Annotated in this window: 108 protein-coding genes and 2 pseudogenes (1 of these 110 running past the window's edge); 49 read left to right on the top strand and 61 right to left on the bottom strand. The window is 61.0% G+C overall.

Annotated elements, in window-relative coordinates:
* Positions 1-351 precede the first annotated feature (351 nt).
* The 4 genes from CKO25_RS05210 to CKO25_RS05220 form a co-directional block, all read right to left on the bottom strand.
* The gene (locus CKO25_RS05210) at positions 352-570 is read right to left on the bottom strand and encodes a DUF4926 domain-containing protein (RefSeq protein WP_207162015.1); all 219 of its coding nucleotides are present in this window, start codon (positions 568-570) and stop codon (positions 352-354) included.
* 173 nt (positions 571-743) lie between these two features.
* Entirely contained in the window at positions 744-914 is a 171-nt protein-coding gene (locus CKO25_RS22210) for a DUF6883 domain-containing protein (protein WP_503663878.1), read from the bottom strand.
* Between the two features lie 89 nt (positions 915-1,003).
* Positions 1,004-1,834, bottom strand: a complete 831-nt coding sequence (locus CKO25_RS05215) for a hypothetical protein (RefSeq protein WP_200386877.1) — start codon at positions 1,832-1,834, stop codon at positions 1,004-1,006.
* A gap of 87 nt (positions 1,835-1,921) precedes the next feature.
* A complete protein-coding gene (locus tag CKO25_RS05220) occupies positions 1,922-3,646 on the bottom strand; it encodes a hypothetical protein (protein WP_200386878.1) in 1,725 nt (574 codons plus the stop codon).
* A 136-nt stretch (positions 3,647-3,782) separates the two neighbouring features.
* Here CKO25_RS05220 and CKO25_RS05225 point away from each other — a divergent pair, with 136 nt between their 5' ends.
* A complete protein-coding gene (locus CKO25_RS05225; protein ID WP_200386879.1) occupies positions 3,783-4,286 on the top strand; it encodes a hypothetical protein in 504 nt (167 codons plus the stop codon).
* A 17-nt stretch (positions 4,287-4,303) separates the two neighbouring features.
* On the opposite strand, the gene CKO25_RS21050 is transcribed toward CKO25_RS05225, so the two are convergent.
* The 3 genes from CKO25_RS21050 to CKO25_RS05240 all read right to left on the bottom strand — a co-directional run bounded on the left by CKO25_RS21050 (position 4,304) and on the right by CKO25_RS05240 (position 6,919).
* The gene (locus tag CKO25_RS21050; RefSeq protein WP_242467435.1) at positions 4,304-4,648 is read right to left on the bottom strand and encodes a hypothetical protein; all 345 of its coding nucleotides are present in this window, start codon (positions 4,646-4,648) and stop codon (positions 4,304-4,306) included.
* Positions 4,649-5,256: 608 nt separating this feature from the next.
* Positions 5,257-6,096: a restriction endonuclease gene (locus CKO25_RS05235; protein WP_200386880.1), complete on the bottom strand. Its 840-nt coding sequence runs from the start codon at positions 6,094-6,096 to the stop codon at positions 5,257-5,259.
* A gap of 106 nt (positions 6,097-6,202) precedes the next feature.
* Positions 6,203-6,919: an LEM-3-like GIY-YIG domain-containing protein gene (locus CKO25_RS05240; protein WP_200387107.1), complete on the bottom strand. Its 717-nt coding sequence runs from the start codon at positions 6,917-6,919 to the stop codon at positions 6,203-6,205.
* Positions 6,920-7,145: 226 nt separating this feature from the next.
* On the opposite strand from CKO25_RS05240, the pseudogene CKO25_RS05245 reads away from it, so the two are divergent.
* Positions 7,146-7,966, top strand: a pseudogene (locus tag CKO25_RS05245) (tyrosine-type recombinase/integrase).
* A complete protein-coding gene (locus CKO25_RS05255) occupies positions 7,963-9,081 on the top strand; it encodes an IS91 family transposase (protein WP_242467436.1) in 1,119 nt (372 codons plus the stop codon). Before CKO25_RS05245 ends, CKO25_RS05255 begins: the two are co-directional and overlap by 4 nt.
* Positions 9,082-9,374: 293 nt before the next feature.
* Here the strand turns inward: CKO25_RS05255 and CKO25_RS05260 are convergent, their stop codons facing one another.
* Complete coding sequence (locus CKO25_RS05260; RefSeq protein ID WP_200386881.1) at positions 9,375-9,575, bottom strand: hypothetical protein; 201 nt, start codon at positions 9,573-9,575, stop codon at positions 9,375-9,377.
* On the bottom strand, positions 9,572-9,856 hold the full coding sequence (locus CKO25_RS05265; protein ID WP_200386882.1) for a DUF4258 domain-containing protein: 285 nt from the start codon (positions 9,854-9,856) through the stop codon (positions 9,572-9,574). Before CKO25_RS05265 ends, CKO25_RS05260 begins: the two co-directional genes overlap by 4 nt.
* Before the next feature lie 96 nt (positions 9,857-9,952).
* Here CKO25_RS05265 and CKO25_RS05270 point away from each other — a divergent pair, with 96 nt between their 5' ends.
* From CKO25_RS05270 to CKO25_RS05325, 12 genes are all read left to right on the top strand, one after another.
* Positions 9,953-10,747, top strand: a complete 795-nt coding sequence (locus CKO25_RS05270; protein ID WP_200386883.1) for a hypothetical protein — start codon at positions 9,953-9,955, stop codon at positions 10,745-10,747.
* 366 nt (positions 10,748-11,113) lie between these two features.
* The gene (locus CKO25_RS05275) at positions 11,114-11,995 is read left to right on the top strand and encodes an Lcl C-terminal domain-containing protein (protein ID WP_200386884.1); all 882 of its coding nucleotides are present in this window, start codon (positions 11,114-11,116) and stop codon (positions 11,993-11,995) included.
* A gap of 92 nt (positions 11,996-12,087) precedes the next feature.
* Entirely contained in the window at positions 12,088-12,426 is a 339-nt protein-coding gene (locus tag CKO25_RS05280; RefSeq protein ID WP_200386885.1) for a hypothetical protein, read from the top strand.
* A gap of 43 nt (positions 12,427-12,469) precedes the next feature.
* Positions 12,470-14,488 carry a hypothetical protein gene (locus CKO25_RS05285; RefSeq protein WP_200386886.1) on the top strand — a complete coding sequence of 673 codons (2,019 nt, stop codon included), beginning with the start codon at positions 12,470-12,472 and terminating at the stop codon, positions 14,486-14,488.
* 81 nt (positions 14,489-14,569) lie between these two features.
* On the top strand, positions 14,570-14,785 hold the full coding sequence (locus CKO25_RS05290; RefSeq protein WP_200386887.1) for a hypothetical protein: 216 nt from the start codon (positions 14,570-14,572) through the stop codon (positions 14,783-14,785).
* A 314-nt stretch (positions 14,786-15,099) separates the two neighbouring features.
* The gene (gene metG / locus CKO25_RS05295; protein ID WP_200386888.1) at positions 15,100-17,157 is read left to right on the top strand and encodes a methionine--tRNA ligase; all 2,058 of its coding nucleotides are present in this window, start codon (positions 15,100-15,102) and stop codon (positions 17,155-17,157) included.
* A gap of 259 nt (positions 17,158-17,416) precedes the next feature.
* Positions 17,417-17,998 (top strand): electron transport complex subunit RsxA, encoded by a 582-nt coding sequence (gene rsxA / locus CKO25_RS05300; protein WP_200386889.1) that lies wholly within the window; start codon positions 17,417-17,419, stop codon positions 17,996-17,998.
* 13 nt (positions 17,999-18,011) lie between these two features.
* On the top strand, positions 18,012-18,584 hold the full coding sequence (gene rsxB / locus CKO25_RS05305) for an electron transport complex subunit RsxB (protein WP_200386890.1): 573 nt from the start codon (positions 18,012-18,014) through the stop codon (positions 18,582-18,584).
* 24 nt (positions 18,585-18,608) lie between these two features.
* Positions 18,609-20,201, top strand: a complete 1,593-nt coding sequence (gene rsxC, locus CKO25_RS05310) for an electron transport complex subunit RsxC (protein ID WP_200387086.1) — start codon at positions 18,609-18,611, stop codon at positions 20,199-20,201.
* 36 nt (positions 20,202-20,237) lie between these two features.
* On the top strand, positions 20,238-21,284 hold the full coding sequence (rsxD, locus tag CKO25_RS05315) for an electron transport complex subunit RsxD (protein ID WP_200386891.1): 1,047 nt from the start codon (positions 20,238-20,240) through the stop codon (positions 21,282-21,284).
* The gene (gene rsxG, locus CKO25_RS05320; protein ID WP_200386892.1) at positions 21,281-21,928 is read left to right on the top strand and encodes an electron transport complex subunit RsxG; all 648 of its coding nucleotides are present in this window, start codon (positions 21,281-21,283) and stop codon (positions 21,926-21,928) included. Before rsxD ends, rsxG begins: the two co-directional genes overlap by 4 nt.
* On the top strand, positions 21,928-22,647 hold the full coding sequence (locus tag CKO25_RS05325; RefSeq protein ID WP_200386893.1) for an electron transport complex subunit E: 720 nt from the start codon (positions 21,928-21,930) through the stop codon (positions 22,645-22,647). Before rsxG ends, CKO25_RS05325 begins: the two co-directional genes overlap by 1 nt.
* Positions 22,648-22,683: 36 nt before the next feature.
* Here the strand turns inward: CKO25_RS05325 and CKO25_RS05330 are convergent, their stop codons facing one another.
* Positions 22,684-24,756 carry an ATP-binding protein gene (locus CKO25_RS05330; RefSeq protein ID WP_200386894.1) on the bottom strand — a complete coding sequence of 691 codons (2,073 nt, stop codon included), beginning with the start codon at positions 24,754-24,756 and terminating at the stop codon, positions 22,684-22,686.
* Positions 24,757-24,992: 236 nt separating this feature from the next.
* Here CKO25_RS05330 and CKO25_RS05335 point away from each other — a divergent pair, with 236 nt between their 5' ends.
* Both CKO25_RS05335 and CKO25_RS05340 read left to right on the top strand, forming a co-directional pair.
* Complete coding sequence (locus CKO25_RS05335) at positions 24,993-25,883, top strand: phosphoribulokinase (protein ID WP_200386895.1); 891 nt, start codon at positions 24,993-24,995, stop codon at positions 25,881-25,883.
* A 62-nt stretch (positions 25,884-25,945) separates the two neighbouring features.
* The gene (locus tag CKO25_RS05340) at positions 25,946-26,704 is read left to right on the top strand and encodes a 23S rRNA (adenine(2030)-N(6))-methyltransferase RlmJ (protein WP_338115070.1); all 759 of its coding nucleotides are present in this window, start codon (positions 25,946-25,948) and stop codon (positions 26,702-26,704) included.
* A 69-nt stretch (positions 26,705-26,773) separates the two neighbouring features.
* Here CKO25_RS05340 and CKO25_RS05345 read toward each other — a convergent pair whose 3' ends face one another.
* Genes CKO25_RS05345 through miaB form a run of 4 tightly spaced genes read right to left on the bottom strand, consistent with a single transcriptional unit; the run spans position 26,774 to position 30,537 of the window.
* Entirely contained in the window at positions 26,774-27,646 is an 873-nt protein-coding gene (locus CKO25_RS05345) for a CorC family transporter (protein ID WP_200386896.1), read from the bottom strand.
* Between the two features lie 6 nt (positions 27,647-27,652).
* The gene (ybeY, locus tag CKO25_RS05350; protein ID WP_200386897.1) at positions 27,653-28,123 is read right to left on the bottom strand and encodes an rRNA maturation RNase YbeY; all 471 of its coding nucleotides are present in this window, start codon (positions 28,121-28,123) and stop codon (positions 27,653-27,655) included.
* A gap of 27 nt (positions 28,124-28,150) precedes the next feature.
* Positions 28,151-29,167 carry a PhoH family protein gene (locus tag CKO25_RS05355; RefSeq protein ID WP_200386898.1) on the bottom strand — a complete coding sequence of 339 codons (1,017 nt, stop codon included), beginning with the start codon at positions 29,165-29,167 and terminating at the stop codon, positions 28,151-28,153.
* On the bottom strand, positions 29,164-30,537 hold the full coding sequence (miaB, locus tag CKO25_RS05360; protein WP_200386899.1) for a tRNA (N6-isopentenyl adenosine(37)-C2)-methylthiotransferase MiaB: 1,374 nt from the start codon (positions 30,535-30,537) through the stop codon (positions 29,164-29,166). Before miaB ends, CKO25_RS05355 begins: the two co-directional genes overlap by 4 nt.
* A gap of 514 nt (positions 30,538-31,051) precedes the next feature.
* Between miaB and CKO25_RS05365 the strand changes: the two are divergent.
* The 4 genes and pseudogenes from CKO25_RS05365 to CKO25_RS05385 form a co-directional block, all read left to right on the top strand.
* Positions 31,052-33,343 (top strand): annotated as a pseudogene (locus CKO25_RS05365) (ribonucleoside triphosphate reductase); the annotation flags it as partial.
* A gap of 44 nt (positions 33,344-33,387) precedes the next feature.
* Positions 33,388-34,143 (top strand): anaerobic ribonucleoside-triphosphate reductase activating protein, encoded by a 756-nt coding sequence (locus CKO25_RS05375; protein WP_200386902.1) that lies wholly within the window; start codon positions 33,388-33,390, stop codon positions 34,141-34,143.
* A gap of 100 nt (positions 34,144-34,243) precedes the next feature.
* On the top strand, positions 34,244-35,080 hold the full coding sequence (locus CKO25_RS05380) for a sirohydrochlorin chelatase (RefSeq protein WP_200386903.1): 837 nt from the start codon (positions 34,244-34,246) through the stop codon (positions 35,078-35,080).
* Between the two features lie 96 nt (positions 35,081-35,176).
* Positions 35,177-37,660, top strand: a complete 2,484-nt coding sequence (locus tag CKO25_RS05385) for a hypothetical protein (protein ID WP_200386904.1) — start codon at positions 35,177-35,179, stop codon at positions 37,658-37,660.
* Positions 37,661-37,717: 57 nt separating this feature from the next.
* On the opposite strand, the gene CKO25_RS05390 is transcribed toward CKO25_RS05385, so the two are convergent.
* The gene (locus CKO25_RS05390) at positions 37,718-38,002 is read right to left on the bottom strand and encodes a hypothetical protein (RefSeq protein WP_200386905.1); all 285 of its coding nucleotides are present in this window, start codon (positions 38,000-38,002) and stop codon (positions 37,718-37,720) included.
* 286 nt (positions 38,003-38,288) lie between these two features.
* Here CKO25_RS05390 and CKO25_RS05395 point away from each other — a divergent pair, with 286 nt between their 5' ends.
* Positions 38,289-40,499 carry a patatin-like phospholipase family protein gene (locus CKO25_RS05395; protein ID WP_242467437.1) on the top strand — a complete coding sequence of 737 codons (2,211 nt, stop codon included), beginning with the start codon at positions 38,289-38,291 and terminating at the stop codon, positions 40,497-40,499.
* Between the two features lie 92 nt (positions 40,500-40,591).
* On the opposite strand, the gene CKO25_RS05400 is transcribed toward CKO25_RS05395, so the two are convergent.
* The gene (locus tag CKO25_RS05400) at positions 40,592-40,945 is read right to left on the bottom strand and encodes a metalloregulator ArsR/SmtB family transcription factor (protein ID WP_200386906.1); all 354 of its coding nucleotides are present in this window, start codon (positions 40,943-40,945) and stop codon (positions 40,592-40,594) included.
* A gap of 178 nt (positions 40,946-41,123) precedes the next feature.
* On the opposite strand from CKO25_RS05400, the gene mutS reads away from it, so the two are divergent.
* Positions 41,124-43,700: a DNA mismatch repair protein MutS gene (mutS, locus tag CKO25_RS05405; RefSeq protein ID WP_200386907.1), complete on the top strand. Its 2,577-nt coding sequence runs from the start codon at positions 41,124-41,126 to the stop codon at positions 43,698-43,700.
* A gap of 60 nt (positions 43,701-43,760) precedes the next feature.
* On the opposite strand, the gene CKO25_RS05410 is transcribed toward mutS, so the two are convergent.
* The 5 genes from CKO25_RS05410 to CKO25_RS05430 form a co-directional block, all read right to left on the bottom strand.
* A complete protein-coding gene (locus CKO25_RS05410; RefSeq protein ID WP_242467438.1) occupies positions 43,761-44,606 on the bottom strand; it encodes a PP2C family protein-serine/threonine phosphatase in 846 nt (281 codons plus the stop codon).
* Between the two features lie 18 nt (positions 44,607-44,624).
* Positions 44,625-45,359 carry a DsbC family protein gene (locus CKO25_RS05415; RefSeq protein ID WP_200386908.1) on the bottom strand — a complete coding sequence of 245 codons (735 nt, stop codon included), beginning with the start codon at positions 45,357-45,359 and terminating at the stop codon, positions 44,625-44,627.
* A gap of 7 nt (positions 45,360-45,366) precedes the next feature.
* Positions 45,367-45,849 (bottom strand): YajQ family cyclic di-GMP-binding protein, encoded by a 483-nt coding sequence (locus tag CKO25_RS05420; protein ID WP_200386909.1) that lies wholly within the window; start codon positions 45,847-45,849, stop codon positions 45,367-45,369.
* A 93-nt stretch (positions 45,850-45,942) separates the two neighbouring features.
* Positions 45,943-46,839 (bottom strand): site-specific tyrosine recombinase XerD, encoded by an 897-nt coding sequence (gene xerD / locus CKO25_RS05425; protein ID WP_200386910.1) that lies wholly within the window; start codon positions 46,837-46,839, stop codon positions 45,943-45,945.
* Complete coding sequence (locus CKO25_RS05430) at positions 46,836-47,360, bottom strand: methylated-DNA--[protein]-cysteine S-methyltransferase (RefSeq protein WP_200386911.1); 525 nt, start codon at positions 47,358-47,360, stop codon at positions 46,836-46,838. Before CKO25_RS05430 ends, xerD begins: the two co-directional genes overlap by 4 nt.
* A gap of 464 nt (positions 47,361-47,824) precedes the next feature.
* Between CKO25_RS05430 and CKO25_RS05435 the strand changes: the two genes are divergently transcribed.
* Positions 47,825-48,283 carry a YcgN family cysteine cluster protein gene (locus CKO25_RS05435; RefSeq protein ID WP_371829698.1) on the top strand — a complete coding sequence of 153 codons (459 nt, stop codon included), beginning with the start codon at positions 47,825-47,827 and terminating at the stop codon, positions 48,281-48,283.
* Here the strand turns inward: CKO25_RS05435 and trhP are convergent.
* Both trhP and CKO25_RS05445 read right to left on the bottom strand, forming a co-directional pair.
* The gene (trhP, locus tag CKO25_RS05440; protein ID WP_200387091.1) at positions 48,255-49,577 is read right to left on the bottom strand and encodes a prephenate-dependent tRNA uridine(34) hydroxylase TrhP; all 1,323 of its coding nucleotides are present in this window, start codon (positions 49,575-49,577) and stop codon (positions 48,255-48,257) included. The two genes, CKO25_RS05435 and trhP, sit on opposite strands and share 29 nt — an antisense overlap.
* 47 nt (positions 49,578-49,624) lie before the next feature.
* Positions 49,625-50,833, bottom strand: coding sequence for a ChaN family lipoprotein (locus CKO25_RS05445; protein ID WP_338115071.1), 1,209 nt, complete (start codon positions 50,831-50,833; stop codon positions 49,625-49,627).
* A gap of 215 nt (positions 50,834-51,048) precedes the next feature.
* Between CKO25_RS05445 and CKO25_RS05450 the strand changes: the two genes are divergently transcribed.
* The gene (locus CKO25_RS05450) at positions 51,049-53,160 is read left to right on the top strand and encodes a M1 family metallopeptidase (protein WP_200386912.1); all 2,112 of its coding nucleotides are present in this window, start codon (positions 51,049-51,051) and stop codon (positions 53,158-53,160) included.
* A gap of 147 nt (positions 53,161-53,307) precedes the next feature.
* Here CKO25_RS05450 and sohB read toward each other — a convergent pair whose 3' ends face one another.
* The 3 genes from sohB to gpmI all read right to left on the bottom strand — a co-directional run bounded on the left by sohB (position 53,308) and on the right by gpmI (position 56,829).
* The gene (gene sohB / locus CKO25_RS05455) at positions 53,308-54,321 is read right to left on the bottom strand and encodes a protease SohB (protein WP_200386913.1); all 1,014 of its coding nucleotides are present in this window, start codon (positions 54,319-54,321) and stop codon (positions 53,308-53,310) included.
* 114 nt (positions 54,322-54,435) lie between these two features.
* On the bottom strand, positions 54,436-55,275 hold the full coding sequence (locus CKO25_RS05460; protein WP_200386914.1) for a thymidylate synthase: 840 nt from the start codon (positions 55,273-55,275) through the stop codon (positions 54,436-54,438).
* 3 nt (positions 55,276-55,278) lie between these two features.
* Entirely contained in the window at positions 55,279-56,829 is a 1,551-nt protein-coding gene (gene gpmI, locus CKO25_RS05465; protein ID WP_200386915.1) for a 2,3-bisphosphoglycerate-independent phosphoglycerate mutase, read from the bottom strand.
* Positions 56,830-57,547: 718 nt separating this feature from the next.
* Between gpmI and CKO25_RS05470 the strand changes: the two genes are divergently transcribed.
* Together CKO25_RS05470 and CKO25_RS05475 are read left to right on the top strand one after the other, a co-directional pair.
* The gene (locus CKO25_RS05470) at positions 57,548-58,807 is read left to right on the top strand and encodes a glucose-1-phosphate adenylyltransferase (protein ID WP_200386916.1); all 1,260 of its coding nucleotides are present in this window, start codon (positions 57,548-57,550) and stop codon (positions 58,805-58,807) included.
* Between the two features lie 36 nt (positions 58,808-58,843).
* Entirely contained in the window at positions 58,844-59,707 is an 864-nt protein-coding gene (locus tag CKO25_RS05475) for an SDR family NAD(P)-dependent oxidoreductase (protein ID WP_200386917.1), read from the top strand.
* 55 nt (positions 59,708-59,762) lie between these two features.
* On the opposite strand, the gene CKO25_RS05480 is transcribed toward CKO25_RS05475, so the two are convergent.
* From CKO25_RS05480 to dsrA, 15 genes are all read right to left on the bottom strand, one after another.
* Positions 59,763-60,872: a sulfur reduction protein DsrS gene (locus CKO25_RS05480; RefSeq protein ID WP_200386918.1), complete on the bottom strand. Its 1,110-nt coding sequence runs from the start codon at positions 60,870-60,872 to the stop codon at positions 59,763-59,765.
* 15 nt (positions 60,873-60,887) lie between these two features.
* Positions 60,888-61,202 (bottom strand): HesB/IscA family protein, encoded by a 315-nt coding sequence (locus CKO25_RS05485; RefSeq protein ID WP_200386919.1) that lies wholly within the window; start codon positions 61,200-61,202, stop codon positions 60,888-60,890.
* 69 nt (positions 61,203-61,271) lie between these two features.
* Positions 61,272-62,663 (bottom strand): cobyrinic acid a,c-diamide synthase CobB, encoded by a 1,392-nt coding sequence (locus CKO25_RS05490; RefSeq protein WP_200386920.1) that lies wholly within the window; start codon positions 62,661-62,663, stop codon positions 61,272-61,274.
* A gap of 104 nt (positions 62,664-62,767) precedes the next feature.
* The gene (nrfD, locus tag CKO25_RS05495; protein WP_200386921.1) at positions 62,768-64,018 is read right to left on the bottom strand and encodes an NrfD/PsrC family molybdoenzyme membrane anchor subunit; all 1,251 of its coding nucleotides are present in this window, start codon (positions 64,016-64,018) and stop codon (positions 62,768-62,770) included.
* Between the two features lie 21 nt (positions 64,019-64,039).
* The gene (gene dsrO / locus CKO25_RS05500) at positions 64,040-64,837 is read right to left on the bottom strand and encodes a sulfate reduction electron transfer complex DsrMKJOP subunit DsrO (protein ID WP_200386922.1); all 798 of its coding nucleotides are present in this window, start codon (positions 64,835-64,837) and stop codon (positions 64,040-64,042) included.
* A gap of 2 nt (positions 64,838-64,839) precedes the next feature.
* Positions 64,840-65,313: a sulfur reduction protein DsrJ gene (locus CKO25_RS05505; protein WP_200386923.1), complete on the bottom strand. Its 474-nt coding sequence runs from the start codon at positions 65,311-65,313 to the stop codon at positions 64,840-64,842.
* A 17-nt stretch (positions 65,314-65,330) separates the two neighbouring features.
* Positions 65,331-67,295, bottom strand: a complete 1,965-nt coding sequence (locus tag CKO25_RS05510; protein WP_200386924.1) for an NAD(P)-binding protein — start codon at positions 67,293-67,295, stop codon at positions 65,331-65,333.
* 148 nt (positions 67,296-67,443) lie between these two features.
* Positions 67,444-68,976: a sulfate reduction electron transfer complex DsrMKJOP subunit DsrK gene (gene dsrK, locus CKO25_RS05515; RefSeq protein WP_200386925.1), complete on the bottom strand. Its 1,533-nt coding sequence runs from the start codon at positions 68,974-68,976 to the stop codon at positions 67,444-67,446.
* A 32-nt stretch (positions 68,977-69,008) separates the two neighbouring features.
* On the bottom strand, positions 69,009-69,740 hold the full coding sequence (locus CKO25_RS05520) for a respiratory nitrate reductase subunit gamma (protein WP_200386926.1): 732 nt from the start codon (positions 69,738-69,740) through the stop codon (positions 69,009-69,011).
* 75 nt (positions 69,741-69,815) lie between these two features.
* Entirely contained in the window at positions 69,816-70,154 is a 339-nt protein-coding gene (locus CKO25_RS05525; RefSeq protein WP_093191068.1) for a TusE/DsrC/DsvC family sulfur relay protein, read from the bottom strand.
* A 28-nt stretch (positions 70,155-70,182) separates the two neighbouring features.
* Positions 70,183-70,491 (bottom strand): sulfurtransferase complex subunit TusB, encoded by a 309-nt coding sequence (tusB, locus tag CKO25_RS05530; RefSeq protein WP_200386927.1) that lies wholly within the window; start codon positions 70,489-70,491, stop codon positions 70,183-70,185.
* Between the two features lie 8 nt (positions 70,492-70,499).
* The gene (gene tusC, locus CKO25_RS05535) at positions 70,500-70,910 is read right to left on the bottom strand and encodes a sulfurtransferase complex subunit TusC (RefSeq protein WP_200386928.1); all 411 of its coding nucleotides are present in this window, start codon (positions 70,908-70,910) and stop codon (positions 70,500-70,502) included.
* A 12-nt stretch (positions 70,911-70,922) separates the two neighbouring features.
* The gene (tusD, locus tag CKO25_RS05540) at positions 70,923-71,315 is read right to left on the bottom strand and encodes a sulfurtransferase complex subunit TusD (RefSeq protein WP_200386929.1); all 393 of its coding nucleotides are present in this window, start codon (positions 71,313-71,315) and stop codon (positions 70,923-70,925) included.
* Positions 71,316-71,370: 55 nt separating this feature from the next.
* A complete protein-coding gene (gene dsrB, locus CKO25_RS05545; RefSeq protein ID WP_200386930.1) occupies positions 71,371-72,441 on the bottom strand; it encodes a dissimilatory-type sulfite reductase subunit beta in 1,071 nt (356 codons plus the stop codon).
* Positions 72,442-72,575: 134 nt separating this feature from the next.
* Positions 72,576-73,829, bottom strand: a complete 1,254-nt coding sequence (gene dsrA / locus CKO25_RS05550) for a dissimilatory-type sulfite reductase subunit alpha (protein WP_200386931.1) — start codon at positions 73,827-73,829, stop codon at positions 72,576-72,578.
* 483 nt (positions 73,830-74,312) lie between these two features.
* Between dsrA and CKO25_RS05555 the strand changes: the two genes are divergently transcribed.
* From CKO25_RS05555 to CKO25_RS05575, 5 genes are all read left to right on the top strand, one after another.
* Positions 74,313-75,278, top strand: a complete 966-nt coding sequence (locus CKO25_RS05555) for a TauD/TfdA family dioxygenase (protein WP_200386932.1) — start codon at positions 74,313-74,315, stop codon at positions 75,276-75,278.
* Positions 75,279-75,424: 146 nt separating this feature from the next.
* Positions 75,425-75,616, top strand: a complete 192-nt coding sequence (locus CKO25_RS05560; RefSeq protein WP_200386933.1) for a sulfur relay protein DsrC — start codon at positions 75,425-75,427, stop codon at positions 75,614-75,616.
* A 22-nt stretch (positions 75,617-75,638) separates the two neighbouring features.
* The gene (locus CKO25_RS05565) at positions 75,639-76,367 is read left to right on the top strand and encodes a hypothetical protein (RefSeq protein ID WP_200386934.1); all 729 of its coding nucleotides are present in this window, start codon (positions 75,639-75,641) and stop codon (positions 76,365-76,367) included.
* 19 nt (positions 76,368-76,386) lie between these two features.
* Entirely contained in the window at positions 76,387-77,088 is a 702-nt protein-coding gene (gene cas6, locus CKO25_RS05570; protein WP_200386935.1) for a type I-MYXAN CRISPR-associated protein Cas6/Cmx6, read from the top strand.
* Positions 77,089-77,336: 248 nt separating this feature from the next.
* The gene (locus tag CKO25_RS05575; RefSeq protein WP_200386936.1) at positions 77,337-77,675 is read left to right on the top strand and encodes a TusE/DsrC/DsvC family sulfur relay protein; all 339 of its coding nucleotides are present in this window, start codon (positions 77,337-77,339) and stop codon (positions 77,673-77,675) included.
* A gap of 111 nt (positions 77,676-77,786) precedes the next feature.
* Here CKO25_RS05575 and CKO25_RS05580 read toward each other — a convergent pair whose 3' ends face one another.
* Both CKO25_RS05580 and CKO25_RS05585 read right to left on the bottom strand, forming a co-directional pair.
* Complete coding sequence (locus tag CKO25_RS05580) at positions 77,787-78,593, bottom strand: DUF4198 domain-containing protein (RefSeq protein ID WP_242467439.1); 807 nt, start codon at positions 78,591-78,593, stop codon at positions 77,787-77,789.
* Between the two features lie 29 nt (positions 78,594-78,622).
* Positions 78,623-79,051, bottom strand: coding sequence for a hypothetical protein (locus CKO25_RS05585; protein ID WP_242467440.1), 429 nt, complete (start codon positions 79,049-79,051; stop codon positions 78,623-78,625).
* A 208-nt stretch (positions 79,052-79,259) separates the two neighbouring features.
* Between CKO25_RS05585 and CKO25_RS05590 the strand changes: the two genes are divergently transcribed.
* The 4 genes from CKO25_RS05590 to CKO25_RS05605 all read left to right on the top strand — a co-directional run bounded on the left by CKO25_RS05590 (position 79,260) and on the right by CKO25_RS05605 (position 83,668).
* Positions 79,260-79,523: a FeoA family protein gene (locus tag CKO25_RS05590; protein WP_200386937.1), complete on the top strand. Its 264-nt coding sequence runs from the start codon at positions 79,260-79,262 to the stop codon at positions 79,521-79,523.
* Entirely contained in the window at positions 79,510-82,044 is a 2,535-nt protein-coding gene (gene feoB / locus CKO25_RS05595) for a ferrous iron transport protein B (RefSeq protein WP_200386938.1), read from the top strand. The genes CKO25_RS05590 and feoB overlap by 14 nt, the downstream gene beginning before the upstream one ends.
* 10 nt (positions 82,045-82,054) lie before the next feature.
* The gene (locus CKO25_RS05600; RefSeq protein WP_200386939.1) at positions 82,055-82,360 is read left to right on the top strand and encodes a hypothetical protein; all 306 of its coding nucleotides are present in this window, start codon (positions 82,055-82,057) and stop codon (positions 82,358-82,360) included.
* 96 nt (positions 82,361-82,456) lie between these two features.
* Entirely contained in the window at positions 82,457-83,668 is a 1,212-nt protein-coding gene (locus CKO25_RS05605) for a carbohydrate porin (protein WP_200386940.1), read from the top strand.
* Between the two features lie 392 nt (positions 83,669-84,060).
* On the opposite strand, the gene tnpA is transcribed toward CKO25_RS05605, so the two are convergent.
* Positions 84,061-84,474: an IS200/IS605 family transposase gene (tnpA, locus tag CKO25_RS05610; protein WP_200386941.1), complete on the bottom strand. Its 414-nt coding sequence runs from the start codon at positions 84,472-84,474 to the stop codon at positions 84,061-84,063.
* Between the two features lie 22 nt (positions 84,475-84,496).
* On the opposite strand from tnpA, the gene CKO25_RS05615 reads away from it, so the two are divergent.
* From CKO25_RS05615 to CKO25_RS05635, 5 genes are all read left to right on the top strand, one after another.
* Entirely contained in the window at positions 84,497-85,696 is a 1,200-nt protein-coding gene (locus tag CKO25_RS05615) for an RNA-guided endonuclease InsQ/TnpB family protein (protein ID WP_200386942.1), read from the top strand.
* A 326-nt stretch (positions 85,697-86,022) separates the two neighbouring features.
* Positions 86,023-86,214: a hypothetical protein gene (locus tag CKO25_RS05620; protein ID WP_200386943.1), complete on the top strand. Its 192-nt coding sequence runs from the start codon at positions 86,023-86,025 to the stop codon at positions 86,212-86,214.
* A 365-nt stretch (positions 86,215-86,579) separates the two neighbouring features.
* Entirely contained in the window at positions 86,580-87,419 is an 840-nt protein-coding gene (locus tag CKO25_RS05625; protein WP_200386944.1) for a response regulator transcription factor, read from the top strand.
* Between the two features lie 221 nt (positions 87,420-87,640).
* Entirely contained in the window at positions 87,641-88,810 is a 1,170-nt protein-coding gene (locus tag CKO25_RS05630) for an EAL domain-containing response regulator (protein WP_200386945.1), read from the top strand.
* 10 nt (positions 88,811-88,820) lie between these two features.
* On the top strand, positions 88,821-94,736 hold the full coding sequence (locus tag CKO25_RS05635; protein WP_200386946.1) for a PAS domain S-box protein: 5,916 nt from the start codon (positions 88,821-88,823) through the stop codon (positions 94,734-94,736).
* Positions 94,737-95,109: 373 nt separating this feature from the next.
* On the opposite strand, the gene CKO25_RS05640 is transcribed toward CKO25_RS05635, so the two are convergent.
* A complete protein-coding gene (locus CKO25_RS05640; RefSeq protein WP_443080722.1) occupies positions 95,110-95,793 on the bottom strand; it encodes a PD-(D/E)XK nuclease family protein in 684 nt (227 codons plus the stop codon).
* A 792-nt stretch (positions 95,794-96,585) separates the two neighbouring features.
* On the opposite strand from CKO25_RS05640, the gene CKO25_RS05645 reads away from it, so the two are divergent.
* Together CKO25_RS05645 and CKO25_RS05650 are read left to right on the top strand one after the other, a co-directional pair.
* A complete protein-coding gene (locus tag CKO25_RS05645; protein WP_200386947.1) occupies positions 96,586-98,070 on the top strand; it encodes a protein adenylyltransferase SelO in 1,485 nt (494 codons plus the stop codon).
* Positions 98,071-98,235: 165 nt separating this feature from the next.
* Positions 98,236-98,424: a hemin uptake protein HemP gene (locus tag CKO25_RS05650; protein WP_200386948.1), complete on the top strand. Its 189-nt coding sequence runs from the start codon at positions 98,236-98,238 to the stop codon at positions 98,422-98,424.
* Between the two features lie 64 nt (positions 98,425-98,488).
* Here CKO25_RS05650 and CKO25_RS05655 read toward each other — a convergent pair whose 3' ends face one another.
* On the bottom strand, positions 98,489-99,148 hold the full coding sequence (locus CKO25_RS05655) for a NikL family nickel/cobalt ECF transporter subunit (protein ID WP_338115072.1): 660 nt from the start codon (positions 99,146-99,148) through the stop codon (positions 98,489-98,491).
* Positions 99,149-99,198: 50 nt separating this feature from the next.
* The gene (locus tag CKO25_RS05660; protein WP_200386949.1) at positions 99,199-99,984 is read right to left on the bottom strand and encodes a DUF4198 domain-containing protein; all 786 of its coding nucleotides are present in this window, start codon (positions 99,982-99,984) and stop codon (positions 99,199-99,201) included.
* A 359-nt stretch (positions 99,985-100,343) separates the two neighbouring features.
* On the opposite strand from CKO25_RS05660, the gene CKO25_RS05665 reads away from it, so the two are divergent.
* From CKO25_RS05665 to CKO25_RS05680, 4 genes are all read left to right on the top strand, one after another.
* Positions 100,344-100,613 carry an ATP dependent RNA helicase gene (locus tag CKO25_RS05665; protein WP_242467441.1) on the top strand — a complete coding sequence of 90 codons (270 nt, stop codon included), beginning with the start codon at positions 100,344-100,346 and terminating at the stop codon, positions 100,611-100,613.
* Between the two features lie 80 nt (positions 100,614-100,693).
* Positions 100,694-102,334: a DUF2325 domain-containing protein gene (locus CKO25_RS05670; RefSeq protein WP_200386951.1), complete on the top strand. Its 1,641-nt coding sequence runs from the start codon at positions 100,694-100,696 to the stop codon at positions 102,332-102,334.
* 95 nt (positions 102,335-102,429) lie between these two features.
* Positions 102,430-102,777, top strand: a complete 348-nt coding sequence (locus tag CKO25_RS05675; protein ID WP_200386952.1) for a P-II family nitrogen regulator — start codon at positions 102,430-102,432, stop codon at positions 102,775-102,777.
* Positions 102,778-102,892: 115 nt separating this feature from the next.
* Positions 102,893-103,297 (top strand): CBS domain-containing protein, encoded by a 405-nt coding sequence (locus CKO25_RS05680; protein WP_200386953.1) that lies wholly within the window; start codon positions 102,893-102,895, stop codon positions 103,295-103,297.
* Positions 103,298-103,636: 339 nt separating this feature from the next.
* Here the strand turns inward: CKO25_RS05680 and CKO25_RS05685 are convergent, their stop codons facing one another.
* The 13 genes from CKO25_RS05685 to bfr (CKO25_RS05745) all read right to left on the bottom strand — a co-directional run bounded on the left by CKO25_RS05685 (position 103,637) and on the right by bfr (CKO25_RS05745) (position 110,532).
* A complete protein-coding gene (locus tag CKO25_RS05685) occupies positions 103,637-105,064 on the bottom strand; it encodes a BCD family MFS transporter (protein WP_200386954.1) in 1,428 nt (475 codons plus the stop codon).
* 556 nt (positions 105,065-105,620) lie between these two features.
* The gene (gene pufA, locus CKO25_RS05690; RefSeq protein ID WP_200386955.1) at positions 105,621-105,779 is read right to left on the bottom strand and encodes a light-harvesting antenna LH1, alpha subunit; all 159 of its coding nucleotides are present in this window, start codon (positions 105,777-105,779) and stop codon (positions 105,621-105,623) included.
* Between the two features lie 27 nt (positions 105,780-105,806).
* Entirely contained in the window at positions 105,807-105,947 is a 141-nt protein-coding gene (gene pufB, locus CKO25_RS05695) for a light-harvesting antenna LH1, beta subunit (protein ID WP_200386956.1), read from the bottom strand.
* Positions 105,948-106,023: 76 nt separating this feature from the next.
* A complete protein-coding gene (gene pufA / locus CKO25_RS05700; protein ID WP_200386957.1) occupies positions 106,024-106,218 on the bottom strand; it encodes a light-harvesting antenna LH1, alpha subunit in 195 nt (64 codons plus the stop codon).
* Positions 106,219-106,230: 12 nt separating this feature from the next.
* Complete coding sequence (gene pufB / locus CKO25_RS05705; protein ID WP_200386958.1) at positions 106,231-106,374, bottom strand: light-harvesting antenna LH1, beta subunit; 144 nt, start codon at positions 106,372-106,374, stop codon at positions 106,231-106,233.
* A 438-nt stretch (positions 106,375-106,812) separates the two neighbouring features.
* Positions 106,813-106,971, bottom strand: a complete 159-nt coding sequence (locus CKO25_RS05710; RefSeq protein ID WP_200386959.1) for a hypothetical protein — start codon at positions 106,969-106,971, stop codon at positions 106,813-106,815.
* A 384-nt stretch (positions 106,972-107,355) separates the two neighbouring features.
* Complete coding sequence (pufA, locus tag CKO25_RS05715; protein ID WP_200386955.1) at positions 107,356-107,514, bottom strand: light-harvesting antenna LH1, alpha subunit; 159 nt, start codon at positions 107,512-107,514, stop codon at positions 107,356-107,358.
* Positions 107,515-107,541: 27 nt separating this feature from the next.
* Positions 107,542-107,682, bottom strand: coding sequence for a light-harvesting antenna LH1, beta subunit (gene pufB, locus CKO25_RS05720; protein WP_200386956.1), 141 nt, complete (start codon positions 107,680-107,682; stop codon positions 107,542-107,544).
* A 76-nt stretch (positions 107,683-107,758) separates the two neighbouring features.
* Complete coding sequence (gene pufA / locus CKO25_RS05725; protein WP_200386957.1) at positions 107,759-107,953, bottom strand: light-harvesting antenna LH1, alpha subunit; 195 nt, start codon at positions 107,951-107,953, stop codon at positions 107,759-107,761.
* Between the two features lie 12 nt (positions 107,954-107,965).
* Positions 107,966-108,109: a light-harvesting antenna LH1, beta subunit gene (pufB, locus tag CKO25_RS05730; protein WP_200386958.1), complete on the bottom strand. Its 144-nt coding sequence runs from the start codon at positions 108,107-108,109 to the stop codon at positions 107,966-107,968.
* Positions 108,110-108,859: 750 nt separating this feature from the next.
* Positions 108,860-109,285 (bottom strand): hypothetical protein, encoded by a 426-nt coding sequence (locus CKO25_RS05735; protein WP_200386960.1) that lies wholly within the window; start codon positions 109,283-109,285, stop codon positions 108,860-108,862.
* A 256-nt stretch (positions 109,286-109,541) separates the two neighbouring features.
* A complete protein-coding gene (bfr, locus tag CKO25_RS05740; RefSeq protein ID WP_200386961.1) occupies positions 109,542-110,009 on the bottom strand; it encodes a bacterioferritin in 468 nt (155 codons plus the stop codon).
* A 58-nt stretch (positions 110,010-110,067) separates the two neighbouring features.
* Positions 110,068-110,532 (bottom strand): bacterioferritin, encoded by a 465-nt coding sequence (gene bfr, locus CKO25_RS05745; protein WP_200386962.1) that lies wholly within the window; start codon positions 110,530-110,532, stop codon positions 110,068-110,070.
* Between the two features lie 113 nt (positions 110,533-110,645).
* Here bfr (CKO25_RS05745) and CKO25_RS05750 point away from each other — a divergent pair, with 113 nt between their 5' ends.
* On the top strand, positions 110,646-110,855 hold the full coding sequence (locus CKO25_RS05750; protein WP_200386963.1) for a (2Fe-2S)-binding protein: 210 nt from the start codon (positions 110,646-110,648) through the stop codon (positions 110,853-110,855).
* Positions 110,856-111,411: 556 nt separating this feature from the next.
* Here the strand turns inward: CKO25_RS05750 and CKO25_RS05755 are convergent.
* Positions 111,412-112,485 carry a cytochrome-c peroxidase gene (locus tag CKO25_RS05755; protein WP_200386964.1) on the bottom strand — a complete coding sequence of 358 codons (1,074 nt, stop codon included), beginning with the start codon at positions 112,483-112,485 and terminating at the stop codon, positions 111,412-111,414.
* A 424-nt stretch (positions 112,486-112,909) separates the two neighbouring features.
* Here CKO25_RS05755 and CKO25_RS05760 point away from each other — a divergent pair, with 424 nt between their 5' ends.
* Positions 112,910-115,343, top strand: partial view of a glycosyltransferase gene (locus tag CKO25_RS05760; protein WP_200386965.1) — the 5' portion only. The gene runs 221 nt beyond the window's last position; 2,434 of the gene's 2,655 nt are visible here — the first part of the coding sequence; it begins with the start codon at positions 112,910-112,912; its stop codon lies beyond the right edge, outside the window.

A 115,343-nucleotide genomic window follows, 5' to 3' on the forward strand; every position in this document is an offset into this window, starting at 1 on the left:
ATGGGGGGTCCTCCGCAGGTTTGGTCGCCCGTTGTGGACCATCAAACCCCATGCATGTTCATTTTCTCTATAGATTGCTTCTCTAGTACATTGTATCTAATGGCGTTTTATTGGGGATACCTCAGGGTCTGTCCCCGTTTTCGTTTCTTCAACTTTTTCAGATCGAATCCACGAAGTTTCACTCTGTACTCGAAATAATCTGTCCAAACAACTTCCTTCATGATCGCTCAATCGCAAGTACGTCTGGTTGCGTTTTTTGTGGCATAACGTTTCACGTAACCCGCCCATTTGTAGCGAGCATCGCGAGCGAAAAATTCGTCGGCGTTTACGCGATTGTTATGTTTTTCTTGTTTACGCAGCCTCGACCTTCGAATAGTGAAGGAGCATCAAATCTTCTTCTTTGATTCCAAGCATCGCGTATGCTCTTCCATCATCCCCACAAAACTCGACCTCGTAGGCGGAATCTCCAAGCATTTCTACGATAGTTCCCACTTGTCCCTTGACTAATCTTGCTTCTGGCAGATCTCGTAGTGAGGCAACCACATCCAGCTCTTTAATCTTGTTTGACATGATCTATCGGCCTCATAACACGTATCAGGATGTAAGGCGAAGTCTTTTCTCGCCCAACTTAATGATCCATGTACTCCTTACCATTGCTTCCTTGGTGCCCCTGGCGTAAGTGAAGTCAACAATGTATCGAGTACCGTACTCATCCACTATGCCAATAGCACAATCCACCGTGATTACTTTTGTAGCAATGTGTCCGCAAGTTCTTGTGCGTTGCTGCCAGTCATTCCCAGAGCAGAGAGAAACACCCGTGCCTTATGTTTGCCTCTTGGGTGTTCGTAGTTCAGGCAGTAGTCGGTGAGTTTCCGGATGTCGACAACTGCGTATTCTGCGTTCGGGACTTTCACTTCAGCTCTTCAAGACATAACGCTTTGCTCACCGGTAAATTAGGAGCGCAGCGAGTAATTTATCCGCGTGGAGCAACTTGTTATACAGATCAGTCGACATGCATCGCATTTCTTGCATACTCCTTTAGAACAGACTTTAGCTCCTCCAGTCTGTTCTTGGCTTTAAGATCATCGCTGTTAGTGATCAAGTACTCCTCAAGATACTTCACTTCGAGATGCACTAGATCAATGCGTATTCGCTGCAGCCAATTTGCCGATCCTAGGTTGTGATATTCCCAGTTCCGGTTGAAAAAAGGATTTTCGTAGTAAGGAATCGCGTCAATTGGAGTGGCATCCAAACCGCACTTTTCGAGTATAGCCCGCAAATCTTCAAGCAAACTTTCGTCGCTTTTATGGAATGACTCAAGCAAATGCTCGATGCCGGCAATCGCATCATGCGCGCTTTGCATCACTTCAAAAAAGCTAGCCTTGCCGTTGACCTCCATAGCCAAACCAGAATCCTGGAACACATGTTCTAGCTTGTTGGCACGCTCGATTTTTTCCCAATACTCGTCCATTTGATCTTTGAGCTTATAAAGGACGGCTTCATCGATTTTAAAGCTGGACTTCTCAAATAGTAGCTCATGATCCAGCTTCATTTCTTTGAGTTTTTTCACCGGATATCGGTCAACGTCATCTGTTTCGATATGATGGGGGTAACACAGCAGAATCAGGTTTTCATAGCTTCGACGGTATTCATCATCGCTGTTAGGGTTGAATCGCTCTCCGCCGCTGCTCGCCGCTTCGATATGACACACCTGTGCGATAAAAAGGTTGTCACCATTTACCAGAGGGTGAGTGCAGCCTGGAAACGCGCACTGGTTGCCTGAGCGGGCGAAAAGCGCTCTTAAAGTTTCCAATTTGGTTGATAATCGAGGCATTACACCCCTCTTGTATAACGCCAGCCGTAACTGGCGTATTTGTAGTGAGCGCAGCGAACGAAAAATGCGTCCACGCTTACGGCATTGTTAGGGTTTTTCGTGGCCGCATAAAAACGCAATGTTCTTTTCATTTATTTCAGTTATTGACGAGAGCGTTCTTTCAAACTGAATTTCTTTGATCTTTGCAAGCTCAAATACTTGCTCCAAAGTTTGCGTTTTGTAATCACCACATGAATAACGCATGATTCCTTCCATCATCTGATCTAAATAATCATGCCCGTTCTCGATCAGTGTTTCTGTGTACTTCGGGGTTCTTCCCGAGTGAACAATTAGGTTTCTTGTTCGATACATTCTTCGTATCTGCCATGAGACTTTTTTCTTGTGAAGCGCAATAATATCCTTAACATTCTCTGCACTTGATAGCATCTCGGAAAGAGCGAACCCGCGGTATCGCAGCAGATGAAAATCTTTCAATGATGCATAAAGGCCACTTCTTAGATCTTGGTTACCTTCAAGAGCAAGCAGATACAATGTGCGTTCGTATATGTCTCGGCCGTGAGAGTTCGGCACTCTATTAAGAGTTTTTCGTGTGATATTCTTATCCCATAGGAAGAGATCCGCAACAAATCTTTCGATTACTCTTTGAATGTACCCAACGACGACAAATGGAAGTATGAAATTAATTATCGATCCAATCTTGTTCCCTCCTACATGTGAAGGAACAAGTGTTTCGATAGCTGTCCATAAATTCACCAATTGATTTTCAACGACATCATTTGAAATACAGATTCCGTGAAGATCAGCGACGCGATTGAATTTTTGAAAGCTGCCCCCGTCGTGCATGGCGAAGGAAGAAATAAGGCGATTTAGCTCCCTTGCGGCTTTTTTTGGTTTGTAGTCAAAGCCCTTCTCCATTGCCCCCTTGTGAGGCCCTTCAAGACTTGCGGATTTATCGCAGCATTTTCGGAAAATTAGAGATTCCCGCCTCCAGGATATTTGGCTCTTATGGTAAAAGAGCGAATACAGGTCACTAAGATTATCGATCTTTCTTTCCGCTCCAGATCGAGCTGTTTGGTGATCAAATGCTCTGATTTTCTTAATCAGAACGTATTCATGATTTTCAAACTCACCATCCTTCTCAAAATGGTGCTCTTCTGCCGCCTCAGAATATTCTTCGGGAATTTCATCGAACACCTCGACATTGAAGGCGCGAACGGACTCTGAAACTGTTTTGATCAACGGATCAACAAGAAACAGAGCCTCATAGAAATGGATCTTACCGTTGAAAAACTCCAAGTAGTTTTTTAGCGCGCTGGTTGATTCGATCTTGGGCTCATCGCCGAGAAAGAAGAAATCTAAGGTCGTTTTGTAGAGGAAAGATTTACTGTAGCCAATATTAATCAACGTGGTTGCAAAAGTGCGAGCCAACTGATCGATATGTTTCTTACTCTTTAAGTCGATTTGTAGCGCCAATGCTTCCTTGCATTTCGCCAAGTACCTTGAAGGCCCGATGGTTCGAGAAAGCGCTTCAAGACGCTTTCGTTTTTCCGATAGCGGAGTGTCTTCATCGTGGACGATGTAATAACTTAGGTCGATATCCAACAGAGATTTGGCGAGCTTGTCGCTCTGGATGCTCCACTCCAACTCCCGTAGAACGTGGCTTAAATTTGCTCCCTCAATGACTTTGTTATCAATGTCTTCAATAAGACGAAGTGCTTCTGAGCACAGATAAGGAGCATTGAGAGCTGATGGCTTATAGCTATCTAATGTGTAGTCAAATAAAAGTTCGTCCATCCGCTGGGCAAAAAACACCAAGCCATCTAAAGACGGATCGGACTTCCATTTGTGAAGGCTACGAAATCGCATTTTTAACCCTAACGTGTTCTAGGTTGCATGCGTCGTTCCGTGTACTAGACTGCATGCAGTCTAGCGCAAGAGTAGCCTAACGATGCCTGACGTCAACACCACGCGGACGCGCCGTGGGGGCGGCGCACCGTCGAACTGGGACCGTTACCTGGATCTCCTGATCCAGCGTCAGGTTCCGGCGAAGTCCCGTCAATGGTACGTCCGACGGGTCGAGGATTTCCTGAAGGACCTCAAGCCGGCGGCCTTGTCGGCGCTGACGGCGGACCAGGTCACGGACGACCTGCGACGCAGGTCGGCACGTTCCGATCTCACCGAATGGCAGATGCGTCAGATCGTCGATGCCTTGCGCTTGCTGTTGGTTGACCTGGCGCAAGTTCCTGCCGGGAGGGGGTTCGATTGGGGCTATTGGTGGGAGGGGCAGCGGCCCCTGAGCAAGGAGCATGCGACGATCGCGCGCAGGACGGCCATGAGCGCCGAGGACGGTGCCGATCCAACGTCCATCGGCGTCCCGCGGTTCGGCCGCTCGGCACCGGCGTTTCCGATCCTGGAAGACAGGGCGCGAACCATTCGAACAAAATTACGGTGACACCGTCCCATTTACACTCATGTTGGTTGTCTCAGGTCATTGTTCTGCGAAGGCGGCCGGCCACGTTTGCCTGGACGGAGCGTGCGGCCAAGTCGCTTTTCGAGCACGCCAAGCGCTTGGTCACCCATCAATGGTCGCCCGATCGTTTGACCCTTCGTGAGCGCGGCAACCGGTTCAGGATCCGCTAGTTCCTCCAAGACGTCCGCGACACGATCGACGCGATCCAGCAGGGGAGAAACCGTCACCAAGCCATCGTCCTGGCGCCGGAGATGTGCTGGCGTGCTGGACCAAGGCCAGTCGGCAGCCGTCGCAGCCAGCCTCGCCTTGACGGGATTCAAAGCCACGTCGCGGAACGCTGCCATCAAATGTGGTTCATCCATGGCCACGCAACCGAATCGCCCTTGAAACAAATGGCCAGTGACGCGCAATCGTGCGTTGATGTACCCGCTCTATCGACGATGCGTTTCGCCGACGGCGCGGGACAGTCCGGTGTCGTCAGAAGGCGCGAGAATCAAGTGAACATGGTTTGGCATCAGGCAATAGAACCAGACGTCCACGCCGTTTGATCGACACGCCTAGGCGAGCCAATCTCTGTAGAGCGCATCGTCGTCGTCTTCCATGTCTATCTGCTGGCGCCTGTTCCCACGTTGCGTCACATGGTGGGGAATGCCGGGGACGATGATGCGTGGGAGCCGAGACATGCGCTAGGCATAAGCCGAGAGGGAGATGGTGTAAATAGTAAAGTGTCACCGTAACTCCACCAAACTTAAATTTGATTAAACGGCTTTGGCGACACGTCAAGGAACAAGTTTTATATTCTCGATACTACGAAACCTTTCCCAAATTCAAAGCTGCGATCATGGGGTGTATTAATAGCACTACCACCAGCAATCTTAAATCTCTCGAAACTCTTTTGACATCGAAGTTTCAGGTGATAGAAAAACGCAAATAGTAAATACATAGAGTATAGCTATCTGTACTCGTCGAAGAATTTGCTGTCAATCTCAAAAACTGTTTTCGGGCGTACGCCTAGCTGCAGGTGTTCAAACATTGACACAAGCTTCTCTCCGTTAACCATTTCTATGGGGGGAACGCCGTCGCGCCTAGCTTCCTTCTGGGCATCGGATGTGAATTGTCCGGTCGTCAGAATGATGCCTTTGTCCGCTCTCCCCATCATTGCGCCGCGGAAATCGCGGACGTGCGATGCGGAGACCGGACGATCTGTATATCGCTTGCATTGAAAAAGAACTTTAAAGCTAACGAAGGGGTTGAGTTCCAATAGACCATGTCCGTCGATTCCACCATCACCCGAGCGACCTGTAACCTCCACCTTTTCAAACCCAGACTTTCGAAGAAGAAGTTGGCATATTCGTTCAAAGCCCTCCGGTGACAGTGAACGAAGCACATTTAGCAGGTCTGTTTCGTGCTCCAAGTCATCGATGATAGCATCGGCGTCTTCGTGTCCGGCAACCTTTATATGCATTTCGCCTTGCACGGACTTGAACATTTCATAAACGTCGTCAACGCTCAGTTTCGCGGTTTCTCCCTGTTTCGTAAGCCGCCAGATGCCGCGCTCGGATGGATCGATGAGTCCACCTTTCGCCAGATAAAATCTGGCCCAGGCGATCTGATTCTTTACCCGAGAATTACCGTTCTTGGTTGTTTCTTGCTGTTCTTCTTCTGGTATAGCGAGTGACTCGATGACAGCGTCAGTGACCTCAGCTGGTTTGCCCGAGCCACCAAGGGCTCTGAGGCTATCCAGAACCGGCAGGGCGAAACGCAGAAACTTGGGTCCTTTGGTGCGCTTCATGTGTATGAGATTCGGTTTCGGTAGCTAACGCTCTGCATCAGCGGCGGCGCGTAGCGCCGTCCGCTGCATGCTGTTGTTCGGCGGATTCGGTCTCTCGGTCATCGGCCTACTTCTTCCAAGTGTACTTGATCGGGTTGGCTGCACCGGGTTTCCGGTACTCATCTGGGACCCGCTTGCCAACGTAGATCTTCTTTAGGTCCGCGGGCGCCTCCTCGCCGACGAAGCCGAACCTGCCTGGAACACCAACCCCTTCCGCACGACCGGGGAAGTTAGCTGCCGTCGCCTCCAGCCAATCGCGCGCGATGAACGCACCGACGATGACTCCTTGCATGGTTGAGAGGATGACATCTGCCTGCTTTGCCTTTCTCTTGTCGATCTTCCACGCGTACCGCGTAGCATCGTAAAGGGATCGTTCCGCCGCACTCCTATTGACGCTGATGAGTAGCGCCTTGTGCCGGAACACAGCCGGTTCGGCGGAATAGCGACGAACGATCTCCCGGGCGTGCATGGCCCCGTAGTCGTTGCCGCCTGCTCCCCCCGCGATGTTCGTCAGACCCGGGTACGCGTCGATGAGGGCCGCTTCGACTTCCAAGGCGGTAGCCTCATCCATGCCGTGCCGGTGAATGACGTGGCCGACCTCGAAGCCAGCGAGACGGATTTCCCGGATACGCTTCAGCTTGTTGTCGATCTCGTCGCCATCCAGGCGCCCTTCGGCGCCGATGTGCGCGAACACCCGATTGCCCTTCCCTTTGCCCACGTAGAACGTCTCGCCATTCCGCGGATCGATGAGCCTGTAGACATACGTCTTGAGCTTCTGCGCCACATCCGACGAAAACGATTCAACTGAAGGCCATCGTTGGACGAAGCCGCTACGCGGAGGAAGCCCGGCGTCGGCCTTAGAATGTCACCTCATGCCTCACTCGCGAGGGGTGTTCTTATCAACATCATGAGGTTACCCCAGCATATCAGTCTCCTGCAAAGAGCAATTCGAGCGCCACTACGAGGCGCATCTCAAGCACCTTCGGCTCAAGGGTCTGCAACCGAAGACCATCGAAGCCTACGCGTGCGCCGTGCGGACGGTCGGTGCCTATTTTGACGGCTGTATCGACGATCTGTCCGAACAGCAGTTGCTGGATTATTTAACCGATCGGCTCGAAACCCACTCCTGGAGTGCCGTCAAACTCGACCTCTACGGATTGAAGTTCGACTACGCCCACGTGCTGCGCAAGGCCTGGGTGAGCGTGGATCTGGTCAAGCCGCCCAAGGGACAGCGCCTGCCGGATATCGTCACGGTCGAGGAGGCCCGGCGACAGATCGAGGCCACACGGATGCTCAGCTACCGCGTGTTCTTCTTCACCCTCTACAGCCTCGGGCTGCGCCTCGGCGAGGGGCTGGCGCTGACGGTCGCCGATATCGATGCGGCGCGCCGGCGCGTGCACATCCGCGCGGGCAAGGGCAACAAGGACCGCTTCGTGCCCCTGCCGACGATGACGCTGGAGGTGCTGCGTCGCTTCTGGCGGTTGCATCGCAATCCGGTGCTGCTGTTTCCCAATCGCACGGGCGGACGCGCGGCCGCAGCCTCGGCATCCACCCCGTTGGATCGCGGCGGTGTGCAGCTGGCCCTGCGCCAGGTCGTCGCGGCGTGCGGGCTTAAAAAAAGATCACGCCCCACAGTCTGCGTCACAGCGATGCCACTCATCTGATCGAGGCCGGTGTCGATCTGCTGGAAGTCCAGAAGATCCTCGGTCATCACGCCATCCTCACCACCGCCCGCTACACCCACCTGAGTTCTCGCACCGGCGGCAACGCCGAGCAGGCCATTAATGACCTGATGAGCGGCTTCTCCATCCACTGGAGGGGCGTGAAATGATCCTGCTCTCCGCCATCATCGCCACCTTCGAGGCGGACTATCGGGCCGCGTATGGCGAGACGATCCTGCCCGGTCAGCTCAACGCCCTGCACGCCCTGCACGCCCTGAAGAGTTGCCGCACCTCGGCCAGCCCCCTGATGCGGGCGCAGTGCAGGGACTGCGGCCACACGCAGCTCGTCCCGCACTCCTGCGGCCATCGTGCCTGCCCGCACTGCCAGCATCACGAGAGCCAGCAATGGCTCGAGCGACAGCTCGCCAAGCAGGTGCCGGCAACCTATTTCCTGCTGACCTTGACCGTCCCCGCGGCGCTGCGCGCGCTGGTCTGGGCCAACCAGCAGACGCTCTACGATCACCTGATCCGCGCGAGTTGGGAGACGTTGCGCACGTTCGTGCGCAACGACACACAGCTGCAGGGCGAGGCCGGGGCGATTGCGGTGCTCCATACCCATTCGCGACGACTCGACTTTCATCCCCATGTCCACCTGGTGGTGCCCGCCGCGGCGATTGATCCGGACAAGAAGCGCTGGCGCACCAAGCGCGCCAAACGCGGCTATCTTTTCAACCACAAGGCCCTGGCCAAGGTCTTCCGCGCCAAGCTGCTCGCGGCGATCGCCGCCGAGGGGCTGGTGCTGCCCGCGGGCGTGCCCGGGACCTGGGTCGTGGACTGCAAGAACGTCGGCCGCGGCGAGAAGGCGCTGGTCTATCTGGGGCGCTACCTCTATCGCGGTGTCATCCAGGAGAAGGACATCGTTGCCTGCGAGAACGGCCAGGTGACCTTCCGCTACCGTCATGCCAAGCACAAGCGCTTCGAATACCGCACCCTGCCGGGGGCGCACTTCCTCGCCCTGCTGCTCCGGCATGTCTTGCCCAAAGGCTTTCGCCGGGTCCGCAACTTCGGCTTTCTGCATCCCAACAGCAAGCGCGCCATCGCGGTCCTGCAGTGGCTCTTCGGACTCGATCCGAAACGCCTGATCGCGCACCTGAAACCGCGGCCTCGACTGGCATTCCCATGCTGCGGGGCCGCCATGGTCATCGTGCAAACCGGTCTGACTCCACAACCGCCCCGAGTACCGGTCATCCCGAACCTCGCGGCGAGCGAGACCCCGGTGATGTAACCGCCGCGACGAGCGCCATCCCCCGGATGTCGGTTTCCATGGGTCGAGGACCGCGCTCGGCCTGAATTCGGCCATCAGCGCCCGTTCAGGCCGTCTCTGCAGCTGAACTCGCCGCAATGGCGAGCCACAAACGGCGCGCGGCGAGGTCTTCGTCGGCATCCGAGCCCAGGGCTCCATCGACCTCGCAAAAACTATTTTCGATCTCCCCACAGCGCCACGATACCGGGCTCGTCCAACAAACGGTTCAGATCGTCGCTCACTGCGCTCGGACGATCTAACCTTATTCGTTAGCCTTACGCTGCTTTGTGCTTTGCTAGAAGTGCCCTTACCTCTGGCACAAGCACTGTGGGAATTTCCATCATTGTTTGACCATCCATCTCAAATACGGCCTCGTCTTCGGCGAGCGCATCATCTTCCGTCTGAGTTTCATAGTGCGCTAGGATCTTGGCGACTCGGTTGCTGTCCCACCCTGGAGGAAAAGCACTCTGTTTCATCTAGGTTTTCTCCGGTGTCTGCGTTTGAATGCTGTCAACGGCTTGCCCGTGATTTCATAGGCTGTGATAACGAAGACGCTTTTTGGTTCTGGATCGGGAACATAGATGACCCGCAAGAACCTTCCAGCAAGCGTGCGCCCAAGGACAACCCTCGAATCGTCTTTACCTGGCCGATCTTCTGCGGGATTCACTAAAATTTCTTCGACTTCCTCTTCAGAGACACGGTGCTTATAGATGTGCGGTGCATCTGTTTGAGGATCGATGAAAAAACGTATGTTCATGACTCCCTGGCCTTGTTCACGGCTAACATGTTCTAGGTTGCATGCGTCGTTCCGTGTACTAGACTGCATGCAGTCTAGCGCAAGAGTAGCCTAACGATGCCTGACGTCAACACCACGCGGACGCGCCGTGAGGGCGGCGCACCGTCGAACTGGGACCGTTACCTGGATCTCCTGATCCGGTGTCAGGTTCCGGCGAAGTTCCGTCAATGGTACGTCCGACGGGTCGAGGATTTCCTGGAGAACCTCAAGCCGGCGGCCTTGTGGGCGCTGACGGCGGACCAGGTCACGGACGACCTGCGACGCATGTCGGCACGTTCCGATCTCACCGAATGGCAGATGGGTCAGATCGTCGATGCCTTGCGCTTGCTGTTGGTTGACCTGGCGCAAGTTCCTGCCGGGAAAGGGGTCGATTGGGGGCTATTGGTGGGAGGGGCAGCGGACCCTGAGCAAGGAGCATGCGACGATCGCGCGCAGGACGGCCATGAGCGCCGAGGACGGTGCCGATCCAACGTCCATCGGCGTCCCGCGGTTCGGCCGCTCGGCACCGGCGTTTCCGATCCTGGAAGACAGGGCGCGAACCATTCGAACAAAATTACGGTGACACCGTCCCATTTACACTCATGTTGGTTGTCTCGGGTCATTGTTCTGCGAAGGCGGCCGGCCACGTTTGCCTGGACGGAGCGTGCGGCCAAGTCGCTTTTCGAGCACGCCAAGCGCTTGGTCACCCATCAATGGTCGCCCTATCGTTTGACCCTTCGTGAGCGCGGCAACCCGAAAACAAATCCGTCCTCACCGTTCAGATTTTTCTCTGTTTGGAGGCACTCACATGAATTGACGCAAGTCCCTGGATTGGCTAGCTTCCAGCGCAGCACGGTCTCGAAAGATCCGTAGGCTGGATCACGGATGCGAATGCCCTCGACGACCCAGATCGACCGCGACACAAGCCGCCGCATGATCATGCAGCGCGGCCGAGCCCGGGATGTTTCACTGAGACCCCGGGGGCCGCGAGCCTGCTCGGACCGCTGAGCCTGGCTGGGGGCGCTGCCGAGGTCTCTGCCGTTACCTTATCCTGCTACCACGCGCGGTCGCTTCACCCAGGCGGCGCGCCCGCACCCTTCGGGCACCGCGCTCCCGCCCGTCGATCGCCCACTTCGGGCCTCGTCCGGACGCACACCCGGATGCAGAGGATCCGTCCGAACCGGCCATCGACGTTGTCGCGGATCCTGCTTAGCACACCACGCTTCGAGGAGATGACGCATGTCCCAGACTCCCCACACCCCCCTTCACCGCTGGCTGCTCCTGGCCGCTGTCGGCCTGGTCCTCGGCGCGACGGGCGCGCAGGCCGGTTCGCTGGATGCCCCAGCCGCGCCGTCCTCAACGGGCAGTGCCCTCTATACCCTCGACGACCTCTACCAGCGGCTCGAGAACGGGACTGCCGGAGCCAAGCGCAGCGGCGGCTTCAGCGAGCCGGCCAGCGGCCCGAGCGCGGGGACCATGCACACGCTCGATGACATCATGAACAAGATGCCCGCGGTGGACGCCGCCGGTGCGAGCGCGGCGGATGTCGCCAGCGGCAAGACCTTCTGGGGGTTGACAGAGACCGGCTGGGGGCCTCAAACGGGGACCGCCACCTCCGGGGCGGCTCCGTGCAACTGCAACAGTGGCACGATTTGGAATGCCGCCAATGGAGGGACCCGCTGGTGCGACAACGGCAACGGCACGGTGACGGACCTGTTGGGCGCGACGGTGGATGGCAAGACCAAGGGGCGCTGTCTGGTGTGGCTGAAGGACGCGGGCTGGGGCGGGCAAAAGCCATGGCGCGCTTCGTCGGGAAACGACGATGCCCACACGCGCGCTGGCCTCCTTAAAAGCGGCGAGGCTGGATTGAGCGATGGTTCGGTGGAAGGCGACTGGCGTTTGCCGACCTTGAGTGAGCTCAGGGCGCTGACGACGAATCCTGAACAGATCTTGAGAGGCTCGCCTGGGCCGTTCTCCGGCGTGCGGTCGGACCGCTATTGGTCGTCCACGTCCGTGGCGGCCGATCCCAGTCTCGCCTGGACCGTCCAAACCAACATTGTCGTCGCCATGGGTAAGTCGTTCTCCGGCGACTATGTCTGGCCGGTGCGAGGCGGACAATAGACCCTTGGACACTTTGCGCGCTTCGACCCTTATGGGGGGGTGCTGGGGGTCCCCCGTGCCGCGCGGAGTGCGGCTAAAACTGGATGTTTAACATGGTCATGTCCGAGAAACTGATCGCACGTGATCGGGCGCTGAAGGTCAAGTTGCCGGGGTGCCTGCTGCTGTTACAGGCCAAGCCCGACGAAACGGCTGCCTTCATGCCGGTGATGGACGAGGACGCCCGCGCCGTCTCTGCGGTGACCGGACTGACGATCCAGACATCCCGGCGGGAGGCGCTGGCACCTTGGCTGCGCAGCCGCACGCACCCGATCGACTGGATCGCCGAGACCGGGCGCCCTTTCGCTCGCATCGCCGAGCGGGTCGTAACCGTCACGTGGTCGGCGCGACCTGTCCGGCTCGGCGCTGCCTCTGCCACCACTCACCAGCCATGATCCCGCCCATCCGCCCATTGTCCTTGCCCCGGAGCATCCTGCCATGACGCGAATGACCTCCCCGCGCGGCGCCGTCCCGGCATGCGCACCCCGTCGGCCCGGGACCGCGATCACGGCCCTGACCGCCGCCCTGCTGGCAACACTCAGCGTCCCCCTGGTGGCGGCCGAGATCGCCACCAGCGCCCAGTTCGCCTGGTCGGAGAACGCCGGCTGGCTCAACCTCAAGGCCACCGGTGGCGATGCCCAGATCTACAGCGACCACCTGGAGGGCTATGCCTGGCATGAGAACCTCGGGTGGATCCGCCTCGGGACCCATACCGGGGGTGGGCCGCACACCTATGGGAATAGCACCGCCACCAACTACGGCGTCAACCGCGACAGCCTCACCGGTGCCCTCTCCGGCTATGCCTGGAGCGAGAACGCCGGCTGGATCAACTTCGGACCCACCGACGGTGGCGTCACGGCCAAGGTCGAGACCGGCGATCTGGACGGCTACGCCTGGAGCGAGAACGTTGGCTGGGTGCGCTTCGCCCCCTATGCCACGATCGGGCAGGTCTGTGGCTCTGGCATCGACTACACCCCGGAGTCCTGGCACATGCTGGCGCTGCCCTGCCTGCCGAGCGGCGAGACCGTTGCCGGCACCTTCGGCGACGGCTCACTGACCGATCTCCCGACGAGCGGTTACAGCGTCGCCAACACCGGTTGGGCGTTGTTCAAACGCACGGTCACGAGCACGCCGTCCCGGTATGACATGCTGCCGGGCACCGAGGCACTGGTCCCCGGAGCCGGCTACTGGTTCAAGAGTTACATCCAACCATGGAATGACAGGCTCGAGGTCACAGGGACCCCAACTCCGGTGGCGGAAGGACAAGGCTGCACCTCGCCGAACGGCTGCGTGGCCGTGCCGGTCCAGACCGTCCCCGGGCAGAACCGCTACAACCTGGTCGGCAACCCCTTCCCCTATCCGATCGATTGGGCGAAGGTGCGCGTACGCGTCGGCGGCAGTAGCGGCGCGATCTACACCCCCAGCCAAGCCGCGGGACTCGGCGACGACGCGGCCAATCCACCCGTCCTCTCCAACCAGATCTGGCTCTGGAACGGCAACAGCTACGACACCTACGCCGATGCGACACCAGGCATGGAGGGCCAACTGCGCTACTTCACCTCGTTCTGGGTCAACGTCCTACCTGGTGCCCACAATCAAACGGTCGAGCTGCTGATCCCGGCACGGCTGGATCTCGATCTGAGCCAGACGCAGACCTTCGATAGCACGCATCTGGCCGGCTCTGACAGCGGTCGCGGTTCGTCCTGGTTCCACGCCCTGCTCGACTGGCTGCTGCCCACGGCGGCGGCCGATCCGGGCGGCCGCTGGGCCGTGGGCGAGGTGCTGCCCGGACGCGGCCCGGAGGAGCGCCCGCTGCGCGGCTGGGCGCGCCAACCGGCACTGGGACCCGCTCCAAGCGCGCGCAACCCCGACTTCGACCTGCTGGTCACCGAAGGGATCTGGACCCAGAGCCTCGAGCCCAAGGACGCGCGGCACGCCGCGCATCGGCAGGCACGGTTCGAGGGCCGCGAATGGTTCGTGCGCCTGAAGGTCGACGAACCGGCCACCGGCTTCAAGGACCACAACAATGTGCTCGGCCAACTCCTGACCGCGCTCGACGGCCCCGATCAGCACGACCTGATCGAACTGCCCCCCTATGCTGCACCCTGGCTGACCCTGGTCTTCCCCCGTCCCGCTTGGGGCGCGCGTGCCGGCGACTATGCCAGCGACTTTCGCGCCGCGCAGCGGCTCGGTCCGCGGGGCCGGGTACTCCCCGGACTCCCAGCGGGCGACTGGCCGTTCGAGATCCGCGCCGACCGCCCAGGCGGCCAGGTGGTGCTGCGCTGGGAGGGCGATGCCGCGGTCCTCGGCCGCAGCCGCTTGATCGATCACCGTACCCGACAGATCATCAACCCAACCGCCAAGCAGTTTGCCACCAACGGCTATCCGGTCACGCTCACCACCGGGTCGCACGCCTTCACCTGGCGCTTCCTCGGCGGCGTGCTGCCGGCGCGCTGAGGTCCAACCCGAACCAACCCAGCCGCCCGTGACCAGGCAGCTGGGCGCACAGCCCACGCCCACCCCAAGAGGATCGCAACGATGACAGCGCCCCATGATGCCCACCGCAGCGACGCCGTGCCCACCGAGGCGACTGACGCCCCCGCCGACCGCCCCAGCGATGCCGACCGCCGTGCCGCGCTGGCCAAGCTCGGCACGCTCGCCGCCTGGACCGCTCCGGTCATGCTGACGATGACCCTGCCAAAGCGGGCATCGGCCTTCTCGCAACCGCCAGGCGGCCCAGGCCCAGAGGGCTAAACAGTCGTGCGGCCCCGCACGTCATGCTCTAATCCACGTCGGATCAGCCGGCGGTTCGCCGGCTACCGCTCTGATCATCCCACATCGCTGGATTCCAACAGCCGATTCAGGACCTTGCGACAGTGATGGCCGCGATGCTGGTGTTGCGACAAACCGAGCGCTGAAGATTCCGCGCGAGATTCCTCGCGGCCCGGTCGACCGCCTCTGCATCCATAGCCTCGTGAATCAGGCCTGAATCGCGTTGCGGGAGCATTGGGGCTCACCGAGCGCGCATGCGATACTGAGCGCTTCGCTTCGAGCCCCCGAGCCGCGTCATGAGCCACAGCCGCAAGATCCTTGTCACCAGCGCCCTGCCCTACGCCAATGGCCCGATCCACATCGGTCATCTAGTCGAGTACATCCAGACCGACATCTGGGTCCGCTTCCAAAAGATGCGCGGTCAGAGTTGTTGGTACGTGTGCGCGGACGATGCGCACGGCACCCCCATCATGCTCCGCGCCCGTCAGGAGGGCATCACGCCGGAGGCCCTGATCGCTCGCGTCGCCGCCGAGCATCAGGCGGATTTCGCCGCCTTCCGCGTGGCGTTCGACAACTACCACTCGACCCACTCGGAGGAGAATCGCCACTTCGCGACCCTCATTTACGAGCGTAATCGCGACCAGAGCCACATCAGCAAACGAACCATCACCCAAGCCTACGATCCGCTTGAGCAGATGTTTCTGCCCGACCGCTTCATCAAGGGCGACTGCCCCAAGTGCGGCGCCCCGGATCAGTACGGCGATAACTGCGAGGCCTGTGGCGCGAGTTACTCACCAAACGAATTACGCAACCCGCGCTCGGCGATCTCAGGCGCGGTGCCCGAACAGCGCGAATCCGATCACTACTTTTTCCGCCTGGCTGATTTCGAGCCGATGCTGCGACAGTGGACGCGGGGCGGCGGACTCCAGCCCCAAGTGGCGAACAAACTCGACGAGTGGTTTGACGCCGGGCTCCAGGAATGGGACATCTCGCGCGACGCACCCTACTTCGGCTTCGAGATCCCCGACCATCCCGGCAAATTCTTCTATGTCTGGCTCGACGCGCCGATCGGCTACATGGCGAGCTTTCGCAACCTCTGTGACAGCCCGCGCGGTCGTGACGCGGGGCTGGACTTCGATCAGTTCTGGGCGCGCGACTCAGCCGCTGAGCTCTACCACTTCATCGGCAAGGACATCATTTATTTCCATGCCCTCTTCTGGCCAGCGATGCTCGCAGGGGCTGGTTTTCGCACCCCCACCGCCGTCTATGCGCATGGCTTCCTGACGGTCGATGGACAGAAGATGTCGAAGTCGCGGGGCACCTTCATCAAGGCACGCACCTACCTCGATCATCTCAACCCCGAGTATCTTCGCTATTATTTCGCGGCCAAGCTCGGTTCTGGCGTCGATGACATCGACCTCAGCCTGAGCGATTTCACGGCTCGCGTGAACGCCGATCTCGTCGGAAAGGTCGTGAACCTCGCCAGTCGCAGCGCGGGCTTCATCACCAAGCGCTTCGACGGACGGCTTGCCTCCCAGGTGGCCGATCCGGCCCTCTATGATCACTTCATCAATGCGGGGGTCTCAATCGCCGCCGCCTACGAGGCGCGCGAGTTCAGCCGGGCGGTGCGGGAGATCATGGCCCTGGCCGACCGCGCCAATCAGTACATCGACGAGCACGCGCCCTGGGTTCTGGCCAAGACGGCCGGGCGTGAGTCCGATCTTCAGGCCGCATGCTCGATGGGTATCAACCTCTTTCGCATCCTGATCGGCTATCTGCGACCGGTCCTGCCCGGAACCGCGACGGATGCGGAACAGTTCCTGCGCATCGCCCCGCTGACCTGGACGGCGCTCGCCGAACCCTTGCTCGATCATGAGATCGCCCCCTTCACACCCTTGATGACGCGGGTGGACCCAGCCGCGATCACCGCCATGCTCGACGCATCGAAAGAGGATCTCAGCAGCGCGCCCAAGCACTCCGAACCCGCGTCCCCGCCCTCTGGCGCGCAGGCACGCGAGCCGATCGCGGCGACCATCGATCTCGACACCTTCACCCAGATCGATCTGCGGGTCGCCCGGATCCGCTCCGCCAGTGTCGTCGAGGGTGCCGAGAAGCTGCTGCGGCTGGACTTGGACCTAGGCGGTGAGACGCGCATCGTCTTCGCTGGGATCCGCTCGGCCTATGACCCGGCCGCGCTCACCGATCGACTCACGGTGGTGGTTGCCAACCTGGCCCCGCGCAAGATGCGTTTTGGTGTCTCGCAAGGCATGGTACTGGCCGCTGGCCCCGGAGGGGCGGACATCTTCCTGCTGAGCCCCGACACAGGCGCCGAACCCGGCATGCGCATTCGCTAAGTCCGACCCGCGGTCAGGCTGCCCGAGCGGCTGCTCATGAGGCATGCGGGCGGGGCGAGACGGGCCGCGGGGGATCGTACCGCTCACCGGTTCGGCTCCCGTGCGTTCCCGCGCATGGGATAACCCTGCTTTCTCGATGCTGTCTCGCGGTTGTCGCAAACCAACGCAACGGCGTATGCTCTGCTTCTTTCGCGCCTGCAGCATTCACCCAACGCGCCTTGATGTCGTCTTGTCGGTCGCCGCACATCCTTAATCGAGCATGACTGAATACGCGCTCATTCTGATCAGCACGGTGTTGGTGAACAACTTCGTGCTCGTCAAGTTTCTCGGTCTCTGCCCCTTTATGGGCGTGTCCAAGAAGCTCGAGACCGCCGCTGGCATGGGACTCGCGACAACCTTCGTCCTGACCCTGTCCTCGGTGACCTCCTGGCTCGTCAATCAGTATCTGCTGGTGCCCCTTGGGATTGAGTATCTGCGCATCATCGCCTTCATCCTGGTGATTGCCGCGGTGGTGCAGTTCACCGAGACCATCATGCGCAAGACCAGCCCCTTGCTGTATCAGGTCTTGGGGATCTTCCTGCCGCTGATCACCACCAATTGCGCCGTGCTGGGGGTGGCGTTGCTGAACCTGCAGGCCGAACACACCCTGATCGAGGCGACGCTGTATGGCTTTGGCGCGGCCATTGGATTCTCACTGGTCCTCACCCTGTTCGCGGCAATGCGCGAACGGGTCGCGGTCGGTGACGTCCCCGAACCCTTCCAGGGCAGTGCCATCGCCCTCGTGACCGCCGGCCTCATGTCGCTCGCCTTCATGGGTTTCGCGGGTCTGGTGGCGAATTGAGGTCGGGCACACGATGTTGATCGCCATCCTCGCCATGACCGGTCTCGCGGGTGTCCTCGGACTCTTGCTCGGCTACTCGGCGATCCGCTTCCGGGTCGAAGGGAATCCAATCGCTGATCAGATCGACGCCTTGCTCCCGCAGACCCAATGTGGGCAATGTGGACATCCGGGATGCCGCCCCTATGCCGAAGCACTGGCCCGGGGCGAAGACGACATCAACAAATGTACCCCCGGCGGTGAAGCCACCGTGCTCGCCTTGGCGGATCTGCTCGGGCGCGACCCCACGCCGCTCGAAGTCGAGGAGAAACCCCCGTCGGTCGCGGTCATCGACGAGCAGACCTGTATCGGCTGTACCCTGTGCCTGCAGGCCTGCCCAGTCGATGCCATCGTGGGCGCCGCCAAGCAGTTGCATGGCGTCATCAGCAACGAGTGCACCGGGTGCGAACTCTGTCTGCCGCCATGCCCGGTCGAGTGTATTCGGATGGTTCCCATCGCGACCGACATTCCGCGCTGGCGTTGGCCTTATCCAGAGGGCCGGCCAGAGCAACACCCGGACGCGCGGGCGCACGTCGCCGCGGCGGCCTGATTCGAGAGAACCTCCTTGGCAGCCATGCTTTCATTACTGAACCGGCGTCGTCTGTGGCGATTCCACGGCGGCCTGCACCTTCCGGACGAGAAGGCGCTCTCCAATGGGCATCCGGTGGTGTCGATGCCCTTGCCACGGCAACTCGTCATCCCCTTGCAGCAGCACATTGGGCGGCGCGCGCGCCCGATCGTCGAGGTTGGCGAACGTCTGCTCACGGGCCAGTTGCTTGCCCGCGCCGAGGGCGACATCAGCGCATGCGTCCATGCCTCGACGTCCGGGACCCTGATCGCGATCGAGGAGCATCCGGTTCCTCACCCCTCGGGCCTGTCCGCGCTCTGCGCGATCATTGCACCGGACGGCGAGGATGCCTGGGCCACGCCTCCCGAGCCCCTGACGCACTATGCCCAGTGCGATCCCGCCACGGTGCGCGAGCGCATCCGTTGGGCTGGCATCGTGGGCCTCGGTGGGGCGTCCTTCCCCACCAGCGTCAAGCTGAATCCGGGTCCGGATCAGCCCATTCAGACCCTGATCCTCAACGGTGTGGAATGCGAGCCCTACATCACTTGCGATGACCGCTTGATGCGGGAACGCGCCGGGGACATCCTCGCTGGCGCCCGGATCATGCACTACTTACTCGGCGATCCGCGGGTGCTGATTGGGATCGAGGACAACAAACCCGAGGCCATCGCGGCGATGCGTGCGGCATTGGCCGAGACGGACATGGCGGGTTACACCGAGATCCGCGTGGTCCCGACCCAATATCCCAGTGGTGGGGAGAAGCAGCTCATTCGCATCCTGACGGGGCGAGAGGTTCCGAGCCACGCCATCCCGGCGCGCATCGGGATCGTCTGTCAGAACGTTGGGTCCGCGGCGGCCGTGGCCGATGCCGTCCTGCGCAGTCGCCCACTGGTCTCGCGCATCGTGACGGTCACCGGTCGCGCGATCGCCGATCCGCGCAATGTCGAAGTCAGAATGGGCACACCGATCGCTGACGTCATCGACTTCTGTGGCGGCCTGCGCGAGACACCGCGCAAACTCCTCTGTGGTGGCCCCATGATGGGTTTCGCCTTGCAGGACACCCAAGCCCCCATCATCAAACCGTCCAATTGCATCCTGGCCTTGACCGAGGAAGAGAGTCCGGACCCGGGATCGGCCTTGGCCTGTATCCGCTGTGGGCGCTGCGCCGAGGTCTGTCCCGCCAAACTGCTGCCCCAGCAGATCTATTGGCATGCCCGCGCAAAGGATTTAGACCGCGTTCAGGATTACAACCTCTTCGATTGCATCGAGTGTGGCTGCTGCGCCCAGGTCTGCCCCAGCCACATTCCTCTGGTGCAGTACTATCGCTACGCGAAGAATGAAATCTGGGCGCGGGAGGAGGAGAAGCGCAAGGCCGAACTCGCGCGGGCCCGCCATGAAGCCAAGCAGGCGCGGATCGAACGCCAAGAACGCGAACGCCAGGCCCGGCTGCGTCAAAAGAAGGACACCTTGGCGGCCGCGACCAGCGATGCCTCCGGGCCAGCCGCCAAGCAAGCGGCCATCGAGGCCGCCACCCGGCGCGCGAGCGCGAAACGGGCCGCGGCCCTTGATCAAACGGAGACATCAAAGGGTGTCAGTTAGGATGATTGAGCGACGACTCAGCGAGCCCACCCCCCGATGAGCGTATCCCTCCAGTGTTCGCCACATGGGTTGCGCCCCAATCGCGTCGATCGGGTGATGCAAGAGGTGCTGATTGCCCTGGTGCCGGGCGTCCTCGCCATGGTCTGGTTCTTCGGCTGGGGCGTGCTCATCAATATCGCCCTCGCGGTCAGCGTCGCGTTGATGGCCGAGGCCGCGATCATGTTGCTGCGACGCCGTTCGGTGCGGACCGCGCTCGGCGACTACAGCGCGGTGGTGACCGCCGTGCTCTTCGCGATCTCCGTACCTCCGACACTCCCCTGGTGGCTAACCCTGCTCGGCATCCTCTTTGCCATCGTCCTGGTCAAACAACTCTACGGCGGAATTGGCTATAACCCCTTCAATCCGGCAATGGCCGGGTATGTGTTCCTGCTGGTGTCCTATCCGGTCGCCATGACCACCTGGCTGGCACCGAACATGCTGGCCGAACACACGCTCGGTTTCATCGAATCATGGCGCCTCATCTTCACCAACACCCTGCCGCCCGGGGTCACATGGGACGCCCTCTCGGCCGCGACGCCGCTGGATGAAATGCGCGGTCAACTCGATCGCGGCCTGACGATCGCCGAGATCGGCCAAAGCCCACTCTGGGGTCTGTTCGGCGGCCGCGGCTGGGAATGGGTCTCCGCTGGCTTCTTGATCGGCGGCCTCTGGTTGCTCTGGCGCCGGATCATCACCTGGCAGATCCCAGTCTCGATGCTCGCGGCGCTCGCGCTCATGGCCGGTCTGTTTTGGACACTCGACCCCCAGACGCACCCGCTGCCCACCTTTCATCTGTTCAGTGGCGCGGCCATGCTGGGGGCCTTCTTTATCGCGACCGATCCCGTCAGCGCCTGCACCACCAAGCGCGGTCAGATCCTGTTCGGGGCCGCGATCGGTGTGATCGTTTTCGTCATCAGGACCTGGGGCGGTTATCCCGAGGCCGTTGCCTTCGCGGTCCTCCTGATGAACATCGCCGCCCCGACGATCGATCACTACACGCAACCCAGAGCCTTCGGACACACTAGAGGTCGAGTCAACCGATGAAGACAACCCCCATCTTCCTCGCGGCCTTCGTGCTCAGCGCCTTCTCGGTCTCGGGCGTGGCACTGGTCGCGGTCACCCATCATCTGATGGATGGACGCATCGCCGAGAATCAACGACACGCCATGCTGCAAAAGCTGGAGTCGATCGTCCCACAGGGGGCGTTTGATAATGATCCACTTGAGGATCTGATTCAGGTGAGCGCACGCGAACTCCTCGGCTCACAGACAACCCGCGTACATCGGGTGCGCAAGGGCGAGGAACCCGTCGCGGTCATCCTCGACCCGGTCGTCCCCGATGGGTATGCAGGTCCCATCCAACTGCTCGTCTCCGTGCTCCAGGACGGCACGATCGGCGGGGTGCGCGTCCTCTTTCACCATGAGACCCCCGGCCTCGGCGACAAGATCGAGGAGCGCAAATCCGATTGGATCCTCAGTTTTGATGGCAAGTCGCTGGTGAATCCGACGCCGACGGGGTGGGCGGTCAAACGCGACGGTGGTGAGTTCGATCAATTCACCGGCGCCACCATCACGCCACGCGCCATCGTCGAGGCGGTCAAAAACACCCTCATCTACGTCCAACAACAGGGGAACAGTCTGTTCGAACCCATCAATACGGGGGCCGTCGTGCCTCAGGAGGCAGGTTGATGGCCGCGCCTCAGTCCTATGGCCGCATCGTCGGCGACGGGCTCTGGAGCAACAATCAAGCCCTGGTTGCCTTGTTGGGTCTCTGTCCCTTGCTCGCGGTCACAACCAGCGCCACCAACGGGCTGGGCATGGGGCTCGCCACAACCGCGGTCCTCGTCCTCTCGAATGTCACCGTCTCGCTGATCCGTCACCTGGTCCGCCCCGAGGTTCGCCTCCCGGTCTTCGTGCTTGTCATCGCCTCCTTCGTCACCACGGTCGAATTGAGCATGCAAGCCTATTTCTACGACCTCTATCTCGTGCTTGGTCTCTTCATCCCCTTGATCGTGACCAACTGTGCGATCATCGGTCGCGCCGAGGCGTTCGCCTCCAAGAACCGGGTCGACCGCGCACTGCTCGACGCCATTGCGATGGGCATCGGTTTCACACTCGTCTTGGTGGCGCTAGGCGGGATGCGCGAATTCGCGGGTCAGGGAACCCTCTTCTATCAGGCGAACCTCCTGCTCGGCGACGCGGCCAGTCAACTCAGTCTCAGTCTTGGCGATGACTTCCAAGGCGCCTTGATCGCCATCCTGCCACCCGGTGCCTTCATCGGCCTCGGGCTCTTGATTGCCCTGAAAAATCTCGTCGATCAACGGGTGCAGCGCGCCAAGCGGCGCGCCAGGGCGCGTCAGTCCGTTCCCACGCCGCGAGCAAGCGTGCCCGCTCCCGCGGCAGGATGATCCAACGCTCCGGATACAGAACCAGCTGCGCGGCCGTCACAGCATCTGCAGGAGGGTCCGGCGCAGCTCATCGGGGCGCACCGGCTTAGACAGAAAGGCATCCATCCCGGCCGCGAGACACTGCTGTTTCACATCCTCGGACGCATTGGCGGTCAGGGCCAGGATGGGCATCGGCCGGGTGCCGACCGTCTCGCGGTAGCGGCGCGTGAAACCGATCCCGTCGAGTTTTGGCATCCGCAGATCCACAATGGCCATGTCATAGACGCCCGTCAGTGCCTCGGCCAGCGCGGCCTCGCCATCCGCAACCTGGGTGATGGGAAAACCCATCTTGCTCAAAAAGCTCGTGATCACCCGCGCCGCGATGGCGTTATCCTCCGCCACCAACACCGGATGTTGCGCCGCGCCGGGCAGGGGTGCGAGCGCGTTCAACGGGGTGTTGCCCGGCCCGGCATTCGCAACGGCGACGCGCGCGCAACTCGGTGCGAAACAGGCCAGGACGGCAGCGAGCAGATCTTCCGGAAGATAGGGCTTGGTCAGACAATGGTGATGGGGCGCCAGCTCCCGTGGACGCTGACCTGGATCGATGAGGAAGAGATAGGTCAGCGCATCGCCAACCGGGGTCTTGAGTGCCACGCGCGCCGCCTTGACGTCGCTCCCACCCGGATGATCGGCGATCACCAGGAGATCGGCCGCCTGCCCGGCCAACGCAGCCGGGTCCGCCGCGCCCACGCAGATCGCTCCCTCGCGGCGCAGGGTCGTCAACGCCAACTCGCGCGCCGTGTCGTTGTGTTCCAAGAGCAGGATGCGCCGGCCATGTAGCCGGTCTAACGTGACCGGTGACGCCGGGGCGGCGTCCGCCAGCAGTGGGAGACGCACCCAAAACCGACTGCCACGCCCCAGCGTACTGTCCACGCCGATCGTCCCGCCCATCAGCACGGTCAGCTCCCGTGCAATCGTCGTTCCGAGCCCGGTTCCTCCGAAGCGCCGCGTCGTCGATTCATCGGCTTGCCGAAAACTCTCGAAGAGATTGGGGAGCTTCTCCGGGGCAATTCCAATACCGGTGTCGATCACCTCGAACAGCAGATGCGCGCAGTCCATCTCGGCCTCCGCCGGACGGACGCTCAGGCACACCCGGATCTCGCCAGTCTCGGTGAATTTCACGGCGTTGCCCACCAGATTAAAAAGAATCTGTCGCACCCGTAAGAGATCGCCCGAAACCTCTGGCGGGACCGCGGGATCGACGTCACAAATCAATTCCAACCCCGCGGCGCGGACACGATGGCCGAGTGCCCCGCACACGTCTCGCACGGGCATGCGTGGATCGAAGGCCATTCGCTCCAACTGCAGTTGGCGGGCATCGATCTTCGAGAAATCGAGGATGTCACCGATCAGTGCCCCTAGGACATCGGCCGAGTGGGCGATGGCCTCGACATAGTCCTGCTGTTCGGCATCGAGCCGTGTGCCCTTCAGGAGTTCGGTCATGCCCATGACCCCGGTCAAGGGTGTGCGCAATTCGTGCGTCATGAAGGCCAGAAAATCGCCCTTTGCCTGATTCGCCTTCTCCGCCTCGGCACGCGCATCTTGGACCTTGTGTAACAATGAATACTGATAGAGCGGCAGCAGGGCCAAGAGCACCAGGAAGAATGCGGCTTCGAATGGATGTTGCCCCCATTGATCGAGCGCGATCAAGACACTGTTATAGGCCACCACGGCAGACGCGGCCGCGACGGTGAGCGGCCGTTTACCAAAACGGGTCGCCGCTGAGATGAAGACGAGGATGTAGAGGAGGTAGAAGGGGCTGATCGCCTCGCGCGTGATGAAAATCGCCAGGCTAATGGCGCCGATGTCGAGCACGATCCCAACATAGATTCGCGCGGTCCAATGAGGGCGCTGCGCGATGCTGATCAGGAAGCCCACATTCGAGCACAGATAGAGACCGAACAAGGTCAGATAGTAGGGAACATCCACCTCGTAGTATTGGGTCACCGCCCCCAGGGCGATGTAGAGCGCGCCGATCAGACACGCCGAGATCCTCACCAACGCCGACTGGAACTCGGGATTCCCGAGCAAGGACGACGCGCCTCCGTGACGCGACAACAATCCATTCATCTCCGCTCCTCCAGGACCACTCCCGAGCTTGAAGTGATTCGGTCTCGATCGCATTGCGGCCGCGCGATCATGTATATTAGAGAATCCTGTCGCGTCTATCGCACACGACACCGATCCAGCCGATGGGCTCGACGGGCCCGATCCGAGGGATCGAACCGCTCGATCCAGATCTCGCACGACGCCTCTCAAGGGTGATCGCGACGAGGCAATCAGCTCTAGAGAACGAGGAAAAGACGATGTCTAAGAAGCATCCGATCGTCGCGGTCACCGGATCGTCCGGCGCCGGCACAACCACCGTCAAACGCGCCTTCGAGCACATCTTTTACCGTGACGGCATCAAGGCCGCGGTGATCGAGGGCGATAGCTTTCATCGCTTCGACCGGATCGCGATGCGCGATGAGATGGCACGTGCCGCGAAAGAGAATCGCAATCTCAGCCACTTCGGCCCCGAGGCGAACCGGTTCGATCTGCTCGAGGAACTGTTCCGCAATTACGGCGAGAGCGGAACCGGGAAGCAGCGGTATTACATTCACAGCGACAGCGAAGCCGATCATCACAACGCGCGTCTTGGCACCGTGCTCAAGGCAGGAGAATTCACCCCCTGGGAGGACCTTCCCGAGGGGACGGATGTCCTCTTCTATGAAGGGCTGCATGGTCTCGTTGTCACGGAAGAGGACAATGTCGCGCAGCATGTCGATCTCGGCGTGGGGGTCGTGCCCATCATCAATCTGGAATGGATCCAGAAGATCTTTCGCGACAATGCCGAGCGGGGCTACTCAGCCGAGGCGATCGTCGACACCATCATGCGGCGCATGCCGGATTACATCCGCCACATCACGCCACAGTTTTCACTCACGGACATCAACTTCCAGCGAGTGGCAACGGTCGATACGTCCAATCCCTTCATCGCGCGCGACATCCCAACCCCGGATGAGAGCTTCGTGATCATCCGCTTCAAGGATCCCGAGAAGTTGCAGATCAACTTCCCCTACCTGCTGTCGATGATACACGATTCGTTCATGTCGCGCCGCAATACCATGGTTGTTCCAGGAGGCAAGATGGGGATGGCGATGGAGGTCATCCTCCAGCCCATCATTGAACGGATGATGGACGCCCGTCGCGTCTAACCGCGAGGACTGCCGGCCTGCTCAGCTATCTTCACGGCTTTCACGCCGGCAACCACGCCGATGTGCTCAAGCATGCGGTCCTGGCGCTCTTGCTCGAGTCATTGGCCAAGACGCCGAAGCCCTGTGTCTATATGGAGTCGCATGCCGGCGCGGGTTGCTACGACCTCGATTCCGAACAGTCACGTCAGACCGGTGAGGCACGTTGCGGGATCGAACGTCTCTGGACACGGCGCGATGCCTTTCCGGAGCTAGTACCGTACCTACGGGCCATCGCGGCTCGGAATCGCACGGGCGGCTATGCCAACTATCCGGGATCACCCATGATTGCCGCGCAGCTGCTGCGTGCGAACGACCGGTTGATTCTGATGGAGCGGCATCCGGGGGAGGTTCGGCAACTGAAACGCGCCCTGGGCGGCGATCCCCGGGTCAGCATTCACCACCGTGATGGTCTCGAGGGTCTGCGAGCACTCCTGCCACCCAAGCCGGCCCGCGGACTCGTCCTCGTCGATCCCTCATACGAGCAAAGCGCGGACTATGCCGCGGTCGCCGAGGCGCTCATCGCGGCGTATCGGCGTTGGCCGACGGGTGTCTATGTGCTCTGGTTCCCACGACTCGAGCGTCAGCGCGATCGTGCTACCCTGCTCTTGAATCGCATCCATCAGGCGATCCCGAACGGGCTGCGACTCGAACTCACGCCACCGGGACCGGATCGCGCCTTGGGTCTGCGCGGGTCGGGGCTGCTCATCCTCAACCTCCCGTGGGGACTGGAAACGCCACTCACAGCACTGATTCCCCGCTTGACCGCGGCCTTAGCGGAATAGCGGATCATCGGTTACGCGGCTCGGCTGGCAACGGGCGCGCAGATTTCGTTCGCCACGCCCAGACCCGCCTCAGTCACGCGCTTCGAGGACCTCATCGTCGGGTTCCAAGGCGGCAACACTCACGAGATGAACCCGCCGACTGTCGGCGCGCAGCACCGTGAAACGGAAACGACCGAGTTCCACCATCTCGCCGCGCTGGGGGAGATGTCCGAGTGCGTTGACGATGAGCCCACCGATGGTATCGAACTCCTCATCCGAGAAGTCACTGCCGAAATAGTCGTTGAAATCCTCGATCGTGGTCCGGGCCTTGGCACTGAATTCGTTTTTGCCACGACGAAAGATTCCCGGCCCCTCATCGTAGTCGTGCTCGTCATCGATCTCCCCGACGATCTGCTCAAGGACATCCTCGATGGTCACCAGCCCCGCCGCACTCCCGTATTCATCGATCACGATCGCCATGTGATTCCGGCTCGCGCGAAACTCTTTCAGCAAAACATTCAGCCGCTTGCTCTCAGGCACGAAAACCGCCGAGCGGAGCAGATCACGGATGTTGAAGGCGCGGCCACCATGGTCGCGACAGAACGGCAGGAGGTCTTTGGCGAGAAGGATGCCTACCACCTCGCCTTTGTCATCACCCGTGACCGGAAAGCGGGAGTGGGCGGACTTGATCGCGATCTCGAGGATCTTTTCGAGCGAATCATCGCGCCGCAGACAGACCATCTCGGCACGCGGGATCATGATGTCGCGGACCCGCAGATCGGAGACCTGCAACACCCCTTCGATCATGCTCAAGGCATCCATGTCGAGCAGTTCGCGTTCCTTCGCGTCCTTCAGTAATTCCAGGAGTTGTTCCTTGTCTCGTGGCTCGCCTCCGAGCATCTGGCCGATTCGCTCCAACCAGGTGAATGAACGCGAGCCGTCGCTAGATCGATCGCTTGTCATCGTTTCTCATGGTTCTTCATAGGGTGACGGAAATCCCAAGGCGTCAAGAATACGGGTCTCCAGATCCTCCATCACGACCGCGTCAGCTTCATCCTGGTGATCATGACCCAAGAGATGCAGCACGCCATGGACGACCAGATGAGCCCAATGGGCCTCGGCTGATTTTTCTTGCTCCTGGGCCTCGCGCGCGACCACGTCGGCACAGATCACGAGATCGCCCAGCAGATCGTGAATCGAATCGCCCATCGGCACGCCCGCCGGGGCATCGAACGGAAAAGACAGCACATTGGTCGGACCTGGACGCCCACGATAGGTCTGATTCAGGGACGCACTCTCCGCGGCGTTGACCATCCGGATGGTCAACTCGGCATGCTCCCGGCGCCCCTCCAACGCGGCTTGCACCCAACGCTCAAAGGCGCCGTCGTCCGGGAGGCCAGTCAACACACTGGCTCGCTGCAGATCCAGCTTCAGATGCATCTGAGGTGGTGCTCGCGGGACGGACCCTTAGGCGGTAGGTCGCGGACGCCCCGATGCGGGCAGGGTTCGCTCGAAGGCGTCATAGGCATGGACGATGCGTTGCACAAGGGCATGCCGCACGACATCGCGTGCATTGAAGAAGGTGAAACTGATTCCCCCGACGTCCTTCAGCACCTCCACGGCCTGTCGCAGTCCGGACGGCTGACCGCGCGGAAGGTCGATCTGCGTGACATCGCCCGTGATCACCGCGGTGGAACCGAAACCAATGCGGGTCAGAAACATTTTCATCTGCTCCGGGGTGGTGTTCTGTGCCTCGTCGAGGATGATGAAGGAATCATTCAGGGTGCGGCCGCGCATATAGGCCAGAGGGGCAACCTCGATGACATTCCGTTCCATGAGTTTCGTCACCTTTTCGAAGCCCAGCATCTCGAAGAGGGCATCATAGAGCGGGCGCAGGTACGGATCGATCTTTTGCGCCAGATCCCCGGGCAGGAACCCCAATCGCTCACCGGCTTCCACGGCGGGACGAACCAACAGGACACGGCGCACTCGGTCCGATTCAAGTGCCTCGACCGCGCAGGCAACCGCAAGGTAGGTCTTCCCCGTCCCCGCCGGACCCACGCCAAAGTTGATGTCATGTTTCAGAATCGCGTGCAGGTAGGCCTGTTGATTGGGTCCGCGCGCCTTGATCAAACCACGTTTGGTCTTGATGATGACGTCAGGCAGACGATCCTCGGCGGCTTTCAGCAGGTCATCGGCACCGGCGCTCTGCAGCGACAGATGAATGGACTCGGGGGTCAAAACCTCCATCGCCGTGTCGGCGTAGAGATCCTGCAGGAGTTGCTCACCGAGTCGCACACCACGAGGGTCACCAATCAAGCGAAAGCTCACGCCCCGGTTGCTGATTTCGATCCCAAGGCGCCGCTCGAGTTGGCGTAGGTGCTGATCGAGTTGACCACAGAGATTCGCCAGCCGCACGTTGTCGGCGGGCGCGAGTTCGAGGTCGAGGGTCTGCGGTTGGACTGACGGGCTTGCGGCGTTCACGCGCGCGGACCCGGGATGTCAGCTTGGACGCTGGGAGTGCACAGGATGCCGCGCAGCGAGTTGGGTAGGGCCTCGGTGATTTCGAGATCAACGAACTCCCCGATCAACACGCAGTCCCCTGCGAAATTGACGGCCCGGTTGTTCTCGGTCCGGCCGGTCAGTTGTCGGGGATCCTTGCGCGACGGCCCCTCGACCAACACCCGCTGCCGAGTTCCAATCATCGCCTCGCTGTAGGCGCGGGCATTGGCGTTGATCCGTTCCTGCAGCTGCTCAAGGCGGGCCTTCTTGACCTGCAACGGCACCTCGTCGGGATAATCGGCGGCCGGTGTGCCCGGACGTCGGCTGTAGATGAAGCTGTAGCTGTGGTCGAAGCCGATGTCCGCGACCAGATCGAGGGTCGCGGCGAAGTCGGCATCCGTTTCGCCCGGGAAGCCGACGATGAAGTCGCTCGAAAGGCCGATATCCGGACGCACTTGGCGCAGACGACGAATCTTAGCTCGGTATTCCAATGCCGTGTGCCCACGTTTCATCAAGGCCAGGATCCGATCCGAGCCGGACTGCACTGGCAGGTGCACGAAGCTCACCAACTCCGGAACCTCCGCAAAGACCTCGATCAAGCTGTCCGAGAAGGCCACCGGATGGCTGGTGGTAAAGCGAATCCGATCGATACCGTCGATCGCGGCCACGTAGCGGATCAGGAGCGCAAGATCCGCGCTCGCCTCGCCCTCGGCATCCTCGGCAAGGGCTCCGCGGTAGGCATTGACGTTTTGGCCCAGCAGATTGATCTCACGCACGCCTTGTTGCGCGAGTCCGTAAACCTCGGCAATCACATCATCGAACGGACGACTGATCTCCTCACCGCGCGTGTAGGGCACGACGCAGTAGGTGCAGTATTTCGAACAGCCCTCCATCACCGAGACATAAGCAGTCGGCCCTTCAGCGCGCGGTGCGGGCAGCGCATCGAACTTTTCGATCTCGGGAAAGGAGACATCAACCTGCGGCACTCCGCGCTCGGCGAGATCCTTGAGCATGCGTGGAAGACGATGGAGCGTCTGGGGCCCGAACACCAGATCGACATAGGGCGCCCGTGTGCGAATCGCATCGCCCTCCTGGCTGGCCACACACCCCCCGACCCCGATCACCACCTCAGGTCTTGCCGCCTTCAGGGGGCGCCAGCGGCCGAGCTGTGAAAAGACCTTCTCCTGTGCCTTCTCACGGATCGAGCAGGTATTGAGCAGCAGCACATCGGCATCTTCAGCACGGGCGGCCAATTCCATCCCCATGGACTCTCGCAGCGCATCAGCGATGCGGTCCGAGTCGTATTCGTTCATCTGGCAACCATGGGTCTGGATATAGAGCTTGCGCGGCATGGGCTTTGGGAGGTTCGGGAGTTGGGGGCTGGTGAGTGTGATCGTCAGGCGGGCGATCCCGCGACAGGCGCGCCGGGAGACGACGACGGGATGTTCGGCTCGCGTGCCTTGATGCGGATGTGCTCGGGCAATGATCCGTCGTGAACGGCATGACCGCGTATGACACACGTGCCTAACGTTAAGTCATTGGGGGCCGCCGTGACTCGATCAAGACCCAAGGATGCATCGCAACATGGTCAAGACCTAGGCATTGATCGCATCCTGCATGGAGTGTGGTCCGTGCGTCAATCCCGGACGCCGTAAGGATGTGTTCGCGCTGGGCGCAACGCGCGGAGTCGGCACGCGAAGCATCCTGCGTTTTGCGCATCCGCGTGTCAAGCCGTCAGCATGATCTGAGATCAGAATGGCCCCCAGTTGATCAGGATCAACTTCACTGTAAACTTTGAGACACAGCATCTAGTCGGCGCTATAGTCCGCAACACAAGATATAGTGTTTACGGATCAGAGACGCCTCATGGGACACCAACAACCCAACCTCTCCACCCTGCCCGTGCGGGTTCGCAAGCGCGATGGTGAAGAGGTTCGCTTCGACGCCTCCAAGATCGAGTCGGCGATCCTGCGCGCGGGTCAAGCGAGCGGGGAGTTTGGCGCGTCTGAGGCGAGCCTCTTGACCGCCCAGGTGGTCAAGGTGCTGGCACACCGCTATGGCATTGAGCGCTTTCCGGACATCGAGGGCATCCAGGATGTCGTCGAGCAGACCTTGATCAGCGCGAACCACTTCGAGACCGCACGAAGCTACATCGTCTACCGCGAGCAGCATAAGAAACTGCGCGACGAGCACCGCACGCTGGTGGATGTCGCGGGCTCGATCGACGAATATCTCGACCGCTCGGACTGGCGGGTTGCGGCCAATGCCAACCAGGGCTACTCGCTCGGCGGCCTGATCCTGAACACCTCGGGCAAAATGATCGCCAATTATTGGCTCAGTCATGTCTATCCGCCGGAGATCGGACAAGCCCATCGCGAGGGTGACTTGCATATCCATGACCTGGATATGCTCTCTGGCTACTGTGCCGGCTGGTCGCTGCGGACCCTCTTGAACGAGGGTCTGAACGGTGTCCCCGGCAAGGTCGAGGCAGGTCCCCCGAAGCATATGTCCTCGGCAGTCGGGCAAATCGTCAATTTCCTCGGCACCCTCCAGAACGAATGGGCCGGCGCGCAGGCATTCTCCAGTTTCGATACTTACATGGCCGCCTTTGTCCGTGTCGACAATCTGCCTTACAAGCAGGTCAAGCAATATATTCAGGAACTGATCTACAACCTCAATGTTCCTTCGCGGTGGGGCACCCAGACACCCTTCACGAATCTCACGTTTGATTGGGTCTGTCCTGAAGATCTGCGTGACCAGGTCCCGGTCATCGGGGGGGTGGAGCAATCCTTCACCTATGGTGACCTCCAAGCCGAGATGGATCTGATCAATCGCGCCTATATCGAGGTCATGACCGAGGGAGATGCGAAAGGCCGAATCTTCACCTTTCCCATCCCCACCTACAACATCACGACCGATTTTATTTGGGATAGCCCGAATGCCGATCTGCTGTTCGAGATGACCGCCAAGTATGGCTTGCCTTATTTTCAGAACTTCCTCAACTCAGAGCTTTCGCCCAACATGGTGCGCTCCATGTGCTGCCGCCTGCAGCTGGATCTGCGCGAACTCCTCAAGCGCGGCAACGGACTCTTCGGCTCGGCGGAACAGACCGGATCGCTGGGCGTGGTCACCATCAATTGCGCACGGCTTGGATTCACTCACCAGGGCGACGAAGCCGGGCTGATCAAGCGGCTCGATCAGCTCTTGGAACTCGCGCGCAACAGCCTGGAGATCAAACGCAAGGTCATTCAGCGTCATCTGGATGCGGGACTCTTCCCCTATACCAAACGGTATCTCGGAACCTTGCGCAATCATTTCTCAACCATCGGGGTGAATGGCATCAACGAGATGATCCGCAATTTCACCAAGGATGCCGAGGACATCACCACTGACCGGGGCCATGCCATGGCCTGTCGATTGCTCGACCAGGTTCGCGCGCGCATGGTCGAATTCCAGGAAACGACGGGCAACATGTATAACCTGGAAGCCACCCCGGCGGAAGGGACGACCTACCGCTTCGCCCGGGAGGATCAGAAACGTTTTCCTGGCATCCTCCAGGCCGGCACACCCGAGACACCCTATTACACGAACAGCTCACAACTCCCGGTCGGCTATACCGACGACCCCTTCGAGGCGTTGGCCATGCAGGAAGAGTTGCAAACCAAGTACACCGGCGGCACGGTGCTGCATCTCTACATGAGCGAGCACATCTCTTCGACCGACGCCTGCAAACGTCTCGTCCGCCGTGCCTTGGAGAATTTCCGCCTGCCCTATGTCACGGTCACCCCCGTGTTTTCCATCTGTCCCAAGCACGGCTATCTCGCTGGGGAACATGAGTTCTGTCCAGTCTGCGACCAAGAACTGATGGCACGCAAGGCCGCGCAGGGCGAATGGGCCATTCACTGAGACCGGCGCCGAACTCCCGCGCCACGACCCTTTCATCATTACTACATGCACCATCAGGACGTCATCATGAGCCAAGGTCACATCGAACTGCCGAACGAAGAGCGGACCCGTTGCGAGGTCTGGACTCGCGTGATGGGTTATCACCGCCCCGTGTCTGCCTTCAATGCCGGCAAACGGAGCGAGCACGCCGAACGACGTTATTTCACTGAAGCGCCCACGGCCAGCCAAGGCAAGCGGGGCCAGCGCGCGGCCGCCTGAGCAGCGTGCCGACTCGGGCTTGACCGCGCGAATGACCCATGTCGCCAGGACAGCGTCCATTCCCGACCAACCAGACAACGCAGCACGCGGATGACCCGCGGGTCGTGCGCCCGTTGCGGGTTGGCGGACTGTTACCGCTCACAACCATCGACTATCCAGGAGAGCTCGCGGCGGTGGTCTTTTGTCAGGGCTGTGGCTGGCGATGCCGCTATTGTCACAACCCCAGTCTGCTCGACCCGCATGCAGCGACCTCCCTCACCTGGGGTGACGTCGCTGCCTTTCTCGACCGGCGCGTAGGCCTCCTCGACGCGGTTGTTTTCAGTGGCGGTGAACCGACAGTACAACAGGGTCTTGAGGCGGCCATCGCGGAGGTCAAGGCGCGTGGATTCAAGGTCGGATTGCACACCGCGGGGGCGGTGCCGGGACGGCTCGCACAGATCCTCCCGCATCTCGACTGGATCGCGCTCGATATCAAGGGCCTGCCTGAGAGCTATCCGACGATCACTGGTGTCACCCATGCCGGTCGCGCGGCTTGGGAAAGCCTCGCGCTGCTACTTGATGCCAAGATCGAGCTTGAGGTTCGCACGACCTTGATGCCCGGTTGTACCTCGGAGGACGTCGGCAAGCTGGCACGGCGGCTGTCCCGAGCCGGAGTGAAACGCTACGCCATTCAAGCCTGCGACACCGCCCACGCACTCGACCCTGGGCTCGAACCATCAGGCATCCCCTTCGCACAACTCGTCCGCGACGTCGATGCCAGTTCCTTCACCAGCCTGATCCTGCGCCATCCCTGATCCAACGTTCACGCGGCTTCGTCAGCCTTTGCCGAACCAGGTCACACACCCCACATAGGCGGGATGTGGATTCTGCCCCCCTGGGATTGAGGAGCACGCGATGCGTGACCTACTACTGATTGACAATGGCTCGAAGCGCGCTGACGCGATCCTGAGCCTGCGAGCGATTGCCGAGCGTCTCGGTGCGCGGGTCGGCCGGACCGTGCTGCCGGTCTCACTCTTACACGCCCATCATGTTCCGAGCAGTATCTTGAATGATCAGGCGGCCGACACCTTCGAGCCCTTCATGCGACGTCGGCTCACTATGGGCGTGCGCCACTTCTCGATCATCCCACTGTTTTTCGGTCCCAGTCGGGCCATCAGCGATTATGTCCCCGAACGCCTCGCGGCACTCCGCGACGAATTTGGATCATTCGAGGTGCGCCTCGCCCGCAACCTATGCCCGATGCCCGCTGGCGAACCCCTTCTCGCCGAAATTCTCTTCGATCTGATCCATGACACGGCGACGCGCGAACGGATCAAGCTGAGCCGCGTTCTGTTGGTCGATCATGGCTCGCCCATCCCAGCCGTGACCGAAGTGCGCAATTGGCTCGCGCGTCGCTTGCGGGCACTGCTCGATACCGAGATTGAATTGGGCGAAGCCGTCATGGAACGACGGGCTGGATCAGAGTATGACTTCAACGGAGCGCTCCTAGAGGACCATCTTCGCAAGCTTGCCGCGGTCGACCCGTCCAGTCCGGTGATCCTGTCCATGCTCTTTCTCTCGCCAGGACGCCACGCGGGTCCGGGCGGTGACATTGCCGAGATCTGCGCGACGGTCAGCGCGGACTGTCCTGGTTTTCGCACGGTCTACACGCCCTTGGTCGGCAGCCACCCGAAATTGATCGAGATCCTCGCGCGGCGCGCCGCCGAGCTTGAGATCACATCCACCCGATGACGCTGAGCCGCGTGATCACAACCGCCCGGCAACGGCCATCGGGTTACGGACCCGCTTCCCCATTCTAGCCCTTCATCACATGAGGTCACTGCTTCGATGATCGACAAGAACAACGACAACGGACTGTTTCGCTGGCGCTTCCACCGGCTGGGTGGTTTCGATCAGGTGCGGATCGAAACCGGCGAGGACCTGTGCCATCTACCCGAACTCGACCAAAAGCTGTGGGCCGCGTTGAGTTGCCCGACCACCGGACTCGAGCTCGACAGCCACACCCTCGAACTGCTTGATGCCGATGGAGACGGTCGCATCCGTGTTCCAGAAATTCTGGCCGCGACGACCTGGATCTGCCGTGTCATCAAAGATCCGAATGATTTGATCAACAATCAGTCGACCGTGGTCCCACTGGCCGCGATCGACGAGTCGACCGAAGACGGTCGACGTGTTCTCATCGCAGCACGCAACATCCTGACCAATCTCGGCAAGCCCGAGGCCATCGAGATCACCGCCGAGGACACCGCCGACACCAGCCGAATCTTTGCGACGGCGCGATTCAATGGTGACGGGATCGTTCCGGCGACATCCGCGGCCGACCCAGCTCTCGCGAGCGCCATCTCGGATATCCTAAGCTGTGTCGGCGCCGCAACCGACCGCAGTGGCCAGCCCGGCATCTGCGCGGAGCGGTGCGAGCACTTCTTTACCGAGGCGCGCGCCTATCTCGACTGGTGGAACGAAGCCGAGGCGGATCCGACCAATCTGCTCCCGCTCGGGGAGCTGACGGAGCAAGCGAGCCGCTCATTCGGGGCTGTGCGTGCAAAGATCGATGACTTTTTCACACGCACAAGGCTTGCACTCTACGACCCCTCTGCCAGCGCGGTTCTCAATCCGAATGCGGATGCCTTCAGCGCGCTCGGCACCCTCATGCTCTCAGCGGCCACCCCGGATCTATCGGTTTTCCCGCTCGCCCGTATCGAGGGCGGACATGCACTACCGCTCGAACGTGGTGTGAATCCGGCTTGGGCACAGCCCTTGGCGGAATTCCGCGAGCTCGTCATCACCCCCCTGTTGGGTGAGCGAGACGCACTGACTGAAGCCGAGTGGCTCGACCTGCGCACACGTTTTTCCGCGCATGCGAACTGGATGGGGCAGATGCGCGGTGCCGTGGTCGTCCCACTCGGGATCACACGGGTACGTGAACTCCTGACCACCGACTGCGAACCCGCCATTCGCCGCCTCATCGCTGAAGACCTCGCGGTGGCCGAGGCCGTCGATGCCTTCGCCCAAGTGGACCGGCTCGTTCACTACCATGCCCACCTCTTCACCCTGCTCAATAACTTCGTCTGTCTGAGTGATTTCTACTCCGGTGAGAAGAAGGGGATCTTTCAGGCTGGAACACTCTATCTCGACGGGCGGGGATGCGAACTCTGTATCCAGGTCAAGGATCTCGACGCGCACAGTGCCATGGCCTCCATGAGCCGCACCTACCTTGCCTATTGCACCTGCACGCGGCGCGGTGGTTCCGAAACCATGCTGATCGCTGCCGCCTTTACCGATGGCCACGCCGAGAATCTCATGGTGGGCCGCAACGGCGTTTTCTACGACCGCCAAGGACGCGACTGGGACGCAACCATCACCAAGATCATCGAGCAGCCGATCAGTGTGCGCGAGGCCTTTTGGCGACCCTACAAGCGCGTCGCGCGGCTGATTTCGGAACAAATCGAGAAATTTGCCGGGGAGCGTGATCAAGCGGTTGACAACGCCGCCAGCAAAAACATCGCCGAGGCCGCGCTTAAAGGCTCCAACGGGGCGAATCCAGCCTCGGGCTTCGACATCGCAAAATTCGCTGGTATCTTCGCGGCCCTAGGTCTGGCAATCGGTGCCATCGGAACGGCCTTGGCGACCGTCATGGTGAGCCTGTTCAAGTTGCAGTGGTGGCAGTTCCCGCTGCTCGTCGGCGGTGTGATCCTCGCCATCTCCGGGCCCGCGATGCTCCTTGCCTACCTGAAACTGCGCGCGCGCAATCTCGGGCCCCTGCTCGATGCGAACGGCTGGGCGATCAACACCTCGGCCAAGATCAACATCCCGTTCGGGACCAGCCTGACCACCCTTGCCGAACGTCCACGTGGATCGCAATACTCACTGATCGATCCTTTTGCCGAAAAACGCCGTCCTTGGAAGCTCTACGGCGTCATCATCTTGCTGCTCGCTGCACTTCTCGTGCTCTGGCACCAGGGCCATCTGGAGCGTTGGTGGTTGGACTTACAGGAGTCTGTGGCCACCATCGAGCAGGCTGAATCCAGCCCGGACGTCGGTGCGGGAGCAACGAGCGAAGACCCGTCCGACGCTGCCACACCCGCTCAGGACGCGGACGCTGCGGCCACGGAGGATGGCGCGGAGGCGAGCGATCCGCCTGCTGAACCGGCTGACACACCGCCCGCTCCGGAGCAGGAGCAGGAGCAGGAGCAGGAGCAGGAGCAGGAGCAGGAGCAGGAGCAGGAGCAGGATGCATCCGAAACAGAAGAGACGGCGAGCACGGAACCGGTGGTTGAGGAAGACCCAGCAGGCGATCCCGCCGCCGAGTAGCCATACACCGACCGGGTGGCGGGCGCTCGACTCGAGACTTCGACTCCCGCCTTTGGATCAATAGATGGTCTCTGGAATGTAGCCGGGGGCGTTAGGCCCCAGGTTACGCTCCCCATCCTCGGCCGCCTCGTAGGGATTGCCTTGGGCATAGGGATCGCCCGCGGCGGTTTCGGCCTCGTCCTCGACCGTATCGATGACGGGGTCGCCAATCAGCGCGCCGTCCGACAGGCTCACACCCTCGATCACCGTTTGATTGCCGCACCCACTCAGCAGCGCGATCAACAGCCCAAGGGCCAGGACGGTGTCACGACCTGGGTCACGGCGATCAGCAGGCAAGCTCATGAGTGCTCCATCGTGCGCATCACAGTCAGCATGAAATGAGTCTGCGTATCCTCGCACAAGATCAGGAATCGCATGCGTCTTTTGTTGCTGGAACACCGCTGATCGCGGCGCGTACCGCGTCTTCCGAGACCGGGAGCATGACCCTGTGAGACGCGATCACCCCCCACCTCGAGGGGACGACTCATCAGAGGTGCACTGCCGCTGCCCGGAACAAGCGTGCTATCGTTTCTTTTTTTTGAGGAATTGTGTTGTGTGTTCGAGGATCTTCCAGTCGTATCCCGGAGGTTTGCTCCTTCTGATCGCGGTGTGTGCGACCCTCCTCCCGCCCCCCACTAGCGTGGCGGCCGAGCGACCCACGATCGGACTCGCCCTCTCGGGTGGTGGCGCACGGGGTGCGGCTCATGTCGGTGTCCTGCGCGTTATCGAGCAACTTGGAATTCCGGTGGACTATGTGGCCGGCACCTCGATGGGCTCGATCATCGGTGGACTCTACGCCATGGGGATGTCGCCGGATCAAATCGAAGCCACGATCGAGGAGATCGATTGGAACGCCATCTTTCGCGATGAACCGCCACGTCAGCAGCGGCGCATCCGTCGGAATCTGGACGACAGAAGTTTTCTGATCGGAGCGAGACCAGGCGTGAACGAAGCGGAGGGCGAGGTCAATCTGGTCCCGGCGTTGATCCAGGGACAACGGCTCGACCTCGCCTTGCGACGCTATACCATGCCCGCGCGCACGATCCACAACTTCGATGATCTTAAGATCCCGTTTCGCGCGGTGGCAACAGACGCCGTCACTGGGGGCGCGGTTATCCTTGGGTCGGGTGATCTGGCAACGGCCATGCGTGCCAGCATGGCCGTGCCTGCCGCATTCTCCCCGGTCGAGATCGATGATCAGCTGCTGATCGACGGCGGCCTCGCCATGAACCTGCCGGTCAGCGCCGTGCGGGAGATGGGCGCGGACATTATCATCGCGGTCGATGTCGGCGGACCAAGGCGCGATCGTGAAGAAATCAACAATGTGCTCGAGATGCTCGATCAGGTGATGAGCCTGGTCACCTGGCGCAATACCCAGGAGTCCATCGCCGAGTTGCGCCCGGACGATGTTCTCATCGTGCCGCCGCTGGGACGCGAGGTCCTCGCCGCGGATTTCAACAGGATGCTCGAAGCCATCGCCATTGGTGTGCGGGGCGCCGAGGAACGGCGTCCAGAACTGCTCGCGCTCAAGCGCCCGGCCCGGCAGCCTGAACGTTTTGTCGCCGGCCAGCGTCTCCCAGAGACACCCATGCCGGTGATCGATCGCGTCCGCATCGAAAATCAATCCCGCCTCTCGGATGACTTAATCGCTCGCCGCCTCGACGTGCCGCTCGGGGAACCCCTGGATGTCAACGCCTTGGAGGCACAGATCGAGCGGATCTTCGATCAGGACAACTTCGAGACGGTCCATTATCAGATTGAGAAAGCCGCCGACGAGAAAACCGAACTCGTCGTGACCGCAACCGAGAAATCCTGGGGAACCAGTTACCTGCAGGCGGGACTCGAACTCTCCTCGGCATCCGGGGGAGATTCGCAGTTCAACATCGGCTTCGCCTATACCATGGCGCCAGTCAATCCACTAAACGCGGAGTGGCGAACCCAGTTCCAGCTCGGCGAAGAGCCCGGTTTAATCACCGAATTCTACCAGCCATTGGATCCGCTCGAGCGCTGGTACCTGGAAGCCATGGCCGGCTATTTCACGGAGAGTCTCACCCTGTTCGAACCCAGTGTCTCGGACAATCCCAAGGCGAAATATCTGCTCACGCGTGCCGGCGGATCGCTTGAGGTCGGCCGTAACCTCGGTCACTGGGGCCGGCTCGGCTTAAGCTATTCACGTTACGGCGGTCGGGCGTCGTTGCGCTACGGGGATCCCGGCATGAGGGGGTACGGTTTCGATGATGGAGCGCTCGGATTGACCTTCTACATCGACACCCTCGACAACGTGAATTTTCCACGTCACGGCTGGGCCGCGACGACCTTCGCAACAACCTCGCGGACGGAACTGGGCGCATCCCGGAACTATGATCAAGCCGGCATCAGCGTCCTGCACAGCCGGAGTTGGGGTCCTAACAGCCTGCTGACGAGTCTTCGGTTCGCGGGAACCTTCGGTGGGGAGGAGTCGCCGCAATCGCTTTATCGCCTCGGCGGTTTTTTGAACCTCTCGGGCTTCAACCAGAACGAACTCTCCGGAGCCAATCTCGGGCTTGCACGTGGCATCTATCTGCGCCAACTCGGGGTTGGCCTCGTGAACACCTATGCGGGAGCATCGCTTGAGTTGGGAAATGTCTGGGATCAGCGCTCCGATATCAATTTCGACACCTTGCGCGTGGGCAGCAGCCTCTTTCTCGGTGCCGACACCTTCATTGGCCCACTCTACTTCGGTTACGGTTTATCCGATGGCGGTTTCAACGCGATCTATCTGCTCTTAGGCCGCCCCTGGAGTGTGCGCTGGACCGATTGAGCCACCGCCTCCTCCGACCGCTCACCCTGCTTGATGCTCCGACTCTCCAGATCAAGCAGGTATTCGAGCTGAGGCGGCAACCCGCCGGTCTGCTAGGCACAGCGGAGTGCCGTGGGACGGTTCGGCATCTTCGCCAGATCACGTTCGTCCTCCAAAAAGGGGGAGGTTTCACGGACGGCCGCGGCGGTTTCGCGCAACACGGCGAGAGACCATGCGGGCAGCTCTTCGTTCAGGCGGTAATGGATCCACAGACCGTCACGGCGATCACGAACTAATGCCAACTCGCGCAGTTGCGCGAGATGCCGGGAGACATGCGGCTGCACCGCGCCAAGGGCATGGGTGAACTCACAGACACAGAGTTCCGGATGCCGCACGAGCAGAATCAGACAACGCAGGCGCGTCTCGTGTGAGAGTGCACTGAAGAAGTCCCTGGGAGCTATGGTCATGATCGCAACGACTCGACTGCCAACGAATGACCCCGGGGCACAGGTCCGCGCCTGTGTTCGCCCGTGATGCGATGAGCCATCTCCGTTGGCATCGGCCCACGCCGTGTCCCCTGGATGCGTCCGGGCATCCCGGCATCCTCGGGTCCCAACCCTCACCATGACTCAATGGATCAACGGAATGGATCGACCCGATCTCAGCGCGCATACGCCCATGATGCAGCAATACCTGCGCCTCAAGTCGGATTATCCCGACATGCTCTTATTCTACCGGATGGGCGACTTCTACGAACTCTTCTTCGAGGATGCCGAGCGGGCGGCCCGACTGCTCGATATCACGCTCACCAAACGCGGCCAATCCGGCGGGCAACCCATCCCGATGGCCGGCGTTCCCTATCATGCCGCGGAGACCTATCTCTCACGATTGGTGCGCAAAGGGATCGCGATCGCCATCTGCGAACAGGTCGGCGACCCCGCGAAGAGTAAGGGACCCGTGGAGCGGCGGGTGGTCCGAATCGTCACACCGGGCACTCTGACGGACGAGGCACTGCTCGAAGATCGCCGCGAGAATTTACTCTGCGCCATCGCGACCGCCGCCGACGGCTATGGACTCGCGGTGCTCGAGCTTGCCAGCGGTCGCTTCTCCGTGCTCGAGGTCTGCGATCTCGAGGCATTGACCAGCGAACTCGAACGCCTCAAGCCCGCCGAGATCCTGATCGCCGAGGACGCTTCGCTACCTGAATGGTTGCATTTGGAACGGGGGGTGACGCGCCGTCCAACCTGGCATTTCGAGCACGACAGCGCGGTGCGGTTGCTCTGTGAGCAATTCGGCACCCGTGATCTCAATGGCTTTGGCTGCGCCGACTTGACGCGCGCCATAGGCGCGGCCGGCTGCTTGCTCCAGTACGTTCGCGACACCCAATTCGCGGCCCTGCCACACCTGCGCGCACTCATCACCGAAACGCGTGACGAGGCGCTCATCCTGGATGCGGCGACCCGTCGCAATCTAGAGATCACCGAGAGTCTCAGCGGCCGATCCGAACAGACCCTCCTCGGGGTACTCGATCGCACGGCAACCGCCATGGGGAGTCGCCTCCTGCGACGCTGGCTCGGCCGCCCCCTACGGGCACGATTCGTCGCCGAGGCTCGTCATGCCGCGATCACCGCACTCATGGATTGCGATCGCTGCGGAGACCTCAAGAAGATTCTGTCTGGAATCGGCGATCTCGAACGCATTCTCACCCGCATCGCACTGCGTTCGGCGCGCCCGCGTGATCTCTCGACGCTGCGTGATGGCCTGGCCTTGCTGCCGGAGCTCCGTGCGCCGCTGCTCGATGGCGATGATCCGCTGTTACTCGATGTCCTGGCCGCGCTCGGCGATCACCCTGAGGTCCAAGACCGTCTCGCGCGCGCACTCGTCACGCAACCTCCCCTCTTGATCCGAGATGGCGGCGTCCTCGCGACCGGCTACGACACGGAACTCGACCGACTGCGCGGCCTGTCTGACAGCGCCGACCGGTTTCTCCTCGATCTCGAGGCCCGTGAACGCGACAGCACCGGTCTTCCGGGACTGAAGGTCGGGTATCACCGAACCCACGGCTACTACATCGAGTTGGGACGCAACCAGGCCGACCAGGTCCCCCCGCATTACAGCCGTCGCCAAACGCTCAAGGGAGTCGAGCGCTATGTCACGCCCGAACTCAAGCGGTTCGAGGACGAGATCCTTAGCAGCCGCGAACGCGCCTTGGCACTCGAAAAATCACTCTACGAGGAGTTGCTCGCACACCTCGCCGAGACCTTAGACCCCCTACGACGCAGCGCCGAGGCAATCGCAACGCTCGACGTGCTCGCGAACCTGGCCGAACGCGCCGGGACGCTCAACTGGTCGCGACCACGTCTGAGCGACGACCCCTGTATCAAAATCGAGGACGCGCGCCATCCGGTGGTCGAGAGCGTGCTCGACATGCCCTTCATCGCCAATGGGCTGGACCTGGACCCGGGGCGGCGCATGCTCATCATCACCGGCCCCAATATGGGCGGTAAATCGACCTATATGCGCCAGAGCGCCTTGATCGTCTTGCTGGCCTACAGCGGAAGCTTCATTCCGGCGCGCACCGCGACGATCGGCCCCATCGATCGGATCTTTTCACGGATCGGGGCATCGGATGACCTCGCCGGTGGCCGCTCGACCTTCATGGTGGAGATGGAGGAGACGGCCAACATCCTGCACAACGCGACCGCCGAGAGCTTGGTATTGATGGATGAGGTCGGCCGTGGCACCAGCACCTTCGATGGCTTGTCCCTAGCCTGGTCCTGTGCCATCGAACTGGCCACGCGGATCGGGGCCTACGGACTCTTTGCGACCCATTATTTCGAACTCACGACCCTGCCGGAGGAGTACCCGGGGATCGCGAATGTTCATCTCGACGCGATCGAGCATGACGCACGCATCCTCTTCATGCACACACTGCGCGACGGCCCTGCTAATCAGAGTCATGGCCTGGCGGTCGCCGCGCTTGCCGGTGTGCCCGCACCGGTGATCGAGCGCGCGCGTTCACGCTTGCGCGAGCTGGAATCGGGGGCGCGACGCCATGCCGAACGCGACGCGGTGCAATTGTCACTCTTTCCGCTCGAGCTCGAACCAAGTCCCCAGCCACATCCCGTCGTGCGGGAACTCGACGCACTCGACCCGGATGCCCTGACACCACGGGAGGCACTTGCCATGCTGTATCGTCTGAAGGAATTGGCCGCGACCTGAAGCAGTGCGGGTTTGCTCACGTGCGGAGGACGGCGTCGATCCCGAGTCAATGCAAGGTGCTCAGGCGAGTATCCGAGACGCGGACCGCTCTTCGTCATCCTCGGGATGATCGGCGTGGACGCGCAGCAGGGCCAGGGTAATATTGTCTGAACCACCACGTTCGTTCGCCAGATGGACCAGCGCCGCGGCGGCCGGATCGAGCGCATTGCGCGCGCTCGCGATCAGGACTTGCCGAACCCAATCCTCCGGCACCATCCCCGTGAGACCGTCCGTGCACAACATGAAGATATCGCCCGGTTCCAGATCAGTGATGCCCGAAGACACCCTGAGCTCCTCCAGGGAACCCAGGGCGCGGGTCAGAATGTTCTCCCCCACGCCACAGCGCCGGGCGTCCTCACGCGAGGCGAAGAATCCCTGATCGACGACATCTTGGATGAGCGAATGATCGTGCGAGAGTTGCTCGAAACGCTCCGCGCGCAACCGGTAAAGCCGCGAATCCCCGACATAGGCGAACGCCAGCCAGGTCGGACCCACCGCGGCGACAACGATCGTCGTGCCCATCCCGGCGAGCTCCGAACGCACTTCGCCGAGTTGACAAATGGCCAGATGGGCCTTTTCGATAGCGGCTTCAACAAAGGCCCGTGCGTCCCCGGCCTGGTCCCAGGCAGCAGACTGGTTCTGGAAGCACTCGGCAATCACCTCCGCGGCGATTGCGCTCGCAACTTCGCCCGCTCGTGACCCACCGATCCCATCGGCGACCATCAGCAAGCCGCATTCCGGCTGCACCAGAACGGCATCCTCGTTGCCGACACGCACCCGACCAGGATGCGTGCGCCAGGCATATTCGAAGCGATAGGGCATGACGCCTGACCTCTGCACAGCCGTTCCATCGTCCATCGCAGGCATGATGCCCTCCCCCTAACATCAGGATCCACTGTCACCATTGAGTTGCGCGGCCAGGCGTTTCGCGTCGACATAACCTGGAATCATGTCACCGCTCTCGGTCAGGATCGCCGGGGTTCCCCGCAGCCCCATTTCACGACCCAGGGCAATGTGCGCATCGACCGGATTCGCGCAGGATTTAACCGGGATCTGCTTCCCGGCTTTGGCATCGGTCATTGCGACGCGTTGCGCCTCGTCGTCACCAGCGCACCACACCGACACCGCCTCCTCATAGGCCGCGCTCCCCGCCCCAGCCCGAGGGTAGAAGAGATAGCGCACGCGAATGCCTTCCCGCGCATACTGATCAATTTCGCTGTGGAGCTTGCGACAGTAGCCGCACTCGATGTCCGTGAATACGGTCACCGTATGTTGTGCGTCCGCCGGTCCGAACACGACCATCTGCGCTTCGCCGAGATCATCGACCAGGGCCTTGCGCGCGTGCGCAAGCCGTGGCTCGGTCACGTCCTCGCGCGTCTCCAGGTCGACGATGCGCCCATCGACGAAATAACGACCGTCGCCCGTGACATACATGAGTTGTGTGCCAATCATCACCTCATAGAGGCCAGGAACCGGGGACGGCGAGATGCTGTCGATCTGAACCTCCGGCACAATGTCGACCAAGGCCTTGCGAATGGTCTGTTCCGGCGAGGACCAGACCGGCTGTGCGCCCAGCAGAAGGGCGAGGCCGGCAAGAGCGGAACAATGCAATCTAGTCATGGATACCTCAATCTCGGAAGTTGGTAAATTGGATGGGAAGCCCCCAGTCCTCGCCACGCAGCAGCGCGATGGCATCCTGGAGGTCGTCACGCTTCTTGCCCGAGACCCGCACCTGATCGCCTTGGATCTGCGCCTGGATCTTGAGTTTGCTTGCTTTCAGTGCCTTGATCATACGTTTCGCCGTCTCGGAGTCGACGCCTTGCTTGAGCGCGATCTCCTGGCGCGCGGAACTCAAATTCGAAACCGGATCGCTCGGATTCAGACTGGCGAGATCCACCTTGCGTTTGACGAGTTTCTGGCGAAGGATATCCATCATCTGCAGGAGGTGGAACTCCTGCTCACCCGTCATGAGAATCTGATCGTCGGTCAGTTCGAAACGTGCCGAGATGCCCTTGAAGTCGAAACGCGTTTGGATCTCACGATTGGACTGATCGACCGCATTGCGGACTTCCTGCAAGTCGATCTCTGAAACGATGTCGAACGTTGGCATATCATCCTCTAGGAACAGCACGACGAAATCAGGACGCTACATTGTGCGAGAAATCGCACCGAAAGCGAAACCGCCAGCCACCCTCCCCCCGGGTCATCCCCGCGGATGATGGCGCGCATGCAGTTGTTTCAGGCGTTCGCGCGCGACATGGGTATAGATTTGCGTCGTTGAGAGATCACTGTGGCCAAGGAGCATCTGCACGACCCGCAGATCCGCGCCATGATTGATCAGATGGGTGGCGAAGGCGTGCCGCAGGGTGTGGGGCGAGAGGGGACGCACGACGCCGGCCTCCAGCGCATAGCGCTTGATCAACAACCAGAACGCTTGACGTGTCATGCACTCACTGCGGCTGGTCGGAAAGAGATAATCGGTCACCCGTCCCGCGAGCAGTTCGGCGCGCGGCCCCTTCAGATAGGTTGCCAACCACTGACCCGCTTCTTCGCCGAGCGGCACCAGGCGCTCCTTTCCCCCTTTGCCAACAAGCCGCACCACGCCCTGCGTCAAGCCGAGCTGGCCGGCCCTGAGCGTGACCAGTTCGGTCACGCGCAAACCGCTCGCATAGAGCACCTCAAGCATGGTGCGGTCACGGTGTCCGCGTGCATCGCTCGTATCCGGGGCGGTGAGCAGGGCCTCCACCTCCGCCTCACTCAGACTCTGAGGGAGTGGCCGACCGAGCTTGGGGGCTTCGACCCGCGCGCTGGGATCCTCGCGGATCAGTCCGGTGCGAATCAGATGCTGATAGAACTGGCGCAAACAAGACAACAGGCGTGCGCTCGATCGTGGTTTGCGCCCCTGCTGCGAGCGCATGACCAGAAAATCCAGGAGATCGAGCCGTTGCGCCGAGATCAGAGAACGGGCGCGCTCGCGTGCGATCCAGTGTGCGAAGGCACGCAGATCGGACTGATACGCCGAGAGGGTGTTGGCACTTAAGCCCCGCTCCATCCAAAGTGCATCGGCAAACCCCTCGATGAGGCTCAGATCGTCCATCATGGGCCTCCGCGCGACCGATCGTCCCGGCTCCCGGGCCGGTCCGCAACCAAGGATCCGTCCAACACCACGCCCTCGTGCTTCAGCAACCAACGCTTCATGGCAAGCTTACGGCCGTGCAGATCACCTGCAAAACCACCGAGACCGCTGACGGCAACCACCCGATGGCAGGGAATCACCAGTGGGCATGGATTGGCACGACAGGCCTGCCCCACCGCCCTGGGACTCGTGCCGAGTTGGCGCGCAATCGCACCATAGGTGCGTGTCTGGCCACAGGGAATCTGTCTCAATTCAGCCCACACGCGCTGCTGGAAGGCGGTCCCCTGCACATGGACCGGCAGCTCGAGTCGTGCGCAGGGTCGCTCGAAATAGTTCAGGATCGGCTGCAGCAGCCAATCCGGTCGCGGCCCGGTTGCATCCTGCATGAATGCGGGGGTTGGATCGAGCTCGATACGTGTGACCAGGTCGCGATCCCAGACCACGCCGAGGGGGCCACATGGCGTCTCAACCAGTGCTGACGACATCAATCCGCTGATCCCATCGAGGCGAACAACCGCAGCGGACGACGGCTCACGCGCGGCTCGACTCAGCAAGCGGGGGAACAGGTTCGATCGGGCTGTGGATAAGTCTGTGGGTGAACCCGGCGGAACGGCATGTCATGGTCGCGTATGTCACTGTTTCGTCATCCATCCTAATCCGAGCGAATCTGTATGATAGCTTTTAAATCAATCGATTGGAAAACCAGGGCGCACACAGTGGCCCCTGGTATCCGGGTCGCTGAACCGAGTTCGAACAGATTTCGAGCATGTGAATAACCACTTCCGCGGCGGCGTCCAGTCGAAATCATCGAACCATCGCCCTCGACGGTATCACGGCAGGCGTCTGCTCACTGGTCGCAACCGCGGGTCATCATGCAGGTGCAACCTCTTGCTCACTCAGGCAAGATACCCTGATCTGTCAGGCGCTCCAGCTTTGGACATCCCACTCCATGACCATGAGTAACCAGCATGTCACGAAGGATCGCTTCTGGGAGGTCGAATCACTTCAGAGCATGACACCGGAACAATGGGAATCGCTCTGCGATGGCTGTGCGAAATGCTGTCTCGAAAAATTCGAGGATGAGGATTCGGGCGAGATCCACTACTCGCGCATTGCCTGCGCCCTGCTCGACCTCGAGAGCTGCCGCTGCAGTGATTACACCCATCGAGCCGAACGCATGCCGGATTGCGTGACCCTCACGCCCGCCGTCCTAGAGCACTCCCGCTGGCTGCCCGAGACCTGTGCCTATCGGCGCTTGGCGGAGGGGCGAGCACTCCCAGTCTGGCACCCCCTGCTGACCGGGACGCCACAGAGCGTCATCGATGCCGGACAGAGCCTGTCCGGTCGCGCGCTCCCCCCAGATCCCGAAACCGATCCGCTCATGCATCTGATTGATTGGGTTCGCTGAGTGCGCACTCGGGCACCGTCTCGGGCGGTGCCAGGAGACGCGATAGCAAGGCCATCGGGCTCGCTCGACAGGGTAACTCGATGCGCACCACCCAGCCGTCCCCGGGCGCGCGACGGAGTTCCGCGCCCGTCGTCGCATCGCGCATCGCGCTGAGGCGAAAACGCCGTTGCGCATCGGGCATCAGCAACTCGAGTTCGTCACCGAGCGCGAAGGCGTTCTTCACCCGGATGTCCGCCCAACCCTCCACGTAGCGTATAACCTCGCCGACGAAGATCTGGCGTTGTGGGCTGGATGAGCCATCTTCATAGTTCTGGAGCGCATTCGGTGCATGGCGGCGGTAGAAGCCATCGGTGTAGCCGCGATTGGCAAGTCCCTCGAGGTCAGTGAGCAGCGCGGGGCGGAAGGGCGCACCCGCGCGGGCCTCGTCGATCGCCGCACGATAGACCCGAGCGGTCCGGGCAACATAGTAGTGCGACTTGGTCCGACCCTCGATTTTCAGGGCATCAACCCCGATCGCGACCAGGCGCACCACGTGCTCGACCGCGCGTAGGTCGCGCGAGTTGAGAATGTAGGTGCCGGCCTCATCCTCGAACACAGGCATGTAGGCGCCGGGGCGCGCCCCTTCTTCGAGCAGGTAGACCTCATCGGCCGCGGCATGTCGCTGAACCGGTGCCGATGGATCGCAGCCCAGGCTGTCGCCATCGTGCGCGGGAACCGGGGTGATTCCCGCGACCCGATAGTCCCACCGACACGCGTTCGTACAGGCCCCCTGGTTGGCATCGCGATGATTGAAGTAACCCGACAAGAGGCAGCGACCCGAGTAAGCGATACAGAGGGCGCCATGCACGAAGACCTCGAGTTCCGTATCGGGACAAGCATCGCGGATCTCCTCGACCTCATCGAGGGAGAGTTCGCGTGACAGGATGACGCGGGTGACGCCCTGTGCGGCCCAAAACCGGACCGCGGCTGCATTGGTCGTATTGGCCTGGACGGACAGGTGAATCGGCTGCTCGGGCCATCGCTCGCGCACCAGGAGCATCAAGCCGGGGTCGGCCATGATCAAGGCATCAGGGCGACTGGCCAGGATGGGCTCGAGATCGGCGATGACATGCTTGAGTTTCCGACCGTGCGCCAGGATGTTCACAGCGAGATAGAAGCGCTTCCCCGCTGCGTGCGCCTCGGCGATGCCCGCGACCAGCCCGGCCTGATCGAAGCTGTTGTTGCGGACCCGCAAACTATAGCGGGGGACGCCCCCATAGACGGCATCGGCCCCATAGGCGAAGGCATACCGCATGGCGCGCAGGGAACCCGCCGGCGAGAGCAACTCAGGGCGGATCGAACTCAACGCAGTTCCACCTCAAAAGCTAACCGCTCGTCACCGCCCAACGTGCGCTTACGCAACACCGAGACCGGGACGCGTTCACCAGGCAGGCCGTCTACGAGAGCGATCCGCACGTCCGCGTAGGTTGCGATGGGTTGCTCGCCGATCTGGACGATCCGGTCGCCCGCCTTGAGCCCGCCCTCTTGCGCGCTACTGCCCTCGGCGAAGCCGAGGATCCGGGCACCTTCTTCACCAATCCCTGATTCAAGCATGACCCCGAGCCGCCCCGGCTCCGGCAGATCAACCCGTTGCGGATAGACGAAGAAGTCGGCCGCCGCCGGATGCATACTGCGTTGGTTGCCGTTCAGAATGGTGGCAACGGGGACATCGAGTCGACGCTGCAGCCGGCTCGGGATCCCAACCCCATACTCGACATGTCCAGAGCCGGCCAACACCACTAGCGTCCGCTCGGACTCATCGCTCAGGTACGAGGCGGCGCGATGTGCCATCCCCTCGTCCCACAGCAGTTGCACCTCGATGAAATGCTCGACGTCCTGCCCCCGCTCATTCGGATGCTGGGCGAAGATGGCTTTCAATCGCTCGCGATAGGCGGCATCACCGCCATCGAGGTCGTCGGGAACACGTGCCCGTTGTTCATCATCCAAACCGTCGATGCCGACCTCCCCGACACGCCGGGTCAGTTCGCTTTCGAGATTCAGCGCAATGATCGGGACTCCCTGCTCGCGGGCGAAGGTCAAGATCGGACGGTAAAGACGGTAGTCGTAACGCCAACGTTCGAAATACTCGGAACGCCGCAATAACTCGGCCTCGTCGATCTCGCCCGCGACATAGGCGTCGAGCACCTCCTGGAAGGGTTGCTGGAAGAATTCCATCCCAATGGCGAGTGGCCGACCACGGGCGTGCAGACCCTGAATGACGGCAAGCTGCGTGAGATGATCCTCGTAGCGATCATGGCTCTCCCCGATGAAGATGACGCGACGATCCGCGATGCGATCGATGAGTGTATCCAAATCGAGCAGGGTCGCGAGTTCAACCACCGGGATGCGCGATGCGGGCGAACGGGGTTCGAGGGTGTCGACCACCAAGGATTCTCCTGGGGCAGGCGGTTCGCCGGCCATGATGGGGTGGGGCTGGGAGTGTGGATCGGCACTCAGAGTGGAGACGCACAGCAGCGCGACGAACAAGACCTGGATCGAGTGAAATGACACGCGGGAAGCCCCTCTGGTCTCGGGCCAGTATGGCCCGCATAGTAGGTGATTGGTGGAATGGTCATCACCGCACACTGTGCCTGAGCCGGGATGCAGGCATCCTCTCGGACACGATTCCAATGAACTGGCCGGTTCGCCCGCCCCCGGAGGCTCTCTCGGAATTCCTGGGAGAGGCGAGGATGTGTGTGCGGACCGAGCGAACGAACCCTCTCATCATGCGTAACTTGATCTCAAGTCTTCTCGTTTCAAGCAGCCTCCTGCTGTGCGCGCCGCCCTTGCTCGCAACGATGCCGGTTGTGGATCACGACCTCAGGGTCCAGATCGATCCACCACAGGGTCGCCTGGTCGTCACGGCAGAGATCACGCTCCCTGACGACCGCACTGAGTGGCCCCTGCTGCTCCATACCGGACTCGACCCGAGCATCCTCTCCGGCAATGCCGAGCTCCGCCGCGTCGGTGAGCAGGGTCATCTCGCACTCTATCGCCTGCTGCGGCAGGGACCTGGCCCCATGACGCTGAGCTACGGCGGACGCATCCAGCATCCGCGTGAGCAGATCGACGAGGGCATGGGGCGAGCGCGTGAGTGGTCACGCGGCACCATCGACGCCGAAGGGGTCTTCCTCGCTGGCGGCAGCGGTTGGTATCCGCGGATCCCGGAGACGCTACAGACCTTTCATCTCGAGGTCAGCCTACCGACCGGTTGGACCGCGGTGTCTCAAGGCGCCGGCCCAGGTGATCTGAGCGCGGGACGTTCGATCTGGACTGAACGACAGCCCCAGGACGACATCTATCTCATCGCCGCGCCCTTCGAGCGCTACGCGGAGACGGCCGCGGGATTCGAGGCGCAGGTCTATCTCCGCGAACCCGACGCGGCACTTGCCCAGCGCTATCTGGACGTCACCCGATTCTACATCGATCTCTACTCGAACCTGATCGGACCCTATCCCTATGCGAAATTCGCACTGGTTGAGAATTTCTGGGAGACCGGTTACGGGATGCCATCCTTTACCCTTTTAGGACCCCGGGTGATTCGTCTGCCGTTCATCCTCCACACCTCCTACCCCCATGAGATTTTGCACAATTGGTGGGGCAACAGCGTATACGTGGACTACTCCACGGGGAATTGGAGCGAGGGGCTGACCAGCTACCTGGCCGACCATCTGGTGCGTGAGCGGGTGGGCGAAGGTTGGCGCTACCGTCGCGACCTACTCAAAAGCTACGCCGACTATGTCCGCGAGAGCAGCGATTTCCCGCTGGTTGAATTCCATGCTCGTCATGGCGCAGCGTCGCAGGCGATCGGATACGGCAAAGCGGCCATGCTCTTCCACATGTTGCGCCGCCAGCTCGGCGATGAGACCTTCCGCGCGGGACTCCAACGCTTTTATGCGGATCAGCGCTTTCGCGTCGCCGGATTCCCGGATCTGCAGGTCGCCTTCGACGCCGTGAGCAATCAGGATCTCGCCGACTTCTTCGCGACCTGGACGCAACGCACGGGGGCCGCGTCGCTGCGTCTGACTGAGGTCATGGTCTCACCTGAAGGTTCAGATTTCAGGGTGCGCGGGCGCATCGAGCAGATTCAGGATGGCCCGCCTTTCGATTTGCAGGTCCCGGTCGTGGTCCGCTTAGACGGTGCCGACCCGGTGGTCTTCTTGGTCGCTCTCACCACTGAGTCCACTGCGTTCGAGGTTTCTGTTGCACAGCCGCCATTGCAGATCCTCGTCGATCCCTGGTTCGACCTGTTCCGGACCCTCGCGCCGGGCGAAACCCCAGTCACACTGAGCAACCTCTTCGGGTCGGAGCGTGGGATCATCGTCCTCCCCGCGAACGCCCCGGATGCACTCAAGACCGGCTACCAGCAGCTCGCGGACGCCTGGCTCAGCGGCCAAACAGGTTGGACACGTCACTGGGATGACACCCTGAGCACACTGCCAACGGAGGGGGCGATCTGGTTGCTGGGTTGGGAAAACCGCTGGCTCAACGCATTGCAAGACGCCGCCCGCGGGGTCGACCTCACGCCCGCGACGCACCGGATCGCCTTCCACGACCAGGATCAGGACTTCGGGGCGGACGCCAGCCCTGTGCTCACGGCTTGGCACCAGCAGGGGCAAGCCTTGGGCTGGCTCGCCGCACCCATGCCAGAGGCGCTGCCGGGGCTCACCCGCAAGCTCCCACGCTATGGCAAGTCCAGTTATCTCGTCTTCACGGGTCAGGAACCCACACAACAGCTCGAAGGGCAGTGGCCCCCCGCGGACTCGGAGCTGATCTACTGGATCGGACCAGAACGACCACTGCCAGCCCTCCCCGAGCCGCCAGCCCTCGTTCCCTGAGCATGCTGCCGCCCGAGCGCCCGATGGGCCAGGGCGGATCGCCACTCCCAGGGTTCCGGCTCGGCCCGCCATTGAGCCGCGTGCGCGGATCAGTGTGCGGGGTGAGGCGCCAGTCGCGACACCAACCTCTGCCAGCCATCCCTTCCGTTAGCGGTGCCACCCAGCAAGCGCCTGGTCCAACTGCTGACGAAGACTCGACATCAACCGCTCAATGGGCTTCTTGCGCACGCTGTATTTCAGCTTGAGCAGGTCCATGTCCTTGCTGGCTGTGAGCAGGAAATCGTCGCTCGTTTGAATGGCGTCCACCAGGCCGAGTTCGACGGCGCGTTCGCCATGCCAATACTCACCGGTCGCGGCCCGCTCCAGATCCAGCGTCGGCCGGTAGGTGGCAACGAAGGACTTGAAGAGGTCATGCGTCTCCTCGAGCTGTTCGCGCAGCTTCCGCCGACCCTCGTCGGTGTTCTCGCCAAAAATGGTCAGGGTGCGCTTGTATTCCCCAGCGGTATGAAGTTCGAAATCCACGCCGCTGCGTTCCAGCAACCGATGGAAATTGGGCAACTCGGCCAGCACGCCGATCGAGCCGATGATCGCAAAGGGCGCCGCGATGATGCGCTCTCCGACACAGGCCATGAGATAACCACCACTGGCCGCGACCTTGTCGACCGCAATCGTCAGCGGAATCCCCTTGGCGCGAAGACGCGCCAGTTGCGACGCGGCGAGGCCATGCTCACTGACCAACCCCCCGGAGTTGTCGAGTCGCACCAGCACCTGGTCGCCCTCGCGCGCCTCGATCAGCAACGTTGAAACCAGCACGCGGAGCGCGCCGACCTCGCTGGCTCGGATATCACCGTTGAATTCGATGACGAACAAACGGCTGCGTTCGACGCTCGGGTGCTTATCTCGCTCCTTCTGCGCTTTGTGCTCTGCCTTGAGGTAGGCTTTCAAGTCCTTCTTCGAGAGCGAGGCGCGTTTCAGCGTCTCCGTCAGTTCGCGATAACGACGATTGAGATCGATGACCTCCAATTGTTCGGAGTCGCCCTGCGCGGCGCCATGGCGAAGACGCAGCACCAAGAGCAGCAACACCGCGATCCCAAGCAAGACCGTCATCGTCTTGGCCAAAAAGAGTCCGTAGTCGAGCAAGACGTCAATGAGTAGGTTCATGGGGGACAACTCCAGTCAGGATGCCAGTGAGGATGAGAGAGTCGCGCCGCGTTGCCTGGCTCGCATCACCATCGACTGGCGCGGACGTCGTGCTCAGGACACGCCAGGGGCCGACTAGACGGCGATCGGTGCGCGAATCCCGGGATGTGGGTTGTAGTCGAGGATCTCGATGTCCTCAAGACGGTAGTCGAAGAGTGTCGGCGCGCGCCGCGCCAGTCGCAACCGGGGCAAGGCCCTGGGCTCTCGACGCAGTTGCTCGAAGACGATCGCCTCCTGTAGATGATTGCGATAGAGATGCAGGTCGCCAAAGGTATGGATGAATTCTCCAACCTGCAAATCGCACTGGTGTGCGACCAGATGCGTCAGCAAGGCGTAACTTGCGATGTTGAACGGAACCCCCAGGAAGAGGTCCGCGCTGCGCTGATAGAGCTGGCAGGACAGGCGTCCCCGAGCGACATAAAACTGAAACAGACAATGGCAAGGTGCGAGCGACATGCGACCGGCCCGAACATTTTCCTGCGGACTCATCGACTCATCGGGTAGATCGGCCGGGTTCCAAGCCGAGACCAACAGGCGACGCGAATCCGGGCGCGTGCGGATGGTCTCGATCAGCTCACTGAGCTGATCGATGACACGGCCATCCGGACACGCCCAACTGCGCCACTGGGCGCCATAGATGGGACCGAGCGCACCATCCGCATTCGCCCACTCATTCCAGATCCGGACACCCTGAGCCTGCAACCAGCCGTTATCGGTCGACCCCGATAGAAACCATAGGAGTTCACACACGATGCTCTTGACGTGCAGGCGCTTGGTCGTCAACAAGGGAAACCCCTCGTTGAGATCGCAACGGATCTGACGACCAAAGACGGATCGCGTTCCGACTCCGGTGCGGTCTGCCTTGTCGATGCCCGTGTCGAGGACATCGCGCAACAGGTCTAAATAAACGCGCATCGATCAAACCGCCGCTGGTCCGAGCAATAGCGAACGCCCATCCATCTGGTCGGGGATGGGGATGCCCATCAGGTGCAGAACGGTCGGGGCGATGTCCTTGATGCCGCCGCCCACACTGAGACGCCATGGCACCTTGTCGATCACGAGGCAGGGAACCGGGTAGACCGTGTGTTGCGTATGCGGCTCGCCAGTGACGGGATCCACCATTTCATCGCAGTTGCCGTGATCGGCGCTGAGAATGACCGCATAGCCTGCTGCGACGGCGGCATCCAGCACCCGCCCGACTTCTCGATCGAGCGCCCCCACGGCAGCGATCACGGCCTCGCGGACCGCCGTGTGCCCAACCATGTCGCCATTGGCGAAATTCACCACGATGAAGGGATATTCCCCGGAGCCTAAGGCCGTGATGGTCGCATCGGCCACCTCTGATGCACTCATCTCGGGTTTCAAGTCATAGGTCGCCACCTTCGGCGATGGGACTAGGACCCGCTCCTCTCCTGGAAAGGGATCACCGCGCCCGCCGTTGAAGAAAAAGGTCACATGGGCATATTTTTCGGTCTCGGCACAATGAAATTGCGCGATTCCGTCGTCGCTGAGGATTTGCCCCAGTGTCGTCTTGGGCATGTCGGTATCAAAGGCATAGGGCAGGCCGAACCAGGAATCGTATTCCATCATGCCCGTGACCGCGACGCGGTGGATTCCCCGACGGTCGAACTTGTCGAAATCAGCCTGGTGGAAGGCCGTAATGATCTGGCGCGGTCGGTCCTTACGAAAATTGAAGTGGATCACCTGATCGCCATCGCGAATCGGCTCGCCACCCGTGATGACGGTTGGACGAATGAATTCATCATCCTCGCCCGCGGCATAAGCGGCTTCAATGGCCGCCGCGGCATGCTCGGCTTGACGACCCTCGCCATCGACCATGGCGCGCCAGGCCGCTTCGGTCCGCTCCCAACGATGGTCCCGATCCATTGCATAGTAACGGCCACTCACCGTGGCGATCTGCCCCCCCGAGGTCTCCAAGGCCTCATGGAGACACTTGAGATAACCCAGCGCGGAGCGCGGCGGCGTATCCCGGCCATCGGTGAACATGTGCACCAGCGGGCGCGCGCCCTGACGCTTGCAGAGCTTGATCAACGCGGTGAGATGACGGACGTGGCTATGCACCCCGCCATCCGAGACCAGCCCCATGAGATGAATCGGTCGCCCCTGATCGGCCGCGGCGCGCGCCGCGGCCACTAGGGCACGATTGTCGAAAAAGCTGCGGTCATCGATGGCACGATCGATGAGGACTAGGTCCTGGAGAACCACGCAACCGGAACCGATACACATATGTCCGACTTCGGAATTACCCATCTGGCCGTCGGGTAGGCCAACCGCCAGCCCCGAGGCCTGCAACAAGGTATGTGGATGCTGGGAGAAATAGCGGTCGAGATTGGGGGTGTCGGCGAGCGCGATCGCGTTGTTCGCCTTCGCCGGATTCGCGCCGAAACCATCCAGAATGATCAAGATGACGGGGCGTCCAGGAATCGTCTTTGTGGCAGTGCTGGTCATGGGCCTGTGTTCCTCAAACCATCGTTGTTCACCATTGTATCGCCCCGGGCGCTCCGCCTCAGTCTCATTTCGACCGGGATCACACCCGGCGGGCGATCGTCCTCTTGCACGCCAGCGGAACGAGGCGGAACCCGCCCCGCCCGTCCTGGTCTGCTTAGGAGCCACCGACACCGCCTGTTCGGCCGTCGAGCGGAGGGCCCCTGACGCGCCGGCTGCAATCCCGCGCGGGCCTAATCCGCGAACGTCTTAGCAAACAGCGTACCTTCCGGCCGACGCTGGTCCCACGCTGGCCCCGCAACCCCGAGTGCTCGGAGTGCGCGAGTCATTTCGGGGTGCCTGGTTCGCCCACAATGCGATAGGGTGCAACACGTACGGTGACGGTGATGCATCCAGGACTAGGATTCACGGGATTCCTGCTCGGGACCGGTTTATGATAAGCATTGATCGGCGAGCGTCTCGTTCGATGCCCATCGAGATCAGCTCGCTTGCGAGCCTGGTGTCCAGGTCATCGGCGCATTCGATACGGGATATTGCATGAGCCGCGCTTGCCGAGACGATGCGTCGACCGAGTTTGAGCATCCGCTGGTGCCGCGTGCACCGGCGGTGGGCCCAACCAAGGTCGCGACGACGGTGCTGACATGAGATGCGGTGCGAGCGGACCGAAGCTGGACTCAAGTCGTCACAAAACCGCCCTCATCGAGGGGGGCACGGAGGAACCATGCAAACCAACCGAATCATCGCTTTCGTCATGGCCGGTGGCCAAGGGTCGCGACTCCAGCCACTGACCACGAGCCGCTCCAAGCCATCGGTCCCGTTCGGTGCCCGTTACCGCATCGTCGACTTCGTCTTGAGCAATCTCGTCAATTCGCAGATTCAGACCATCTACCTGCTGGTCCAGTACAAGTCGCAGTCGCTGATCGAGCATGTGCGCAAGGCATGGACGATCTCGCCACTGCTCCAAAGTCAATTCGTGACCGTCGTCCCCCCGCAAATGATGTCGGGCGCACACTGGTTCCAGGGCACGGCGGACGCGGTGAACCAGAACATCGCCTTGATCGAGGAACATCGGCCCGATCTGGTCGCCGTCTTCGGGGCGGACCACATCTATCGGATGGATATTCGTCAAATGGTCGAGTTCCATAAGGCGAGCCATGCCGATGTCACCATCGCCGCGCTCCCGGTGCCCTTGGCCGATGCCTCAAGCTTTGGGGTGATCGCCGCCGATGAAACCGGTCGTATCAGTGCCTTTGAGGAAAAGCCGGCGAACCCGACCCCCCTGCCGGGCAATCCCAACATGGCCTTCGCCTCCATGGGGAATTACATCTTCGACGCGCAGGTTCTGATGGAAGCCCTCAAGGAGTGCGAGGCCGCGGGTGAATCGGATTTCGGCCAGCATGTGCTCCCCCGGCTGCTCAACACGCACCGGCTCTTCGCCTACGATTTCGCCACGAACATCATTCCCGGCATTCACCCCTATGAAACCAGGGTGTACTGGCGTGACGTCGGCACCATCGACGCCTATTTCGATGCCCACAAGGACGTCTTGGGCGCCGAGCCCACCTTCGACATGTTTAACCCAGAGTGGCCCATCTACTCGAGCGGCTATCAAGGGCCGGTTGCCCGCGTGCTCGGAGGCGAGCTGCGCAATACCCTGCTCGGCGCGGCCACCATGATCCATGATGGTGCGCGTCTGACCAATTCCATTATTCGCCGCGAGGCCGTCATTGAACAGGACGTGGTCCTAGAAGACTGTATCGTCATGGACTATGTCCGCGTATGTCGTGGGGCGCGTCTGCGCAACGTGATCATCGATCGCCATAACATCATCGAAGCCGGAGACGAGATCGGCTTCGACGTCGAGAAGGACCGACAACGCTTCACGGTCACGGATGGTGGCGTCACGGTGATCCCGATGGGGCGGGTCAGTTACTTCGCGCGCGACACTCGCGGTTCGGGACGTGGTGGATACTCCGAGTAAGACCCGCAGGTCGGGATGGCAACAAGGCGCGAGCTGATGACACACGCGAATCCTAGGATGACCGCCCTGGTCACGGGCGCCAACTCAGGCTTGGGGAGGGCCGTCGCCCTCGCCCTGGCGCGTGACGGCGTTCGTCTCGGCCTGCTCGTTCGCGATGCGGAACGCGGTGCACGTGCCCGCGATGCCATCTCCGAGATCACGGGCCACCGGGATCTAACGCTCTTCGTCTGTGACCTCGGTGACCAATCGGCGGTGCGCCGTGTCAGCGCCGAGATCCTCGCGCAGTTCGACCGTCTCGATTGTCTGATCAACAACGCCGGAACGGCTTACGCCACCCGTCACTTGAGTCCGGACGGGATCGAGCGCTCACTCGCCGTCAACCATCTGGGTCCCTTCCTGCTGACCCATCTGCTGCTCGATCTGATCAAGTCCAGTGCACCGGCCCGCATCATCAATGTCGGGACCCGCATCAACACCGCGATGGACTTTACGGATCTCGACTGGACCCGTCGGCGCTATCACATGATGCAGGCATACGGACAGTCGAAACTGGGCAACCTGCACTTCACCTTTGAACTCGCGCGCCGCCTTGCGGGCACGGGGGTGACTGTGAACTGCGTCTTTCCCGGGATCTTCCGCTCCAATCTCGGCGGGACCGATGGTGCGCAAGGTGCCTTCTGGAAAACCGTCGACCGCCTGGTCGGCTGGGCGATTCCGACACCGGAGCAAGCAGCGGAGCGGGTGCTCAATGCGGCGAGGTCGCCCGCGCTGGAGGGGGTAACCGGGTGCTACCTCGGGGACCGAAAGCCGATCAAGGCCCCCGCCCAAGCACTCGATCCCGACGCCAACCGTCAGCTCTGGCAGATCAGCGAGAACCTTGTGGGTCTTACCAGCGATTGAGAGGGATCTTGGTCAGCACGGGACCGAGCGGATAATCGCAACGCTGGCACTGCGCTCACGCTGGTCCGAGCCGCCTCAAACAGTTCTGGAGTGGATCGATGACCGGCGTGAGCTTGCGTCGCATCAGACTGCCGAGGACGCTGGGGTCGAGCATTTGCGTACGAATGAGACCATACCCGACGCCGGAGAGCACGCGCATGGCGGCCACCTCGGGGGCGAGACTCGGGCTCAGGCGCAGGAGTTGTGCGACATCCGGTGCGGGACTCTCGGCGGTCGCAAAAGCCTCGGCTTCCGCAAGCAGGTCAGTGATCGAGAGATTGGGGTCACCGTCGGGTCGTACCGCTGCGAAATAATCTCGCAAGAGATCGAACGTGGTGGTCACCACGTCCTGACTCGGCGGCTTGGCCAAGACGGTCCCGACGGTTGCAAGAAAGGTCTGACCGGCCGGAGCATAAAGCCGGCGCAGGAGTCGAGCGCAACGCTGACCCTCTTGAGCCAGCGTGGCAATCGGCTCCGGCAAGGCGCGTGGGCTGGCAGTCCCCGGCAGGTCGTCGGGAAGTGCCTGCAGGAAACCGACCAGATACGCCTGCTTGCGGGCCGACTTTTTCCACAGCTCGTCCCGCCGCTCCGCGTCGAGGAGTCCCGTTTGCAGCACCAGCCGGATGGACTCCATGATCTTGTCGTTCTCGGTTTCGAAGGGGAGATAGTCGATCAGATAATCGACCAGAATCGGCCCCATGGTTCCCGAGACGATCGCCGGGTTGCCCAGCATTCGGCGGGCATTCTCGGCATCCTCCATGGCCCACCAGGCACGGCGAGCCAGTTCATCCGTGAGCCCGGGAGAGCAGACCGCCGCGACCACGGCCTCCGGTTCGCCGAGCAACAGTAATTGCTCCAGACTCTCGTCACGCATCTGACCCATGCGAGTCCAGCGCCGTAAATAGATGGGATAGCCTCCCGGCGAGCCGAGCACATGCCCTGAGATCAGCTCTTTCACTGCACGGAGATACGGCTCAGGGCGGGTGCTCGGATTGAGTCGGATGGTTGCCTCGCCCTGTGGAGAGAGTCCATGGACGATCAGCTTGGCCTCATCGATCCGAATCGCTTGCGGTCGGTTTGCAAGCAGGACATTCAGCCTAAAGCTGTCCTCTTTGCTGAGTTCCATGGCACCCACAGGTCCTCAGACTTCGGTCGGTGGCTGATAATGCGGATCCTTCGGATTGAGAAAGATGAAGCGGAATTGACCGGGCTCGATCTCGACATAATCCATCGTCGTCTGATCCAACAAGGGAACCTGCTCGGGTGTCATCACGATCTCCACGCCCTCACAAGTCAAGCGAATATCGTCTTCGGTGGACTCGTCGAAGCCGATCCGATAGTCGATCGCTCCATCCGGCATCTGGTATGCCGCAAGCCTGAGCGACATCCCTTCGGTCCCACCCTGCTGAGCGGCCTTCACGACCTGTTCGGCTGCTGCGATCGTCAGTTTAAACATGTCGAACCTTTTCAGTTGTTGATCGGTCGCGCGCCCACACCGATCGGTCAGCAACGGTACACCAGGACGTCACGTCTCGAGGCCACGTCGAATCTGCTCGACGAAACGATCCGTCCACGGGGAACCCCCAACATGGCGGAGATGACTGTAACAGGCGAGCAGATTGCCTTGAATGATCCCATCATGCGCGCCGTCGATGCCGACGCCCCGTACGACATCGTAACCAAAATGCCAGGCGGGGTCAGGTGAGACGATGGCGGAATGGTGGAATTCATGGGCCTGGATCTCGCGTGAGTAGGCAACGGTTGCCGCACTCCTCGGCCATGGAAACTCATCTCGTTCACGCAGACGCACATAACCACGCCCCTGAGGTCGTGGATGCATTTGGACATCGGCATGCAACACGCCGACCATCTCACGCCGCTCGCCATGCCAGCGAATGCCCTCGCACAGATACATCAATCCACCGCATTCGGCATAGACCGGCAGCCCTTGGGCCACGACCTCACGAACATGCTCCCGCATCGATCGATTGGCCTCCAACTCGGCCATACGACACTCGGGAAACCCTCCGCCGATGAAGAGTGCATCGAGTTCGGGCAATTCGTGATCGGATAGGGGACTGAACTCGACGAGTTCGGCCCCGGCCTGCTCCAAAGCCCTCAAGTCATCTGGATAATAAAACCCGAACGCCGCATCACGCGCAATACCGAGCCGAACCAGAGGCCCACTCCAGTGGCGAGCGGGTGCGTGAATCGCGTGCGCGACCGGCGGGCGGGGGGCCTGTTCAGCGATGCTGACGAGGCGGTCGAGGTCGACCTGCTCGGCGACGCGCACGGCGATCCGTTCGATCCATTCTTCTGATGCGTCGAGTTCGGTGCTTGGCATCAAGCCAAGGTGTCGCTCGGTGATCTCGAGTTCATCGTCGCGATGCAGGACACCCAGGACAGGGATGTCGCTGTGATACTCCAACGCCGCGATGAGATTGCCGGCATGTCGCGCCCCGCCGGTTTTGTTGAGGATGACCCCAGCGAGGTTCAAGGCGGGGTCAAAGGCGCGAAATCCCAACAAGAGTGGGACGATCCCGCGTCCCATCCCATGACAATTAATCACCAGCACCACCGGCGAGTGCAGTAACTTTGCCAGTTCCGCGTTGCTGTGTCGGCCCGCGGGATCAAGACTGTCAAAGAGCCCGACATTTCCTTCGATCAGACCGATGTCGGAGGAAGCCAACTCACGACCGAAGGCCTCCGTGATTTCGGCATCGGCCATGGTGTGAAAGTCTAGGTTGAAGCAAGACCTTGACGCCGCCTGAGTGAGCCAGAGAGGATCGATGTAATCCGGACCCTTCTTAAAGGGCTGAACACGGAATCCGCGATTGCGCCAGGCACGGGCAAGGCCCAGCGAGAGGGTCGTCTTACCCGATGATTTCTGCGTCGCCGAGATATACAGATGCGACATCGTGTCTTACGCCTACCTCGCACGCTCTCGGGACAGGACCCGCACGACGGCTGGGGCCGACTTAAAAGAGACTCAGTCAGCCCAAACAGCCGCTCATTCAGGAACTAGGCCTGCGCGCCGACCGCTGCGCGACCGCTGGCCTCCTCGTCGGGTGGCATGACCTCGTCGGCCAACGATTCGGGGAGAAACTGCAACACGCGAACCCCCACCGCGGTCACCAAGAGTGCCACCGCAACCCCGCCGAAGCCAAGCAGGACTTCGGGGATCCTAGGGCTATAAGACGAGGCCGCGCCCTGAACCCCATCAAAAAATCCCGACTCTAGGATGGTTTGTCCCGGGAACATCTGAATCGGATAGGCCTGACTCCCGATGATGATGACATAGAGACTGGACAGTCCGCCCACGATGACAAGGCCACATGCCGCCGCGATCCAATTCCGATCCCGACCATGAATCGGATGATAGATGATGCCAAGTGGAATCAACCCCCCGATGAGCACCCAACCCACCCAGAACAAAAAGGTATAGATTCCGCCATCGAGCAACAGCCAACCCACCAAATCGTAATTTTTTGCGCCGTAGAGTTTGGTCAGATGGTAAACCAGGGTGAAATAGAAGACGCTCAAGACGAATATGCCGAGCAGATTGCGCAGACGGAACAAGATCCGATTACCGATCGGTCGGTCGTCTTCTTTAAAACTGAACATCAGGACCAGCATGTAGATCGCAAGGCCATAGGCGAACGACATCACCACGAACATGGGCGCCAGAATCGCGGCATCATAGGCTTGACGGGCGACTAGAAATCCGAAGATGGCTCCAGTACCGGTCGTCAGTGCGAGTCGCCAAAAGGTTGCCACGATCCCGATCGCACGATTGTAGGGGTCACCTTTACGGTCGGCCATGCTCCACAGGTAGGCAATCACGATCGCCATGAAGCCGGTGTAGAGAAAGATATTCCAGGCAAAGATCGAACGGAAATTATAGGTCGTCATGGCGACCACGAGACGCTCGGGACGACCTAGATCAAGCACCAGGACGAGCAGGCCACCGACGAGGAGTGCCGCGGCGAGCAGACCCGAAAGACGCCCGAGCGGCTTATAGAGCGGCTTGCGGAACACGGTCCCAATCGACGCCACGTTCAAGGCCCCAGACGCCGAGATGATCAGAAAGACGGCGAAAACATGCGGAACGCCCCAGACGACGGAGTTGCTCATTCCCGTGACCCAGTGGCCTTCGTGCTCCATGTAGGCGAAGGCCAGAGCCGCGACTCCGATCACCGAGGCGAGGATCCCAAGAAGACTCCAATAGCGTGCCGGTGGAACACGCCACTCGCGATAGACGATTCGCTTCATGCTCTACTCCACTGATCGCGATCAGAAGCCCGCATATCGGACCCCGGTGTTGAGGGCGAGATCCTCGCGGATTTGACGGCTGGCCAACTCGGCCAAACGCATTCGAATCGGACTCTCGGGATCCTTGAGGTCGCCAAAGATAATGGCTTCATGTCCCGCGGCCTGGCAGGCATCGACACATGCGGTCGATTCCTCGCCATAATCGCGGCGGTGGACACAAAGCGTACAACTTTCCACGCACCCCTTACCCCGTGGGACGCGGGTGAGCTGGTTTGACATCACCTCATGGACGAAACTGCGTGCCTTATAAGGACAGGCCATCATGCAATAACGACACCCGATGCAGGTATGACGGTCGACTAGAACGATGCCGTCAGCGCGCTTGAACGACGCGCCTGTCGGGCAGACATCCACACAGGGTGGATGTTCGCAATGCTGGCACATCAGTGGAAGATTGGTGACCCGACCGGTCTGATTGTCTTGCAGCTTAACCTTTCGAATCCAAACCGATTTTTGATTCTCCCAGCGGGTAGGTTGCGCACCGCTCGGCTGAGTTTGCAAATCCAGCCCATTTTCACGGTCACAGGCCTCGATGCAGGCGGAACAGCCGTCGGCGCATTTAGCCGTATCGACCAATAACCCCCAGCGCACATCGCTCGTGACTGCCTCGGTACGCGGTCCCGCCACCGAGTGCATGATGACACCAGGGGCCACCAGGGCAGCCGTCACCCCCGCGGCCGTGGCCATGAAGGTTCTGCGGTCCGGTTGGGAGGGTCCGCACTCGGCTGGACCTGTGTTCGATTCGTGGTGATCAGTCATGTTCAGTGCTCTTTGCCATCGCTCACAGCCCGTGGGGACTGCTCCAAGCCGACAGCTTGATAGGCCGCCTTCGATGCCAGGGCCGCACCGGGTCCCTTCGGAACTGCGGCATGGCAGTCGAAGCAATTCAGATTCACAGCGGTGAAGGCGTGACAGGCCCCACAGAATTCCTGCTTTTGATGAATCGGAACCGCTTCCCCGTCAGGTTCGTCCCGCACGTGGCAATCAACACAACCGGAGAGACTGTGCTTGCTACTGCGAATCCCCCCGTGGACGGTCTTGTCACGCTGATGCTGGATGAATTCCATGTGTTTCCGCCGCATGATGTCGGTTGGCTCAACACAGGAATCGAGCGTCGCGGCCTGGGACCCCGCCACGACATATGTCTTCATTTCGGCCGCCAGGGCGACTTGGGCGATAAGCGCCCAAGCCAAACCAACGGCGACGAGGCCAGCTCGCACTACGGCCTTTGCCATCGACGCCTCCTGGGTCATTATTCGCCAAGACCCATCTTGATATAGCCGGTCGGACAGACATCCGCGCAAATGTGACAGCCGATACACTTGGCATAATCGGTGTCGACATAACGGCCCGTCGTCCGACTCGCCTTGTCCACTCGGAAGACCGCGTCCTGCGGGCAGAAGATGACACAGTTGTCGCACTCGAAGCACATGCCACAGCTCATACAGCGCTTGGCTTCGTCGATGGCCTCGGCTTCCGACAAACCAATCACCCGCTCCTTGAAATGGCCGAGGACATCATCGGCACTTGGGACCTCTTCCTTGCGCAGGTTGCGGGCGTGAAAATTGAAGTGACCGAGGAAGAGTTCATCGTGCGGAATCACCTCGGCGCCCGAGCGATCCTCATAATTGTGAATCGCATAGTCGGCATCCGCGGTGCCGCGCATATCCCCAGCGGCATCGGGAACGAATGCCTTGGGCGCGAGTTTTGCCTCGGTCAATTTCTCGAGCAGATTGAAGTGATGGACGTCGACCTTGGGACGCCGCCGATGCTCGATCTGGCGCAGGTACTCATCGATCGAATCCACCGCGATCGAAGCTTGGCCAATCGCCGTGGTCAGGAGATGCGGTCGAATGATATCGCCAGCAACGAAATGCCCCGGTTTGTTGGGGACTTGATAGAACTTATCCGCGTTCATCAGGCCGCGGCCGTTATCGAACTCCTCGAGTCCATGCAGGTCACCGCCCTGCCCGATTGCCGCGACGATCAAATCGGCCGGCAGGATCCGTTCGGTGCCCTCGACCGGGGTCGGACGCCCGTCGACCATCTGGCAATCCGAGACCCGCAAACCCGTGGCGCGACCAGTGTCTCCGAGCATGACCTCGAGCGGCATCACGCCGTCAAGGATCGTGACCCCCTCGTGAGTCGCATCATGCACTTCATGCTCCGATGCCGTCATCTTATCCCGGGTGAAGAGCGAGGTGAGTGTGACATCGGCCCCTTCGGCGGCGGCGGTCATGGCGGCGTCATGCGCCACATAGCCGTCGTGAATCACGGTTTCAGGCAGATCCTTCGGTCCTGACTTGGTGATATGACCGAGCCGGCGCGCGACGGAGACGACGTCAATCGAGGTGTCGCCACCGCCAACGCACACAACCCGCTCCGCCGTGATCTTCATCCGGCCTTCATTGAAGGCCTTGAGGAAGGCCACACCGGAGACGCAGTTTGGCGTGCCTTGCCAACCGGGCACCGGCAGACCACGACCGCTCTGACAGCCGATTGCCCAGAGGACGGCGTCGAACTCCTTCTCGAGCTGGGCGACCTCGATGTCGACCCCAACCTTGGTGTTGAGGCGTACCTCGATCTGGCCCATGTCGAGTATGCGCTGAATCTCGGCATTCAGTTTGTCTCGGGGCACACGATAGCCGGGGATCCCGAAGAAAAACATGCCACCAAGTTCGCCATTCGCCTCGAAGATGGTGGCCGCATGCCCTTTGCGGCGCAGTTGATATGCGGCGGCTAGCCCCGCGGGTCCACCACCGATGATCGCCACACGCTTGCCGGTGTCGACCCCTGCGGCCTGAAAGCGATAGCCCCGCTCGATCGCGGTATCGCCGATAAATTGTTCGACGGCGTTGATTCCAACGAAGTCTTCGAGTTCGTTCCGATTACAGCCATCCTGACAGGGCGCGGGGCAGACCCGGCCCATCATGGACGGGAAGGGGTTGGCATCGGTCGAACGGCGGAATGCATACTCCTGCCAATCAACATCGGCCGGTGGCTTTTCGATGCCCCGCACGATCTGCAACCAACCCCGAATATCTTCTCCCGAGGGACAACTGCCCTGACACGGCGGCGTCTTGTGGACGTAGGTTGGGCACTTGTGCGAGGTGTCCTGCGCGAAGATCTGATTGGTCAGATCTTCCCAAGTATGGTGCCCGTCTTCGAAACGGCGCCAAGAGGGCTTCGTCTTCATCTCATCGCTTGAAGTCGCCATGTCGATCACTCTCCGTATCAGTGGACCCTGAACGCTCTTCAGGGGATTCGTATCAGTGTGCCGCGGGTTGCTGTGCCGTGAATCGCCGCGGCCCCCTTGGAATCGAGGGTGCGATCCCGCGCCTCGGCATCATCGCTGGATGATGGCGTCAGGCCGCTTCATCGGCCTCATCCTCCTCGTCGTCCTCGTTCTGGCCACTGAGAACGATCGCATTGGAAACCAATTGATGGAGGCTGACGATTTGATCCATTTCCATGCCGTAATAGGGCAGCACCTTGGTGAACTGACTCTTGCAGATGGCACAGATCGCTGCCATGTGCGTCACGCCCTTTTCCTGCATCACATTATTGAGCGCCTCGACACGAGGCTTGGCTCCCTTCACCCGTAACTCCATCAGGTCATCGGTGAGCAAGCCGCCACCACCGCCACAACAGAAGGTCCGATCACGAATGGTGTCTTCATCCATGTCGTAGAAATGGTTACAGGTTGCGCGAATGATCGCGCGCGGGATATCGAACTGACCGCCTGGAGTGTCGCCCATGCGCGAGGCTCGCGCGACGTTGCAGCTATCATGGTAGGTCAAGACCTTGTCGTCATTCTCACTCTTGTCGAAGGTCAACTGGCCCCGTTGGATCAAATCGTAGGTGAACTCACAGATGTGCTGTGGGACCGGGTAGCGTGGATCCAGAAAATCCCAGGGGCCGGCCAGCGTATTGAGGAAGCTGTAGGCAACACGCCAGGCGTGGCCACATTCACCGAAGACGATCCGCTTCACCTTCAGCTTGATCGCCGCTTCACGAATCCGCTGCGCGACCCGTCGCATGTTTTCGTAGGAACCGATAAACATGCCGAAATTCGCAGCTTCCGAGGCATGCGAACTGAGCGTCCAGGTAACACCCGCCTCGTGGAACACCTTGCCATAGCCGATCAACCCATCGACGTGTGGTTCGGCGAAAAAATCCGCCGATGGCGTCACCAGCAAGATTTCGGCGCCCTCTTCGTCTAGCGGATAGCGCACCTGCACGCCGGTGTCGTCGAAGACGTCTTCCTCGAGACCCTCCAGCGTATCGGCAAGTGCCGGGCCCGGCAGACCCAAGTTATTACCGATTTTATAGACCTTGCCGATAATCTCGTTACAGTATTTCTGACCGACCCCGATGCTGTCCATGATCTCGCGCGCCGCCATCGAGATCTCGGCCGTATCGATCCCATAGGGGCAGAACACCGAACAACGCCGACACTGCGAACACTGATGGAAATAGCTGTACCAGTCGTCTAGGACTTCCTTGGTGAAATCCTCAGCCCCCACGAGTTTTGGAAAGAACCGCCCAGCGAGCGTAAAGTACCGACGATAGACCTTGCGCATCAGATCCTGGCGACCAACAGGCATGTTTTTCGGATCTTTCGTGCCGAGGTAATAATGACACTTGTCGGTACAGGAGCCGCACTTCACGCAGGAATCGAGATAGACGCGCAGTGAGCGGTAGCGACCAAGCAGATCGCCCATTTTCTCGAGCGCGCGCTCCTGCCAATCATCCACCAGTTCGCCTGGGTACCCGAGCGGGTTCTGAATCTCGGGTTTGGCCACGAAGGGCATGCTGTGTGCCATTGTGTCAGGCATGACTGCCGGCACGTCGATGTACTGACTCAGTTCGGGGACTTCAAACGTTGCCTTAGCCATAGCTCAACCCTAGTGCGCGTAACCTGTGATAACTAGTCTTGCTCAAGACGCTTCGCCCACGGGGCGATGTGTCGCTGCTCGCGCGGATTGTCGACTTGATTGCGGCTGGGACTGAAAAAGAGCCCCGGCGCATGTAACAGCTTACTGTACGGAAAGATGATCATCAGTGTTGCAACCAGAAGCAGGTGGAGGAGCAACAGAGGATCGGTCGGAAGCGGTGGTGGGTCAAACGCGTAAAGTCCAAGGAAAAAGGATTTCACGGCCACGATATCGGTGTGAAACACGAAGGTCATCAACAGACCCGTACAACCGATGGCGATCAACAGACCCAGAATGAAGTGGTCGGAAGGCGATGAAATGTAGCGAACACGATCGACGAAGAAACGCCGCGCCCAGAGGCCGGCGAGACCGACCACCATGGCGATGCCGCCGTAGATCCCAAAGGGCTGAACCAATTCGATCGGCAACCAGACAGGATTGATGAAGTAGCGCAGATGACGAAGCGTCACCAAGAGCAAACCGAAGTGGAAGATCCATCCAAAGATCCAGGTCCACTTATTGCCTCGGAACAGGCTTTCGAAGAGGACAACCTCGCGTGTCATCCGGAATACAACACCCGAGCGCGTGGTCGGCGCGGGCGTGGTAGGGATCTTAAGGGGGGCGGGTGTCCGAGCGTACTGAACGACCTTATAGGTCACGCCGACCAGCAAAACGATGGCAGCGAAGTAGTACAGGGAAGCATAGACCATCGTCAGGAACGACATGTACCTGTTACCTCCATGGATCCTAATGTTCCGGGGACCAAGCGGATCGAGCGAGACCCCCGGACCGAGCCCGAATCAGACGCAACCGGTCGGCTTTGGCAAACCGGCGAAACGGCATGCCTGCTTGGCAGGTCCGTAAGGGAACAGGCTGTAGAGATATTTGCTGTTACCCTTGTCCTTGCCCAGCTTCTTCCCAACCGCCTTGGTCAGGACACGAACCGCCGGCGCGATCTGATACTCTTCGTAGTATTCGCGCAGAAAGTTGATGATGTCCCAATGCTCATCGGTGAGCTCGAGATTATCCTGGGCGGCCATCACATTCGCGACGCCGGGAACCCAGTCGTTCAGATTCGCGAGATAACCCTCTTCATCCACCGCAAACTGCTTGCCGTCGACTTCAATCGTGTCTGACATCTTCATTCTCCTATCAGGTTTTCAAAAACTACAGCCAGGCCTGGACTTGATCGTGTTCCGCCGCAAGATCGACGAAACCCGCATAATCCACGACGCAGACACCCTCGATCAACCGCGTCTCGGCGAAGCCTCGTGCCTGCAGATCAGGCCCCAGCGCATACACCTTCAGTCGGCCAAGGGCTTCACTCACATGGGACTCGACACGCGTCCCCTTCAAGGCCGCGTAGATGCCGTCCTCGAACAACAGGACGGCCGCCCCATCGGTGGCGAATTTTAAACAGGATTCCAGCGCATTGCGCTCGAAAGGCGATTTGTTGACGGTGTGAAGAATACTCATGGCGCCCCCTAGAAGCTGAAGATCGCATCCGATTCGTTCATCAACTCGCTCACCCGCGCGGAGTCGATGACTTCGACGATGTTCTCAATCTCCTCTTCGGTCTCAAAATCCTCCCAGGCAATCTCGACAAGATCGTCAGGGGACAGACCACGCGCCTCGAGCGACGCACGATCGACATAGATCTTCTTGACCTCGTAATCACCTAGCGTTCGGTAGGTGGCCGAGAAATTCTTCACGCCGATCGCTTTGGTGTCTTGGCCCTTGGTGAGCTGGTAAACACCATCGTCAAGGAACATGACGCTCACGTCCTGATCGAACGCGGCACCGATCAAGACCACCTCAAGCGCTTCCCAGGCATAGATGGTCCCATAGGGCGCCTTGCGGTTGAGGTACATGAATTTCTTCACGACTTCCGACATCGCAACTCTCCTTTAGTCGCCGAAGACGACGAGACGGTCGGCTTGAATGGCCGCCTCGACCAACTGCCCGAGTCCGGAGATGCGGAACTTGGGATGAATATTGGTGGCATCCTTGCCATTCCGGGTCGCTTCACCCTCGTCCACGATGCCGCGGCGTTGTGCCGCGGCGACGCAGACGACCAGATCGAGATCATGTTGTTCGGCTAACTCCGCCCAGCGGTTGACGATGTGGCGATCGTCCTGAGGGGGCGTCGTCAGACGGGTCGAGTTGTTCACACCGTCGTGATAGAAGAAGACCCGAAAGATTTCGTGCCCTTTTTCCAATGCCGCCTTGGCAAACTGATACGCCGAGTCGGATGACTGGTGCTGGTAGGGTCCCTCATTGATCTGGAGTGCGAACTTCATGTCGACCTCTCGACTGATGGCATGATCTCTGGTGAGCGTTTCGGTTGACCGCGGATCAGAAGCGGATGTAGGAGGAGCTGTTGAAACTCGCGCGCGCGCCTCTCCAGGTATCAATGTGATACTTGGTGAAAGGCAACTCGACCTCTTCGAAGAAGCGCGGCCAGCCGATCCGCTCGATCCACTCGTTGACACGCTCCCAGTCACGCGCGCCTTCCTTATAGGCCTTCAGGATGCGCTTGACGATCGCGGTCGCCTCGGGCCAACGCGGCGGATTGTTCGGGATCCCGGCAGCGACCAGCTTCTGGAAGGTCGGCTTCCCGCGGGCATTGGAGTGGTTTCCACCGACCCAGATCGCCAGCTTAGTATGCTCGGCATCGTTGATCTGCATGGGCGGACAGGGCGGATAGCAGGCACCGCAACAGATACACTTGCGCTCATCGACCTCGAGCGAGGGTTTGCCATTCACCATCGCGGGGCGGATCGCCGCGACCGGACACCGCGCGACCACGGAAGGACGCTCGCAGACGTTGGCGACCAAGTCGTGATTGATCTTCGGTGGCTTGGTGTGCTGAACGTTGATCGCGATATCACCCTGACCGCCACAGTTGATCTGGCAGCAGGAGGTGGTGATGTGCACGCGGTTCGGCATGTTGGCATTGCGGAACTCATCGATGAGTTCGTCCATCATGGCCTTGACCACCCCGGAGGCGTCAGTGCCTGGAATATCGCAGTGCAGCCAGCCCTGCGTGTGCGAGATCATCGCCACTGAGTTTTGCGTCCCGCCGACGACGAAACCGGCGCCTTCAAGCGCATCAATCAACGGCTGCACCTTGGCCTCTTCGGTCACCATGTACTCGATGTTCGAGCGCAGCGTGAAGTGGACGTAGCCCTCCGCGAACTCGTCACCAATGTCGCACAGCTTGCGTAGCGTGAACACATCGAGGATGCGTTGCGTACCGGCTTTGACCGTCCAGATCTTGTCGCCGCTGTAAGCAACGTGCAGAAGAACACCCGGACGCGGGTGCTCATGGTACTTCCACTGTCCAAAATTCTTGCGCATCAAGGGATGCATGTATTGCCACGGATCGGGGCATCCGGATTCGATCGGCTCGCGCATCTCTGCCATCGCATTGACTCCAATGATTCAGTTCTGAGGTATAGCCAGGTTCCGGGACCCGGCGACGCGAGGGTCACGGCACTGAGCAGCCGGGGCCTGTGTCGTGCGCCGGGTCGGTTCGGTCGTATGGGTTCCGGGCTCGTTCAGCGACCCGCTTCGGCTTGACGCTCGAACCAGGCCTCGGCGGCCTCGTCCCAGCCATCCATCCGGATATACGAACTCTGACGCGGATGGCTCAGCATGTTCGGGTCGGGCTCGATGCCAATACCATCAAGGAAATTGGCCAAACCAATGCGCTCGATCATCTCGCCGCAGCGCTCGTGCTCGAGACCGTTTTCGGCCCAGAAATCAATGATGGTTTCGGCCAACTCGACCATTGACTCGTAGTCTTCCTCGGTTTCGAGCTTTTTGAAGGGTACGACCACGGTGCCCATCAGGTCGCCGATCTTCAGAGTCCGCTTCCCACCGATCAGGATGGTCACGCCCTTATCGTCGCCAGGATGCAAGGCCTTGGGCATCACATTCAGACAGTGCATGCAACGCACGCAGTCACGGTTATTGACGACCAACGCATTGTCGTCGGTCAGGCTCAGCGCCTGGGTCGGACAGCGGGTGATCACGTTGTCGATATAGTATTGGCGACCTTTCTCGGCGATATAGTTCTTCACCTCGGTCTGATCGACCTTCATATCGTCACGCCATGTTCCGAGCACCGCGAAGTCCGAGCGCTCGATGGCATTCTGACAATCGTTCGCGCAACCCGAGACCTTGAACTTAAACTTGTAGGGCAAGGCCGGGCGGTGCACGTCGTCGGTGAAATTGTTGACGAGCGCGCGATGCGCCTTCAGCTCGTTGGTGCAGGACATTTCGCAACGTGCCGCGCCGACACAGGACATCGCGGTGCGCACGCAAGGGCCCGCACCACCCAAATCCCAGCCGTATTCGTTGATCTCGTCAAAAAAGTGCTGGGTATTCTTCGTGTCTGTCCCGATGAACATGATGTTCCCGGTCTGACCGTGGAAGGTGACCAGGCCCGACCCCCACTTCTCCCAACTGTTGGCAAGCTGACGCAGCATGTCAGTCGAGTAGTGATTGCCTGCCGGTGGCTGAACGCGCAGCGTGTGAAATTCCTTGGACTTCGGGAAGGCCTTGCCGACCTCGGAGAAACGCGGAATGATCCCACCACCGTAACCAAAGACGGATACGGTTCCGCCCTTCCAGTAACCCTTGCGGGTCTCGTAGGAATGCTCAAGCTGACCGAGTAGGTCATTGGTCATCTCGTTGATGCGAGGCTCCGGGTGCTCATCGCGGAGACGCTTGATGCCCGAGATGAAGCTTGGCCAGGGGCCGGTTTCGAGCTGGTCGAGCATCGGTGTACTGTGCTTCTCGATCGTCATTGCGCTGTCTCTCCGAAACGTCTGGAATGTGAGGTAAGGGATCGTGGACGAGGACACGGGTCTCGGCACCTGCCGTCTTCGCGATGGCCGGCTGGCCGCGCGCCCTAGGAGTTCCGTGAAGCATCACGAACCGTACCGGGCAGCGACGGCATCCTGTCATCACGGCTCGCATGATCCATGCGACCCAATTGACCGGCATCACGTTAACGGCATGCCATCGTGCCGGCTACTCCACGATTGGGAGGGCCATTTCGCATCCGTCTATCCCTTTCGGGATAGGCCTCGATTCTGTGTCGAGTGCGTTGGCGACGAGGATGCCGACGCCGCGATGGGTGTCCTCCCAGTTCGATGAGCGGCGTGCATGCTTGAGTAATTTAACAGGAGATCCTACCTGTGCTCAGGGTCTAAGTCAACATTCTCTAATATTCGGCTTTGCTCATTGAGATCCCGCAGAGTCTTCACGACCCGAGGAGTGAACCGACATTGAATGCCCCCTTCGAGCCCTCTCAAGCCAACCAAGCCTATGATCATTGGCGAGCACGCAAGCTGAGCGCCTACCCAGCAGACATCGATCAGTTGCGGGTGAGCGTGCGTGATCTTGCCCGCCCGGAGCCTGCCGAACTCGCCACGCTGAGGGCGCGCGTGACCTGCTACAACATGGCCATCGTCGCCACCGCCCCGGACCAGGTCGAGCCCAGCGCCATGATCGCCTTCGCCGCGGCACTCGGTTTACGGCATTCGGACGCCAATCATTTCGCCGACCCACGGGCGGTTAGCGCCATTACGGCGGAGCCATCGTCCTCCACTCGCATCAGCGCCGAGCACGCCACTCCGTCACGAGCTGATTTCATCCCCTACACCCGACAAGCATTGAACTGGCACACCGACGGCTACTATAACGAGCCCGATCAACAGGTCGGATCCTGGATCTTATTCTGCGCCCGTCCGGCCCGGCATGGTGGCGCTAACCGGATGATCGATCACGAGATCGCTTACCTGCGCTTGCGCGACGAGTCACCTGACTTCATCGCGGCCCTGCAGCATCCCCGCGCGTTCACGATCCCCGCGCACCGGCATGCGGAGGTCACGCTGCGCCCCGCGAGCATCGGCCCCGTGTTCTCTTGGACAAACGGTCATCTCCACATGCGCTATTCCGCGCGGACACGACATGTCGAGTGGCTCGATACACCCGAGATGGATGCCGCAAGAGTGGCCCTGGATCGGTTGTTTTCAGACCCGAATGTCTTCACGTTCGACTATAGGCTGCAGGCTGGCGAGGGACTGATCTCGAATAACGTCCTCCACTGCCGGTCCAGTTTCGAAGACGATACCGACCCAGCCCGCGCGCGACTGCTCTACCGCATCCGTTTCCGGGAGCGGATCGCGACAACCGAAGGACTGGACGTCGGCGACACATCGCGACGGGGCACCCCGCGAGGGCCCGACTGAGAGCCCCCGACGGCGCGTGAAGGCGTTGTGCCCTCAGCCGCATCAGCGCCGATCCGCGGCGGCTGCACGCTGGCGCGGATGACGTCGCGCCTAGGTATTCAGCACCCTGAATCGACGATCACGACAACGGAGCAGTTCTGGGTCCCATGCTAAAACTGAGTGAAATCCTGGTCTCCAACCAAGACCTCGAGTCCTTCGAGGATCTTCTTCCCATCATCCAAGCCGTTGCGCGCTCTGGCGAACGCTTCTTCAGAATTGACGTTAAGCCGCCCTACCCTGACACCCCGGAGAACTGGGAAGATCGCCTCGAAGCAGCCTTCAGCGGACTCGTGCGATGACACCGGCCGATAGGACATGCCAATGAAGCAGTTCGACCTCCTTGCGACCCAGATCAAAGACACGGCCGCAGACTCGATCATCAATCGCAGCGCGCAAAACGCCTCGCTCGAATCCCATCTCAACACCCTACAGGACCAACTGCGCACGCTCGAGCGCGCGCACGCGCCAGCGCACTCGCTCGCCGATGCGCGGCTGCAGGTCGCCCGCACCCTTGTGAGTCTCGAGCGTGGCGACGAGGCCTGGCCACTCGGGCGCGCCGCATTCGACCATTTCATCGCGAATGATCTATTCGAGTTGGCCGCCGACGCCTGCGATGTGCTCTTTCAGGCCGCACAGCCCGATTCGATCAGCGCGCTCGGGCAAGGCATCTGGCTGGCGGTCACCTGCCCGATCGATCCGGAACTCACCGTTGAACTCCTCAGCCACGTGATCGACGAGACACCGGACGATGCCGATGGTGCCGCGGTTGCGGCCACCACGGCACTCTTCATCGCCGACGTGCGCGCACAACATCGGCAGCGCGAAGATCTCATGTTCTTCACCACGCAGTTGCTCGGAACGGTCGCCCGGCGCCATAGCGGTGTTGAAACGCCCGAGCAACTTGAGTCCTGGATGGAGCGACTGGAGCTGAAGGAACCCGAAAAGTTCCTCGTGCGGCTGCGCAACGTCGTCGATGTCCTGGTGCAAGACGATTGGTGGTTCGATCGGGAGGCCCTGCAGGAACGACTCCCCTTCACGTCGGGATCATGAACGGAACGAGAACACCACGATGAAGTTCTGGAATGATGACGCACATCCGGAGCAGGACGCGGTCCCGGATGATGTCAGCGATCTGGTCTTTGCCATGCGTTGCAAATGCCTGCCGGTCGATCATGCCTACCTACTGGCCACCAGCCTCACCGAGGCGATCCCCTGGATTGCGCGGGAGCCCGGACTTGCCGTGCACAGCATCCATGTCGCTGGGTCACAAAATGGCTGGGAACGACCAGATCACGGCACGGACTCCTATCTCATGGTCCCGCGCCGCACCAAATTGGTTCTCCGCGTGCCGCGACACCGCATCGCTGAACTCCTGAGCGACTTACCTGGAACCCATCTCAGACTCGGTGACGAGACCCTGACGGTTGGTGAGGGCAAGCTCAAGCCCTTGTGCAAGGAGACGACCTTGTTCGCACGCTATGTCGCCCTCGCACCTGGAACCGATCTTGAGGATGAGAGTGCCTTTCTGGAGGCCGCGGCCCAGGCTCTGGGAAACCGCGGCATTCGCCTCCGCAAGGCGCTCTGCGGGAAGACCCACCCTATCGCCACCCCGCAAGGCCCCCTTCCAACCCGCAGTCTGCTGGTTGCCGGGCTCACGCTCGAGGAGTCGATCCGGCTCCAGCAACAGGGACTCGGCCGTCAGCCGCTTCTTGGGTGCGGTATCTTCATCCCTCACAAAGGCATTGATGCGATCAAGCCGGCGGAGGGCTGAAGGACGAGGCCGGCATCGGGTCGCGCGGCGGTTGCGGCGAACATCAAAAAAGCATGTGACGCCTCTATCACAACATCATAAAATTATGATGTTCAAACCGTTCTCCTTGCAATGGAATCCGAGCGACGGAATCCGGACCCAGGCCGGTGATCACCGGCCTCGATGAGCACGGTTTGCAACAGAACCCAATCGTGGCGGTGCGGTCAGCGGCCCGTCCCTATGAAAACTGACAGACGAGAGGAGCAAGCATGGCCATCGAGGTCAATGGCAAGACGATCGAAACCACCCCGAGCGGATATCTCCAGGAGATTTCGGAGTGGACCGAGGAGGTTGCGTTGAAGCTCGCCGAGATCGAAGGGATCACCTTGACCGACAAGCACTGGGACGTGATCAACTATCTACGCGACGAGTACTACAACAACGCACAGCATCAACCCATGGAACGGGTGGTCCTCAAGGAGATGGGCAAGAAATGGGGCTCGAAGCCCACCAGCAAGGATCTCTACACGCTCTTCCCCTTGGCACCGACCAAGCAGGGCAACCGTATTGCGGGTCTGCCCGAAGTCATGCGCAAGGGCGGTTATTGAGGATCTGTGCCGGGGAGTGTCCATTCCCCGGCTACTGAATGAAGCGGCCATCAGGTCGGCGTCCGCGAAGTCAAGATCCTTGCCTTGCCATCGCGTGAGCGCACAGTGAGATCATTCTAAGGCGATGGCGTTCACCCAGATCACGGCATCCTGCGATAACTCCTTGCCATCGAACTCGGTGACAGGTCCAGAACCCAAGCAAGCGAAGCCCCACACCCCAGGTTTCGGAACCCCAAACGTGAAGACACCATTGGCATCCGTGCGCGTCACGATCGGAGTTGGCGGCGCGGCCATCCGCGTTTCGGCACCAAAGGCATTCGCGGCCACATCAATGGTCGTGTTGAGCCATTCGACCTCGCACTCCACCCCCGCGGCAGGCTCACCCTCGCTCAACAGCTGACCACTAAAGGTTCCACCCGCCAGGATCTGATATGGCTTGTTCAGGGGAACGATCTCGGTTGGCAAACCGAGCGGTTCATCCCAGCCGGTGGGCATGGCACCCTTGTTGAGATACGTCTTGGTGATCTGCTGAATGTAGGCGTCCTCCGACGCCTCGAAGTAGGGCGACGGGATCAAGGCAAAGACATAATCCCCATTGCGCGTCACTCGGTAGTCGAGCGCGTAGGCCGTGGCCTGATTGTGTGCCCCCGTCCAGCTCACGGGTTCCAGCGCGTCGGCGAGGTCGGTCTTCTCGCCGCGGAAGACCACGAATAGTTCCACGGGCTCACCCATGTCCATAACATGGCCATTGTCCATCGGATGGGCGAAGACCAGTCGCAGGGGCACATCTCCTGGCGTATCCAGCATGGTATTCGGGGTATAGAGCAACTGGAAATGAGCCTGCGCCGAACCGCTCAGGGCCACCGCCAGCAGCGCGGCGGGAACGGCAACGGATGTCATCGTGACATGGTTCATCATGAGATTCCTCGTCGATCGTCACATCAAAGTCATTGGAAGATCGCCTGACTGGCGATTTCGATCAGGTGTCCGGGACCCGCATCGAAGACAACCCGATACGCGCCGTCCGGTTTCTCAAACTCGAACTCGCTGTTCTCGTTCATCTGGCCCTCGAGCACCACACCACCCTCGGCATCCAGCAACCGCACGGTGACGCCCGCCGCCGACGAGCCATCCGAGAAGCCACCTTCACAGAGCACGGTGCCGTCGCCATTGTCATAACAGGCACACAAGGGGGTGTGCGCGAAGGCGGATGAGCACCAGACCAAGGCGGCAGCGCCAAACAGGATGGAACGCAACGGATGCAACGCAATTCTCCTTACGATCGCTATGGAGGGATCGGACTGTGACACCAAGGCCTGCTCGGGGACGCGCGGATCGCAGCGCGCCAGGCCAACCGTCACGAAGGGGCATGTCATGGTGCGTGATCTCCGACGTCAGGACCGATGTGGCCGTCTGGTTGCAGACTAGCGAGACCCCTTTCTTTTTGCAAGTAGGATTCGTTCGCATTTGCATTCTCCGCATTCCGCGACTAGACTCGAGCTCGAATTCAGTCTGATCGCTGATGCGTCCACCGGGGCGCCGCGAACGCTCAACGTCCATCGCTCTCTTGTACGGCGCCTCACCATGCCATCGCCCGTCCGCCTCCCCTTACTGGTCCCGACCTTAAATGACATCCGCAGCGGCCAGCGCGCGCGCATCCGCCGCCATCACGCACGTGGCGCGGTCCGCCAACGTCTGATGGACCTCGGCCTGATGCCAAACGTCGAGGTCGAGATGGTCCGCAGCGCGCCATTCGACGACCCGGTCCAGATCAAGCTCGCGGCAACGCACATCGCGCTGCGACGTGCCGAGGCGGCTTTCATCGAGGTCTTCGATGACGCGTCCTGACGATCTCCTGGTGGTCCTGGCCGGTCAGCAGAACGCCGGCAAGTCGACGCTCTTTAATCTCCTCACCGGCGCCCGCCAACATGTCGCCAACTATCCAGGCGTCACGGTGGACAAACAGTACGGCGAGTATCGCGACCCGAGCGGCCGCGTGCGGACCGTTGATCTCCCGGGCACCTACAGCCTCACCTCCTTCTCACTTGAGGAACGGGTCGCGCGCGATTTTCTGATCTCGGAATCACCAGACCTGGTCCTCAACGTGGTAGACGCCTCGAACCTGCGTCGCTCGCTGCATCTCACGCTGCAGTTACTTGAGATGCGATTGCCGGTGGTGCTCGCACTGAACATGATGGACGTCGCCGAGCGTCTTGGCGCCCAGATCGATCAAGAGCAGCTCGGCAGGCTGCTCGGCGTGGCGGTGGTGCCCACCATCGGGCGCAAGACGGAAGGTCGCGACCGCCTGCGGCAAGTGATCCGTGCGCAAGCGCGTGCGAAGCAGGATGCGGGGCGGGAAGCGGAGATTCTGGTGCGCTACGGCGATCTCGAACCCGAGGTCGTCGAACTCGCCGAACTCATCGCCCGCTCACCGGGCCTGGAGTCATTTCCCAGCCGTTGGCTCGCGCTGAAGCTGTTGGAAGGGGACGAGCAGGCTGTGAAGTGGATTCATACGCGCCTCCTGACCACTGACGCCGATGCCCTACTCGAGCGTGCCGCGCTGATGCGCGCTGCCTTCGAGGCCGCGCATGGACTCGATGTCACCGATCAGATCGTCGCCTGTCGTGACCGGGTGATTGCCCGTTTCCTTGAGCGCACCCTGCGCGAGACTTCCGATGGGAGTCCGACCCTCACCGAGCGGATCGACCGCGTTATCCTCAATCGCTGGAGCGCGCCGCTCTTTCTGATCCTGACGGTCTTCCTCATCTATCAGATCTCGATCGTTTGGGGCTACGAGTTGACCACCTACACCTGGCCGCTGCTGGCCGCATTCAGGGAAGTGATCGCGAGTCTGCTGCCCAGTGCGGGGTTCCTCGTCGATCCCTACGTGCGCGCACTGGGTCTCTGGTTGGTGGATTCCGCAAACACCCTCCTGAACTATGTCCCCATCTTCCTGATCCTCTTCGCCCTGATCGCCATCCTCGAGGACTCGGGCTACATGGCGCGAATCGCCTTCATTCTGGACAAGGTGCTGCACCGTTTCGGGCTCCATGGCCAGAGTACGCTGCCCCTGATCCTCGGCGGGGTCTTCGCGGGCGGTTGCGCCGTGCCCGGTGTGATGGCAACCAAGGGGATCCCGGATCATCGTGCGCGCATGGCCACCATCTTCAGCGTTCCCTTCATGAACTGCCTGGCGAAGGTCCCGCTCTACACCCTCTTGCTCGGCATCTTCTTTGTCGAGGGCAAGACACTGATGATGTTCTATATCTCCACCATGACCATCATCTTTGCCCTGCTGGTCGCCAAGCTGCTCACCGTCACGGTTCTGCGCGGACAGGAAACAGCCCCCTTTGTCATGGAGTTACCGCGTTATCATGCGCCCACCCTGGGCTCAGTCCTGCGTCGCGCCGTTGACCGAACCTGGATTTATGTCAAGAAGGTGGGCACCATCGTGCTTGCCGTCGCGGTCGTGGTCTTCACGCTGTTGCAGTTCCCGGGGCTCACGAGCGAGCGCAAGGCTCATTTCGAGCAACGCGGTCACGCCGCTGTCGCGCTCTTTCAGGACGCACTCGCGGGCAACCCCTACCTCGCGGCACTCCAGGACGCGACACTCACCGATCTGGTCAACTATTACGACGACTATCGCCGCGCCAAGCTCAACGCCAAAAGCCAGGCGGCGTCCCAGGCCGTTGAGGCACGCTTCCAGGCCCGCAACCCAGAGTTCCACCCCTTCGTCACACCACCCGCGGGGGATCAGGACGCCCGTGCAGCCAGTCGCGCGTTGCGCGCGCTCGCCAGCACCCGCACCACGCTGCGTCGTGAACTGCGCGAGGAGACCATCGTCCATTCGGTGTTGGGCCGCATCGGCCGCGGACTCGAACCCCTGACCCAGTTCGCTGGGTTCGACTGGAAGATCAATGTCGCGCTCCTCGCCTCCTTTGCCGCGCGCGAGAGCAGCGTCGCCACCCTCGGCGTCTTATTCCAACAAGATGCCGATACCAACGCGAGCCTGGAGGAACGCATGGGTGCGGCGACCCGCGACGCGGGCGCGACCTCCCTGCTCGCCGTCTCACTCATTCTCTTCTTCGCGCTCTATCCTCCCTGCTTGGCGACGACCATCATGGTGAAGGTCCAGACCAATTCCTACGCCTGGATGCTCTTCTCGATCGCCTTCCCGACCGCGCTCGGACTCACGGTGGCGAGTGCGGTCCACAGCGTTGGGTTGGCAACCGGTGCGACCGGACTCCAGATGATGACAGCGGTTTATTTCAGTGCCTTGGCCTTGCTGATCCTGGTCGGTCTCTTGAGTGGGCGATCCCGCCCCCAGGCGCCAGAAGGACTGCTGGCACGGGCTGCGTCGCGCGGCTGAGAGGTGCGTCATGAGCAACCCCGAGTTCGCGGGCCAGGGCGCGTCCCTGACCCTCCAACCCGCCCCCACGACCGTCTCCGCGGAGCACCACTTCGGCTGGGGTGATCTCACCCTCACGGGTGCGATCGTGCTGATCGCGCTCTACTATCTCTACCACAAACTCTGGAAGGGACGTGGCCGGTGTGCCGACTGCGGCGAGGCGAACTCCTGCGATCCCAACCTCTGCTCCGCACTGCGTCGGGGCAAGGGGGTTGAGGTGCGCCTTGAGCCTGGCGTCGCAGCTCGGGACCAGTCTGGCGGCAAGGCGCCGGATTAAGACCACTCGATTTGAGGGCGAATCCGCTTTACTTGGTCTCCCCTTCGATATATAAATGCGAATCGTTACGATTATTATCTAATTGGAGATCCCGTCATGTCACCCCGTTGCCCCACCCCTCGCCATCGCGCCGCGATCGCGACGCTCGCCTCCAGCATCCTCGGTGGCCTCGCCCTCCCACTGCAGGCCTATGACGTGACGGATCAGTTCTCGATCGGCGCGGTCTTGGGCGCCGGTGGTCAGTGCCAGGAAGGGCTCGGCGGCCTGAACGACGAGGCGGGCAATACCTGCCGTAGCGGCATGCCGTTTCAGCTGGAGATGAGTCTGCGCCCCACTGATCGTGATGAATTCTATGCATTGTTCGGTTTCGCGGTCGACAATGGCTTGAACGAGGTGTCGCCCTTTGTGCTTGCGCCCTGGGCGGTCGATCTCGAGGACGACTTGAAGGACATCAATGGTCGTGGACGTGATTACCTGCTGCAAGCCTGGTACAAACACACCTTCTCGTTAGGCGAGGAGAACAGTCTCGGGGCGACCTTCGGCATCATCGACACCACCAGCTATCTCGATGAGAATGCCTACGCCAACGATGAATTCACGCAGTTCATGAACGAAGCCTTCGTCAACACCGGCGGCTTCGGCCTGCCCTCCTACGACGCCGGCGCCGCGCTCGAGCTGGCCCTCGGCAACTGGGAGATCAAGGCCACGGCAATGAACGTCGGCGAGAACGACGACGGCAACAATTATAATTTCTGGGGCGCACAGTTCGGTTATCGCCTCGAAAGCGCGCTTGGCGAGGGCAACTACCGCGCTGTCATCGTCGGCACATCGAACGCCTTCTTCCGGCCATTCGGTGAGTCCGAGCACGTCGATGAGCGTGACGATCTCGATGAACTCAACGGTTTATCCGATCACGACGCCGTCGAGGGTCCGGCGCGGAAGACCAACCTCATGGCGTATGGCCTGTCATTCGACCAGGCCGTCGGGGACCATCTCGGACTCTTCCTCAGGCTCGCCTGGACCGACCACAAGGACATCCTCGACTATCGTGGTTACTACACCGGCGGCCTGCAACTCGGCGGCAGCCTGTGGGGACGCGAGGCCGACACCATCGGTCTGGCCTACGGCTACCTCGATGGTGCCAACACCGGCATCTCCAACACCAACGTCGCCGAGGCCTACTATCGTTATGCCTTCAACGACTATTTCGCCATCACCGCCGACGTTCAATACATGGCCGACACGTATGACTCCAGCGAGGATGTCAGCGGCTGGATTTTCGGCATGCGCCTCGTTGCCGAGTTGTGAGTCGCGCATGAGTTGCACCGGGCGGTCGGTGGCGATTCAGCGCCGCCCGGCGACTGGTTGGCTGACATTCGCTGCGAACCGCGGAACATGACTGAGTCCGCATCACGAACATTCCGCGCGTACGACTGATCAAGGGTCTCCGCTGCGCGCCCCATCCGAAACCACCTCTCGCGTTCGACCTGTCATCGGCCTCGCCCCCATCAGAGGTGAAACCGGTCGATGGTCAGCCCACTTCGACCGACGGGGCCGGCCGGGACGAGCCTCGGTCATGGCCCGAATTGACGCGGTGCGCATTGAGACGACTGCGTCCTTCTTTACCCGTGTTGCGCGGAAAGCCCCGTCGCTTCTAGGGCGGGGATGGATCGCGCCGCACGGTGAACTCGTCCGGCTGCTTAGGATGGCGTCTGCTGTTGCTCGATGTACTGGCGCACGATGGCGATCGGTGCGCCCCCGCAGGATGCAGCACAGTAGGAGGGGGACCACAGCACGCCTTTGTAGTACCGCTGCTGGATGTCCGGGCGCTCCTGTCTAAGTAACCGGCTCGAGACACCTTTGAGGCTATTGACCAGCGCGGACACCGCGACCTTGGGCGGATAGTTGATCAGCAGATGCACATGATCGTCTTCTCCGTCCATCTCCACCAAGGTCGACTCAAAGTCGAGGCAGACTTTGGAGAAGATCGCGCGCAAGCGGGTGATGGCGTCGCCATCGAAAACCTTGCGTCGGTATTTCGTCACAAAGACCAAATGGACATGCATCGCAAAAACGCAATGCCGGCCGCGCCTAATCGAGTTGATATCGTTCATAGGCCAAATTATACTCGATGCCATGCAGCGCATCCAAGCCTTTAAGTTCGAGTTGATGCCCCATGGCAAGCAAACGCGCGATCTGCGTCGCTTCGCTGGATCGTGCCGGTTCGTCTACAACCAGGCGCTGGCGATGCAAAAGGCGCGGTATGCCGCTGGCGAGAAGACGCTCGGCTATGCCGAGTGTTGCAAGGTCATGGCGACGTGGAAAGCCGACCCGGCGACACTCTGGCTGCGCGAGACCCCATCGCAAGCGCTGCAGCAGTCCCTCAAGGACTTGGAGCGCGCCTATATCAACTTCTTCGAGGGGCGGGCGGCGTTTCCCAGCTTCAAGCGCAAAGGCAAGTCCAGTGACAGCTTCCGCTACCCGCAGGGCTACAGGCTCGACCAGGCCAACAGCCGCCTGTTCCTGCCCAAGCTCGGCTGGCTGCGCTACCGCAAGAGTCGCGAGGTGCTCGGGACGGTGAAGAACGTCACCGTCAGCCAGTGCGGCGGCACGTGGTTCGCCGCGATTCAAACCGAGCGCGAGGTGGATGTCCCGGTGCATCAGGGCGGGGCGGTCGGCATCGACATGGGCATCGTGCGGTTTGCCACCTTGAGCGACGGGACCGTCTTTGAGCCTCTCAACAGCTTTAAGCGTCTGGAGGAGACGCTCGCCAAGGCGCAACGCACCATGAACCGCAAGACCCGGTTCGGGAAGAACTGGAAGAAGGCCAAGGCTCGTGTCCAGCGCATCCACATCAAGATCGCCAACGCCCGGCGCGACGCCCTCAACAAGACCTCGACCACCATCAGCAAAAACCACGCAATGGTCTGCATCGAGGACTTGCAGGTCGCCAACATGACGGCGTCGGCGGCCGGGACGATGGCAGCGCCGGGCACCAACGTGCGAGCCAAGTCCGGCCTGAACAAAGCCATCCTCGATCAAGGGTGGGGAGAGTTCCGCCGGCAACTGGAGTACAAGACCGCCTGGAATGGCGGGCATCTGATCGCCGTACCACCCCAAAACACCAGCCGGACGTGTCCGCGCTGCGGGCATGTCGCCAAGGAGAACCGGCAAACTCAGGCCCGGTTCGCGTGTGTGGACTGCGGGTACGAGGACAACGCCGACCTGGTCGGCGCCATCAATGTGTTAAGGGCAGGGCATGCCCGGTTAGCCTGTGAAGTGAGCGGCGCAGTCAGGCCGACAGCAGCAGGAACCCACCGAAGCGACTCGGCGTGAGCACGCTCGCGCCGAGCGCCGTAGGAATCGCCGTCTCTTTAGGACGGCGAGGATGTCAAAAATCTTCACCCCTCACACGGCGTGAATGGTTCACACTTGGTGATATGAAGATTCCTGGGTTCAGGATCACACGGCAGATGGTGTGCGCGACCAACGCACCGAAGGCGGACTCGATCCGGTCCCCGAACGCCGAAACACGCATCGACATTAAATGATCGACCCGGCGATCCTGCGGCCCGGCCGGTTCGGACCAGGTCATCCGCATCCCGCTCCCGGGCGACGAGAGCCGGCAGGAGATCTTCAAGGTCCATCTGCGCGGCAAGCCGTTGGGCGGCGGCATCGATGTCGATGCGCTGGTCGCGGGGAGCACCGGCTTCAGCGGTGCCGAGGTCTCGGCGGTGTGCAGCCGAGCGGCGCTTGCCGCGGTGCGGCACGCCGTGTCGTGTCGTCCCTGGACGGGCCACCGGATTCCGAGCGGACGGAGCACATCGATGTCCGTATCGAGATGTCCGACCTGACGGATGCGCTCAGCGGTTCCGAAGCCCGGCACGGGACATAGCCTTCGTCCCCTTGATGATTGCCCTGTTTTCCGCCGGTCGAGACAGGGCCGCTCTCGATGGGGCATCGCATCGGTTTCGGGGACGGGGAGTCCTTCGATGCGAGGCCGACGTTTGGACGCCTAGCAGGACGTACAACTCTGATAATCGGCATTGGAATCCGCCGGACTCAAAACAAGAATTGTAAGCAGCCGGACGGGTCCACCGTCCGGCGCGATCCATCCCCGCCCTGAACGACGGGGCTTTTCGCGCAAGACGGGTAAAGGACGTGTCAACGTGACTGCCGCGAGCATCGATGCCCGGCTGGATGTCGAAATCCAGGGTGGATGCCGCGACCCCGGCGTGAGCGCGGGTCCGGACTCGGGCGCCGGTTGACGCAATGCGGTGCGGTCGAGATCACCGTCGGCATTGCGTCCGGCACGCCGTTCACGGTTTACTTGGCGGGCGTTTTCGACCGAAGCCTTCAAGGAGAGACGAGCATTTCTGCCACCATTATCGTCGTCGAAGACGACCCGCGCATGGGTCGCGTGCTGACGCGTCATCTGACGCGCGCGGGGTACGCGGTGTCGGTCGCCGCCAACGGATCCGAGATGCGCCGGCTCTTTCGTCATGAGGGAGCGGATCTCGTGCTCTTGGACCTCAATCTAGGATCAGAGGATGGCATGGATTTGGCCCGCGAGCTCGTCGACTCCACACCCGCGGCCGTGATGATCGTCACCGGCCGTGATGATCTGCAGGATCGCATTGACGGCTTGGATGCCGGCGCCGACGACTACATCACCAAACCCTTCCAGATCGAAGAGCTGCTCGCGCGTATCCGAGCGGTCCTGAGGCGGCATGCGTTCGAGGCGTGCGCTCTCGACGCCATCCAATTGGGAACGGTGACGCTCGACCTGAGCGCCATGAGTGTGAGCGACACCTCCAACGGAGCCTCCCTGCGCTTAACCGAAACGGAATCCCGCATCCTCGCGACCTTGATGCGTCAGCACGGACGGGCGGTGGGCCGTGCACAGTTGCTGAACCGCGAGTCCTTGACCCCAGACGAACGCACGGTCGATGTCCACATCTGCAATATTCGGCGCAAGCTGCGTGACGAGGGCATCCTGAATCTCGTGATCTGGCCGGTGCGGGGCTACGGCTATCGTCTGAGGCTGGAGAACGACTGACCGATTTCGAATGGGAGCACGCCGGCCTGCGGCGATCCGCGCCGCCGGATGGCACAGTCGCACAAATAAGCCCTTTACAATGATTTACTTGAAGGAGTCGTGCTCGGTTCGAGACAATCTGTAAGGTTCTCAATCAACTTGAATCCGCGCATTCATCCGCTACCGCCCGGGAGCAGGCCATTCAATGAGATCGATGTCGTATCCCGGCCGGGAGAGCCTCCATGCGTTTGATGTGTCTCGATGATGATCCGCGAATCGAGGCCGTTCTGGGGCGTTTCCTGAAGCGGTTCGGGCATGCCGTGGATTTCCACGTATCGGTTATCTCCTTCAAGGCCGCACTTGCGTCGGATCTCCCCGAGCTCGTCCTGCTCGATCTGGATTTGGGCCGAGAGAACGGCATCGATGTCATCCATTGGCTAGCCGAGACCCACCCCGGGATGCCCGTCGTTCTCCTTTCTGGGCACGGTGACAATCTGCTCGATACCGCGCGACGCATCGCGCGCTCGACGGGGATCCAGGTCCTCGGCGCGGTCTCCAAGACTCGGATGGTCAAAGAGCTTCCCGCAATCCTGATCAAGGGCGTCACAGCGGCATGGCAACAGCGGGGCCAAGACCCGCAAGCTGGGGCTGCCTTCACCCGGGAGGATCTGGCAAGGCAGATCCGTAGCGGCGGCATTGTTGCGCACTTTCAACCAATCGTCTCACCGGCCGACGGGCAGTTGAGGGGCGCGGAGGTGCTCGTACGTCTGCAGCTACCGAACGGACAAATCATCAGTGCAGCGGAGTTCATTCCGCTCGCCGAGTCAAGCGGGCTCATCGACGAGGTCACCGAGAACCTGTTCGAGCGTCTGCTCGGGTCGCGCGAGATGCTGGCCCTGTCGGGCGTGGCCTTCATTGCGGTCAACCTGTCGCCGCTGATCCTGCAGCAAGAGCGGGCCTTGGTCCTGGTGCGCCGTTTGGTCGACGGGTTTGCGGCGATCTGCTCCGTCAAGATCGAAATGACCGAGAGCGCCGCTACGGCCTACCCCGATGTCTTGCGCAGCGTGGCGGCTCAGATCCATCTCATGGGGGCCTCACTGGCGATCGACGATTTCGGGATCGGCTATTCCTCGATGCGGGCACTCGCCGAGCTCCCGTTTGACACGCTGAAGATCGATCTGTCGTTCGTCTCGGAGATGTTCGCTTCCCCAAAGGCACTCAGATTGCTGCGCGCCATGATTAGCTTTGGCCAAGCACTGGAACTGCAGGTCGTCGCCGAAGGAGTAGAGACGGAGGCGCAGCGTCAATTGTTGATTGAAGCAGGCGTCGATTTAGCGCAAGGCTATCTGTTCGGAAAGCCCATGACAGCGGAGGCTTTGGCGAACACCTTCTCGACTCGCCGGCCCAGCTAACCCCGGTACCATGAGCCCAATCCGCACCGCAGCGCTCACGGTCCTGCTGGCCCTACTCGCGGTGGCCGGTAACCATTTTAATCTTTCGCTTTTCTTCGGTCTGCAGATCGTCTTCGGATCCGTGGCCGTCCTCCTGGCCATTGTCTGGCTCGGGACCCGTGCCGGCCTGATCGTCGCCGCCGTCTCCGGTGCCTATACCTATCTGCTGTGGGATCATCCCTACGCGGCGCTGATTTTTCTAGCCGAGGCGGCCTTCGTCGGCTGGCATCGGGATCACGCGCGACAACGCGGGCGCGAGGAACCGGATCTCGGTGTCTCCGTCACGCTCTATTGGGTCTTGATCGGCATCCCCTTGGTGCTGCTGTTCTATCGTGTCGTGATGGGTATGGTCTGGAACCAGACCCTGGTGGTCGCGGTCAAGCAGGCCTCGACCGGTATCCTGAACGCGGCCTTGGCCGGGCTGGTGGTCATGGTCGTGGCTGCGATGAGACATCGCCCCGGCAGCCTCTCGGCACGACAGGTGTTGTTCACGCTGTTCCTCTCGGGGTTTCTCCTGCCGTCGATTCTCGTGGTTGCTTGGGAGAATCACGATCTTAAGGATCGTCTGGAGCAGGATCTTGCCGATCGCCTGAGGATCTTCGGTGTGCTGGCAAGCCACGATCTCGACTCAACCGCACACGCTCAGTCAGCCGAAGCGGCCGAGATCGTCCTGGACCATGTGCGGGAGATGACCCGGCTCTTCGGCAACACATTGCCCGAGTACGCTAGGCTTGAGGTCCGTCTGATCGGGCCGGCCGGTGACTTTGTGCCTGCCGCGGATGCGCCGAAGACGCGTGCCAGCCGAACCGCGGCCGATGATTTGATGATCCTAGCGCCAGGGGATTGGCATCCCTCGCGGATGGCGTTCTGGCGGCAGGCGCGCTATCGCATGATCCTGCCGCTTGCCGAACCAACAGTCGGGGAGGGACTCTTGATCGAGCTCAGCGCGGCGACTCTGGTCGACAAGCTGCAGCAAACGATGTTGCGTCTGCTGACGCTCTTGTTGGTGATCGCTGCGATCGCGATCCTGCTAGCCGACCGATTCGCCGTGTTGTTGATGCGTCCGTTGAAGCAACTCGTGGCGATTGCCTCCGATGTGCCCACTCGGATCGTCGCGGGCGAGACCGTCCCCATCCCCTCGCCCGGGGTCTTGGCCGAGAGCCGGGCGTTGACCAACGCCTTCGGGATCATGGCCAGCGGCCTCGCCGATAGCTTCGCGACGATCGAGCGCGAGCGCGATACACAAACCCGGCTGCGCTCCTTGCGTGATCTGCAGGCCCAGATGCTAGCCGGTCTGATGGCGTCTGACGAGGACGAATGCACAGCCGGAGAGCGCCTCTGTAACCTGGTGGAAGGCATGGTCGCGGGATGCCGCTGCGTGATGCTCAAAAAAGGCGCGGCGGATTCCTTCGTGCACTTCGCCGGGGCCAGCCTCGGTGCCAGCGAGCAGGCGGCCCTGGAGTACCGGGTGAACGATCTGGATCGAGGCGGCACGAACCGGCAGGACTCCGCCAGCCGGTTTTTTGTCATGGAGTCGGCTCGGGATGCGGCCGGTTCGCAACAGACTGACATCCTCTCGGCCGAGGGCGGGGACTTCTGGTGGTGCTGCTCGGTCATCACGCAGGATGGCCAGTGTGCGGCTGTTCTTGCGATCGGGCCTGGTCCCTCCCGGGAGCCCGACGCACGGGTGCCTGAGATCCTGGAAACCGCCGCAGATTTAGCCTCGCTGGCCTTCGAGACCTTGCGCACCCGGCGTCGGCATGCCGTCCTCATCAAGGCGCTGTCGCAGGCCGGCACTGGGATCATCGTCGCAAGCCGAGTCGCCAAGTCGGATTACCGTATCAGCTACGTCAACCAGGGCTTCCAGACCCTGACTGGCTATTGCGCGGACGAGGTCATGGGCCTGAACTGCCGCTTTCTCCAGGGCCAGGACCGCGAGCAGTCGGCTCGTGCAACGATTCGCACCGCGCTTGAGGCCGGCGAGCCCTGCCAGGTTACGCTTCACAACTATCGCAAGGACGGAACGCGCTTCTGGAACGCCCTGAGTCTCGCCCCGCTGGTGGATTCCCGAGGCGAGGTCACGCACTACGTTGGCATCCAACAGGACCTGACGGCCGTCAAGGAGTCCATGGAGCATTTGGCCCGCAGCGAAGCCTCGCTACGGGCGCAGGAGGAGCGCTACCGTCTGGTTGTGGAGAACATCGAGGATCTCGTGGTCCGCACGGACGCCGAGGGCCGATTCGAGTATGCCAGCCCCTCCTATTGCAAGCTCTTCGGGCGTGCCGAGGACGAGCTCATCGGCCATCACTTCATGCCGCGTGTCCACCCCGACGATCGAGAGCATACGGCGGAGGCAATGCTTGCGCTGCATCACCCACCTCATACCTGCCTGATCGAGCAGCGCGCCGAGACGGTGCAGGGTTGGCGATGGCTGCAGTGGGTCGACCGCGCCGTGCTCGACGCGCAGGGCCGCGTCCACTCGATCGTCGGGATCGGGCGCGACATGACCGAGCGCAAGGCCGCCGAGCTCGCGCTAGCGGAGGAGCGCCGCCGGCTCGCCGACATCATCGACGGGACCATGGTCGGAACCTGGGAGTGGGACCTTGTTACCAACAGATTGACGTTGAATCGGCGCTGGACCGAGATGATGGGCCGCTGCCTCGAGGATCTGGAGCCGACCACGATCGAGACCTGGCGTGAGTTCTGTCATCCCGAGGATCTCGCGCGAGCCGAGGCCGAACTCGCACGGCATCTCCGCGGCGAGACCAACCATTACCGTTGCGAACTGCGGTTGAAGCACCGCCAAGGCCATTGGATCTGGGTACACGATCAAGGACGCGTCTCGGCGCGCGACGCGCAAGGCCGGCCGCTGCGCATGGCCGGGACCCATGAGGATATTACCGACCGCCAAGAGGCCGAGATCGAACTGATGCGGCGCGAGTCCTTGGAGCGTGAGCTGCTCGGGCTGGCCTCGGGTTTCGTCGCTGTCTATGACGACAATCTCGACCCGCTCATCAATCGAACGCTCGAACGACTCGGTGGCTTCACCGAGTCCGATCGGGCCTATGTGTTCCGATTCGATCTGGTTGCCGACACCATGAGTAACAGCCATGAGTGGGTGGCCCCGAGGATCGAGCCGGTGATCGGGCATCTGCAACAGCTTCCGATCAAGCCCTTCGCAGCCTCGATGCAGGTGCTCAAGTCCGGTCGGGCCGTCGTGGTCCCGCGTGTGGCGGAGCTCCCAGACGACTGGGCCACGGAGCGCGAGCTCCTCCAGTCCCAGTCGATCCTCTCGGTCGTGCTGGCGCCCCTGCTACAGGATGAGCGCCTGATCGGATTCGTTGGCTTCGATGCGGTGCAAGCACCACGGGACTGGTCGGATGCTGAGGTGCGTTTCCTCCGGGTCTTTTCCAGCATCCTGGTGAGTGCGTTCGAACGCGCCCGAATTTACTCGGAGCTTCGCGAAAGCAATTTGCGCTATAACCAGCTTGCGTTGCAGAGCCGGATCGTCAGCTGGGAGGTCGATGCCAAGGGTCTCTACACCTATCTCAGTCCGACGGTCGAAGCTATTTGGGGCTACCGCCGCGAGGAGCTGGTCGGCCGGAAGCATTGTTGCGATCTGGTGCCCGAGCCATCTCAGGACCGCGTTAAGGCCGAGACATTGCAGAGCTTCGCGCGCTTGGATCACTTCACCGATTACGTCAATCCCATCCGTCGCGCCGACGGCTCGACGAGCTGGCTTCTGACCAACGGTGCTCCGGTCGTCGCCGAGGACGGCACGCTGCTCGGATACCGTGGCTCGGATGTGGATATCACCGAACTCCATCGCGCGCAAGAACAGCTCGAGCAAAGCGAAGCCCGTCTCAGCACCATCTTCGAGAATGCACCCATTGGGATCGCCATCGCGGGGCCCAACCGGAGACTGAAGCTGGCCAACCGTACGCTCGGTGATTTTCTCGGCTATTCATCGCAGGACCTGATCGGGATGCGCCTCGATGACTTGGCCTGTTCGGATGATATCGCGGCGGAGCTTGTCCTGTACGGGGAGCTGACGGCGGGACAACGCAATTTCTACCGAATGACCAAGCGCTATCGCAAGGCTGATGGTTCGATTGTATGGGGCGATCTGCGGGTCGCCTTATTGCCCGGCGGCAGCAGTGAGCGGCCCGTGGTGCTCGGGATGGTCGAGGACATCACCGAGTTTCAGGCCGCGACCGAGCGCAAGCGCGAGCTCGAGGCGGTGTTACAGCGCTACACCGAGAACCTGGAATCGCTCGTCGATCTGGCCAGTCAGGCCCTGCCCGCCACCGAGGAGTTTCGGGCCCTTCTGCAACTCGCGTGTAAAGGTCTCGGTATGGACGCGGCCGACATCGGAGCGATCGGCTTGGATCAGAGCTATCGCCCGGTCGCACGGTATCCGGATGCCGAGATATCGCAAGTCGAGTCTGTTTCCGAGGACTTCGTCGAACTCGACACGGACGCGCTTGAGCAGGGTATCCCGCACATCTTGGTCGGCTCGCAACTGCCGCATGGGGCGCGGCAGGCGGGCTACGTCTCCTGCGTGCGAATGATGTTGCATTGGACCGGACCCAATGGTCGGGACAGTGTGCTAGTGACGAGGTTGTGGGGACGCGCCGAGCGTGTCGAGCTGTCAGGTGCGGACCGAGAACTGGTACGGCTGATCGGCCAGCGCATCATCGCTCAGCAATTCGAAGAGCAGCTTCAGGCCGCACTCATCAGCGCGAAGGAGCGCGAGACCATCGGTCATCTGGCGAGCGGCGTGGCGCACGACTTCAACAACCTGCTCGGAGTGATCGATGCCAATCTCTATTATCTCGAGGCCATTCTGAGCGGCGAGCAGAGCGACCCGGAGGTGGCTCAGGTCATCGAAGAGACCCAGAGTGCGCTCGGTCAAGCGAAGGTCGTTACCTCGGGGATGCTCTCGCTCAGTCGTGCCGGTGGCATCGTCCTGAAGAGCGTGGTGCTCGAAAAGACGATTCGTGAGCTGGTGACGATCGTCAGACAAATCCTCCCGGCCAAGATCAATCTCGGTCTGGATCTCGAGCCCGGTCTCGTGGCCGAGAGTAATGCCGGATTCCTGCAAGCCGCGTTGCTGAATCTCGTGCTGAACGCGCGCGATGCCATGCCGGATGGCGGAGATTTGCGGATCACCGCGCAGACCCTGGTGTGGGACGGTTCGGTCCCGCTGACGGTCGGTCAACTCGATCCAGGTCAGTATGTCGAAATCAGGGTTCTGGATACTGGGTGCGGGATGTCCGACGAGGTCTTCGACAGGCTCTTCGAGCCGCTGTTTTCGACCAAGGCCAAACAGCGCGGGCATGGGCTTGGCCTGTTCATGGTGCAGGAGTTCGTCATGCGCTCCGGTGCGGGTCTAGCTGTGTCATCGCAGGTCGGCAAGGGCACCGAGTTCCGACTGCTGATGCCACTCGACCATCAAGAACCACCACAGAGCGACCTGACGCTGAGCGGGCCGTCAAACGCACTGTCGACCACGCCTCTGCTGCGGGTCCTTGTCGTTGACGATGACCCACGTGTCAGGGATTCCATCGGGCGATTGCTGACGTTGGACGGCATGCTGGTCTCGTTCGCCGAGAATGGCCGAGCCGCACTCGATCTCTTGCGACACGACGCCGACTTCGATCTGGTGTTGTCGGATTTGGCGATGCCCGTTCTCGACGGCACTACCCTGTGCGGCACGTTGGCGCAGACGTTTCCGGATCTGAAGGTGATCCTGATGACCGGCCAAACCCCCTCGGCCTTCACGCTCGATGCCTTGCCGTATATGCCGATCGTGCTGCGCAAACCCATCGATCACAGCGCACTGAGGGCCGCGATCGCAGAGTCCGTTGTCGGGCCCCGAGGCTGACGAAGGCCATGCCCGTGTTTGTGGCGGTATCCGAGGACACCATGCCGATTGACATTTAGAAGAGCAGCATCTCCGGATACTCCGCCTTGAGACGGAGGTACTGCTGCATCACTGGGGTGTGCACATCCTGTTCTGGTTGATCCATTGCCTGCTAGACACTGAGGTGTGAGTCGATGGCGGGCGTGCCGTGAGGACTGTACAGAACGAAAAGGCGTCGCCCGCGGGTCGATCGTACCGATGCCAGAGCGAGTCGGGATCGACGCATCCTCAAGAATCGATGGTTTTCAATTCCTGAGCTGCGTCCGGCACCGCGCGCTTGATCTCCAGCGACGCACACCATCGGAAAAAAATCCCGGATGACTGGAGACGCGGTTCAGACAGCTTCGACTTCGGTCGAATCGCCGTACATCTCGATCCCGAGCCGCTCGCCCACCTTGCGGGCGCGGCCATCGATCATCGGCGAGATGACGATCAAGCGATTGGCCTTGCGCTCGTGGCGCCGCTCGTAGAAACGCGCCTTACGCTCGAAAATATACATCCCGGCCTTGTCGATCGAGGACTTCAGCTCGCAGATCAGCAGCAGCCCGTTCTTGATGATGACGTCCAACTCGATCTGGTCCGGACGGCCGAAGACCTCGCCCGAGTCGTCGTAATCGGTGACGTTGACGACCTGCACGTCGAAGCTCTGCTCCAGGATCGCGGCTAGGGCATCGCGGAAGGCTTTCTCGGATTGAAGCCCCCAACGCGAGCCGAGCGCACCGATGCTGCGATCGAATTTCTGCGCTTGAGCCATGATCTCGTTGTGAAGGCGTTTCAACTCTTCCTGGTTCTCGTCCCAGCGGCGATTGCTCTCCGCTCGGCTTTCCTCCCAAAGACGACGCTGCTCGGCTTGGTTCTCGTCCCAACGGCGGTTCTGCTGCTCCCACTTCTGCGCCTCGTCCTCGCGCATCAGTTTGAGTTCAGCCTGGTTCGCCTCCCACTTCCGCGCCTGTTCCTCACGCATCAGTTTAAGTTCGGCCTGGTTCGCTTTCCACTTCTGCGCCTCGTCCTCGCGCATGTGCTGCAGCTCGACCTGATTCGCTTCCCACTTCTGCGCCTCGTCCTCGCGCATGCGCTGTAGCTCGACCTGGTTCGCCTCCCACTTCTGCGCCTGCTCCTCACGCATCAGTTTGAGTTCGACCTGATTCGCTTCCCACTTCTGCGCCTCGTCCTCGCGCATGCGCTGTAGCTCGACCTGGTTCGCCTCCCACTTCTGCGCTTCGTCCTCGCGCATGCGCTTGAGCTCGGCTTGATTCGCCTCCCACTTGCGTTCCTGCTTCTCACGGTCGCGACGTAGCTCGCCAAGCAGTTCGTAGAACCGATCGCCGGTCTCCCGACGATCGGCGTATTCGTCCCGTGTTAACTCAAGCACATAGCTCCGGAACGCAGGATCCTCCCGCAGCCAGGTCGGCAGCTCACGCTTGATCGTTTCTTTCAGGGATTCCGTGGTCATATCCGGGGCCGAAAAGCCATTCTGGGTCTTTGTTCGAGTCTAGCAGAGCGCAAGGCGCAATGATCTCGCGATGTCTTCAGCATTCGCTCCACCACCATACCACCATCGGCTTGCTCAAGCAGAGCACAGCCCTGACCTAGTTCTGGTGCACATCCAGACCGATGATCCGACAGTGAATCGGGGTACGAGTGAGTGATGGCGGGTCGCGTGACGTTCTACGGTCAGGCGCCATCAAACCAGATTGCGACCTCTGATCAAGGCAACAGCACCCCCATGATCTTTCGTGATCGAGAGTGCCTCACTGTCTAGCTATCTGAGAGTTCGGGCTCGACAATCCACCACGCAAGAGGCTGGCATATGACGCAATCGCTTCCCCGCTTCCGATTCGACAACCGTTATCGACGCCTTCCCGACGTGTTCCACGCTCGGATTCATCCTACGCCCGTCCAGGCCCCACGCCTGATCAAGCTCAACGACGCCTTGGCCGACGAACTCGGCATCGAGCTGAACGGTAGCGAACCCAGCACACTCGTCGAATTCTTCGCCGGCAACCAAATCCCTGAAGGCGCGGAGCCAATCGCCATGGTGTATGCCGGTCATCAGTTCGGCCAGTTTGTGCCACGACTCGGTGATGGGCGGGCCATCCTGCTCGGTGAGGTCCTCGACCGGCAGGGCCGTCGACGCGACATCCAACTCAAAGGGGCCGGTCAAACGCCCTTCTCACGCAATGGCGATGGTCGCGCGGCACTCGGCCCGGTCCTGCGTGAATACCTCCTCGGCGAGGCCATGCATGCCCTGGGCGTTCCGACGACCCGTGCGCTCGCCGCGGTCACGACCGGCGAGCCGGTGTATCGCGAGACCGTCCTCCCCGGTGCCATCCTCACGCGCGTCGCCGCCAGCCATGTCCGCGTCGGCACCTTCGAGTATTTCGCCGCGCGTGGCGAGACCGAGGCATTGCGTCAGCTCGCCGATCATGTCATCGCGCGCCACGTGCCCGCGGCGGCCACGGCACCCCAGCCTTACCTCGCGCTGCTCGAGTTCGTGGTCGAGCGCCAGGCTGCACTGGTGGCCGCCTGGATGCAGATCGGTTTCATCCATGGCGTGATGAACACCGATAACATGGCGATTTCAGGGGAGACGATCGACTATGGTCCTTGTGCCTTCATGGATGCCTACGACCCCGCGACCGTCTTCAGCTCGATCGATCGCACTGGACGCTATGCGTTTGGCAACCAGCCCACCATCGCGCAATGGAACCTCGCACGCTTTGCCGAAACCCTCCTGCCGCTCATCGATGCGTCACCCGAGTCCGCCATCACCCAAGCGAGCGAGACGATCCACAGCTTCCTCGAGCGTTACACGAAACATTGGAGCGCTGGGATGCGACGGAAGCTAGGGTTCAGCACGGCGGAACCGGAGGACGTTGCGCTCATTCACGACCTGCTGGATCTCATGGCGACCTCGGGTGCCGACTTCACCCTAACCTTTCGCCGCCTAGGCGCCGCCACCGTTTCGCAAGCGGATGCTGGAGTACGTGATCTCTTCGTCGATCGCGACGCCTTCGATGCCTGGGCGACGGGGTGGCGCGCACGACTTGCCCGCGATCCCGCATCACCAGACGCCCGCGTACATCAGATGCAGAGCGCCAATCCAGCCGTGATCCCGCGCAATCACCGCGTCGAACAAGCACTGCAAGCCGCGGTTGAGGACGATGATTTCAGCCCCTTCGAGCGGCTCCTCCGAGTGCTCGAACAACCCTTCACGGAGCAGGCGGACATGGCGGAGTACAGCACCCCTCCCCGTGATGACGAGCGGGTGTTGCGCACCTTTTGCGGCACCTGAGACGACACCCACGGCCGCCACGATAGGCGGCCATGTCGCAACCGCACCCACTCTAGATTCATACGCTCGAGGTCTGGGTCACCACACCCCTTGACAATCCGGCTGCCTTCGCCATAACATGAACAAGAACGATTCTCATTAACAAACCACAGCGGAGTGCCGGTTATGCCCCCTGAAACGCTTTCCGTGAGCCCGAACCAGCCACCCCAGTCGGCGAACGTCATGCGTTCGGACCTGCCCCGGATCGACAGCAACACCCTGTTACGTGGCAATAACCTCCTCTTCATCGATCACGCCGGCGATCGCTATATCCTGCGCATGACCCGGAACAATAAGCTGATCCTCACGAAGTAGCACCGCCAAGCCGCCCGCCTGGGCGGTCTGGCCCATCAGCCCACGTCTCTGCAACGCGAGCCCATCAACGCCGCCGCCGGTGACTCCACCAGATTGCGAAACCGGTCAACCCCAGGATGTAACCGAGTGCGCCGAGGATGTCCGAGAGTCGGATGCGGTCCTCGGCCGCCATCAGGTGCTCCCGCAGCGGGCGAACCTGGCGGGCGACGGCACGCTCAATGGCGGCTTCCAGGGCGGGATCCAGGGTCGCGACAAGCACCACCTCATGCTCCTGTTGATCCCCCCCGCTTGGTGCGATCGGCGGCACGGGCATCCCGGGCGCCGTCGGCGTGATGGGGCTGGTGTCAGCCATGCCCTGCTCGCCCGTTGTGACCCTGACAAATCCACCGGAGAGTTCCTCGGCCTTGATCATCCACTCCGCTTGATGACCATCGCCCGCGTACACGTGAATCCGATGATCGATCGGCGCCGCCGCTGAATAGACAAAACGACCTTCTGCGTCGGGCGTGAGTTCGGCCAGCAGTGCTCCTTGCGGATCCAGTACTTCAATGCGCGCTCCAGTCGCGGCGGACCCACGGGCGAAATAGGTTGAACCCCTAATCTGATGGCCATCCGCGGTTGCAAAGACATGCAGCCGATGGGCGGACGCCGGCGCGCTGAGCGCGAACAACAGCATCGCAACCAGCCCATGCGGATGTCGCCAGGGCCGCGGTTCACACCGCACAGCCTGCCTCCAGGCCATCCTTCCGAGCCCCAGCAGGTCACCTGTCCGCATCAGCGCATCTCACGAGCATACACCCAGATCAAGGCCCCCAACTCGAGCGGGACCGCCTCCCCGTGCGGATTCATCATGGGTTCCTCGCCCTCGATCAAGGCTGCGAAGCCCCACCAGCCAGCTCGTGGCATCGCGTAGCTGAACACGCCCTGAGCGTCTGCTTTGACAACCTGCGTGCTGTAGGCAGCGAACGGCGGCGTCACCGACCCATCGTTGCGCCACTCGACCTCCACCGTGGCGAACGGCACGGGCTCTCCCTCTTGCTTGACGATGCCGCGAAAGAGATTCCCGGCCCAGAGCCCATAGGGGCGCGTCAAGGGCTGGATCTCGACCGGCAATCCCAGGTCCGCGTCCCACTCATCGCCACCGCCATACCCATCAACCACCACCTTGGTGTAGTGCTGGATCATGACCCCTTCGGCCGGCTCCCAATAGGGGGCGGGCTCGACGTAGAAGAGATGATCTCCCGGCGCCTTGATCTGGTAGTCGAATTGGAAGGTCTGCTGACCATCAACCTCAACGGCTTCCAGGCTCGACAGGAGGCTGTCGCGGCCACCCGGCCCCAGGACGCCGACCGCTAGCGGCGGGTCCATCGACATGAGTGGTCCCGCATCCATCGGGTGCGTGAACCGCATCTCGAACCGGAGTTGCGCGCCCGTGTCACCGCTCACGATGTCCTGGGATGGAATCAATTCCTGGAAATGCGCCGACGTTCCCCAGGCGCTGCCCAACAGCAGCATCAGTAAGAGGATCCGGTCGCGATCATGGGTTCGCGTCGTGGACATGAGCTTGGTCTCCTGAGGTGATGGCCGCGCACGCTGACGAGCCCGCCGCATTGCGGACAGCACAACGCTCCGCGACGGATGGGGATGGTGCCGCGCACGAGGCCGGGGTCGCGGGTGCCGCGCCTCAAGGCCACGCGGCGGTTTCGATCGGCGCTCGCCGCAAGTATGAAACATACTCAAAAAATAATACAAGCAGGAGGGGTCGTTGACCCGCCCTGAGGCTTGACAGGTGTGCATCTAGAATTTATTGTTAATGCGAATCGTTCTTATTCAAGAAATGAACGGCACACCTGTCCCCTGCTCGACCCATACCCGAGATTGGTTTCGGTGCTCAGCCCACTCTCCCGAGGAACATGCCCATGACGACCGACATCTCTTCACCCGAACACGAGACCCTACAACGTCTGCGACCAGAAGACCTCGAACACCATGTCGGGCAACTGATTCGCCGCTATGTCACCCACCGTTCCACCGAACTCGCCGAGCGCGTCGTCTTATCGATCGAGGCCCTTTACCAACATCCCGAACTCGCACCGGACGCCGAGCGCTTCTGCGCCTACCGCCGGCTCGCGCGGCATTGGCGGTGGCTTGCCCATCGCGCTCGAAACGCGCCGGTCATGCAAAGCTGATGGGCCGTGTAACACCGCCTGCTGGTGTGGGACGCCCAATGACGGAAACGATTTAGATCCACTGAGATCAGGTGATCAGGATGCAGCGACTCATCTTCGAACTCTCCGATACCGCCACCGAGTGCCGGGTCTATGATTACGAGACACAACGGTTGATCGCCAACCTCGATGGCGACACCTGGACGGGTCTATTCGGGACCCTCAACCCCAGCACGCCCAGCATTCAGCACCGTTGTTGTCATCATGATGGGCCGACTTCGATGCCATCCGTTCCGCTCGACGATCAGCCGCCCTCGCCGCCACCCGTGACGCATTCGCCAGCCTTGTCGTCCCCACGCCTGGCACCGCTGCAGCCGCGAGCCTCGCGTTCGCCTGGTTCGTCCAAACCACTTACGACGGCTTCGTCGACACAATCCAACATGCCCCATCCATCCTCGCTCAATGCAGGCGCCGCGTGCGTGGGCGCCTCGCTCCTCCGGGATCGTGGACGGCGCAAGCTGTGGGACATTCCACATAAATATCATTGCCCGATCATCGGCACCTGCCTCAGCGTCGAGGAATTGCGCCGACTCGCCGAGCGCCACGCGTATCCTCCCCATGCGAAGTTGAGTGATTTCGATCTTCACATCAGTTTCGTCGCCGCTGCCGAGACGAAGAACCCGCTCGCCATCGCCACCCACAAGGCGCTCGAAAAACGCTACGCGTCCTGCATTCGACGCTTTTCCCGCGCGCGCGACCCGGCCGGCCTCATGCCACTCTGGGAGGAGGCGCTCGCCACGGGCGAGGCACCTGCGGCGCTGTGGGCACTCATGACCCATCCGCGGGCGAATTTGGTGGTCCTCACCCGAGCCTACGAGGACATCCACATGCTGTCGCATCAAATCGGCGCTGGACAACGGGCCGATCTAAAGCGATTGACCGAGACTCGGGGTCGACTTGAGCGTCTCCAGGCGGATTTCGACGACCTGTTCGAGCGCACGCAACGGCGCACCGAGGAACGTGAGGCCCACATTCGTAACCTCGAGCACGCCTTAGGCGAACGCGAACGAGACTGCGCGGACTTGCGCGTGCGCGAAACCAGATTGCGGGATGCGCTCGAACAAGGACAAACGCAGCGGTTGCAGGCACGGATCGAGGCACTGGACACCGACCTCAAGCGTTTACGCGGCGAACTCGAACGCACCCGCGCAGAGCGTGACGCCTTACAGGTGCAGTGCACCGAGACCCGCGATGAGGCGAACGCGGCAGTGGCCTTGCACCAAACAGCAGAGGCTGAGCGCCGTGCCCTTGAGCGCATGCTGGAAACCCTGCTTGCCGAGGATCAATGTCCGGGCTGTCCGGCATCTGGCTGCAGGCACGACCAGGACCTCGGCGGTCGCCGGGTGCTCTGCGTCGGGGGCCGTCAGCAATTGGTCGAGCAATATCGCGCGATGGTGGCGAGCTGCAATGGCCGCTTCGAGCATCACGACGGCGGCCTTGAGGACAATCAACGCCGACTCGAGACCATGCTCGCGGCCGCGGACATCGTTGTCTGCGCCACGGACTACGTCAGTCATGGCGCCTACCACCGCACCAAGCGCTTCTGCAAGCGGCACGACAAACCCCATCTGCTGCTGGGGCGTTCAGGCCTCTCGGCCTTCGCGCACGCGCTCTCACGGATCAGCGCAAGCACCCCAACCAACCAAGCGCGTACGCTCGATGGCCCCCCACTGGATTCATGAGCGACGCCGTTTGACCTTCCCGTTCCGTTCGCCGCCATGATGATTTATCCTGCCAAGCTTAAGCTTGGTGGGAACTGAACACGGGGGCACCGCGAATGAAATTTTCGGTCCTAGTCGCGATCCTCGCTGAAGAACTCGAGGAACCAGCCATCGACGCAGCCAAACAGGCCGGTGCGGGCGGTGTGACCATCCTCGGCGCGCGTGGGATCGGGGCGGAGGAGAAGAAGACCTTCTTCGGTCTGACGTATGAAGGGAGCCAGTCAGTCCTCATTTTCGTCCTGGAGCGCAAGCTCTCGCTGAGTGTGATGAAGACGATGTGCGAGCGGCTCGACCTCAAATCCCATACCAAAGGCGTCATCTTCACCGTGCCCCTTGAGCATATCGCCGGCATCGATATCGAACAATTGACCCGCTTCGAAGAACGCATCCGGGACGATCTTTAATGACACAGGGAGACGCTATGACCTGGTCTAAGGCAACGGCATCCCGCGTCGTCACCCCAGACCAGACTCTGCGCATTCGCCCCCAGCCCAGCACGGATCTGGAGTGCACACAGATATGAGCACCATCAAATCGACACTTGTTAGGGACATCATGGTCCGAGAGGTGGTGACCATCTCGGCGTTGGAAACCATTCGTGAGGCCATGCGCAAGATGCGCCGCCATGGCGTCAAATCGCTGGTTGTGGAGAAGGCCCACCCACACGATGCCTATGGCATTATCACCTACACCACGATCCTCCGCACCATCGTCGCGGAAGAGGGGGATATCGATCTGGTGAATGTCTATGACGTTGCCGCCAAGCCCGTGATCACGGTCCCAGCCGATCTCGAGATCAAATATCTCGCTCGTCTCATGGTCAGTCAGGGTCTGAGGCGCATCGTCGTGCTGCGCAATAATGAACTGGAAGGGATCGTGACCATCAACGATCTGGTGGGCTCGATCTTGGAGATGGCAGACTGATCCGCCCGGGAGTTCCACTACAGGGAACTTGGGGACCATCGCACCCGTCCAGTGAGCACCTCTGTTTGCCTCCGACTGCGGGGAGACACCTGAAACCACTGCTGTTTGCGCCAGACAACCCTGGCATCCCGGACGCTGCTTGCTGGGTGGCAATCCGCTAACCTTCTCCGCGCGTGGGCATCAACGCCCGTGCGGTGGCCGCTCGTGGCCTCTCAGCCAGGAGAGGCGTTCGCCTCTGCCCTGGCACAGGCCTCGCTCGCATTCCGGATGCCATCCAAGCACTCAGCGTACGGATGGGCCGTGACTCAAACACCCAACGCGCGCTAACGCCCGGCACCCTCAGGGCATGTGATCGAGACCGATCTTGGTCCCGGGTTTCGTACTGGCGTCGCCGGGGCGGAGCGCAAGCGGCAGGATGACGACCAAGGTCGCGATCAGCATTAGGATCTCCAGGCCATAAACAACGTCGTATCCCAAAGCCGGCCAGACGTTTTCACCAAACACCCCGGCATTCGCCATCCGCATGACGCTGTCGCGAATGATACCGCCCGCCGCGAACGCGAGCCCCATCGCCGTAGCCTGGACAGCGCCCCAGGCACCCAGGGCAAGACCGCTGAAGCCGCCCTGCGCGAGCGCCATCGCGGCCGTCAAGGTGGCGACGAGGAAGAGACCGCCACCGAAGCCGATCAACCCCGCACCGAGCCGGTAGAGTCCGGGCGAATCGAGCGGCGCTGAGAGGATGACCGCGGCGAAGGCCAGGATCCCGACCAAGGCACCGAGCGCGGCGACCCGGTAAGGTTCACCGCCACGGCCCAGCACCCGAGCGGCCAGCATGAAGGCAAGCAACGAGCCGGCCGCCCATATGGCGTTGAGTGCCGTCGTCTGCGAGACACTGAGCCCAAGGATCTGACCGCCATAGGGCTCCAATAAGATATCTTGCATGGTGAAGGCAGCCGTCCCGAGAGCGACCACGACGAGCAACCGGCTCGCCCGGCCACCGCGGGTAAAATTGCGCCAGGTTTCCCAGAAGGGTGGCCGCGCAACCGGATTGGCCGCGCGCTGCGGATCGACCGACTCTTGTTTCCAGAGGGCGATCACATTCAGGATGATGGTCGCGACCGCAACCCCCTGGATGACCCGAATCAGCAATTCATTTGTGAAGTTGGTCAACAGGAAGCCGAACAGCAGGGAACTCAACCCCCAGGCTGCGAGCAGCGTCACATACAATAGGGCGACCACGCGTGGGCGCTTTTCGGGCGGGCAGAGATCGGTTGCCAAGGCGAGTCCAGCGGTCTGCGTGGTATGCAAACCGGCCCCCACCAGCAAAAAGGCGAGCGCAGCGCCGGCCTGCCCGATGACATTGAACTGATTGTTGACGTCGGCCAAGAGCAGCAGGGCAAAGGGCATCATCGCGAAGCCGCCGAACTGCAACATGCTGCCAAGCCAAATATAGGGAATGCGGCGCAGACCGAAGGCCGAGTGATGATAGTCGGAACGATGCCCGATCAGCGCCCGCAATGGGGCAAACACGAGTGGCAGGGCCAGCATCAGACCAACGAGTGAGGCCGGCACCGAGAGCTCGACCACCATGACCCGATTGAGCGTGCCCTGCAAGAGGACCATCGCCATCCCGACGGACACTTGGAACAGCGACAGTCGCAAGATCCGTCGCAACGGAAAATCGGCTGTCGCGACATCGGAGAACGGCAGGATCCGTGGCAAGAACTCTCGCCAGGCCCGTGCCAGGGCTTCGTCGTTACGACTCATACCGCAATACACTCCACAAGTGTGAGGGCTCGCCAAGAGGGTAAGCTGATGGGTTGTGCGGCGATTATCGCACTCAAGGCTGGCTTCTTCCACCGTGCCCCTCGCATCGGCCTTCGCCTGCCCGATCGGGCAGGCCGCATCCGTCGCCTCGTGCGTCTTTGACTGTTTCCCCGAATCAGACGAAACGCGCCAAGCGCATCATGAGTGCGATCCCTGTCCAGGCGTCAAAACGGGTGGAATGGGTCAACACCTGGTCGTCGCGCGGATGTGTCGGTCACCGCGAGATGAGAACACTGGAGGGGGTGGTGGTGCGGTGTGGGGTCTGGAGTCACTGATCCAGTGCGTCAGCATGGGTGCGACACGACCCCGGTGGCTTGCACGCTCGCGGCGATGGAGGGCGGGCGTGGGCGCGCGGATGCGCACACGAACTCGGCGGATGGATGTGGAACCCTCCCCACATCACATCCGCCGGCGACGATGGGCGCGCTTCGCAGGCGCTCGACCACCGTGGTCAGGGCCGCCTCACTCAGACAGACGACCCGTCAGGTTCCGCGGATCAAGCCCAACCAAAGCCCATCTGGAACACGACCGCATGCAGCACCAACGCAATGATCAGCACAGCAAACAGAATCGGCATCAACCAGACCGCTGGATTCAGAACCAACCAGACCTTCCAATCGTCTTCCGGATTTTTCGGTTTTGCGATTTCGCTCATGATCTTGTTCTCGTCGAGGTCAGAAAATTAGAACCAAGGATTGGCAGCAATAACGAACAGGTGCACCAGCGCCGCGATCCCAACAAATGCGGTGTAGGTGATCTTAAACTGCTCGTGGAACTCCTTCGCTTGTTGTTCAGTCAGACCCGACAATGATTGCTCGGCCATCGATTTCACTCCCGTAAACTTGTTTCAATTGTGTGCCGCTAGATCAAACTCGCGGCCCAGTCACGCAACGCAATCCTTATTGCGCCGGCGCTTCAACCACGGCCGCCGCCGGTGGCGTCCACGCATTGCCAGGCAGCGAGAACGCATACACATGCACCGCCAACGCAATGACCAGCACCGCCGCCAGAATCGGAACCAACCAGGTCGCCGGATTCAGCACCAACCAAATGCGATAGTCCTGCTCAAGAGGTTTGTAATCAAAAACGTTCATGGATATCTCCTCTTAGAACCAGGGGTTGGCCGCGATGACAAAAAGGTGAACCAGCGCCGCGATCCCAACGAACGCGGTGTAGGTAATCTTGAACTGCTCGTGAAATTCCTTCGCCTGCTGCTCGGTGAGACCCGAAAGGCTTGCTTGCTCAGCCATCTGTTTTGAACTCCGTATTGAGGATTGCAGAATACCGCCACTTCCACGAAGCGGCTGGCGACGCTCTAACCATCCCTGTCGATCACTTCGTGCGCCCGAAGGCACCAGACTCGAAACCTTGAATTCCACCCCAGTGCTTGTGTGTCATCTTAGCTTTACATTTTCGATTGTCAAGTACATTTGACAGATCGGATCCTGCTTATTCGTTGCACCCCGATTTGTCACCCTGACAGCGCGGGCGTCACGCCCGTCTCAAGTGCCCTGCGGCCCCTGCCATCCGGCCCGCCCAACCTTTGGATCAACCGTCTGACGCAGCACTACAGGCGACCAGCCGATGGGTTTCGGACTGCAGGGCTACGGGAGTGCCGAGGGGAAGCGGATGGTCCGACCGTCCAGTTGACGTGAATGAATCGCAATTCGACCGATCGGCGCGGGATCTCAACCTGGCTGTTGTTGAACAGCAGGCTGCTTCAGCCGTTTCAGCCGTTTCAGCCGTTTCAGCCGTTTCAGCCGTTTCAGCCGTTTCAGCCGTTTCAGCCGTTTCAGCCGTTTCAGCCGTCGTGGACGGGCCCTCAAGATCTTCAGCGGGCGCGGCATCCTTTTGGGTGCGCGGAGGATCAGGTTTGCGTGTCGATTCGCGTGACCTCAAGTCCAGCATCCCCCGCATCAGCAGCCGGAGCGGCGACGCCTTAAGAGGAACAGAACCTGGGTGAGAACACTGGAGGGGATGGTGGTGCGGTGTGGGGCCTGGAATCACTGATCCGGTGCGTCAGCATGGGTGCGACACGACCCCGGCGGCTTGCACGCTCGTGGCGATTGAAGGCGGGCGTGGGCGCGCGGATGCGCGCACGAACTCGGCGGATGGATGTGGAACCCTCTCCACATCACATCCGCCGGCGACGATGGGCGCGCTTCGCAGGCGCTCGACCACCGTGGTCAGGGCCGCCTCACTCAGACAGACGACCCGTCAGGTTCCGCGGATCAAGCCCAGCCAAAGCCCATCTGGAACACGACCGCATGCAGCACCAACGCAATGATCAGCACAGCAAACAGAATCGGCATCAACCAGACCGCTGGATTCAGAACCAACCAGACCTTCCAATCGTCTTCCGGATTTTTCGGTTTTGCGATTTCGCTCATGATCTTGTTCTCGTCGAGGTCAGAAAATTAGAACCAAGGATTGGCAGCAATAACGAACAGGTGCACCAGCGCCGCGATCCCAACAAATGCGGTGTAGGTGATCTTAAACTGCTCGTGGAACTCCTTCGCTTGTTGTTCAGTCAGACCCGACAATGATTGCTCGGCCATCGATTTCACTCCCGTAAACTTGTTTCAATTGTGTGCCGCTAGATCAAACTCGCGGCCCAGTCACGCAACGCAATCCTTATTGCGCCGGCGCTTCAACCACAGCCGCCGCCGGTGGCGTCCACGCATTGCCAGGCAGCGAGAACGCATACACATGCACCGCCAACGCAATGACCAGCACCGCCGCCAGAATCGGAACCAACCAGGTCGCCGGATTCAGCACCAACCAAATGCGATAGTCCTGCTCAAGAGGTTTGTAATCAAAAACGTTCATGGATATCTCCTCTTAGAACCAGGGGTTGGCTGCGATGACAAAAAGGTGAACCAGCGCCGCGATCCCAACGAACGCGGTGTAGGTAATCTTGAACTGCTCGTGAAATTCCTTCGCCTGCTGCTCGGTGAGACCCGAAAGGCTTGCTTGCTCAGCCATGTTTTAAGCTCCGAAATGGAGTGACGAAAAATCGCTGCCGAACGCGATCGGCGAGCGGGTCTTCGTGGCACCAACGACCGCCACGAAAAAACTGACGTTCCTGATGCCCCGGAACATTCGGACTGTCACACTGTCCTTGAGTGTCATCTTAGCTTGACACAGGAAGATGTCAAGTTCGTTTTACATAAAATTTAAAAGGGAATCGGGCCTGCGCTGTGCGCCACCAGGCCGGCGCGAAACCGCTCCGTGGCTGCGATGATGACGCGCCCCATCGCCAACAACCGTCAGCACATCCGCACCACTGGCTTGCGATGCGCCTGATCACCACTCTTCACGCCCATTCCACTCTGACAGAGCGCCAGTCATTCGCGCGGGGCACGACGCACCTGAGAGCACCCATCACGATGGAATCCTCCAATCATGGAGAGGGGCTGAGCGGATGCGATCTCATCTCGGACTGAACCCGGGTGTCGGCGATCACTCACCGGGGCGGAGGCTCGCGGGGATTGATGACGCTGGAGTCCTGACCGCACGCCTCTCGGCGTGCCTAAATATGGGACCTCAGCATGCCCATGGCCGCCGACGCGTGATCAGGAGTTGGCCATGATGCGCATCGCGCCGGATCATCACACGCGCGCCCCCAGCCAGGTCAGCCCTGTGATCGGGCATGGCGTTGGGCACGTCTGAAGAGGATTCACGGACCCCGACTCGGCTTGGACCGCGCCTGTTCCGAAACCGCGTGGCCGACTATCAGGCGCGGAGATATTTGATGAGCATCCCTAACGAGCCGATCACCACGACGGCAATGATGCCCACCTTGGCCATGTAGAAGATCATGGTGCCGAATGGACGAAGACTGGGGACGGCGATCGGCTCCTCCACTTCGGAACTAGGAGCATTGGCGGCAGTGGCGGGGGTGGTGGCGGGTGCCGGCTCAGCCACTCCAGTGGTTCCGGGTTGAACGGCGAGCAGTTGATAGGGCGAGGTGTTCGCGACCTTGAAGAACTCGACCTCCCCCCCTTCGGCCGTCATCTCCATGACCAGCACCTGGGTTCCGAGCCCGAGCCCCTGATCAGTGGCGAAGGCCAGGGCAAAGGCCTCAGCCGTCTCAGCCTCGCCCTTGGATTCCCATGACTTGGGCTGATCCGGCCATGTTCTCTTGATCGCATAGTTCACGATGTTTCCTCGCAGCAGACCCTCGTTCGAACCTGAAGACACCCCCATGACGGAGGCGTCTCCCTAATCAGCGCAAGGAATTGTAGGACCGCACAGGTCACTTGTCACCGCTGAACCGGATGCTGGGCGGGTCACGACCGTTAGAGCCTGAGGCCGACCGGGGCGGTCCGCCACCCCGAGGATCCAGACCCGGGGGCCAGTCCGTCGCAGCAAGCCCCTACCGCAGGCCTCAGGCCTTGCTCGCGCGTGGCTCCAGCTACATTTGAGCTTGCAGGTAATTCTGCAGCCCAACCTGCTCGATCAATCGCAATTGCTGCTCCAGCCAATAGGCATGATCCTCCTCGGTGTCGCGCAAGAGTTGCTCAAGCACCTGACGGGTTTGAAAATCCTGCTCCCGCTCGCAGCACACAATGGCCTCCTTCAGTGCGGCTGCGACGTCGTACTCAAGCTGGAGGTCGTTCGCCAGCATCTGCGGAACCGTCGCACCAACACGCAAACCGTCACGTTGACTCAGGTCGGGCGTGGCCTCGAGGAAGAGCATGCGCCGAATCAACATGGAGGCATGATCTTTTTCTTCGGTGGTTTCGTGGTCGATCCGCTCGAAGAGTTTGAGATATCCCCAATCTTCGTACATGCGTGAATGGATGAAGTATTGATCAATCGCCGCCAGTTCATTGGCGAGGAGGCGCTGCAACTGGGCGATGACGTCAGGATGGCCTTTCATGGGGTTGGGTGCTCCGCTGGTTGAGTCAGACTCGATTGATGTTGCAGGGGGGAATGGATCAGATGGCGGATTCGAGATAATTCTGAAGTCCCACGCTCTCGAGCAAGCTCAGCTGCGTCTCGAGCCAATCGATGCGCTCTTCACTGGACTCTTGCACGCTCTCGAGGTGTTGTCGGCTGACGAAATCGCCTTGAGACTCACAGTGGGCAATCGCCGCCAGAATCGCCTCTCGGTACCGTTGCTCGGTCGCCAGGTCGTGGCGCAGGATCTCGGGGACGTCTTCTCCAATCAGAAGTTTTCCGAGATTCTGAAGATTGGGCAGGCCTTCCAGAAACAACACACGCTCGACGATGCGGTCGGCTTCCTTCATGGCGTGGATGGAGGCCCGATAGATCGGTTGCTCAAGGCCCTTGTAACCCCAGCTTCCGACCATGCGGGCGTGTAGGAAGTATTGATTGATGGCGGTTAATGACTCCTTCAAGACCGCGTTGAGATGTTGATGAATGGATGGATCGGCTTTCATTTGAGAAACCCTAGGGTTGCGGAGGTGGAAAATTGATTGGATGCCTCTTGACATAAATGCGAATCATTCTTATCATATCTCCCACATTGGATCGATACGGAAACGCAACAGTCATGTATGTCTGCATCTGTCATGCGGTCACGGATCGTCAGATCACGGCGGCCGCGGCGCGGGGGATTACTCGACTCCGTGACCTGAAACGCGATCTGGGCGTACCGGGAAATTGCGGCCGCTGCGCGCAGTGTGCAAGGGATCTGCTGCGCGCAGGCGCGACCCAGTGCCCTACCCTGGGTCACCTCCACGCCACCAGCGCAACGGCGTGAACGAGCACCGGCGGATGACGGGCGCCACCGTGCCGGCAGTCAGGCGCACGCACGATCATCACATGCACCCCGTGCGATACAGCATACAGGACTGGATCCTAGCGCTGGTCCGCAAGGCGGCAAGAGTCGGCCGTGACAATCCGCGACGACAGCGCTGGTCCCTGATACGAGACTTCCTCACGCAACACCCGGAACCGCAGCGCTCCCGACCGACGCGACCACAGCCGCAATCCAGACGGGAAACCCAGGACGCGGACGCCAGCGGACTGAGCAAACGCGGCACACATGAGGACGTGACGAGGAAGTCCGAGTGATTCGCTACGGACTTAGACGTGGATGTGTCGCAGCAGACACCTGATCGTTCGTCAACACCCGCCAACCCCGCAAGTGGACGGTCGGGGCGAGCAACAGGTGTTTGAGTCCGTTCGCACTCGACGCCGAATCGGGATCGGGAATGAGACCCAATGATTCGATCCAATCGCTTCCGATCGATGCGCCGGTGCGACGGCGGTCGCACCGGCAGCACCGCTGATGTGCGGCGGTCGCTGACCCGTCCTTATTCCATGTACGCCGGAAGCGGCAAGGCGCTGAGGTCAGGGCGCGGGGTGTCAGCGGTTTCGACAGGGAGGATCGGATACTCAACGCGTGGCTGCTCACCGGTCAGCGCTTGCAAAAAAGACGCAATCAATGCTGCCTCTTCGTTGCTGATCTCGGTCCCCAATTGCGCGGTCCCCATAACGGCCACGGCCTGCTCGAGATCCCAGATCTGACCCGAATGGAAATAGGGTGCGGTCAAGGCAATGTTACGCAGCGGCGCGGCGCGGAAGACGTACTCGTCGGACGCCGTGCCCGTCACCTCGAATCGTCCCTTGTCTTCCGGTGGCAGAATATCCGCCCCGGGACGCTTGATGAGGCCGAAGGGATAGTAATCCTGTCCACCGAAGTTGACTCCAGCGTGACAGGCCGCGCAGCCACGCTCGATGTAGAGTGCCAACCCTTGTTTCTGTTCATCCGTCATCGCCGCCGCATTGCCCTCCAGCCAATCATCGAACGGCGCACCGGGCGTGACCAAGGTCACCTCGAAGGCCTCGATGGCCTTGGCCATGTTGTCGAAGGTCACTGGATCAGGCTCATTCGGAAAGGCCCGAGAAAACCGCTCGACATACTCTGGCATGCTCTTCAAGGTGATGACGACCTGCTCGGGTTGGTTCGCCATCTCAACGCCCGCTTGAATCGGCCCCTTGGCCTGCTCCTTGAGATCCTCGGCGCGACCATCCCAGAACTGCGCCTTATTGAAGACGGCGTTTAAGACAGTTGGGGCATTACGAGGGCCCTGCTGCCAGCCATGCCCGACAGAGGTCGGCAAGTTGTCATCGCCACCCATGCCGAGATTGTGGCAAGTGTTGCAACTGATCAAACCGCTTGCGGACAACCGCGGCTCGAAGAATAACATCCGTCCGAGATCGATCTTTTCACGGGTGATCGGATTGCCGGCTACCTCCGGGACCCCCGGCGGAATCGGAAGCAAGCCCGCCGCCTTGGCCTGATCACGTAACGTCGCATCGTCGGGCGCAGCCACCGCTGCCGCATAGGCCAGTGACATGGCGACAAGCATTATCATTTTTTTCATGGTCGGTCTCCTCGGGTGAGATCATGCCACTTGCGCAAGGCTGTGAATCAACGCAACCTGCACGCACGGATTGGAGGCGTTTCGATGCGGGGCGCCAAGACTGCCACGACATCTCGCGCGGATCCGGACCGGGTGCCGCACGACGATTGCAGCAGGCAAAATGCCCGGCTATGGCGGGGCTGCAATCTCGAATCGCTCTGCCTCCTCGGCCTCCAATGGTCCGGAGTCTAACCCCAAAGCAACGGCTGGCACACCAAAAAGCCCTACGTTCTGTCTGCCGCAACGCGCGTAATCGAGCTATGATCGCGCACAGTCAGCCATGCCGGTCGTCAGGCGGGCCATCGCCAGTCCGAGCCCATCGATTGCGATCCCCATCTCGCCTCGGAACCTCTTTGTTCATGGCCATGCCTCCCAGGAGGGGCCGATGAAAAACGCGAGCAACATTCTAATTCCCATCCTGATTGCGATCCTGGCAGTGATCGCTTGGGCGCTACTGAACCGACCCGCGGAGGAACCGCCGTGGCCGAATCGTCTGCAGGGTTTCTCGTTCGCGCCAATGCGCGCGGAGCACGACCCCACCATCAAGAACTACCCCACGACCGAGGAAATCGACCAGGATCTCGCGCTGCTGCAGGGGACCGTGCATGCCGTGCGCACCTACACGGTCGAGAGCACCCTTGCCGCGACCCCTGGGCTCGCCGCGGCGCGTGGTCTGAACGTGAACCTGGGGGCCTGGATTGACGATGACTTCGAGACCAACGAGACCGAACTCGAACGTCTCAGAGAGATTTTGGCGAAAGGCTATCGCAATCTGGTGCGCGTGACGGTGGGCAATGAGGCCATCCTGCGCGCCGATGTCTCGGTGGCGGAACTCATCGACTATCTGGAGCGCGTCCGGAAGATGACGTGGCTGCCGGTGAGTACGGCGGAGCCCTGGCACGTTTGGCTGAAACATCCCGAACTCGCTGACCACGTCGACTTCATCACCATCCACTTGCTGCCGTATTGGGAAGGCGTGCCGATCGATCAGGCCGTCGACTACTCCATCCAGCGCTTCAACGAGGTCAAACAGGCCTTCCCGGGGAAGGAGGTCATCATCGGCGAGGTCGGCTGGCCGAGCAATGGCCGGCGCAATCGTGGGGCTGAGGCATCCCTGGCCAATCAGACGCGCTTCCTGCGCCGTTTCCTCGCCCATGCCGAGCAGGAGCGGTACGTCTACTATGTCATGGAGGCCTTCGATCAGACCTGGAAGACCAAGATCGAGGGCGCAACCGGCGCTTATTGGGGGGTCTATAACACCGATCGCGAACCCAAATTTGCCTTCACGCAACCCGTTGTGCGGATCCCACACTGGCAGGAGTTGGCTGGCATCTCGATTGTCATGGCCATCCTTCTGTTGGTTTTCGTCTATCGCGACAGCGCCATGCTGTCGAGCAAGGGCAAAGGGTTTCTCGCCTTGGTGATGTATGGCATCTCGACCGCCGCGGTCTGGATCGTCTACGACTACACGCGCCTGTACATGACGCCGGCGACCGCCATCGTCGGCGTCTTGTTGCTGGTGGGGGGGATCGGCGTCATCGTCCTCGTGATGGCCGAGGCACACGAATGGGCCGAATCCCTCTGGCTACGGAAATGGCGCCGGCCCTTCCCACGCCACTCGGTTCCCGACGAGGCGTTGCCGCTGGTCTCGATCCATGTCCCGGCCTACAACGAACCGCCCGAGCTGCTGCGCGAGACGCTCGCCGCCCTCGCCGCCCTCGACTATCCAAGGTTCGAAGTCCTGCTCATCGACAACAATACCAAGGACCCGGCGATTTGGCAGCCCGTGCAAGCCGAATGCGAACGGCTCAATGCGCAACCATCCGGGCCGCGCTTCCGCTTCTTCCACGTCGATCCCCTGGCGGGCTACAAGGCCGGCGCACTCAACTATGCCTTGCGCGAGACCGATCCCGCGGCCGAGGTGATCGCGGTCATCGACGCGGACTACATCGTCCGGCCGCGCTGGCTCAGAGATCTCATCCCAGCCTTCCAAGACCCGCAGGTCGCCATCGTCCAAGCCCCTCAAGACTATCGTGACGCCAACCAGAATGCCTTCAAGGCCATGTGCATGGCCGAGTATCGAGGGTTTTTCCACATCGGCATGGTGACCCGCAACGAGCGCAATGCCATCATCCAACACGGCACCATGACCATGATCCGCCGCACGACGCTCGCCGCCGTCGGCGGCTGGGCCGAGTGGTGTATCACGGAAGATGCGGAGCTTGGTCTGCGTCTCTTCGAGGAAGGACACAAGGCGCTCTATATCCCCTGCACCTACGGGCGCGGGCTCATGCCCGACACCTTCGCTGATTTCAAAAAGCAACGCTATCGCTGGGCTTACGGCGCGGTTCGCATCCTCAAACATCACCGTCGCGAGCTTCTCGGAACACGCAAAACCACCCTCTCGGCAGGGCAGCGCTACCACTTCGTCGCCGGCTGGTTGCCCTGGTTCGCGGATGGATTCAATCTCCTGTTCAATTTCGCGGCGCTCGCCTGGTCCATCGCCATGGTCATGTTCCCGTTGCAGGTGACGCCTCCCTATATGACGATTGCCTTGATCCCGCTAGTCCTCTTCGTCTTCAAGATCTCGAAGAGTTTTTTGCTCTACCGACGCCGCGTCATCGCGACACTCCGCCAGAGCTTTGCGGCGGGTTTAGCGGGGCTCGCCCTGTCCCACACGATCGCCCGAGCCATGTTCGGGGGTTTGTTCTCGGGCAAGCTCGGTTTCTATCGCACCCCGAAGCTCGCGCGGGCACCGGCCTTCATCAAGGCGCTCGCGGATGCGCGCGAGGAGGCCCTCTTCGTGATCGCCTTCTGGC

The organism is Thiocapsa imhoffii, from assembly GCF_016583985.1.
GTDB lineage: Bacteria > Pseudomonadota > Gammaproteobacteria > Chromatiales > Chromatiaceae > Thiocapsa > Thiocapsa imhoffii.

Coding starts and splice junctions, on each gene's coding strand:
- CKO25_RS05435 (WP_371829698.1), top strand. CDS start 47,825: ATGACCATGAGTAACCAGCATGTCACGAAGGATCGCTTCTGGGAGGTC.
- pufA (WP_200386955.1), bottom strand. CDS start 107,514: ATGAGCGAAATCGCAAAACCGAAAAATCCGGAAGACGATTGGAAGGTC.
- CKO25_RS05480 (WP_200386918.1), bottom strand. CDS start 60,872: ATGGAACTCAGCAAAGAGGACAGCTTTAGGCTGAATGTCCTGCTTGCA.
- CKO25_RS05335 (WP_200386895.1), top strand. CDS start 24,993: ATGTCTAAGAAGCATCCGATCGTCGCGGTCACCGGATCGTCCGGCGCC.
- CKO25_RS05375 (WP_200386902.1), top strand. CDS start 33,388: ATGTCGCCAGGACAGCGTCCATTCCCGACCAACCAGACAACGCAGCAC.
- gpmI (WP_200386915.1), bottom strand. CDS start 56,829: ATGACCAGCACTGCCACAAAGACGATTCCTGGACGCCCCGTCATCTTG.
- CKO25_RS05460 (WP_200386914.1), bottom strand. CDS start 55,275: ATGCGCGTTTATTTAGACCTGTTGCGCGATGTCCTCGACACGGGCATC.
- xerD (WP_200386910.1), bottom strand. CDS start 46,839: ATGATGGACGATCTGAGCCTCATCGAGGGGTTTGCCGATGCACTTTGG.
- CKO25_RS05520 (WP_200386926.1), bottom strand. CDS start 69,740: ATGTCGTTCCTGACGATGGTCTATGCTTCCCTGTACTACTTCGCTGCC.
- CKO25_RS21050 (WP_242467435.1), bottom strand. CDS start 4,648: ATGGCAGCGTTCCGCGACGTGGCTTTGAATCCCGTCAAGGCGAGGCTG.
- bfr (WP_200386961.1), bottom strand. CDS start 110,009: ATGAAAGGCCATCCTGACGTCATCGCCCAGTTGCAGCGCCTCCTCGCC.
- mutS (WP_200386907.1), top strand. CDS start 41,124: ATGGATCGACCCGATCTCAGCGCGCATACGCCCATGATGCAGCAATAC.
- miaB (WP_200386899.1), bottom strand. CDS start 30,537: ATGCCGCGCAAGCTCTATATCCAGACCCATGGTTGCCAGATGAACGAA.
- CKO25_RS05675 (WP_200386952.1), top strand. CDS start 102,430: ATGAAATTTTCGGTCCTAGTCGCGATCCTCGCTGAAGAACTCGAGGAA.
- rsxA (WP_200386889.1), top strand. CDS start 17,417: ATGACTGAATACGCGCTCATTCTGATCAGCACGGTGTTGGTGAACAAC.
- CKO25_RS05275 (WP_200386884.1), top strand. CDS start 11,114: ATGTCCCAGACTCCCCACACCCCCCTTCACCGCTGGCTGCTCCTGGCC.
- CKO25_RS05525 (WP_093191068.1), bottom strand. CDS start 70,154: ATGTCAGACACGATTGAAGTCGACGGCAAGCAGTTTGCGGTGGATGAA.
- CKO25_RS05685 (WP_200386954.1), bottom strand. CDS start 105,064: ATGAGTCGTAACGACGAAGCCCTGGCACGGGCCTGGCGAGAGTTCTTG.
- CKO25_RS05485 (WP_200386919.1), bottom strand. CDS start 61,202: ATGTTTAAACTGACGATCGCAGCAGCCGAACAGGTCGTGAAGGCCGCT.
- CKO25_RS05645 (WP_200386947.1), top strand. CDS start 96,586: ATGACGCAATCGCTTCCCCGCTTCCGATTCGACAACCGTTATCGACGC.
- CKO25_RS05750 (WP_200386963.1), top strand. CDS start 110,646: ATGTATGTCTGCATCTGTCATGCGGTCACGGATCGTCAGATCACGGCG.
- ybeY (WP_200386897.1), bottom strand. CDS start 28,123: ATGCATCTGAAGCTGGATCTGCAGCGAGCCAGTGTGTTGACTGGCCTC.
- CKO25_RS05565 (WP_200386934.1), top strand. CDS start 75,639: ATGAAGCAGTTCGACCTCCTTGCGACCCAGATCAAAGACACGGCCGCA.
- CKO25_RS05450 (WP_200386912.1), top strand. CDS start 51,049: ATGCGTAACTTGATCTCAAGTCTTCTCGTTTCAAGCAGCCTCCTGCTG.
- CKO25_RS05235 (WP_200386880.1), bottom strand. CDS start 6,096: ATGAAGCGCACCAAAGGACCCAAGTTTCTGCGTTTCGCCCTGCCGGTT.
- pufA (WP_200386955.1), bottom strand. CDS start 105,779: ATGAGCGAAATCGCAAAACCGAAAAATCCGGAAGACGATTGGAAGGTC.
- CKO25_RS05680 (WP_200386953.1), top strand. CDS start 102,893: ATGAGCACCATCAAATCGACACTTGTTAGGGACATCATGGTCCGAGAG.
- CKO25_RS05640 (WP_443080722.1), bottom strand. CDS start 95,793: ATGCGCGAGGACGAGGCGCAGAAGTGGAAAGCGAACCAGGCCGAACTT.
- CKO25_RS05615 (WP_200386942.1), top strand. CDS start 84,497: ATGCAGCGCATCCAAGCCTTTAAGTTCGAGTTGATGCCCCATGGCAAG.
- CKO25_RS05590 (WP_200386937.1), top strand. CDS start 79,260: ATGCCATCGCCCGTCCGCCTCCCCTTACTGGTCCCGACCTTAAATGAC.
- CKO25_RS05600 (WP_200386939.1), top strand. CDS start 82,055: ATGAGCAACCCCGAGTTCGCGGGCCAGGGCGCGTCCCTGACCCTCCAA.
- CKO25_RS05345 (WP_200386896.1), bottom strand. CDS start 27,646: ATGACAAGCGATCGATCTAGCGACGGCTCGCGTTCATTCACCTGGTTG.
- CKO25_RS05510 (WP_200386924.1), bottom strand. CDS start 67,295: ATGGCGACTTCAAGCGATGAGATGAAGACGAAGCCCTCTTGGCGCCGT.
- CKO25_RS05215 (WP_200386877.1), bottom strand. CDS start 1,834: ATGCCTCGATTATCAACCAAATTGGAAACTTTAAGAGCGCTTTTCGCC.
- pufB (WP_200386958.1), bottom strand. CDS start 108,109: ATGGCTGAGCAAGCAAGCCTTTCGGGTCTCACCGAGCAGCAGGCGAAG.
- CKO25_RS05265 (WP_200386882.1), bottom strand. CDS start 9,856: ATGAACATACGTTTTTTCATCGATCCTCAAACAGATGCACCGCACATC.
- pufB (WP_200386958.1), bottom strand. CDS start 106,374: ATGGCTGAGCAAGCAAGCCTTTCGGGTCTCACCGAGCAGCAGGCGAAG.
- tusD (WP_200386929.1), bottom strand. CDS start 71,315: ATGAAGTTCGCACTCCAGATCAATGAGGGACCCTACCAGCACCAGTCA.
- tusC (WP_200386928.1), bottom strand. CDS start 70,910: ATGTCGGAAGTCGTGAAGAAATTCATGTACCTCAACCGCAAGGCGCCC.
- CKO25_RS05560 (WP_200386933.1), top strand. CDS start 75,425: ATGCTAAAACTGAGTGAAATCCTGGTCTCCAACCAAGACCTCGAGTCC.
- CKO25_RS05415 (WP_200386908.1), bottom strand. CDS start 45,359: ATGACTAGATTGCATTGTTCCGCTCTTGCCGGCCTCGCCCTTCTGCTG.
- pufB (WP_200386956.1), bottom strand. CDS start 107,682: ATGGCCGAGCAATCATTGTCGGGTCTGACTGAACAACAAGCGAAGGAG.
- tusB (WP_200386927.1), bottom strand. CDS start 70,491: ATGAGTATTCTTCACACCGTCAACAAATCGCCTTTCGAGCGCAATGCG.
- metG (WP_200386888.1), top strand. CDS start 15,100: ATGAGCCACAGCCGCAAGATCCTTGTCACCAGCGCCCTGCCCTACGCC.
- CKO25_RS05430 (WP_200386911.1), bottom strand. CDS start 47,360: ATGTCGTCAGCACTGGTTGAGACGCCATGTGGCCCCCTCGGCGTGGTC.
- nrfD (WP_200386921.1), bottom strand. CDS start 64,018: ATGAAGCGAATCGTCTATCGCGAGTGGCGTGTTCCACCGGCACGCTAT.
- CKO25_RS05580 (WP_242467439.1), bottom strand. CDS start 78,593: ATGATGAACCATGTCACGATGACATCCGTTGCCGTTCCCGCCGCGCTG.
- CKO25_RS05285 (WP_200386886.1), top strand. CDS start 12,470: ATGACGCGAATGACCTCCCCGCGCGGCGCCGTCCCGGCATGCGCACCC.
- CKO25_RS05420 (WP_200386909.1), bottom strand. CDS start 45,849: ATGCCAACGTTCGACATCGTTTCAGAGATCGACTTGCAGGAAGTCCGC.
- CKO25_RS05280 (WP_200386885.1), top strand. CDS start 12,088: ATGGTCATGTCCGAGAAACTGATCGCACGTGATCGGGCGCTGAAGGTC.
- sohB (WP_200386913.1), bottom strand. CDS start 54,321: ATGAACCTACTCATTGACGTCTTGCTCGACTACGGACTCTTTTTGGCC.
- CKO25_RS05380 (WP_200386903.1), top strand. CDS start 34,244: ATGCGTGACCTACTACTGATTGACAATGGCTCGAAGCGCGCTGACGCG.
- pufB (WP_200386956.1), bottom strand. CDS start 105,947: ATGGCCGAGCAATCATTGTCGGGTCTGACTGAACAACAAGCGAAGGAG.
- CKO25_RS05390 (WP_200386905.1), bottom strand. CDS start 38,002: ATGAGCTTGCCTGCTGATCGCCGTGACCCAGGTCGTGACACCGTCCTG.
- dsrK (WP_200386925.1), bottom strand. CDS start 68,976: ATGGCTAAGGCAACGTTTGAAGTCCCCGAACTGAGTCAGTACATCGAC.
- CKO25_RS05575 (WP_200386936.1), top strand. CDS start 77,337: ATGGCCATCGAGGTCAATGGCAAGACGATCGAAACCACCCCGAGCGGA.
- CKO25_RS05635 (WP_200386946.1), top strand. CDS start 88,821: ATGAGCCCAATCCGCACCGCAGCGCTCACGGTCCTGCTGGCCCTACTC.
- CKO25_RS05650 (WP_200386948.1), top strand. CDS start 98,236: ATGCCCCCTGAAACGCTTTCCGTGAGCCCGAACCAGCCACCCCAGTCG.
- CKO25_RS05475 (WP_200386917.1), top strand. CDS start 58,844: ATGACACACGCGAATCCTAGGATGACCGCCCTGGTCACGGGCGCCAAC.
- CKO25_RS05670 (WP_200386951.1), top strand. CDS start 100,694: ATGCAGCGACTCATCTTCGAACTCTCCGATACCGCCACCGAGTGCCGG.
- feoB (WP_200386938.1), top strand. CDS start 79,510: ATGACGCGTCCTGACGATCTCCTGGTGGTCCTGGCCGGTCAGCAGAAC.
- CKO25_RS05255 (WP_242467436.1), top strand. CDS start 7,963: ATGATCCTGCTCTCCGCCATCATCGCCACCTTCGAGGCGGACTATCGG.
- trhP (WP_200387091.1), bottom strand. CDS start 49,577: ATGCGGTATGCCTTCGCCTATGGGGCCGATGCCGTCTATGGGGGCGTC.
- CKO25_RS05410 (WP_242467438.1), bottom strand. CDS start 44,606: ATGCCTGCGATGGACGATGGAACGGCTGTGCAGAGGTCAGGCGTCATG.
- CKO25_RS05625 (WP_200386944.1), top strand. CDS start 86,580: ATGCCGCGACCCCGGCGTGAGCGCGGGTCCGGACTCGGGCGCCGGTTG.
- CKO25_RS05665 (WP_242467441.1), top strand. CDS start 100,344: ATGACGACCGACATCTCTTCACCCGAACACGAGACCCTACAACGTCTG.
- rsxC (WP_200387086.1), top strand. CDS start 18,609: ATGCTTTCATTACTGAACCGGCGTCGTCTGTGGCGATTCCACGGCGGC.
- tnpA (WP_200386941.1), bottom strand. CDS start 84,474: ATGAACGATATCAACTCGATTAGGCGCGGCCGGCATTGCGTTTTTGCG.
- CKO25_RS05290 (WP_200386887.1), top strand. CDS start 14,570: ATGACAGCGCCCCATGATGCCCACCGCAGCGACGCCGTGCCCACCGAG.
- CKO25_RS05755 (WP_200386964.1), bottom strand. CDS start 112,485: ATGAAAAAAATGATAATGCTTGTCGCCATGTCACTGGCCTATGCGGCA.
- CKO25_RS05710 (WP_200386959.1), bottom strand. CDS start 106,971: ATGCCGCGCCCGCTGAAGATCTTGAGGGCCCGTCCACGACGGCTGAAA.
- rsxB (WP_200386890.1), top strand. CDS start 18,012: ATGTTGATCGCCATCCTCGCCATGACCGGTCTCGCGGGTGTCCTCGGA.
- CKO25_RS05470 (WP_200386916.1), top strand. CDS start 57,548: ATGCAAACCAACCGAATCATCGCTTTCGTCATGGCCGGTGGCCAAGGG.
- CKO25_RS05605 (WP_200386940.1), top strand. CDS start 82,457: ATGTCACCCCGTTGCCCCACCCCTCGCCATCGCGCCGCGATCGCGACG.
- CKO25_RS05330 (WP_200386894.1), bottom strand. CDS start 24,756: ATGAATGGATTGTTGTCGCGTCACGGAGGCGCGTCGTCCTTGCTCGGG.
- pufA (WP_200386957.1), bottom strand. CDS start 107,953: ATGAACGTTTTTGATTACAAACCTCTTGAGCAGGACTATCGCATTTGG.
- CKO25_RS05325 (WP_200386893.1), top strand. CDS start 21,928: ATGGCCGCGCCTCAGTCCTATGGCCGCATCGTCGGCGACGGGCTCTGG.
- dsrO (WP_200386922.1), bottom strand. CDS start 64,837: ATGACTGATCACCACGAATCGAACACAGGTCCAGCCGAGTGCGGACCC.
- cas6 (WP_200386935.1), top strand. CDS start 76,387: ATGAAGTTCTGGAATGATGACGCACATCCGGAGCAGGACGCGGTCCCG.
- rsxD (WP_200386891.1), top strand. CDS start 20,238: ATGAGCGTATCCCTCCAGTGTTCGCCACATGGGTTGCGCCCCAATCGC.
- pufA (WP_200386957.1), bottom strand. CDS start 106,218: ATGAACGTTTTTGATTACAAACCTCTTGAGCAGGACTATCGCATTTGG.
- CKO25_RS05505 (WP_200386923.1), bottom strand. CDS start 65,313: ATGGCAAAGGCCGTAGTGCGAGCTGGCCTCGTCGCCGTTGGTTTGGCT.
- CKO25_RS05260 (WP_200386881.1), bottom strand. CDS start 9,575: ATGAAACAGAGTGCTTTTCCTCCAGGGTGGGACAGCAACCGAGTCGCC.
- CKO25_RS05660 (WP_200386949.1), bottom strand. CDS start 99,984: ATGTCCACGACGCGAACCCATGATCGCGACCGGATCCTCTTACTGATG.
- CKO25_RS05585 (WP_242467440.1), bottom strand. CDS start 79,051: ATGACATGCCCCTTCGTGACGGTTGGCCTGGCGCGCTGCGATCCGCGC.
- CKO25_RS05490 (WP_200386920.1), bottom strand. CDS start 62,663: ATGTCGCATCTGTATATCTCGGCGACGCAGAAATCATCGGGTAAGACG.
- bfr (WP_200386962.1), bottom strand. CDS start 110,532: ATGAAAGCCGATCCATCCATTCATCAACATCTCAACGCGGTCTTGAAG.
- CKO25_RS05385 (WP_200386904.1), top strand. CDS start 35,177: ATGATCGACAAGAACAACGACAACGGACTGTTTCGCTGGCGCTTCCAC.
- dsrA (WP_200386931.1), bottom strand. CDS start 73,829: ATGACGATCGAGAAGCACAGTACACCGATGCTCGACCAGCTCGAAACC.
- CKO25_RS05630 (WP_200386945.1), top strand. CDS start 87,641: ATGCGTTTGATGTGTCTCGATGATGATCCGCGAATCGAGGCCGTTCTG.
- dsrB (WP_200386930.1), bottom strand. CDS start 72,441: ATGGCAGAGATGCGCGAGCCGATCGAATCCGGATGCCCCGATCCGTGG.
- CKO25_RS05210 (WP_207162015.1), bottom strand. CDS start 570: ATGTCAAACAAGATTAAAGAGCTGGATGTGGTTGCCTCACTACGAGAT.
- CKO25_RS05270 (WP_200386883.1), top strand. CDS start 9,953: ATGCCTGACGTCAACACCACGCGGACGCGCCGTGAGGGCGGCGCACCG.
- CKO25_RS05400 (WP_200386906.1), bottom strand. CDS start 40,945: ATGACCATAGCTCCCAGGGACTTCTTCAGTGCACTCTCACACGAGACG.
- CKO25_RS05225 (WP_200386879.1), top strand. CDS start 3,783: ATGCCTGACGTCAACACCACGCGGACGCGCCGTGGGGGCGGCGCACCG.
- rsxG (WP_200386892.1), top strand. CDS start 21,281: ATGAAGACAACCCCCATCTTCCTCGCGGCCTTCGTGCTCAGCGCCTTC.